At 34.4% G+C, this 100,032-nt stretch carries 93 protein-coding genes, 8 pseudogenes and 3 other annotated features (1 of these 104 cut by a window edge); of the genes and pseudogenes, 72 read left to right on the top strand and 29 right to left on the bottom strand.

Translation table 11 applies throughout. The features are described from left to right. Window positions 1-91 precede the first annotated feature (91 nt). Window positions 92-589 (bottom strand): GNAT family N-acetyltransferase, encoded by a 498-nt coding sequence (locus tag BR72_RS09630; protein ID WP_035432408.1) that lies wholly within the window; start codon window positions 587-589, stop codon window positions 92-94. A gap of 181 nt (window positions 590-770) precedes the next feature. On the opposite strand from BR72_RS09630, the gene BR72_RS09625 reads away from it, so the two are divergent. Then, window positions 771-1,340 carry a DJ-1/PfpI family protein gene (locus BR72_RS09625; protein ID WP_035432382.1) on the top strand — a complete coding sequence of 190 codons (570 nt, stop codon included), beginning with the start codon at window positions 771-773 and terminating at the stop codon, window positions 1,338-1,340. An 85-nt stretch (window positions 1,341-1,425) separates the two neighbouring features. Beyond that, window positions 1,426-1,620: a DUF4083 family protein gene (locus BR72_RS27645; RefSeq protein ID WP_035432380.1), complete on the top strand. Its 195-nt coding sequence runs from the start codon at window positions 1,426-1,428 to the stop codon at window positions 1,618-1,620. Window positions 1,621-1,733: 113 nt separating this feature from the next. On the opposite strand, the gene lsrF is transcribed toward BR72_RS27645, so the two are convergent. The 4 genes and pseudogenes from lsrF to BR72_RS26355 all read right to left on the bottom strand — a co-directional run. Then, complete coding sequence (lsrF, locus tag BR72_RS09615) at window positions 1,734-2,516, bottom strand: 3-hydroxy-5-phosphonooxypentane-2,4-dione thiolase (protein WP_035432378.1); 783 nt, start codon at window positions 2,514-2,516, stop codon at window positions 1,734-1,736. 13 nt (window positions 2,517-2,529) lie between these two features. Further along, entirely contained in the window at window positions 2,530-2,886 is a 357-nt protein-coding gene (locus tag BR72_RS09610; protein WP_035432377.1) for a cupin domain-containing protein, read from the bottom strand. Between the two features lie 25 nt (window positions 2,887-2,911). Continuing rightward, complete coding sequence (lsrK, locus tag BR72_RS09605; protein WP_035432375.1) at window positions 2,912-4,474, bottom strand: autoinducer-2 kinase; 1,563 nt, start codon at window positions 4,472-4,474, stop codon at window positions 2,912-2,914. Between the two features lie 8 nt (window positions 4,475-4,482). Further along, window positions 4,483-4,632 (bottom strand): annotated as a pseudogene (locus BR72_RS26355) (sugar-binding transcriptional regulator); the annotation flags it as partial. Between the two features lie 357 nt (window positions 4,633-4,989). Between BR72_RS26355 and BR72_RS09600 the strand changes: the two are divergent. The 4 genes from BR72_RS09600 (at window position 4,990) to BR72_RS09585 (ending at window position 8,457) form a co-directional block, all read left to right on the top strand. Then, window positions 4,990-5,583, top strand: coding sequence for a TetR/AcrR family transcriptional regulator (locus tag BR72_RS09600; RefSeq protein WP_035432373.1), 594 nt, complete (start codon window positions 4,990-4,992; stop codon window positions 5,581-5,583). A 157-nt stretch (window positions 5,584-5,740) separates the two neighbouring features. Then, on the top strand, window positions 5,741-7,309 hold the full coding sequence (locus BR72_RS09595; protein ID WP_035432372.1) for an MFS transporter: 1,569 nt from the start codon (window positions 5,741-5,743) through the stop codon (window positions 7,307-7,309). Window positions 7,310-7,387: 78 nt separating this feature from the next. Then, window positions 7,388-7,933 (top strand): GNAT family N-acetyltransferase, encoded by a 546-nt coding sequence (locus BR72_RS09590; RefSeq protein WP_035432370.1) that lies wholly within the window; start codon window positions 7,388-7,390, stop codon window positions 7,931-7,933. Next, complete coding sequence (locus BR72_RS09585) at window positions 7,933-8,457, top strand: cysteine hydrolase family protein (protein ID WP_035432368.1); 525 nt, start codon at window positions 7,933-7,935, stop codon at window positions 8,455-8,457. Before BR72_RS09590 ends, BR72_RS09585 begins: the two co-directional genes overlap by 1 nt. A 552-nt stretch (window positions 8,458-9,009) precedes the next feature. On the opposite strand, the gene BR72_RS09580 is transcribed toward BR72_RS09585, so the two are convergent. Further along, the gene (locus BR72_RS09580) at window positions 9,010-9,504 is read right to left on the bottom strand and encodes a DUF6022 family protein (protein ID WP_035432366.1); all 495 of its coding nucleotides are present in this window, start codon (window positions 9,502-9,504) and stop codon (window positions 9,010-9,012) included. Window positions 9,505-9,652: 148 nt separating this feature from the next. Here BR72_RS09580 and BR72_RS09575 point away from each other — a divergent pair, with 148 nt between their 5' ends. Together BR72_RS09575 and BR72_RS09570 are read left to right on the top strand one after the other, a co-directional pair. Continuing rightward, a complete protein-coding gene (locus BR72_RS09575; protein ID WP_051957278.1) occupies window positions 9,653-10,354 on the top strand; it encodes a MerR family transcriptional regulator in 702 nt (233 codons plus the stop codon). Between the two features lies 1 nt (window position 10,355). Further along, window positions 10,356-10,625, top strand: a pseudogene (locus tag BR72_RS09570) (recombinase family protein); the annotation flags it as partial. A gap of 271 nt (window positions 10,626-10,896) precedes the next feature. Here BR72_RS09570 and BR72_RS09565 read toward each other — a convergent pair. Next, a complete protein-coding gene (locus tag BR72_RS09565; protein WP_035432364.1) occupies window positions 10,897-11,451 on the bottom strand; it encodes a helix-turn-helix domain-containing protein in 555 nt (184 codons plus the stop codon). Between the two features lie 157 nt (window positions 11,452-11,608). Here BR72_RS09565 and BR72_RS09560 point away from each other — a divergent pair, with 157 nt between their 5' ends. The 4 genes from BR72_RS09560 to BR72_RS09545 all read left to right on the top strand — a co-directional run bounded on the left by BR72_RS09560 (window position 11,609) and on the right by BR72_RS09545 (window position 16,380). After that, window positions 11,609-12,940, top strand: coding sequence for a D-serine ammonia-lyase (locus tag BR72_RS09560; RefSeq protein WP_035432362.1), 1,332 nt, complete (start codon window positions 11,609-11,611; stop codon window positions 12,938-12,940). A gap of 185 nt (window positions 12,941-13,125) precedes the next feature. Continuing rightward, complete coding sequence (locus tag BR72_RS09555; RefSeq protein ID WP_035432360.1) at window positions 13,126-14,154, top strand: DUF2332 domain-containing protein; 1,029 nt, start codon at window positions 13,126-13,128, stop codon at window positions 14,152-14,154. A 161-nt stretch (window positions 14,155-14,315) separates the two neighbouring features. Beyond that, complete coding sequence (locus BR72_RS09550) at window positions 14,316-15,251, top strand: aminoglycoside phosphotransferase family protein (RefSeq protein ID WP_035432358.1); 936 nt, start codon at window positions 14,316-14,318, stop codon at window positions 15,249-15,251. A 412-nt stretch (window positions 15,252-15,663) separates the two neighbouring features. Beyond that, on the top strand, window positions 15,664-16,380 hold the full coding sequence (locus tag BR72_RS09545; protein WP_035432355.1) for a YoaK family protein: 717 nt from the start codon (window positions 15,664-15,666) through the stop codon (window positions 16,378-16,380). Window positions 16,381-16,550: 170 nt separating this feature from the next. Here the strand turns inward: BR72_RS09545 and BR72_RS09540 are convergent, their stop codons facing one another. Further along, window positions 16,551-17,000: a YndM family protein gene (locus BR72_RS09540; RefSeq protein ID WP_035432404.1), complete on the bottom strand. Its 450-nt coding sequence runs from the start codon at window positions 16,998-17,000 to the stop codon at window positions 16,551-16,553. 236 nt (window positions 17,001-17,236) lie between these two features. Here BR72_RS09540 and BR72_RS09535 point away from each other — a divergent pair, with 236 nt between their 5' ends. The 9 genes and pseudogenes from BR72_RS09535 to BR72_RS09495 all read left to right on the top strand — a co-directional run bounded on the left by BR72_RS09535 (window position 17,237) and on the right by BR72_RS09495 (window position 29,972). Then, complete coding sequence (locus BR72_RS09535) at window positions 17,237-20,749, top strand: DUF4020 domain-containing protein (protein WP_035432353.1); 3,513 nt, start codon at window positions 17,237-17,239, stop codon at window positions 20,747-20,749. Window positions 20,750-20,847: 98 nt separating this feature from the next. After that, window positions 20,848-21,080 (top strand) — a binding site (T-box leader). Between the two features lie 56 nt (window positions 21,081-21,136). Next, window positions 21,137-21,371 (top strand) — a binding site (T-box leader). Between the two features lie 144 nt (window positions 21,372-21,515). After that, on the top strand, window positions 21,516-22,592 hold the full coding sequence (locus BR72_RS09530; RefSeq protein ID WP_035432350.1) for a bifunctional 3-deoxy-7-phosphoheptulonate synthase/chorismate mutase: 1,077 nt from the start codon (window positions 21,516-21,518) through the stop codon (window positions 22,590-22,592). Between the two features lie 7 nt (window positions 22,593-22,599). Continuing rightward, window positions 22,600-22,833: a binding site (T-box leader), on the top strand. Between the two features lie 52 nt (window positions 22,834-22,885). Further along, a complete protein-coding gene (gene aroC / locus BR72_RS09525; RefSeq protein WP_035432348.1) occupies window positions 22,886-24,058 on the top strand; it encodes a chorismate synthase in 1,173 nt (390 codons plus the stop codon). 14 nt (window positions 24,059-24,072) lie between these two features. Next, window positions 24,073-25,167: a histidinol-phosphate transaminase gene (hisC, locus tag BR72_RS09520; RefSeq protein WP_035432346.1), complete on the top strand. Its 1,095-nt coding sequence runs from the start codon at window positions 24,073-24,075 to the stop codon at window positions 25,165-25,167. Beyond that, complete coding sequence (locus tag BR72_RS09515) at window positions 25,160-26,260, top strand: prephenate dehydrogenase (protein ID WP_035432343.1); 1,101 nt, start codon at window positions 25,160-25,162, stop codon at window positions 26,258-26,260. Before hisC ends, BR72_RS09515 begins: the two co-directional genes overlap by 8 nt. A 17-nt stretch (window positions 26,261-26,277) precedes the next feature. Then, window positions 26,278-27,570 (top strand): 3-phosphoshikimate 1-carboxyvinyltransferase, encoded by a 1,293-nt coding sequence (aroA, locus tag BR72_RS09510; protein ID WP_035432341.1) that lies wholly within the window; start codon window positions 26,278-26,280, stop codon window positions 27,568-27,570. Window positions 27,571-27,676: 106 nt separating this feature from the next. Continuing rightward, window positions 27,677-28,849 (top strand): GNAT family N-acetyltransferase, encoded by a 1,173-nt coding sequence (locus BR72_RS09505; RefSeq protein WP_035432340.1) that lies wholly within the window; start codon window positions 27,677-27,679, stop codon window positions 28,847-28,849. Window positions 28,850-28,997: 148 nt separating this feature from the next. Then, window positions 28,998-29,327 (top strand): annotated as a pseudogene (locus tag BR72_RS09500) (GNAT family N-acetyltransferase); the annotation flags it as partial. A 195-nt stretch (window positions 29,328-29,522) separates the two neighbouring features. Then, on the top strand, window positions 29,523-29,972 hold the full coding sequence (locus tag BR72_RS09495) for an Imm6 family immunity protein (protein WP_035432338.1): 450 nt from the start codon (window positions 29,523-29,525) through the stop codon (window positions 29,970-29,972). Between the two features lie 44 nt (window positions 29,973-30,016). Here the strand turns inward: BR72_RS09495 and BR72_RS27640 are convergent. Then, a pseudogene (locus BR72_RS27640) lies at window positions 30,017-30,160 on the bottom strand (IS3-like element ISBth8 family transposase); the annotation flags it as partial. 109 nt (window positions 30,161-30,269) lie between these two features. Continuing rightward, a complete protein-coding gene (locus BR72_RS09490; protein WP_256217067.1) occupies window positions 30,270-30,623 on the bottom strand; it encodes a nitrous oxide-stimulated promoter family protein in 354 nt (117 codons plus the stop codon). A 591-nt stretch (window positions 30,624-31,214) separates the two neighbouring features. Between BR72_RS09490 and BR72_RS09485 the strand changes: the two genes are divergently transcribed. The 6 genes from BR72_RS09485 (at window position 31,215) to BR72_RS09460 (ending at window position 38,497) form a co-directional block, all read left to right on the top strand. Continuing rightward, window positions 31,215-32,423 (top strand): MFS transporter, encoded by a 1,209-nt coding sequence (locus tag BR72_RS09485; protein ID WP_035432333.1) that lies wholly within the window; start codon window positions 31,215-31,217, stop codon window positions 32,421-32,423. Between the two features lie 106 nt (window positions 32,424-32,529). Beyond that, entirely contained in the window at window positions 32,530-33,372 is an 843-nt protein-coding gene (locus BR72_RS09480; RefSeq protein WP_081904843.1) for an SDR family oxidoreductase, read from the top strand. A 637-nt stretch (window positions 33,373-34,009) separates the two neighbouring features. Beyond that, window positions 34,010-35,638, top strand: a complete 1,629-nt coding sequence (locus tag BR72_RS09475; RefSeq protein WP_035432329.1) for an ABC-F family ATP-binding cassette domain-containing protein — start codon at window positions 34,010-34,012, stop codon at window positions 35,636-35,638. Window positions 35,639-35,774: 136 nt separating this feature from the next. After that, entirely contained in the window at window positions 35,775-36,251 is a 477-nt protein-coding gene (locus BR72_RS09470; protein ID WP_035432327.1) for a YbaK/EbsC family protein, read from the top strand. 134 nt (window positions 36,252-36,385) lie between these two features. Then, window positions 36,386-37,567: an NAD(P)/FAD-dependent oxidoreductase gene (locus BR72_RS09465; RefSeq protein ID WP_035432325.1), complete on the top strand. Its 1,182-nt coding sequence runs from the start codon at window positions 36,386-36,388 to the stop codon at window positions 37,565-37,567. Window positions 37,568-37,594: 27 nt separating this feature from the next. Continuing rightward, window positions 37,595-38,497: an RNA polymerase sigma-70 factor gene (locus BR72_RS09460; protein WP_035432323.1), complete on the top strand. Its 903-nt coding sequence runs from the start codon at window positions 37,595-37,597 to the stop codon at window positions 38,495-38,497. A gap of 52 nt (window positions 38,498-38,549) precedes the next feature. Here BR72_RS09460 and BR72_RS09455 read toward each other — a convergent pair whose 3' ends face one another. Further along, window positions 38,550-39,377 (bottom strand): peptidoglycan-N-acetylglucosamine deacetylase, encoded by an 828-nt coding sequence (locus tag BR72_RS09455; protein ID WP_035432320.1) that lies wholly within the window; start codon window positions 39,375-39,377, stop codon window positions 38,550-38,552. Between the two features lie 298 nt (window positions 39,378-39,675). Here BR72_RS09455 and BR72_RS09450 point away from each other — a divergent pair, with 298 nt between their 5' ends. Further along, on the top strand, window positions 39,676-40,524 hold the full coding sequence (locus BR72_RS09450; RefSeq protein ID WP_051957281.1) for a hypothetical protein: 849 nt from the start codon (window positions 39,676-39,678) through the stop codon (window positions 40,522-40,524). Window positions 40,525-40,874: 350 nt separating this feature from the next. Further along, window positions 40,875-40,973 (top strand): annotated as a pseudogene (locus BR72_RS27060) (hypothetical protein); the annotation flags it as partial. Here BR72_RS27060 and arsB read toward each other — a convergent pair. Then, on the bottom strand, window positions 40,947-41,996 hold the full coding sequence (gene arsB, locus BR72_RS09445) for an ACR3 family arsenite efflux transporter (RefSeq protein ID WP_256217070.1): 1,050 nt from the start codon (window positions 41,994-41,996) through the stop codon (window positions 40,947-40,949). The pseudogene BR72_RS27060 and the gene arsB sit on opposite strands and share 27 nt — an antisense overlap. 271 nt (window positions 41,997-42,267) lie before the next feature. Between arsB and BR72_RS09440 the strand changes: the two genes are divergently transcribed. From BR72_RS09440 to BR72_RS09405, 8 genes are all read left to right on the top strand, one after another. Further along, window positions 42,268-42,597 (top strand): ArsR/SmtB family transcription factor, encoded by a 330-nt coding sequence (locus tag BR72_RS09440; RefSeq protein WP_035432315.1) that lies wholly within the window; start codon window positions 42,268-42,270, stop codon window positions 42,595-42,597. A 25-nt stretch (window positions 42,598-42,622) separates the two neighbouring features. Further along, window positions 42,623-43,024, top strand: coding sequence for an arsenate reductase (thioredoxin) (gene arsC / locus BR72_RS09435; protein ID WP_035432313.1), 402 nt, complete (start codon window positions 42,623-42,625; stop codon window positions 43,022-43,024). A 56-nt stretch (window positions 43,025-43,080) separates the two neighbouring features. After that, complete coding sequence (arsD, locus tag BR72_RS09430; protein ID WP_035432312.1) at window positions 43,081-43,440, top strand: arsenite efflux transporter metallochaperone ArsD; 360 nt, start codon at window positions 43,081-43,083, stop codon at window positions 43,438-43,440. Window positions 43,441-43,459: 19 nt separating this feature from the next. Then, on the top strand, window positions 43,460-45,226 hold the full coding sequence (gene arsA, locus BR72_RS09425) for an arsenical pump-driving ATPase (protein ID WP_035432311.1): 1,767 nt from the start codon (window positions 43,460-43,462) through the stop codon (window positions 45,224-45,226). Window positions 45,227-45,245: 19 nt separating this feature from the next. Continuing rightward, the gene (locus BR72_RS09420) at window positions 45,246-45,527 is read left to right on the top strand and encodes a HesB/IscA family protein (RefSeq protein ID WP_035432310.1); all 282 of its coding nucleotides are present in this window, start codon (window positions 45,246-45,248) and stop codon (window positions 45,525-45,527) included. A 563-nt stretch (window positions 45,528-46,090) separates the two neighbouring features. After that, window positions 46,091-47,074: an alpha/beta fold hydrolase domain-containing protein gene (locus BR72_RS09415; protein WP_035432309.1), complete on the top strand. Its 984-nt coding sequence runs from the start codon at window positions 46,091-46,093 to the stop codon at window positions 47,072-47,074. A 13-nt stretch (window positions 47,075-47,087) separates the two neighbouring features. Beyond that, window positions 47,088-47,759 (top strand): response regulator transcription factor, encoded by a 672-nt coding sequence (locus tag BR72_RS09410; protein ID WP_035432308.1) that lies wholly within the window; start codon window positions 47,088-47,090, stop codon window positions 47,757-47,759. Beyond that, window positions 47,756-48,754 (top strand): sensor histidine kinase, encoded by a 999-nt coding sequence (locus BR72_RS09405; protein ID WP_035432306.1) that lies wholly within the window; start codon window positions 47,756-47,758, stop codon window positions 48,752-48,754. Before BR72_RS09410 ends, BR72_RS09405 begins: the two co-directional genes overlap by 4 nt. Window positions 48,755-48,975: 221 nt before the next feature. Here the strand turns inward: BR72_RS09405 and BR72_RS27055 are convergent, their stop codons facing one another. Both BR72_RS27055 and BR72_RS27050 read right to left on the bottom strand, forming a co-directional pair. Further along, the gene (locus tag BR72_RS27055) at window positions 48,976-49,221 is read right to left on the bottom strand and encodes a hypothetical protein (protein ID WP_231559698.1); all 246 of its coding nucleotides are present in this window, start codon (window positions 49,219-49,221) and stop codon (window positions 48,976-48,978) included. A gap of 83 nt (window positions 49,222-49,304) precedes the next feature. Then, a complete protein-coding gene (locus BR72_RS27050; RefSeq protein ID WP_231559697.1) occupies window positions 49,305-49,463 on the bottom strand; it encodes a hypothetical protein in 159 nt (52 codons plus the stop codon). 187 nt (window positions 49,464-49,650) lie between these two features. On the opposite strand from BR72_RS27050, the pseudogene BR72_RS27635 reads away from it, so the two are divergent. Beyond that, window positions 49,651-49,950 (top strand): annotated as a pseudogene (locus tag BR72_RS27635) (IS66 family transposase); the annotation flags it as partial. Between the two features lie 387 nt (window positions 49,951-50,337). Here the strand turns inward: BR72_RS27635 and BR72_RS09390 are convergent. After that, entirely contained in the window at window positions 50,338-51,153 is an 816-nt protein-coding gene (locus BR72_RS09390; protein WP_035432303.1) for a hypothetical protein, read from the bottom strand. A 295-nt stretch (window positions 51,154-51,448) separates the two neighbouring features. Here BR72_RS09390 and BR72_RS09385 point away from each other — a divergent pair. Then, window positions 51,449-52,805 (top strand): annotated as a pseudogene (locus BR72_RS09385) (transposase). A 186-nt stretch (window positions 52,806-52,991) separates the two neighbouring features. Here BR72_RS09385 and BR72_RS09380 read toward each other — a convergent pair. Together BR72_RS09380 and BR72_RS09375 are read right to left on the bottom strand one after the other, a co-directional pair. Beyond that, the gene (locus BR72_RS09380; protein WP_035432301.1) at window positions 52,992-54,236 is read right to left on the bottom strand and encodes a nucleotide sugar dehydrogenase; all 1,245 of its coding nucleotides are present in this window, start codon (window positions 54,234-54,236) and stop codon (window positions 52,992-52,994) included. A gap of 280 nt (window positions 54,237-54,516) precedes the next feature. Beyond that, a complete protein-coding gene (locus BR72_RS09375; protein WP_035432297.1) occupies window positions 54,517-54,759 on the bottom strand; it encodes a hypothetical protein in 243 nt (80 codons plus the stop codon). 217 nt (window positions 54,760-54,976) lie between these two features. On the opposite strand from BR72_RS09375, the gene BR72_RS09370 reads away from it, so the two are divergent. From BR72_RS09370 to BR72_RS09305, 14 genes and pseudogenes are all read left to right on the top strand, one after another. Then, complete coding sequence (locus tag BR72_RS09370; protein ID WP_035432295.1) at window positions 54,977-56,512, top strand: glycosyltransferase family 2 protein; 1,536 nt, start codon at window positions 54,977-54,979, stop codon at window positions 56,510-56,512. A gap of 797 nt (window positions 56,513-57,309) precedes the next feature. Then, on the top strand, window positions 57,310-58,020 hold the full coding sequence (locus BR72_RS09365) for a nucleotidyltransferase domain-containing protein (RefSeq protein WP_035432293.1): 711 nt from the start codon (window positions 57,310-57,312) through the stop codon (window positions 58,018-58,020). Beyond that, window positions 58,020-58,685 (top strand): serine hydrolase, encoded by a 666-nt coding sequence (locus tag BR72_RS09360; protein WP_035432291.1) that lies wholly within the window; start codon window positions 58,020-58,022, stop codon window positions 58,683-58,685. The genes BR72_RS09365 and BR72_RS09360 overlap by 1 nt, the downstream gene beginning before the upstream one ends. A 4-nt stretch (window positions 58,686-58,689) precedes the next feature. Then, window positions 58,690-59,259, top strand: a complete 570-nt coding sequence (locus BR72_RS09355) for a GNAT family N-acetyltransferase (protein ID WP_035432397.1) — start codon at window positions 58,690-58,692, stop codon at window positions 59,257-59,259. After that, window positions 59,238-59,687 carry a hypothetical protein gene (locus BR72_RS09350; protein ID WP_156107928.1) on the top strand — a complete coding sequence of 150 codons (450 nt, stop codon included), beginning with the start codon at window positions 59,238-59,240 and terminating at the stop codon, window positions 59,685-59,687. The genes BR72_RS09355 and BR72_RS09350 overlap by 22 nt, the downstream gene beginning before the upstream one ends. Before the next feature lie 126 nt (window positions 59,688-59,813). After that, on the top strand, window positions 59,814-60,578 hold the full coding sequence (locus tag BR72_RS09345; RefSeq protein WP_035432289.1) for a VOC family protein: 765 nt from the start codon (window positions 59,814-59,816) through the stop codon (window positions 60,576-60,578). Window positions 60,579-60,596: 18 nt separating this feature from the next. Further along, on the top strand, window positions 60,597-61,079 hold the full coding sequence (locus BR72_RS09340; protein ID WP_035432287.1) for a GNAT family N-acetyltransferase: 483 nt from the start codon (window positions 60,597-60,599) through the stop codon (window positions 61,077-61,079). A gap of 44 nt (window positions 61,080-61,123) precedes the next feature. Next, window positions 61,124-62,092: an NAD-dependent epimerase/dehydratase family protein gene (locus BR72_RS09335; protein ID WP_035432285.1), complete on the top strand. Its 969-nt coding sequence runs from the start codon at window positions 61,124-61,126 to the stop codon at window positions 62,090-62,092. Between the two features lie 78 nt (window positions 62,093-62,170). Next, entirely contained in the window at window positions 62,171-62,671 is a 501-nt protein-coding gene (locus BR72_RS09330) for a GNAT family N-acetyltransferase (RefSeq protein ID WP_035432282.1), read from the top strand. 248 nt (window positions 62,672-62,919) lie between these two features. Then, window positions 62,920-63,126, top strand: a pseudogene (locus BR72_RS09325) (multidrug resistance efflux transporter family protein); the annotation flags it as partial. 137 nt (window positions 63,127-63,263) lie between these two features. Next, on the top strand, window positions 63,264-64,088 hold the full coding sequence (locus BR72_RS09320) for an AAC(3) family N-acetyltransferase (protein WP_035432278.1): 825 nt from the start codon (window positions 63,264-63,266) through the stop codon (window positions 64,086-64,088). A gap of 3 nt (window positions 64,089-64,091) precedes the next feature. Next, window positions 64,092-64,799 (top strand): phosphopantothenoylcysteine decarboxylase domain-containing protein, encoded by a 708-nt coding sequence (locus BR72_RS09315; RefSeq protein WP_081904841.1) that lies wholly within the window; start codon window positions 64,092-64,094, stop codon window positions 64,797-64,799. 41 nt (window positions 64,800-64,840) lie between these two features. Further along, window positions 64,841-65,314, top strand: a complete 474-nt coding sequence (locus BR72_RS09310) for a tetratricopeptide repeat protein (RefSeq protein ID WP_035432274.1) — start codon at window positions 64,841-64,843, stop codon at window positions 65,312-65,314. A 14-nt stretch (window positions 65,315-65,328) separates the two neighbouring features. Further along, complete coding sequence (locus BR72_RS09305; RefSeq protein ID WP_035432272.1) at window positions 65,329-66,399, top strand: hypothetical protein; 1,071 nt, start codon at window positions 65,329-65,331, stop codon at window positions 66,397-66,399. A 73-nt stretch (window positions 66,400-66,472) separates the two neighbouring features. On the opposite strand, the gene BR72_RS09300 is transcribed toward BR72_RS09305, so the two are convergent. Continuing rightward, window positions 66,473-67,456, bottom strand: coding sequence for a phosphodiester glycosidase family protein (locus BR72_RS09300; RefSeq protein ID WP_035432270.1), 984 nt, complete (start codon window positions 67,454-67,456; stop codon window positions 66,473-66,475). 184 nt (window positions 67,457-67,640) lie between these two features. Here BR72_RS09300 and BR72_RS27040 point away from each other — a divergent pair, with 184 nt between their 5' ends. Beyond that, window positions 67,641-67,733, top strand: coding sequence for a putative holin-like toxin (locus BR72_RS27040; protein WP_090996886.1), 93 nt, complete (start codon window positions 67,641-67,643; stop codon window positions 67,731-67,733). A gap of 244 nt (window positions 67,734-67,977) precedes the next feature. On the opposite strand, the gene BR72_RS09295 is transcribed toward BR72_RS27040, so the two are convergent. Then, on the bottom strand, window positions 67,978-68,790 hold the full coding sequence (locus BR72_RS09295) for an HNH endonuclease (RefSeq protein ID WP_035432268.1): 813 nt from the start codon (window positions 68,788-68,790) through the stop codon (window positions 67,978-67,980). Window positions 68,791-69,084: 294 nt separating this feature from the next. On the opposite strand from BR72_RS09295, the gene BR72_RS09290 reads away from it, so the two are divergent. The 4 genes from BR72_RS09290 (at window position 69,085) to BR72_RS09275 (ending at window position 73,063) form a co-directional block, all read left to right on the top strand. Further along, window positions 69,085-70,167: an AI-2E family transporter gene (locus tag BR72_RS09290; RefSeq protein WP_035432266.1), complete on the top strand. Its 1,083-nt coding sequence runs from the start codon at window positions 69,085-69,087 to the stop codon at window positions 70,165-70,167. A 233-nt stretch (window positions 70,168-70,400) separates the two neighbouring features. Further along, window positions 70,401-70,757, top strand: a complete 357-nt coding sequence (locus tag BR72_RS09285; protein WP_020061802.1) for an ArsR/SmtB family transcription factor — start codon at window positions 70,401-70,403, stop codon at window positions 70,755-70,757. Continuing rightward, window positions 70,741-71,181, top strand: a complete 441-nt coding sequence (locus BR72_RS09280) for a hypothetical protein (protein WP_035432264.1) — start codon at window positions 70,741-70,743, stop codon at window positions 71,179-71,181. Before BR72_RS09285 ends, BR72_RS09280 begins: the two co-directional genes overlap by 17 nt. Window positions 71,182-71,299: 118 nt before the next feature. Then, window positions 71,300-73,063 carry a SulP family inorganic anion transporter gene (locus tag BR72_RS09275; RefSeq protein ID WP_035432263.1) on the top strand — a complete coding sequence of 588 codons (1,764 nt, stop codon included), beginning with the start codon at window positions 71,300-71,302 and terminating at the stop codon, window positions 73,061-73,063. Between the two features lie 650 nt (window positions 73,064-73,713). On the opposite strand, the gene BR72_RS09270 is transcribed toward BR72_RS09275, so the two are convergent. Further along, entirely contained in the window at window positions 73,714-73,854 is a 141-nt protein-coding gene (locus tag BR72_RS09270) for a YrzI family small protein (RefSeq protein WP_035432261.1), read from the bottom strand. A 502-nt stretch (window positions 73,855-74,356) separates the two neighbouring features. Here BR72_RS09270 and BR72_RS09265 point away from each other — a divergent pair. After that, the gene (locus BR72_RS09265; RefSeq protein WP_197059935.1) at window positions 74,357-74,608 is read left to right on the top strand and encodes a hypothetical protein; all 252 of its coding nucleotides are present in this window, start codon (window positions 74,357-74,359) and stop codon (window positions 74,606-74,608) included. Window positions 74,609-74,718: 110 nt separating this feature from the next. Further along, window positions 74,719-76,368 (top strand): M4 family metallopeptidase, encoded by a 1,650-nt coding sequence (locus tag BR72_RS09260; RefSeq protein WP_035432257.1) that lies wholly within the window; start codon window positions 74,719-74,721, stop codon window positions 76,366-76,368. Between the two features lie 499 nt (window positions 76,369-76,867). Here the strand turns inward: BR72_RS09260 and BR72_RS09255 are convergent, their stop codons facing one another. The 4 genes from BR72_RS09255 to BR72_RS09240 form a co-directional block, all read right to left on the bottom strand. Beyond that, entirely contained in the window at window positions 76,868-78,127 is a 1,260-nt protein-coding gene (locus tag BR72_RS09255; RefSeq protein WP_035432255.1) for an ATP-grasp domain-containing protein, read from the bottom strand. A gap of 14 nt (window positions 78,128-78,141) precedes the next feature. After that, window positions 78,142-79,386 carry an MFS transporter gene (locus tag BR72_RS09250; protein ID WP_035432253.1) on the bottom strand — a complete coding sequence of 415 codons (1,245 nt, stop codon included), beginning with the start codon at window positions 79,384-79,386 and terminating at the stop codon, window positions 78,142-78,144. Between the two features lie 447 nt (window positions 79,387-79,833). Then, window positions 79,834-80,382 (bottom strand): methylated-DNA--[protein]-cysteine S-methyltransferase, encoded by a 549-nt coding sequence (locus BR72_RS09245; protein ID WP_035432252.1) that lies wholly within the window; start codon window positions 80,380-80,382, stop codon window positions 79,834-79,836. Continuing rightward, complete coding sequence (locus tag BR72_RS09240) at window positions 80,372-81,022, bottom strand: bifunctional transcriptional activator/DNA repair enzyme AdaA (RefSeq protein WP_035432250.1); 651 nt, start codon at window positions 81,020-81,022, stop codon at window positions 80,372-80,374. The genes BR72_RS09245 and BR72_RS09240 overlap by 11 nt, the downstream gene beginning before the upstream one ends. Window positions 81,023-81,616: 594 nt before the next feature. Here BR72_RS09240 and BR72_RS09235 point away from each other — a divergent pair. After that, entirely contained in the window at window positions 81,617-83,701 is a 2,085-nt protein-coding gene (locus BR72_RS09235; protein WP_035432248.1) for a hypothetical protein, read from the top strand. Window positions 83,702-83,923: 222 nt separating this feature from the next. Here the strand turns inward: BR72_RS09235 and BR72_RS09230 are convergent, their stop codons facing one another. Beyond that, the gene (locus BR72_RS09230) at window positions 83,924-84,271 is read right to left on the bottom strand and encodes a YkgJ family cysteine cluster protein (RefSeq protein WP_035432246.1); all 348 of its coding nucleotides are present in this window, start codon (window positions 84,269-84,271) and stop codon (window positions 83,924-83,926) included. Between the two features lie 741 nt (window positions 84,272-85,012). Between BR72_RS09230 and helD the strand changes: the two genes are divergently transcribed. The 5 genes from helD to BR72_RS09210 all read left to right on the top strand — a co-directional run bounded on the left by helD (window position 85,013) and on the right by BR72_RS09210 (window position 91,960). Beyond that, on the top strand, window positions 85,013-87,361 hold the full coding sequence (gene helD, locus BR72_RS09225) for an RNA polymerase recycling motor HelD (RefSeq protein WP_035432245.1): 2,349 nt from the start codon (window positions 85,013-85,015) through the stop codon (window positions 87,359-87,361). 450 nt (window positions 87,362-87,811) lie between these two features. Then, window positions 87,812-87,937, top strand: a complete 126-nt coding sequence (locus BR72_RS27330) for a hypothetical protein (RefSeq protein ID WP_256217064.1) — start codon at window positions 87,812-87,814, stop codon at window positions 87,935-87,937. A gap of 182 nt (window positions 87,938-88,119) precedes the next feature. After that, window positions 88,120-89,640 carry a spore germination protein gene (locus BR72_RS09220; protein WP_035432242.1) on the top strand — a complete coding sequence of 507 codons (1,521 nt, stop codon included), beginning with the start codon at window positions 88,120-88,122 and terminating at the stop codon, window positions 89,638-89,640. 27 nt (window positions 89,641-89,667) lie between these two features. Next, window positions 89,668-90,771 carry a spore germination protein gene (locus BR72_RS09215; protein WP_035432240.1) on the top strand — a complete coding sequence of 368 codons (1,104 nt, stop codon included), beginning with the start codon at window positions 89,668-89,670 and terminating at the stop codon, window positions 90,769-90,771. Further along, the gene (locus BR72_RS09210) at window positions 90,755-91,960 is read left to right on the top strand and encodes a Ger(x)C family spore germination protein (protein ID WP_035432238.1); all 1,206 of its coding nucleotides are present in this window, start codon (window positions 90,755-90,757) and stop codon (window positions 91,958-91,960) included. The genes BR72_RS09215 and BR72_RS09210 overlap by 17 nt, the downstream gene beginning before the upstream one ends. Window positions 91,961-92,045: 85 nt before the next feature. Here BR72_RS09210 and BR72_RS09205 read toward each other — a convergent pair whose 3' ends face one another. Together BR72_RS09205 and BR72_RS09200 are read right to left on the bottom strand one after the other, a co-directional pair. Continuing rightward, window positions 92,046-92,456, bottom strand: coding sequence for a 3-hydroxyacyl-ACP dehydratase FabZ family protein (locus BR72_RS09205; RefSeq protein WP_035432236.1), 411 nt, complete (start codon window positions 92,454-92,456; stop codon window positions 92,046-92,048). A gap of 317 nt (window positions 92,457-92,773) precedes the next feature. After that, window positions 92,774-93,967, bottom strand: a complete 1,194-nt coding sequence (locus BR72_RS09200) for an LL-diaminopimelate aminotransferase (protein WP_035432235.1) — start codon at window positions 93,965-93,967, stop codon at window positions 92,774-92,776. A 281-nt stretch (window positions 93,968-94,248) separates the two neighbouring features. On the opposite strand from BR72_RS09200, the gene pduL reads away from it, so the two are divergent. After that, the gene (gene pduL, locus BR72_RS09195) at window positions 94,249-94,818 is read left to right on the top strand and encodes a phosphate propanoyltransferase (protein WP_035432233.1); all 570 of its coding nucleotides are present in this window, start codon (window positions 94,249-94,251) and stop codon (window positions 94,816-94,818) included. 32 nt (window positions 94,819-94,850) lie between these two features. Here pduL and BR72_RS09190 read toward each other — a convergent pair whose 3' ends face one another. After that, entirely contained in the window at window positions 94,851-96,053 is a 1,203-nt protein-coding gene (locus BR72_RS09190; RefSeq protein WP_035432231.1) for an MFS transporter, read from the bottom strand. A 225-nt stretch (window positions 96,054-96,278) separates the two neighbouring features. Between BR72_RS09190 and BR72_RS09185 the strand changes: the two genes are divergently transcribed. From BR72_RS09185 to BR72_RS09165, 5 genes are all read left to right on the top strand, one after another. Then, complete coding sequence (locus BR72_RS09185; RefSeq protein ID WP_035432229.1) at window positions 96,279-96,815, top strand: GNAT family N-acetyltransferase; 537 nt, start codon at window positions 96,279-96,281, stop codon at window positions 96,813-96,815. 581 nt (window positions 96,816-97,396) lie between these two features. Further along, the gene (locus BR72_RS09180; protein WP_035432227.1) at window positions 97,397-97,765 is read left to right on the top strand and encodes a VOC family protein; all 369 of its coding nucleotides are present in this window, start codon (window positions 97,397-97,399) and stop codon (window positions 97,763-97,765) included. A 164-nt stretch (window positions 97,766-97,929) separates the two neighbouring features. Then, on the top strand, window positions 97,930-98,574 hold the full coding sequence (locus BR72_RS09175) for a hypothetical protein (protein ID WP_035432225.1): 645 nt from the start codon (window positions 97,930-97,932) through the stop codon (window positions 98,572-98,574). Between the two features lie 175 nt (window positions 98,575-98,749). After that, window positions 98,750-99,535 carry a class I SAM-dependent methyltransferase gene (locus tag BR72_RS09170; RefSeq protein WP_035432224.1) on the top strand — a complete coding sequence of 262 codons (786 nt, stop codon included), beginning with the start codon at window positions 98,750-98,752 and terminating at the stop codon, window positions 99,533-99,535. A gap of 72 nt (window positions 99,536-99,607) precedes the next feature. After that, on the top strand, window positions 99,608-99,793 hold the full coding sequence (locus BR72_RS09165) for a DUF3970 family protein (RefSeq protein ID WP_035432221.1): 186 nt from the start codon (window positions 99,608-99,610) through the stop codon (window positions 99,791-99,793). A 64-nt stretch (window positions 99,794-99,857) separates the two neighbouring features. Here the strand turns inward: BR72_RS09165 and BR72_RS09160 are convergent, their stop codons facing one another. Continuing rightward, window positions 99,858-100,032, bottom strand: the 3' portion of a protein-coding gene (locus BR72_RS09160; protein WP_035432219.1) for a sulfite exporter TauE/SafE family protein. The gene runs 596 nt beyond the window's last position; the window shows 175 of its 771 coding nt (coding positions 597-771); its start codon lies off the right edge, out of view — the gene reads right to left on this strand; it ends in the stop codon at window positions 99,858-99,860.

Here is a 100,032-nt window from a genome sequence, read left to right as displayed (position 1 = left end):
CCCCACTACGCAACGGTCTATGAAACAGGAAGCCCCTTCTTCAATCAGTCCGTAAGGTGGATAAGGAGGGGTTATTCACCATCTGATACCACTAATTATGAACAGTATATTTATAGAATTTTTTGTCTACTTGCATAATAGGGAAATTTGTAGGTAATCTATCAATTTCTATATTTTTAAAATGATTTTTCTCGTAAAACTTATGGGCCGCTACAAATTGCAGTGTTGTTCCTAAGTATATTTCTTTCACTTCTTTTGTCTTTGCCCATGCAATCGCATTATGTAATAAAAGACCGGCTGTTTGAAATATTTTGCCTCTATACTCTTTTTTCACAAACATTTTTCTCAATGCTACTTGATGATTGCCAATATCTAAAAGAGCGATAGTGCCTACAACTTCTCCTTGATAAAGTGCGACCCAAAAATTACCGTTACCAAATTGGTAAATGCTTTCTATGCTAAGTAAATCAGGTTGATTCTCTTTTGAAATAGGGATATTGTATTCATCTTGTTGGATGGAAAGGATTAAATCTAAAATTTGAGATTGATAATTAGAAGAGTATTCTTGTATGGAAAGATTCTCATTCATATATAACACCGTCCGTTTATTGTAGATTTTTATTACTGCTTTCATTATACAAGATTCCATATTGATTATTCTAACAATTTGGAAGTGAAAACCTTCTCGATTTATTCTAAAAGTACCGGATAGAAATGTTTAAGGTTTTAAAAGTAATTCAATAACAAATGTAAAGGGGAATGATTATTGTATGAAAAAAGTATTGTTTCTCGCTTATCCACAATACGCTGATTTTGAAGTAGCCCACGCATTATTTTTGCTTAGAAAAATAGGTAAAGCAAAAATTACTACCGTCTCCGTAGATGGTAAACCAGTAGAAAGTATTGGTGGGTTAAGGACTCAAGTCGAAGCTTCTTTATCTGAAATTAAAGTAAATGAATTTGATCTAATCCTTATTTCTGGAGGAGACGGTGTTCATGAAATAGTAGATGAGGTAATTGTTAGTAAGACATTAATGAACGCCTATAACTTACATATTCCTATTGCCTCTATATGCGCTTCTGCCATTTTGCTAGCAAAAGCAGGGGTACTAAACGGTAGAAAATTTACGTGTCTTCAGCATACATATGAGAATAACAAAGCCCTATTTGAAACATCGGTATATACAGGAACAGATATTGAAGTGGAAGACACCATCATAACTGCAAAAGGTACTGCGTTTGCAGAGTTTGCAGTAACTGTTTGCCAATTAATGAACTTGTTGAAAGAGAAAGAAAAGTTAGATTCAACATTAAAGTTTTGTAAGGGAATAACCTCTTAACTTAAGAATCTTTTTAATATAATTTCAACAATGCCAAACAAGATAACATAGTTATAAACAAGAAACAGGAAGGATAGATGAGAAGATGGCGGATTTTTCAATCTTAAACATTGTTTCAATTATTCTTTTCTTCGCTTTAATACTGTTATTTTTTATTTCGCTTGCTGCGTTTATACGATCACGACTCGTCAATCAATCTAGCCAAAGAGCTTCTTTAGTTGGGATTGAGAAGAAATTAGATAGAGTTATTAAGATGTTGGAGGAAAAAGAAAAAAATTGACAACATGCTTGATAAAACAAGTAAGAAAATATATGAAATTAGAAAAGAACAAGTAATTTGAATAAAGCAAATTACTTGTTCTTATATCGTGAACATAAATGCTATCTGAATGTTTAGTTTATAATAGTATTATATAATTCTAGAGCTTCTTTTACATTCAGTCCACTTTTTACGATGCCATGAATAGATTGAATCATTGCAATCGGATGTTCCGATTGCCAAATATTCCTCCCCATATCAACACCGACTGCACCTTCTTGCAGTGCATTGTATGTAATTGTAAGCACTGCTTCAATTGTGTCTAACTTTGGCCCCCCTGCAATAACAACTGGAGCCGGACATGTACTTGTGATTTTTTCAAAGCCTTTACAGTAATACGTTTTAATGATATCAGCACCCATTTCAACACATACACGTGAAGCTAACGCTAAAAAACGTGCTTCCCGTTTTTGAAGTTCCTTTGCTACTGCAGTTATTCCGAGTACAGGTAAACCATAATCGTGTGCTTCAGATACAACATTCGCAAGGTTTGTTACAGTTTGTGTTTCATAATCAGATCCAACAAAGACAGATACGCCAACGCCAGCTACGTTATGACGCAAAGCTTCTTTTATTGGAGTAACAATTGTTTCATTCGCAAGATCTTTTCCAACTACAGTAGCCCCGCCAGATACACGAAGAACCATAGGCGTTTTACAATCTTCTGGTATACAAGAGTTAAGTACACCTCGAGTTAAAAAGAGGGAGTCCGTGTAAGGAAGTAAACTTTTTACTGTTTCAAGAGGCTGTTCCAATCCATGAATGGGTCCTAAAAAATAACCGTGATCAATTGCTAACATAACTGCTTTTCCATCAGGTAAAATAGTATGTAAGCGATTTTGAAATCCCCAAGTCATAGGGTATCACTCCTTAATTACAGTTTGGATTTTCTGTTTGTACAGTATCTTTTTCTTGAAAATGAGGCGATTTAATAAAGAGCGCTTTAAAATTTTGTGAAGAACGATTGATGAGATAGTGAGATTCATGAGGACGAACTTGTAAGACGTCACCTTGTTTAATAGGAACTTTTACGTGATTAATATAGAAATCTATCTCACCTTCTAATGCATAGAAAATTTCTTCACAAGTTGTATGATAATGGTTTTGAAAATCTTGCCCTGGTTTAATGACAACAACACCTATATCAATATTAGGGCCCTTTACTAAATATTTTGGTCCATTATCACCGAAGCGATAGGAGAAATCTTCTTCATTTACTTTTAGCATGCTTTTCACTCCTTTTTGTAACAATTTACAGAGCGCCAGGTGCAATCCACAAATGAGAAGTAAATCCTTGATCAGCTAATTGGAGTTGCTGCTGATATACAACCTTCCAGTTTTTGTATAATTTTTGGTATTGTTTATGGTTTTCATTGTTCGGTATATACGTTGTTTCCCATTTTACAAATTGTTCAGAAATAGACTCCATTGAATGATAAATACCGGCACCAATCCCCGCTACAATTGCTGTTCCTAAAGCGGCTGCTTCTTTGACTACAGGTACTTTTACTGGAACACCTAATACATCAGCGACAATTTGACACCATAACTTTCCCTTTGAAGCCCCTCCAGCAAAAACTACCTCTTTCGGGAACTGTCCTGTTAATTCTTCAATTAACTTTAAATTTCCATATGTCACGAAAGCTGCATTTTCTTCAATAGCTCGAAATATTTCTTTCTTCCCGCACTTTTCAGGATCTAAGCTTAAATTTATAAAAGAGGGAGATGCATGACGCCAAGAAATATAGTTCATGACATTAGAAAAAATTGGAATGATACCGTGTGATCCGACTGGGACATCCTTTGCTTGTTCCTCTAATAATTCGTAAGCATCGATACCTAGTTCTTTTGCTCGTTGTTTTTCTTCCAGGCAGAAAGCGTCTCGAAACCAGCGCATCACAAGACCGGGAAAAAAGGCAATTGTTTCGTATTGCCAAAGAGTAGGAAGAACGTGACAATTTACACGAATGCGAGCATTTGGATCTAGCACAGGATTGCTTATGTTCACTTCTTGTTGCCAAAAACTTCCGCCGCAAATGAAAGTTTGCCCGCTTTGGACAACTCCAGAACCAAGAGAAGCCATTTGCGCATCTCCGCCTCCAGTAACAACAGGCGTTCCCTCGAATAATCCAGTTTCTGCTGCGCATTGTTTTGTTACGTTTCCAATAATAGTTCCAGCTTCATTTATTTTCGGTGAGAGTACTGATGAGAGGTTGCATTTCTCTATTAGTTCTGGAGCCCAATTTCTAGTATGTAAATTAAAAATCCCCGTCGTACATCCATTGGAAGGATCCATTTGTAATACGCCGCACAACTTATATAAAATCCAATCATTTAACATTGTAATAGAATGTGTTCTTTCATAAATGTCAGGTTGATGTTTTGCAATCCATTTTAATCTTGGTAATGCACCTAGAGCGAATGTTTGCCCTGATATTGTATATATATCATGTTCAAGGTGAGATCGTATTTGTTTAAGTTGTGTAACTTCAGCTGTCGCACGGCTATCAACATTGGCACATGCCCAAATTTCAGTACCATCCTTGTCATATAAAACAAATCCTTCGCGCATACTTGTTGCACTAATTCCTTGAATAGTAGAAGAAGGAATACCACTTGTTTGTAGTACATCTTTTGTACAGTCTTGAATAAGCTTCCAGTTTTCCTTTACGTCAAAATCCATTGAACCTGGATATCGTGAGTTTTCCATATGAACCCATTCTCGTTGACTAACAGCAAGTTGATTCCCTTGTAAATCAAATAAGACAGCACGGATACTACCGGTTCCGGCATCATAAGCTAATAGAGCAGTCATTATATCCCACGCTCCTTTTCTAGTAAACGGACAACCTTATTTCTAGATATATGTAGTAAGGAGGCAATTTATTGTTGGGGAAGATAATCTTTGTAATAACACCACGTAGTTTTTGTTAACAGGTTTTCTTCAAAGTTTAGTTGTATCATGATTTCCATCTCTTCAACATATGTACAAATATTTTTATTTATACCGTTAGCAGTTGGAAGTTACTTGAGAAAAATAATTTTTAGATATGAAGAAAAAGATATACAGTGCTATAAAGCAAGTAGAGAAAAAATAGTATTTGAAAAATGTTTTCTATTTAAAAATAGGTGAAAGTATTTTTAAAGCGTATCTAGGACATTAATGCCATTATTTCTTCTAAGGCAATACAAGTTAATAGTTGATGAAATTATATCGTTCTGTTAAATGGAAGAATATTTCATAAAATGAAAGTAACTAGTTACTTTCATTTTTCTTTATGGTAATATGTTAGTAATTACTTACTTACATATTAAATGGAGGGAAATAAAATGAGAAAAACATCAGCAAGAGAAAAGATTATTGAAGCAGCTGTTTTATTATTTGGTGAAAAAGGATACACAGCAACGACAATTCGTGAAGTTGCTGAAAAGGCAGAGGTAAGCGAATTAACCATTTTTCGTAACTTTAAAAATAAAGAAAATCTATTTCGAGAAAGTATTATTTTACGAACAACACCAGTTGCGTTGTTAGAAGGATTGGATGAACAGTTTACTGGTGATTTAAGTAAAGACCTTACAACAATTGCAGAAACATACATACAGATTAACCTTCCAAAGTTAAATTACATTTGGGCGGCTTTACTTGAATCCAGACAAAATAGTGAGATGAAACGACTGCTTCATGAATTAAATTCACATTTAGTTGATCACTTAGAAACATATTTACAAAAACTTAGTGAAAAAGGATACATTGCACCGTGCAATTATCGATTAATAGCAAACATGTTTTATGGTCAGTTATTTTTATATATGATGAATGTTAGCCTAACTGACGAGGATATTAAATTAGAAGAATACATAGAGACAAGTGTAAATCTTTTTGTTAACGGGGTTTCTTATAAGGAAAATAAAGTGAAACTTTAATCAGTGGGGGTTTTCTTCAACCCCCACTGATTATTAGTTGAACCAATCGGGCTTTTACGGGCAGTTTATCTCCCACCTAACTTCTTTGCTTTCGCCGAATTTTGAGGTGGGAGTATTACTGCCCGTTAATGCGGGATAAATAGGGAGATATAAGGATATGAGGAAATTATTTGCACTATTTGCATTAGTTTCTGGATTTTTTATGGCGATCTTAGATTCAAATATTGTGAGTATTGCACTTCCAGAAATGACGAAAACGTTTCATACTTCAATAGACAATATTTCGTGGATTGCAAATGGATATAACGTTGCGTTTGTTACATGTTTATTAATTGCGGCACGTCTTGCAGATCAATTTGGTCGCAAGATGTTGTTTGTTATTGGTTTATTAGGATTTTCAATTAGTTCACTAATGTGTGGATTTGCCTCTTCTTTTCATATGTTAGTTATTTTTCGTGTACTCCAAGGGATGTCTGCTGCTATTATTGTTCCAGTTGCGATGCCACTTGGATTAGAACTTGTTCCAAAAGAGAAACAAGGTATGATTAGCGGAATTATGGGAGCCTTTGGCGGCTTAGCTGCTGCGATTGGTCCTTCTCTTGGCGGTGTTTTAACAGATAAATGGAGCTGGAATTGGGTGTTTTTTATTAATGTTCCAATTGGTATCCTTTCTTTACTCTTCGTTTTCTTTTTAATTCAAGAATCTTATGATCTTACATCTAGCCGTAAAATAGATTGGCCAGGTATGATTACTTCATCATTTGCTTTGTTTACACTTGTATATGCTCTTATACAAGTGAATAAACCAAGTTTAAACTACGCAACTATGAGTTTTCTGTTTATCATTTCTTTTATAAGCTTCGTATTATTTATTATCATTGAAAAGAAAAGTGAAAATCCGATGTTACCTTTACATTTATTCAGATACAAGGAGTTTTCATTTGCTAATCTCGCTTTGTTTTTTGTGGGGATGGGCATTATGAACTTTTTATTTGTTTTTGCTTTTTATCTAGTAGAAGTAGAAGGAATGAGTGAACTTCGGGCCGGAACGATTATTAGTACATTAGCAATTGTCTCAATGGTGGTGACTGCAATTATGACACCAATTGCTGCTAAGCGTGGAAGTATTGCTATTGGTTGTATAGGAATGATTGCATTTTTAATTGCTTCTTATTCATTTGGTCATATGTCATTAAACGATACGGATTGGGACTATGTATGGAGGCTTATGATTGTAGGTATTGGTACAGGTTGTACACTCGCTCCTTTTACGACAACTGCAGTATTAAGTGTGCCAGCTGAAAAATCGGGTATTGCATCAAGTGTATCAAATATTTCTAGAACAGTAGGTAGTATTGTTGGTGTAGCTGTTTTAGTGGTTATTTTAAATCACCAACTATCTATTGAAAAAGAAAAAGTAAATAAGGAAGCGGAAAAAATCATTTATGAAAGTAATCAAACAAGTTTGCAAAAAGAAAAAATGATCCAAGAGTTAAAATTAATAACTTCACAGCAAAGTGTAATGAAGGATGCGAGTGAAAATAATAAATTTTATAAACAAATTCAAGTAAAATATAAACATGCGGTTATGAATAGTTTTAATCAAACTTTCCAAATAGGTGGGATTATTTTTCTTTTCGCGTTGCTTAGTTTAGTGATCGAAATGTATATGAAAAGAAGGGAGAAAGCCAAAAAAGTAGCTATGCTTTCTTTGAATGAAATGTAATAATAACATTATGTCAACTTTATTTTTGTAATATTTAATGAAAATGAACATTGCAACTATTGTGAACGGGGGAGGATTATGTTATTTCAGAAGAAAGATGTATCCATTCGATACGTAACAGAAAATGATGTTCAAACTTTATCAAACTGGCTATCAAACCCTGAAGTTTTACGCTTTTATGAAGGACGAGATAAAACACAATCACTACAGCAAGTTCGAGAGCGCTATATAAGTAGTTCGGGAGAGAAACGGTGTATTGTAGAATACAAAAACAAATCTATCGGTTATATACAAATATATCCTTTAGATCCAGAATGGAAAGCGTTATATGGATATGATGAGAGAAAAAATGTGTGGGGAATGGATCAATTTATCGGAGAAACAGCGTACTGGAACCGAGGAATTGGTACAGAACTTGTACTGGCTGCAATTACATATATTAAGAATGAATTAGGAGCATTCGCAATCGCGATGGATCCAAGAGTAAGTAATGAACGAGCAATTCGTTGTTATGAGAAGTGTAGGTTTCAAAAAGTAAAAGTGTTAAAAGAACATGAATTGCATGAAGGGGTATGGGAAGATTGTTGGATGATGGAATATAAAAATGAAGGGGATTGTGTGTAATGAAACAAGCACTTATAGTAATTGACGTGCAAGAAGGAATGTATAAAGCAGGTATACCTGTACATAATGGCTCGGAATTATTGCGAAATTTACAGGAGGTCATTCAAAAATGTCGTGCGCATGATATTCCTGTTATTTATGTCCAGCATAATGGTTCTAAGGGGCATCCGTTAGAAAAAGGTACAGCAGGTTGGCACATTCATTCTAAAATTGCTCCAATGCCAAATGAGATGATAGTGGAAAAAGAAACACCGGATTCTTTTTATAAAACGAATCTTCGTGAAGTTTTACAAGAAAAAGGAATTGAACATCTTTTTATTTGTGGATTGCAAACAGAATATTGCGTAGATACAACTGTTCGCCGCGCGTTTAGTGAAGGGTATAAGGTAACGTTGATTCAAGGGGCGCATAGTACGTTTGATTCAGAACAATTACGTGCTGAGGATATCATTCACCATCATAACAAAGTATTAGGTTGGTTTGCGGATATAGTAGATGTAAAAGAAATAAAACTGATTGTATGATAGTTAAGCCAGCATTTTTAGGAGAAATTCCTAGAAATACTGGCTTATTTACTATATAAATCCAATTTTAATTTTTCGACATATAAGTCGCTGCTATGAAGAATACAGCATGAACGCTACTAGCTTTCTCCTTTTGTCTTAAACCCTGCATGACAGCTTCTATGCATGGCCAGATGCTCTCACCCCCTAAAAAGAAAGAGGTTTTTTATAACGTTTTTTTGCCAGTCATAGAGCAACATTATTTAAGATTTTAAATTCAATATCTTTGCGTTCTACAAACCAAGATAAGTCTATGGAAGAAGTGATTCCAGTTGCTCGTACTGAAAAGAAAGGTGATCCCTCTCTTAGATTTATCCTGGATACCAGATGCTTGGTGGCGTTGGGTTAGTCCAGCAAAGAAGAAAAAAGGAATACCTGAAGAAATAAATCGTCGTCATTTTGAAGTATGTGCATTTTCACAGATTATGTGGGAACTTAAATAGTAGGTAGTTTCATATATTGTTACTTGTTGGATGGATCAAGCCCTTTTTAGACAGTCTCTTGTTACATTAATTAAGAATTTTCGTTTAGGCTTAGAATTTTTTTGGTAATTTCATTTCTTTCAGTACTTGTAAAAGTCATTAGTTTTGGAGCTGAAGGGAGGTTGAAATTTACATGAGAATGAGATAATTCAAAAAGAAAAGTACCAATTAATTGTTTATTTTGGTTTTCGATGACAATCCAAAAGATACGCTTTTCATGATCAGGCGTTCCCCATTTTGCTTTTTCAATAGAATTTCTAAAATTTAAGCACCCAGCAATAATAAAGTCATCTTCTTTTGTTTTTTCAGCAGACTGAAAACCTGCTTTCTCAAGCTCTTTCCATGCTGGAGGAAGTAGTTTATCTAAGTACATACCATACGTGGCATCTTCATACTCCGGAAATAATTTTTGGAGTTCCTCAATGGTATTTGCAAGAACTTCTTCCCAATGGTCCTTTAGATAACCAGATACTTTTTGTCCTAACTCTTCAATTGACATTTCGGGTTGAATGTTTAATTTTGACACTTAGATCCCTCCATCATTTTTTATTACTTACTCCTTAATCTTATAACATTAAAGCCAATTATAAAGTTTTCAATTGTATATACTTATTTTAAAGGGAATTAAATGATAAACTTTACAATAAATTTAATGTTGATAGGGATGAAGAAGAATGAAGAGTAATATAAGGCCTATTGATATTGCGAAAAAGTTAAATGTAAGTACAAGCACTTTAAGAAGTTACGAAACAAGGGGGATTATCCCACCCACAGAAAGGTTGGATACAGGATATCGAATCTATACGGAAGAACATTTAGCCTATTTTGAATGTATAGTAGCCATGTCACCTGGGTTTGGAATGGAGATAACAACAGCTGTATTAAAAAAACTGCAACAAAAAAATTTGAATTCTGCACTCTGGATAATCAACGAGATACAAGCAGTCACCTATCAAGAAAAAGAGTTAGCTACTAGAATAATAAAAGACCTAAACAATATCGTTGATTCTCAATCGATAGCAAATAACCTAATGACGATTGGAGAGGTAGCAAATAATACAAAAATTTCTACTTCTACTATACGATATTGGGAAAAAGAGAGATATGTTAATTCAAAGAGAGTTGAAAATAATTATCGCTACTTTAATTCATATCAGTTTATTAAAATTTTGTTAATGAAGCTTACACAAAACGCTGTGTATTCACACGAAATTGTTCAATTTAAAAAATCTATTAGAAATTTGGAGGAATACAATATTGAAGGGGCAAAAAGCATTGCCCGGGAGTGCCAACAGCATTTAAATAAACGTAATCAAGAACAGTTACATGGACTATATTTTTTGTATCGATTATGTGCAAAGTTAGGATTAAAATAACTATGAAGAAAAAGTGTCAGGTGCTACACAAGACAGACCTGAACTTCAAAGTATGTTAAATGATCTAAGAGAAGGCGATACAATTTATGTGACCGATCTGACTCGAATTACTCGTAGTACGAGAGGTTTATTTGAACTAGTTGATTACATAAAAAATAAAAAGGCAAACTTAAAGTCATTAAAAGATACCTGGTTGGATTTATCTGAAGAAAATCCATATAGTCATTTCTTAGTGACCGTAATGGGAGGAGTTAACCAATTAGAACATGACAGGGATGGTTACTGTAATTTCAAAAAAAAGACATAATAAATTTAAAATTTTAGAAGAAGACATTAATCAACATAAAAGACATTATTCTTCTAGTAACCTTTTTTCCTTATTAAGCTAATAGGAGCTTTAGTCGAATAAGAACAAATAAAAAAAGTCGATTTTTTGGTTAAGAGATCGACTTTTTTTATGGGTTGAAACTTCCTTAGCGTTGTAAACCCGCACCTTCCTGACGGTACCTCATATAAGTCTTATTCATGCATTTGATAAATACTTAAAAAGTAGGAGGAGTAATTGCAAAAATGACTACCGCTTTCTTTTTATAGGGATTTTCCCATTTATGTTTCATATAAGAAGGGATTTTTACACTATCTCCTTTGTATAAAGTTACTGTCTCTTGATTTAATTGTAGTGTCACAGTTCCCTCTAAAACAAATGCGATTTCTTCACCTTTATGCTCGATTGGTTCTTCAGAAGAAGAGGATTGCGGCAATAAAGTCATCAGAGCAAGCTCGAGGGCTCCACTTAAATCGGGAGATAGTAACTCATATGATAAACTTTCACTTTCAGGAAAGGTAATTTTTTTTCGCTGGTCAGCTCTTACAACTAAGCTTTGAGCATTCGTTTCTTCCAAAAAGAAATTAAACATAGGAATATTTAAAGCGTTAGATATTAATTTAAGAGTCTGCAGAGATGGATTTGCTGATCCCTTTTCAATTTGACTTAACATAGAAGGAGTGACATTGGCGAGTGTTGCCAGTTCCCGACTACTTAAGCCTTGTGCTTTTCGGTATTCTGCTATTTTTTGTCCGACATTTATATCATTCATTTTTATGCTCCTTTTACTAATTAATTAAATTTAATTAAAATTTATTAATATATATTTAATTCATTTCGTTTATGTGTTAAATTTAGTTTAATTATAATAAATAAATTTAAATTTTAAAATGATAACATGGTAGTAATTAAGAAGGGAGAATATACGAATGAAGAAGTATGACAGTACAACTATACAAACGTTAAAAGAAAAGCACCCTTTATTAAATAAACTTGTTTTGACAGAGGAAGTATTTTGGGTGAATCCGAATAAAGAAGAGTTTGAAACAGGAATGAAAAAAGCTTCTCTTACGAAAGACGATGTAAAAGATGCGGAGGAAAGATTAAAACGTTTTGCGCCGTATATTGCGAAAGCTTTTCCTGAAACAAAAGATACAGGTGGAATCATTGAATCACCTTTAGTCGCAACTCCTTCTATGAAACAACATTTAGAACAAGAGTATAATCAGCATATCGCAGGTAATGTATTACTAAAATGTGATAGCCATTTGCCGATATCAGGATCTATTAAAGCAAGAGGCGGGATTTATGAAGTTCTAAAACATGCAGAAGACTTAGCTTTGGAACAGCATTTATTACATAAACAAGATGATTATTCCATTTTAGATAGTGATACATTCCGCGCGTTCTTTTCGCAATATTCAATCGCGGTAGGTTCAACGGGGAATTTAGGACTTAGTATCGGTATTATGAGTGCTAAACTCGGATTTAATGTGACGGTTCATATGTCTGCTGATGCAAAACAGTGGAAAAAAGATTTACTACGCAGTAAAAATGTTACAGTTATCGAATATGCAGCGGACTATAGTAAGGCAGTAGAGGAAGGAAGAAGGCAAGCAGAAGCGGATCCTATGTGTTATTTCGTTGATGATGAGAATTCAAAAAATCTATTCCTTGGATATGCTGTAGCTGCTTCTCGTTTACAAAAGCAATTGCAAGATCAAAACGTTATTGTTGATGCAGATCATCCGTTATTTGTTTATTTACCATGTGGTGTCGGCGGCGGCCCTGGCGGAGTAGCATTCGGTTTAAAATTATTGTTTGGTGATCATGTACATTGCTTTTTTGCGGAACCAACTCATTCTCCTTGTATGTTAATTGGTTTGCTGACAGGTCTTCATGATAAAATTTCTGTCCAAGACTTTGGCATTGATAATGTGACGGAAGCTGACGGTCTTGCGGTAGGAAGAGCATCAGGATTTGTAGGGAAAGTGATGGAACCGTTATTAAGCGGCTGTTACACAGTGAGTGACCAAGAGTTATATAGATTACTAAAGGCTTTGGCTGATACAGAAGGAATAAAATTAGAGCCGTCAGCATTGGCAAGTATATACGGACCAGTTCAACTCTTTAAAGGGCAGCAATATATGCAAGAAAATCACCTGCAAGAGAAAATGAAACAAGCAACTCATATTATGTGGGCAACAGGTGGGGGAATGGTTCCACCTCACATTATGGAAGAATATTATCAAAAAGGGTAAATAACTTTTCATTAAGTATATTTAAGAGTACATCGCTTATCTAAAGTGGTGTGCTTTTTGTTTTTTATAAGTTTCTTTTGAATTTCATATATTTCTATAACAAGAATAATTTACCATAACGTCGATTTCAGTTATAATTGAATTGTTTTTAAAATTAGAAAAATTCCCATTAATGAAGGAGGATTATTTTGAATACTACCCAATTATCTGAACGATTTAAAAATTTCGCCAAACTGGAATGCAATGGCTCAAGTGAATTATATGAGTATTTATCCACCGAAATTTCTGAAGATGATGAATTATTAGAGCTATGCATGAATTTTCGAGAGGGTCAACCAGTTCCTAATTTACTTTTAGGTGCTGTTCATTATCTTTTGTTAAAAGGGGAAGATCATGTTTTAAAAGAATATTATCCGAGTATTACGAAGAATCCAAGGGAAGTAGAAGATTCTTTTCTTTATTTTAAAGATTTTTGCCAAGTGTATAAAGACGAAATTATTTCTCTTCTAAAGAGTAAGTTAGTACAGACTAATGAAGTAAGGCGCTGTGCGTATCTGTATCCAATATTTTGTTTTATTTATAGCGTTGTCAAGAAACCGTTATCCTTAATTGAAATTGGAACAAGTGCTGGTCTTCAATTGTTGTGGGACAAGTATAGTTACTCATATGGAACAAACGAGGGTTATGGAGATAAAAACTCACATGTTCATATAACGTCTGAAATAAAAGGAAATAGTGTACCACAATTCCTATTAACTAGTCCTCCAGTAGCTTCAAAAGTAGGTTTAGACTTGAATATTAGCGATTTAAATAATTTTGAAGATTATTTGTGGTTAAAAGCGCTTATTTGGCCTGAACATGAAGAAAGGTTGGCACTTTTTGAAAAGGCAGCTACATGTTTAATTGAAAATCCAGTAAAACTTATAGAAGGCGATGGAGTGGCATTGCTTTCAGAAGTTGCAGAAAACCTTCCGGAGGATACTGCAATTTGTATTTTTCATACACACGTTGCAAATCAAATACCAGAAGACTCTAAGTATGAACTGCTAGACAAAATAAAAATGATCGGAAGGAAACGAGACGTTTTCCATCTTTACAACAATATGTGGGATCGAAAGCTACACCTTGATTATTATCTTGATGGTGTTGAATACCATCAAACAATTGGAGAGACGGATGGACATGGTAGATGGTTTGAGTGGAATTTGAAGTAGATATGGCGCAGAACATTGTTATTATATTCAGGAAGAATTAAGTAAGATAGGAATAGATGTGATTTTTCCGATTGATGTAAAGAAACGATAATTACTATAACTATCGTCATGTAATGAAAGAATTAAAAAGGCATTTGAAAAATCCATAATGGAGGTAAACGATGGAGAATATTTCTCAAATTCTTCAAGAAAAAATTGATTTCTTACATTGTGCTAATAGAATTGAAAGATTATCTAAAGGATATTCTCCAGATGAAAAGTATGTAGTGTATTCTGATGATAAAAAATTCTTACTAAGAATAGGAAGTTTAGAAGGGTATGAAAGAAAAAAGACGGAGTTTCAAATATTGCAAAGAATGCAAGAATATCATGTTAAATCCCCTAAGCCCATAGAAATCGGAATTTTAGAAGAAATGAATTTTTGCTACACAATTTATTCTTTTATTGAGGGCGTTGATGTGAAGGAGGCATTAACCGTTCTTACTGATCAAGAGCAATACAAAATTGGTACTGAAGCAGGAGGACAGCTATTTAAAATGCATTTGCTTGAGGCCCCTGTTAATATCAAATCTTGGTATGAACAGGCAATGCAAAAGCATTATCGATACCTTGATGCATATAAGGAAAGTGGAATAAAGATTGAAAATGATCAAAAGGTTATTAATTTTATAGAAAAAAATAAGTATGTATTAAAAGGACGTCCGAACCGATTTCAGCATGATGATTTTCATTTGCAAAATATTATTGTAGACAATAATAGGTATGCTGGGGTAATTGATTTCAATAATTTTGATTGGGGAGACCCAATTCATGATTTTGTAAAAGTATCTTTATTTCAAAGAAATGAGAGCATTCCATTTTCAATAGGGCAAATTCAAGGATATTTTAAACATAATGTTCCTGAAGATTTTTGGATGCTTTATTCTATTTACGCGGGAATGGTTATCTTTTCATCAGTAGTCTGGTCATTACGTTTTGCGCCGCACCAATTAGATGAAATGATAGGAAGGCTACATAATATACTGGAGGATCATAAAGGTTTTGAAATGAAAAGACCGTTATGGTACGAACCACATATGTTGTTTTGTGAAAAGTGATAAATGAAGTGTATTGAAAAAGGGAATTGGAATTTTTGCTAATTAGGTTGATTATATTTTAATAGAAATTGGATTAACAACAGGAGAGATAAGTTTTTGCTATCGCTCCTTTTTTGTTATTTTGGTGAAATTTCTTTTTGATGCATTTGAGATAGACTAATTTTCCGTTAAATAAATACACGATTAGAAAGGGGAAATCTATAAATGTGAATGAAATTAAACTACAGTCCGTTCAATAATTGTATTGATTGTAGTTAAAAAACTTGGTATGTTATTATATCATATTAGGAAAAAGTAAAAGGAAGCGACATCAAGATATAAATTACGAATATCTTGTGAATCGTATCAAAATAATGTTTTTATTTGTATAAATGGATAATATATGCAATATAATGTACAAGGAGATAATATTATGAAAGACAAACTTGGTACAATCCCCTCATTATCTTCAAACTCTGTTTATTTAGGTATTTTGTTAGCTGTAGTTGGAGGCTTTTTAGATGCTTATACTTTCATCAGTAGGGACGGAGTATTCGCTAATGCACAAACAGGGAATGTAGTATTACTCGCTATAAGAGCAGCTAATGGAGAATGGTATAATGCTTTGCTATATATCCCGCCTATTTTAGCTTTTATGTTAGGGGTTTTAATATCAGAAGTAGTAAAGGTTCCTCATATAAGACATGCATTGCATAGTTATAGACGCTCTATTCTTATTTTAGAATGTATTGTTTTGATCATTGTAGGGTTCTTGCCAAAAAGTATTCCTAACATAGTAGTAACCGTATGCATTTCATTTGTATCATCTTTACAAATTTCTACTTTTAATAAGCTTGACAAGTGGGTTTACAATTCAACAATGACAACAGGGAATCTTCGAACTGTTACGCAGGCAGCATATTTAGCATTTATAGAACATAATCAGGAAGAGAAAATACGATTTAAAGAATTTCTTGTTATTATTTTTTCTTTTATACTTGGTACACTGTTAGGCACATTTACTACCACTCATTTAGGGTACAGAGCTATTTGGATTGCTTCAGGAATTTTAGTAATTGCTTTGATTTTGTATCATAAAGATAGAGGGTATTGGAGAAAATCTCAAATATTGAAACGAAAAGTCGGATAATACTACCTCACCATAACACGTTCTTCATAAAAGACATGTGAAGTGGATTGTAGTTTGAAACAATAATGAACTCAATTTGACAAAAAATCCTGAGAAAGAGTAATTCTCAGGATTTTTCTATTCGATTACGAATGTAGTATGATTTCACTCAAATATTTAAAGTTGTTACATCATTTCCGTTTTTTCGCATCAGTAACATCTTGCTCTTCTGCAAACTCTGTTCCATAAGCTAATGATCTATTGAAAGTAAGGGGTTTTCTTTCTGCTGTTTGATAATTAGCAATGCGATTCATTAAATAGCGGTGAACAAAAATTTCTGCTCCTGTAACGATAATTGCTGATAAAATACTTCCCCAAGCAATTTGCATATAATTTCCTAAAAGTACGCTTCCGAAAATCCATACACTCATATAAGTAAAAAGAAAATCAACTACGAGTGCAGCGGTATTTCCCTCTCGCGGTAAAATAATTTGATCTCCTAGCATATATGAAGCGATTGTAACAAATAAACTAAAAGAAAAGATGTCCACAATTGTTGCATCAAAGAATAAATCCAAACCAATCGCAAAAGCAATCATACAGGATATAAATTTGATTAGCAAAACCGTAATATGATTCATCATTTGAACCTCTCTTTTTCTATTTAGTTTGAATGAAAAAGGGAACTTTATACATGGGAATTTAAAATTATAACATGCAAGGTGTTTTCTAAAAAGACGGAAGATAACTACCTGATTATAAATCAAATGCATTTAATATTTATTCAGATTCCACTTATCTGAATGTTTGAAAAATAAACAAAAAATGTTATATTTAGAAAGAGAAAATTAACATTTTTAGGTAAGGGGGGATCAGGGTGTGGATTACTTCAGAAGTAGAAATTCCAGATGAACTATTTGATAAACTCGAACAAGGGAAACTGGTTTTATTTGTTGGAGCTGGAGTATCTATGAAAGGCAATTCAAACTTACCAAATTTTGATGATTTAGTGGATGATATTGCGAGCGCTCTATATGTAGACAAACGTGAGGAAAATGAACCGCACGATTATTATCTTGGGAAAATTGCAAAAACGAAAGATGTTCATCAGATTGCGAAGAATCTTGTCCATGTAGCATATTCAATGCCAAATCCATTACATTATTCTATTTTGCAATTATTTGCAAATGATGAGAATGTTCGAATTGTTACTACAAATTTCGATCAGCATTTTACAACGGTACTTGAGGGATCAAGACGTAAAGTAAATATATACTATGCTCCGGCACTTCCAACGGGAAGAACGTTTAAAGGATTGGCATATATTCATGGTAATGTGGAACAAGAAGAAGAGAATTTAATTTTGACAGATGGCGATTTTGGAAGGGCTTACTTAACAGAAGGATGGGCAAGACGATTTTTGGTTGATTTATTTTCTAATTATACAGTTTTGTTTATTGGATATAGTCATAATGACCCTGTTATGAAATATTTAGCAACTGGATTACCACCAAGTACGAGGCGGTATGCGTTTGTTGCGGGGGGAGATAATACATATCACTGGGAGCATTTAGGGATTAAGCCCATTGTCTATCCAAATAAGGCGCAAAATCATCAATCATTAGCAAAAGCAGTGCAGCGGTGGGCAGAGTTAATGGGAGATAATTATATTACAAAAAGAACACGAATTCGTGATATTGTAACTGTTCCTCCATCTTTAGAGCAGGAACAACTGTCTTATATTAAACAATCTGTAAAAAAAATTGAGACACTTCGTTATTTTGTAGAATTTGCAAGAGACTACGAATGGGTGGAATGGTTAGAAAAAGAAGGACAACTGCGGAATTTATTTTCACAGGAAGCTGAGACTTCTGAGAAAGATCAGTTGCTTGCACAGTGGATTGTTGATCATTTTTTAGTAAGCCACCAAAATGAATTATTTCAGTTGATGTATAAAAATAATACAGAAATATCTACTTTGTTATGGAATACGATATGTAACTTTTTAGTAGATACGGAACAGCCCATAGATATCGTTTCGTTTGCGCAGTGGCTTTTATTATTGTTAGAAAAGGCGAAAAGAAATGAATTTTTCATTGAAAGTCTGCCTTCGTTGCTTAACAAATGTACGTATCCGGAACATAAAGAAATTATGGTTCTTTTACTTACTTGTATATTAGATGGAAAACTAAAATTGAAGCGACTTCGGCAATGGGAACATGAGATGCAAGATGTGATAGAGTTAGCGGAAACAAACCATCTATCAGCTACAAGCTTTTTAAGGCTGCAGCACATATGGGAAGTGAAATTGAAGCCACATCTTTCTTATTTTTCGATTCCAATATTACAGATTGGATTAGAAAAACTACAGAGATTAACGCTAAAACAACAGGCCCTTGAGATCCATGATTCAGTTAGTGATTCACGAAGTGCAATTGAACCACATGAGCAAGATAGCCAACCACGTGAATTTTCGTTTTTAATTAATATAGTTAGAGATTGTATGGACTATGTTTGTGTCCATTATGAGGATAAAGCAAACTTTTATATTTCTTTTATGATGGAATTTGGGAATACATTGCAAAAGCGAATTGCAGTACACAGTATGAACCATACTGTTTTTCGAACGCAAAATGAAAAAATAGAATGGTTGTTACAGTGTCAACTGCTTATCGAAGATACTTGTAAGCATGAAGTCTTTCAACTGTTAAAGAATCATTATGAACATGCAGCTGAACATACGAAACAAAAAGTACTGACAGCCATAGTGAAACAGTTTGAAGAAAAGACGTGCTATGTGGCTTGTAACTTAATTGACTGGCTTTATTTGTGCGTACCAAATCATGAATCTACGAAGCAAACATATGAATCCATGAAACTGAAATTCCCTCATTTTTTATCAAGGCAGTTTCCAGATTTACAAGAGGAGCGGACATTACAACCAATCACATGCAATTTAACAATAGATGGTTTATTGCATATGACAGAAGTAGAAATGGTAAGGCAAGTTATTCAATATTCACAGGAAGGATTGGTAGAGAAGCATCATTTTTTAGAAATGCTTTCAAAGGCTTGTAAAACAAATGTACAATGGAGTATTTCGCTTGCGTATCAATTAGTTGGATATAAAGAAGTGAGTAAAGAAGTATGGTTTGTATTAATTAGAGAGTGGCGCAATAATCGACAATTAACAGATAAGAATATACAAGAGATTTTACCAATGTTGCATCAATTTGTAAGGCATACGACTTATCATTGGCTCATAAGTAGTTTTCTATATGAAAAAAGCAATCAGTTAGCAGAATTTCAAGAAGATACAATTCGCGCAGTAAAACAACTTGCATTTTCGTTATTTCCTCATGTTATGAAAGGAGGGCAAGGGAAAGGTAAAGAGCAAACAGATTACTATAATGAGGCAGTTCAACATCCGGTAGGGAAAATAACAGCAACTTTATTAAAGCTTCTTGCATATGAACATTTATATGATCGAAATATCCATGCGTATTTGTATGTATTTGAAGAGCAGATGCGGAAAAAATCATACTATGTCAATATTATGATTGCGAGGCTTACAGCTGATTTAACATTTCTCTTTCATATCGAGAAGCATTGGTGTAGAAAACATTTAATTCCTTACTTAGATTTGCAGAAAAACAAAGAGGAAACAAAGTATGCATGGGCCGGATTTGTAAATACGCAAATTAATTTACCTTTATTCATACAAACAAAGAAATATATTGCTTTTGCTGTACGGCATTTTCATTTGTTGAATGCACAAACACAAGAAGTCTTTAGGAAATGGCTAAGTCTCATTTTTCTAAAGTGTATTTTATATTGGGATGAACAAATAGATTGGTTGTACGCTCTTTTTATACAGGGAGAAGAGATGGAGAAAGTAAAGTTTATAGAAAATGTATCGTATTATGTAAAAACTTTAAGCTTAAAAGAGCAACAAAAATTTTGGGAAGATTGGCTTGCAGGTTTTTTAGTTGAACGTCCTAAGATGAGTATAATATCTAAGAAAGAATATATCATCTTTTTGCGTTTTGTGTTATATATGGATGTTATTGCTGAAAAAGGAATTGAAACTGTTTTATCGTATTTTTCTATATCTTCATTGCAAGAAGAAAAACAAGCATTGAAGTATTTATTAAAACAGCTTCTGGAAAAAAGCGAGTTGATCCAGCAATGTCCGAAAGTGTATGCAACATTATTTTTTGTTTTATTAACAAAGATAAATGATGCAGAGTATATTGAAAATGAAGTGATTCATCTTCGGCAATTGTTTGATGAGATGAAGCTTGAAAATACGTTACTTGAGGGGATTCGAAATGAGATGATGCGCATTGGAATGATGAATCAACATGCAAATGATTCACATTTGTTATGATGAATCATACGATGCAAAGAAAAAAATATAAAAAATAATGAAAAAGTGTTGACATATTTTGAAATGACACTTTATAATACAATTCATAATTAATAAAAAACAACGCATTGAAGGGAACAGAGTAGTGTTTATCCCCCTGTAATAGAGAGCTGATGGTTGGTGAAAATCAGTACAGAGGTAAACATGAATTACAGTCCTGGAGCATCTTTTTCGTAGTAAAGGCAGAAGTCTTTATGAAGGGAAAGACGGTCAAAATGATCGTTAACAATGAAGAGAGGTAGACAAAAGTGTCTACAATTAGGGTGGTACCGCGATAATAATCGTCCCTACTGATTGGATCAGTAGGGGATTTTTTGTATATATGCGGACCTAAATGAAAATAAAATAATTAGCGCGATGATAGGAAAGAGAGTAGTGGTTGTTTCCCTGTTACAGAGAGCTGGTGGTTGGTGCGAACCAGTACATAAACAAGCATGAATTACAGTCCTGGAGCATCTTTTTCGTAGTAAGGGCAAAAAGTCTTTATGAAGGAAAAGACGGTCAAAATGATCGTTAACAATAAAGAGAGGTAGACAAAAGTGTCTACAACTAGGGTGGTACCGCGATAATGATCGTCCCTACTGATTTGAATCAGTAGGGATTTTTTTATATATTTCATCATAAGAAATCGTTACCAACCTTGTTTTGTTATAAGAATCAGATTCAGAAAATAGGGAATTTTCAATCCCTTAATATAATTTCCAAAAGATAAAAGGAGGAATTTTTAATGGGAAATCATGAATTAGAGAAATTACGTAAACAGGTGGATGAGATTAACTTACAACTTCTAGACTTATTAAATGAGCGTGCAAGGATTGTGAAAGAAATCGGACAGCAAAAGAAATTGCATGGTACGAAACGCTTTGATCCTGTTCGCGAGCGTGAAGTACTTGATATGATTGCAGAGAACAATGAAGGACCATTTGAAACATCCACAATACAACATATTTTCAAAACAATTTTTAAAGCAAGTTTAGAACTGCAAGAAGACGATAATCGTAAGGCATTATTAGTTTCACGTAAAAAGAAACAAGAAAATACGGTTGTTGATGTAAAAGGTGAATTATTAGGAAGCGGCGTACAAACGTTTATTATGGGGCCATGCGCAGTTGAAAGTCTAGAGCAAGTTCGCCAAGTTGCTGAGGCGATGAAAAAACAAGGAATCAAATTAATGCGCGGCGGTGCGTTCAAACCGAGAACATCTCCGTATGATTTCCAAGGATTAGGAGTAGAAGGGCTGAAAATTTTACGCCAAGTAGCAGACGAATTTGATTTAGCGATTATTAGTGAAATATTAAATCCAAATGATGTTGAATTGGCACTTGATTACGTTGATGTCATTCAAGTAGGCGCTCGAAATATGCAAAACTTTGATTTGTTAAGAGCAGTTGGGAAAGTGAATAAACCAGTATTACTAAAACGCGGTTTAGCAGCGACAATTGATGAATTTGTGAATGCAGCAGAATACATTATTGCACAAGGAAATGACCAAATCATTTTATGTGAACGCGGCATTCGCACATATGAAAGAGCTACGCGTAATACACTTGATATTTCCGCAGTGCCAATTTTAAAGAAAGAAACACATTTACCGGTTGTTGTAGATGTAACGCATTCAACAGGACGAAAAGATTTACTTTTACCAACTGCGAAAGCAGCACTCGCAATCGGTGCAGATGCTGTTATGGCTGAAGTACATCCAGACCCAGCGGTTGCTTTATCAGATTCCGCACAGCAAATGGATATTCCGCAGTTCCATGCCTTCATGGAAGAGTTAAAAGGATTTAAAAATAAGCTATCATAATGAAATAACTATTGCGTTGATAGGGAAGCAGTAGCATGTATCTTCTTGTTTCAGAGAGCTGATGGTTGGTGGAAATCAGTACAAAGATATGTGTGAATTACACCCCTGGAGCATCTTTTTCGTAGTAAAGACGAAAGTTTTTATGAAGAGAAAGACGGTCAAAATGATCGTTAACAATAAAGAGAGGTAGACATATTTGTCTATAAATTAGGGTGGTACCGCGACTATCACTGCCCCTACTGAACGGAATCAGTAGGGGCTTTTTTTTACAAAATTGTAAAGGGGAAATAGAAATGAGATATATAACAGCTGGAGAATCACATGGTCCGCAGTTGACAGTTATTTTAGAAGGTGTTCCTGCAGGTCTTTCATTACATGCAGAAGATATAAATAAAGAGCTATTAAGACGCCAAAAGGGATATGGACGCGGGAGGCGTATGCAAATTGAAACAGATACTGTGGAAATTGTAAGCGGCGTACGACATGGCTATACCCTTGGTTCACCGATTACATTGGTTGTGAAAAATGATGATTTCAAACATTGGACAAAAGTCATGGGGGCACAGCCGATTTCTGAGCAAGAAAGTAAAGAAATGAAACGAACAATTACAAAACCACGTCCAGGGCATGCTGATTTAAACGGAGCAATTAAGTATGGTCATCGTGATATACGCAATGTATTAGAACGTTCTTCTGCAAGGGAGACAACTGTAAGAGTAGCCGCAGGAGCTGTTGCGAAAAAGATTTTAACAGAGTTAGGAGTAAATGTTGCAGGGTATGTCCTTGAAATTGGTGGTGTAAAAGCGAAGCAAGTTCTTGATAAATCATTAGAAGAGATGCAGCTGATTTCAGAATGTTCGCCTGTTCGCTGCTTAGATCAAGAAGCCGAGCAAGCAATGATGGAAGCAATTGATGCAGCGAAAAGTAGCGGAGATTCTATTGGTGGCATCGTTGAAGTGGTTGCGGAAGGAATGCCAATTGGTGTTGGCAGTTACGTTCATTATGACCGAAAATTAGATGCAAAGTTAGCAGCAGCTGTCATGAGTGTTAATGCATTTAAAGGCGCTGAAATCGGCATTGGTTTTGAAGCAGCTAGGCAACCAGGAAGTGCTGTACATGATGAAATTTTGTGGGATGAAGAAACGGGTTACACACGAAAAACGAATAACGCTGGTGGATTAGAAGGCGGAATGACAACAGGAATGCCGATTGTTATTAGAGGTGTTATGAAACCAATCCCTACATTATATAAACCACTTGCAAGTGTAGATATTGATACGAAGGAAGTGTTTCAAGCAAGTATTGAACGTTCTGATAGCTGTGCAGTACCAGCGGCAAGTGTAGTGGCAGAATCTGTTGTCGCTTGGGAACTCGCAACTGCGTTAGTAGAACAATTTGGGCAAGATCGTATGGAGCTTATTAAGCAAAATGTTGCTCAGCATAAAAAGTACGTGAATGAATTTTAAAAAGGAGGGTTTTTATGAAAGCAAAAGAGCAATTACAGGAGTTGCATCCATATACACCAGGTAAATCAGCAAAACAAATGCAAGCAGATTATGGTGTCCAGTCATTTGTCAAATTAGCTTCAAATGAAAATCCGTTTGGCTGTTCACCTCGTGTAATGGAAGGATTACGAAAAGAGTGGAATGAACATGCTTTATACCCGGACGGGGGATCGGTAGAACTTCGTGAAATGATTGCTGAGAAATTGCATGTTAAAACAGAGGAAGTTTTATGTGGAAGCGGTCTTGATGAAGTCATTCAAATTATTAGTCGCACAATGCTTTGCCAAGCTGATAATATTGTGACCGCCGGGGAAACATTTCCGCAATACCGTCATCACGCAGTAATTGAAGGGTGTGAGGTGAAGGAAGTTCCGCTTCAAAACGGGGTCTATAATTTAGATGAAATTGCGGCAGTCATGAATGAAAAAACAAAAATAGTTTGGATTTGTAATCCGAATAATCCAACAGGCACATATGTGAATGACCGAAAATTAAGTGAATTTATGAAGCAAGTTCAAAACGAAACAGTAGTTGTAATTGATGAAGCGTATTATGAATATGTCACAGCAAGTGACTTTCCAAATACTATCCCATTATTGAAAGAGCATGAGAACCTTTTGATCTTAAGAACATTTTCAAAGGCATACGGATTAGCGGCATTTCGAGTTGGTTATGCAATTGGAAATGAATCAATTATTGAGAAATTAAATGTTGTTCGTCTTCCGTTTAACGTGTCATCACTTGCGCAAAAAGCTGCAATACTTGCGTGGAATGATGAATCATTTTTACAAAGAACAATTCATGCAAACCGAGAAGGCTTGCAGCGATATGAACGCTTTTGTAAAGAAAATGAGGTTCCATTTTATTCATCTGAAACGAACTTTATCTTTATGCCGTTAGACAATGCACAGGAAATATACGAATTGTGTGCGCACGCTGGATATATCGTTCGTCCATTTTTAAATGGCGTTCGCATCACAATTGGTACAAGTGAACAAAATGAAGGGGTGATTACAGTGTTAACACAACACTTTAATAATAGTAGGTCTCGAGATGAGGCGCATGTGTAAAAAAGTCGTATTAATTGGGACAGGGTTAATTGGTGGTTCACTTGCTTTAGCAATAAAGCGAGAACACAATGTAATGATTACTGGTTATGACATTCAAAGTGAGCAAGTGGAACGTGCGAAACGATTGAATGTAATTGATGAGGCAGGAGTGAACTTGCAGACAATATGTGAAGAAGCACATTTGATCATTTTTGCATCTCCTGTTGAAGAAACAACTAAGCTAATAAAACAACTTGCTTCGTATCAATTACGTGAAGATGTCATCGTGACGGATGTTGGAAGTACAAAAGGAACAATTATGAAAGAAGCGGAAATATTGCTGCCAGGCGGTGTTACGTTTATTGGCGGACATCCGATGGCGGGATCTCATAAAACGGGAGTAGAAAGTGCAAAAGCGCATTTATTTGAAAATGCATATTACATTTTAACACCGATGCGTAATGTCCAGACAGAGAAGGTTGAACAATTAAAAGATTGGTTAAAAGGAACGCGTTCGCATTTTCTTGTGTTAAATACAGAGGAACATGATTATGTAACAGGTGTTGTTAGTCATTTTCCCCATTTAATTGCGGCAGGGTTAGTGAAGCAAGTGGAGAAGCATGCCGGAGAAAATCCGTTAATTCATATGTTAGCAGCTGGTGGTTTTAAAGACATTACCCGTATTGCTTCTAGTAGCCCCAAAATGTGGAGCGATATTGTAAGACAAAACCGTTCTCACTTATTGCAACTATTAGAGGAATGGATTACAGACATGAAGCAATTGCAGCATACAGTGGCAGAAGGGGATGGCGAAGTATTACACAATTACTTCGCAAAGGCGAAAGAATATCGTGATTCTATGCCTGTTCGCAAAAGTGGGGCGATTCCCGCTTATCATGATTTATACGTAGATGTTTTAGATAAAGTTGGTGCATTAGCACATATTACAAGCATACTTGCAAGGCACGAGATTAGTATTACAAACCTGCAAATACTAGAAGCACGTGAAGGATTACTTGGGGTGTTGCGTATTAGTTTTCAAACAGAAGAAGATCGGATGAAAGCAACGGAGTCTTTACAGGATGAACAGTATCAAACATTTGAAAATATATAAAGGAAGGTGTTATATATATGAAAATTGTCCAGCCAGCTAGAGAAGGGTTGCGAGGAACGATTGTTATTCCAGGCGATAAATCAATTTCACATCGTTCTGTCATATTTGGCGCAATCGCTCATGGAAAAACAACGATTAAGGGCTTTTTGCCAGGAGCAGACTGTTTAAGCACGATCTCTTGTTTTCGTGAGATGGGGGTATCGATCACGCAAAACGGAGATGAAGTAGAAGTGATTGGAAAAGGAATGGAAGGTTTACAAGAAGCGGAGAATGTACTGAATGTTGGGAATTCTGGTACGACGATTCGTTTATTACTTGGCATATTAGCGAATACAAACCTTCACTTATGCTTACAAGGTGATCATTCTATCGGAAAACGACCAATGAAACGAGTTACAAAACCGCTTAGCCTAATGGGTGCAACAATTGATGGACGAGAAGACGGTACATATACACCTTTAACGATACGAGGAGGTAATCTTCAAGCAATCGATTATCTTTCGCCTGTCGCAAGTGCACAGGTGAAATCTGCTATTTTATTAGCAGGTCTAAGAGCAAAAGGTGTAACAAGTGTTACAGAACCTTATGTATCAAGGGATCATACAGAACGAATGCTTCAAGCGTTTGGTGTCCAAGTGAAGAGAGAGGGAACAAAAGTTTCAATAGAAGGCGGACAACAGCTAACAGGAACGAACATTCATGTACCGGGAGATATTTCATCGGCTGCGTTTTTCTTAGTAGGTGGAGCGATTACTCCAAATAGTAAGCTTATACTGCAAAATGTTGGAATCAATCCAACAAGAACAGGAATTATTGATGTTCTAACAAAAATGGGAGCAAAATTAACAATTGAACAATGTGATAGAGATGCTGCGGAACCAGCTGCTAATCTTACAATTGAAACATCAAGGTTAAAAGGAATTGAGATTGGCGGCGATATGATTCCGAGATTAATTGATGAAATTCCAATTATCGCTCTTGCAGCAACGCAAGCAGATGGGATAACGATTATTAAAGATGCCCATGAGCTAAAGGTAAAGGAAACGAATCGAATTGATACAGTTGTAGAAGAACTAACAAAACTAGGGGCACGTATAGAAGCGACGGATGATGGGATGATTATTTATGGGAAAACACTACTGAAGGGGAATACTGTAAATAGTCATGGAGATCATCGAATTGGAATGATGCTTGCAATAGCTGGTTGTATTGCTGAGGGAGAGACATTGATTCAAGATGCGGAAGCAGTTGGCGTATCATATCCAAGGTTTTTTGAAGAGATTGAGAAATTGAGGTTAGAAACCCGATAGATTGCATAAAATCTATCGGGTTTTTTTGTGTGAATTTTGTATTTTTTGATTATTGTGTTATATTTTAATGTGCAGTTACGAAAGGCGCTAGAGGGGGAATGGGAGCATGGAAGTAATTCAATTAGTAGAAGAACAATACCGGGAAGCAATTCGAATATCTGAATATGCCTTTCAATATAAAGTAGCAGAAGATCAAATTGAAAATCGTCTTCAGCTTATGAAAAAATATCACCAAATTTTTGGGATATTAGAAGAAAAAGAACTTGCCGCAAAATTACACCTAATCCCGTTTGAAATATTTTTAGGTGAAGAAAAGTTCAAAATGGGCGGGATTGCAGGCGTGGCTACATACCCAGAATTTAGACGAAACGGTTATGTGAAAAAATTATTAACATATGTTTTAGAAACGATGAAACAAGACGGTTATAGCGTTTCCATGCTACATCCATTTTCTGTTTCTTTTTACAGGAAGTATGGATGGGAGCTGTTTGCGAATCGCCTTGTATGTTCATTAACAAAAGCAGATTTAATTATGAAAGAACACGTATCAGGAAGCATGAAACGATGTAAGAAGGACTCTCATTTGAAAGAGATTGAAATCGTATATGAGCAATTTGCAAAGAAATATTCTGGTATGTTAGTTCGAACTCGGGATATTTGGTTAAATTTTGTCTATGGTGATCTAAATGCAGCCGTTTATTATAATGAAGCAAATGAGCCGATGGGGTATATTTTGTATAAAGTAGAAAGCTCTAAGATGAAAGTAGAAGAATTTGTGCCATTAAACAGCGAAGCTAGAACTGGTTTATGGAATTTCATTTGCCAACATGATTCAATGATTCAAGAACTTGAGATGATTGTTCATGAAAAAGAACCATTGTTATTTTCACTACAAGAGCCGCGCATTAAAGCGGAAATAAAACCGTACTTTATGGTTAGAATCGTTGATGTTGAACGTTTTATTAAGCAATATCCATTTGCTTGGGAGAATAACGAAGAAGAGGTTATTTTACATATTTCTGATTCATTTGCACATTGGAATAATCAAACGGTAGTTTTACGAGAGAAAGAAGCAGTAATCGTAAATGAAGAGGATGCTTCAGTGTTTAAGGGGAAGGGAATACATGTAAACATCAATGCTCTGTCTACAGCACTGTTCGGTTATAAAAGCCCATGGGAATTATATCAAATTGGTAACATTTCAGGAACGGAAAAAGACATAAAACAATTTGGAAAATTGATTCCTTCCCCGCAACCATTTATTTATGATTTCTTTTAATTATTTATTGGGAAAGAACATAAAAAAAGCGCTATTTGAAAGTAGCGCTTTTTATGTTCATTAAAATGGCTCTATTCGTAAGAGTGTTACATTTAAAATAAACGAGGGGTAATCATTCAATGATTTTGAAAAGGAATGTCAATCTTTTTTAGAGAATGCCCTTAATAGTGATCAATGGTATATTTGGGTTGCGGAGGAAAATGGAAAAATTGTATCACACATATATATAACATTAATACAAAAAGTACCCCGCCCTGGTAGAATAACACATCCATTTGCTTATATGACAAACGTATTTACTATTAAAGAATATAGAAATAAAGGTATTGGAAGTAAGCTCCTTACAACAATAAATGAGTGGACGAAAGAAAATAGCTACGAATTTATCATTGTGTGGCCAAGTGATGATAGCATTAATTATTATAAGAAAAATGGGTACATCCATTGTACAGAACCTATGGAATATTTTCCTTCTTAAAGTAAAAAGGTGTATAAGTTCAAGAACAGAGTAAAAGTTAAATAACTATATTTTAAGTCCATCCTAAATTTAGAACGGGGTTATGCTTGGTTGAATTTTTAAAATAAAGGCTCTGTTAAGGGTGAATGTTGATATTCAAAACCTACCTGAAATATTATTAAACACATCATAAATAGAGAGAGGTGGAATAACAATATGAATTTAGTGGAGCAATATGATACGTTATTAACTAATGCAGAAAGTCTCTTACATGCCTATGAGGATATTGTAAAGAATAAAGAGTTGTACAAAGAAGGACAACGGGTAATTGGTATATGTAAAGAATGGATAACAAATAATGAAATTACTGCTGATGATATATACGAAACTGTAGATTCACAGGATGGATACGATATAGTTGAATTTGGTTACTTGAAGGGTATAACAGAGGAAGAATCGTATAAGTGGGCATTATTAACGAATATAGTGTGTGTATTATGTAGTCTCGCCTATCAAATGGAAAATCAAAAATATGTACCACAGGCTATCGAGTGCATTATAAATGAGAAAATAGAACGATTTGTAATATTTATTAACCAAAATATGGATGAATATGAGGGGATTAAAGAGTGCTTGAAGTATTTTAATGAAAACTTATGTTATTAATGCAGAATATAGCATACTATCAACATTGTTCTTTAACAAAGCCAAAAATTAATTAATCTCTTATCACTTTTTACTTCAAGTAATTCACGAATTTCTCGTAATGATCATCCTTCCTCTAACCGAAGACGAACTGCTTCTTGTTTTAATTCTTCTGTATATGTTTGAAATGTTTGTCCTTTTTTCGCCATAAAAAATCCCCTTTAGGTAAAACAGTACTGAGTCCACCATACCTGATGGACTCTTTTTTTACTGTCTACCTAAAGGGGATAATCCCAGTTAGACGACCCGCTTTTTCTTTTAGCTCTTTTTTCTTTTCGGTAAGTCAGGAGCCTTCTTCATTGTGTCAACAACATGCATGACCGCGAAATATGGATGTTTTAAAATCATTTTCGGTCCGCTCTTTTTCATAACATCCTTAACGAAATCTTTCATATCTGGTTTATAACAATGAATTTTGCAATTTTGACATGCTGGCTTCTTCTCTTGAAATGGACATTTTGATAAACGAAAATAAGCATATTCTTTTAACTTATGACATTCTTCACATATAGTATCTTGTTCATGTTCGTTTTTACAATACATATCAATCATAATGCTAATTGTTTTTTCTTCACGTTCAATTCGATTCATGACTAGTGCCTCCCGTTCCAAAGTCTCTCTGCTTTGATTGTAAGACTTTTTTAGAGGGTTTACATGAATATTTATTGACAGTTTTTCTAATGTTTATCTCTTTCCTACGAATTATTAATGGAGAATGTTCTTACCAATCATAACCAACAGCAAAAGTGAATGCATTAAGACATAAATACACATCTTTCTTTTTCTTACGAGCTTCGGATGCTTAAACCACTGGAACGATAAGCGTCCACTCGATTCTTCCACGCTATTGATTGATCTATTTTAGCTATAAAAAATCTCCTTTCCGTCTTGTACGTAAGGAGATTATGACATGGAACTGATTCAATTGGTAGGTGGGAACACTTTAACGCTTACTTTAGTTATGGCTAATATGTATATACCTATATTTATTAAGGAGTTTTACAATTTAGGTCTTTAAGAAGTGATATCAAATCTAGAATAGCCATTCAATTGTTTATCATTCATTTCTGAAAAGTGTTATGTATAAATCAAATAGCTTAGACTTTTGAATATTTGTATCAAACATCAAAAGTCTATTTATTTTTAATAATATTTATTTTATAATAATTTCAATTAAAATATATTTCTTATCTGGAGGTGAATATGAAAAATTATAGATTTTATTCGTTCTGGATCGCTCAAACAACCATCTCATTAGCTGATGTCGTATATATTATGGTCATTACAACTTTTATTTATCAGAAAACGGAATCCGTATTATTTGCTTCTTTATTTCCCTTTTTGAAGGCTCTTACAAGATTACTAGCTGGTTTGTCAGCACCGCTCATTCTACAAAATATTTCTACGTCAAAAGCACTTGTAAATTTGCAAATAACGAAGGGTATCTTGATTACTTTATTATTATTAGGGTTTACATTCTTAACTTCTCATACTTATATTTTATTCACTTACATAATGATACTTTCTTTTGTTGAAGGATGGGGGAATCCCTTGTTGAACTCTATCGTTCCCCAAATCGTTTTAAAAGAAGAACTTGTAAAAGTTAATAGCTTGTTTTCGATTTCCAATCAAGCGGTACAAATTGGTGGCTATACGCTGACAGGATTTTTTGTCGTAAAAATAGGATATACTCCTACTTTACTAATAACGACTATCTTGTTATGGATTTCTATCGTTTGTTTATACATAGCCATTCGCTCTCTGTACAATGAGATAAGAGAAAATGAAGGGGCATCTAAATGGACACTTATGAAGGAAGGTTGGATTCATATTTGGAGTAACTCAACCTTACGATTAGTTACATTAATGGATGTAATCGAAGGAATTGCAGGTCAAATTTGGGTTGGGGCGATTACATTGGTTTATGTAAAAGAAATACTCCACAAAGGAGAACAATGGTGGGGCTATATAAATGCTAGTTATTATATCGGTACAATTGCAGGAGGACTTATAACGATATACCTAGCGAAAAAGATTCAAAAAAATCTTATAATCAGTATGGCAGCTGGCTCTTTTTTATTCAGCGTTCTTACTTTATTATATGGGCTGAGTAGTATACCTGTCTTATCACTGATACTCTGCATTGCGATGGGACCAGCATATCAAATACGGGATGTAGCACAGCAAACTGCATTTCAAACAAACATAGATGTGCCATTACTTCCGAAAGTATATGCTTCTCGCGACGTTCTATTGTCAACGGTTTCGAGTATTTCTATTTTTATAGTCGGAGTTATAGCTGAATATTTAGGTATTAGAATGGTGTATATATTTGGCGCTGTACTTATCTGTATCTCGGCAGGATTGTCTTTTGTTTTATTTCAAGCAAAAAATACGGATTTACAATGTTAAAAATCCTAATTTACGCCCTCACTTCCTCTATTTAATTTTTTAAAAAGGATATATTTCCCTGAATATCAAAATAAATTATAGAAAAATGCCGAGAGGGGTGTATGTCATGGGTTTTCCGCCTCAACAACAAAGTAAACCTGGCATTGAATCATTAATGATCCCCAGACCTATATTTGATAACCCAAATTACAAACCAGCCGGTAAGCTTATAAATAAGGTAGCGCTTATAACTGGTGGGGATAGCGGAATTGGAAGAGCTGTCGCTGTAGCCTTCGCGAAAGAGGGTGCGGACATTGTAATTTCATACCTAAATGAACACAGTGATGCAAAAGAAACAGAGTTCTATGTCAAAAAGTATGGTCGTAGTTGTATTAGCATTCCAGGTGATATTGGGTATGAGCAGCATTGCCAACAAGTTGTAATGCGAACGATTCAGCAATTTGGTCGTATTGATATTTTGGTTAATAATGCTGGTGTACTATACATAAGGAATAGTCTACTTGATGTAGATTCAAATCAACGGGCAAGCACCTTTCACACAAATGTTTTTTCACAGTTTATTTTAACGAAAGCTGCTTTACCGTACATGAATTCAGGGAGCTCCATAATAAATACAACATCCCTTAGTGCCTATGATGGAGATCAAGATGCAATTGACTACGCAGCATCTAAAGGAGCCGTTGTTTCATTTACACGTTCTTTGTCATTGTCACTGGCTTCGCAAGGGATTCGAGTTAATGGTGTTGCCCCAGGACCAATTTGGACTCCATTAATTCCATCTTCCTTACCCCCAGAATGGCTTGCCACATTTGGAGACCATGTACCTATGAAGCGAGCTGGCCAACCGTTTGAAGTAGCACCCGCTTATGTATTCTTGGCATCTGATGATGCATCTTACATATCAGGACAAATTCTGCACGTGAATGGTGGAGAATTTGTAAACAGTTAAATACTTACAAAGCTAATAGAGCCATTTTATATTTCATAAATGACTCCATAATAGTATAAAGATCCGGTATTTTTTTATAGAGTATCGGAATTTTAGATTGTCTATGGAAGAATTAAATGTTCTTGAAGACTTGGTAGTAGCTGAGGGGTTCTGTTGAAAAGTTCGTTAAAGAATAGATCAATTCAGCTAAATGCATCTCATTTTATGCGATTGTTACTAAATACTATAATTCATCGTACGTCGAAAAACCGATATCTGAGCTCGGCATGTGTCAATCGTGAGGGGAGTTATAGCGATTAGCTTAAACAATGGTGTCCGTGGTGACGCGAAATCTGAAGGAAGTCAGCGGTAAATCTCCGGTCTGAGGAACATGAACTTCATATAAGGATAGGTATCATTTGGGGAGATTGCAACACAAATCAAAGTCTTTACATAATCTATAGATTATTAAGTTTGTTATGGTGATAAATAGAGAAGAAATGAAATGTTAGGATATAATTAACAAACTTTCCTTGCTCTATGTATGTTTGCTACTATATAATGGCTATATCCTAAAATACGTGAGTCGTAAGATATAGGTTAAGAGTGTTTTAGATAAAATTCGTTAAAAAACAGCGGTATTAATAGGAGGAACTAAATGATTACAGTAAGTAACGTAAGTTTACGTTTTGCAGATCGTAAGCTTTTTGATGATGTTAACATAAAATTTACACCAGGTAACTGTTATGGTTTAATCGGAGCAAATGGTGCTGGTAAGTCTACATTTTTAAAAATTTTATCTGGTGAAATTGATCCATCAACTGGAGATGTGCATATTACACCAGGTGAGCGTTTAGCTGTTTTAAAACAGAACCACTTTGAATATGAAGAATTCCCAGTATTAGAAACAGTAATTATGGGACACACACGTCTTTATGCAGTAATGCAAGAAAAGAATGCGATTTACATGAAAGAAGATTTCAGCGATGAAGACGGTATGCGCGCAGCTGAGCTAGAAGGTGAATTTGCTGAGTTAAACGGTTGGGAAGCAGAATCAGAAGCTGCAATTCTTCTAAAAGGACTAGGCATCGGTGAAGACCTTCATGCGAAAAAAATGTCTGAGTTAACAGGGGCGGAGAAAGTAAAAGTATTACTTGCACAAGCACTATTTGGTCAACCGGATATTTTATTACTAGATGAGCCTACGAACCATTTAGACTTAAAAGCAATTCAATGGTTAGAAAACTTCTTAATGAACTTTGAAAATACAGTAATCGTTGTATCCCATGACCGTCACTTCTTAAATAAAGTGTGTACGCATATGGCGGATCTTGATTTTGGTAAAATTCAACTTTATGTTGGTAACTATGATTTCTGGTATGAATCTAGTCAATTAGCGTTAAAATTAACACAAGATGCGAATAAGAAAAAAGAAGAGAAAGTAAAAGAGTTACAAAACTTTATTGCTCGTTTCAGCTCGAACGCTTCAAAAGCGAAACAAGCTACTTCTCGTAAAAAATTATTAGACAAAATTACATTAGATGATATTAGACCATCTTCTCGTCGTTATCCGTTCGTTGGCTTTACACCAGAGCGTGAAGTAGGGAATGATTTGTTATCAGTGGAAGGTCTTTCTAAAACAATTGATGGTGAAAAAGTATTAGATAACGTGTACTTCACTGTTAATAAAGGTGATAAAATTGCATTTGTTGGTCGTAATGAAATTGCAATTACAACTTTATTTAAAATTTTATCAGGTGAGATGGAGCCAGATAGCGGTTCATTTAAATGGGGCGTTACAACATCTCAGGCGTACTTCCCAAGAGATAACTCTGAGTACTTCGATAATAGCGAGATGAATTTAGTTGAATGGTTACGTCAATTCTCACCACAAGATGAGTCTGAAAGCTTCTTACGCGGATTCTTAGGCCGTATGCTGTTCTCTGGTGAAGAAGTAAAGAAAAACGTTTCTGTTCTTTCTGGAGGAGAGAAAGTACGCTGTATGCTTTCTAAAATGATGTTAAGCGGTGCAAACGTATTATCATTTGATGATCCAACGAACCACTTAGACCTTGAGTCTATTACAGCATTAAACAATGGTTTAATGGCGTTTAAAGGAACAATCTTATTCACTTCACATGACCATCAGTTTATTGAAACAATCGCAAATCGTATTATTGAAGTAACACCAAGCGGTTTAGTTGATAAACAATCGACATATGATGAGTATTTAGAAAACGTTGAGCTTCAAAAGCAAGTAGAAGCTATGTATAAAGAAGCTAAATAAATTTAACATCCCCTTTATATAGGGGATGTTTTTTTGTTTCATAAAAAGGTGTTTGTTGATGCCGAATAAGAGGAGTCCTTGCGCTCTAGGAAGAATAGATAGTAAATATTTTAGAAAATAGAAGGGAATGAAATCAATGAAAGCTTTAAAAGAGAGCGCGCAGCGAGTACAAAATAAATTATTAGAACTAGGATATACGAATCAAGTAATCGAATTACCAGAGAATGCACGAACTGCTCAAGAGGCAGCAGAGGCAATTGGCTGTAAAGTAGCGCAAATTGGTAAATCGATTATTTTTAGACTTGAAACTTCCGATAGACCACTGTTAATTGTTGCTAGTGGAATAAATCGGATTAATGAAAAGAAAATCGTGAACGAATTACATGAAAAATTAAAAAAGGCTGATGCTGATTTTGTACGTGAACATACTGGATTTGTAATCGGAGGTGTTCCGTCATTAGGACATGCAGAGCCAATTATTACACTTATTGATGAAGATCTCTTGCAGTATGATGTGATTTGGGTTGCTGCGGGGCATCCGAAAGCAATATTTCGTCTGACACCTGAGGAACTAGTACAAATGACAAAGGGTCAAGTAGTTTGTGTAAAATAAATAATTAAAATGAAATGTATAAAAAACTACCTGTTTCTATATTCACTGAAGGAGCAGGTAGTTTTTTGATTTTCCCTTTCAATATGTCACAAATGAAGATCTTAAATCGTTTTAAGGGGAAAGGGGGAATTAAGATGAAACATATTATTATTTTAGGCGGAGGATTTGCTGGTATTAATTTATTAAACGGGTTAAAAAAAGAATTACGTTCTTCACTTGGAAAAGAAGTGAAAATCACGTTAATTGATAAAAACTCGTTTCATTTTCGGAAGGTCTTATTGTTTAAGTCAGTTGTTGAAGCTGCAGATTTAAAAGTTCCATTAAAAAGGTATTGTACAGATGGAATGGAATGTATAAAAGGGGAAGCGATAGCGTGTAATCATTCTGAAAAAGAAATAGAGGTAAAATTAGAAGATGAAAGAATAAGAACCGTGCAATATGATTACCTTGTATTTGCTTTAGGGAGTGTCATTCAAGAAATTCCCAGTACGTTAGGTGGTACAACATTAAGTAGTGTGCAGACTGCTGCAACAGTAAGACAAAAATTGCTTTCGTTAATTCAATTAGCAAAAATGGAAGAAAACAAAGAGGTTAGACGAGAACTATTGCGCGTTGCTATTGTTGGTGGAGGGATTACTGGTATTGAGACTTCTGCAGAAATATGTGTTTGGTTTAAAGAAGAAGTTCAAAAGGCAGACCTTAATCCAGCTGAGGTAGAAGTCATTTTGTTTGATTCAAAAGAACATTTATTACGAGGTGTTCCAGTAAAAGTAAGTGAACGATTAACAGATGAACTTAAAAAGATCGGAATAAAATGCATCTGTAAAACGAAAGTAATGAAATTTGAAAATGGTCAATTACTGTGTACAAACGGAACAACATATGCAGCGGGTGAGTGTGTTTGGACACCAGGTGTGAAAGTGAATCCTATCATTCAATCATTTCAGCTTCCGTTATCAAATGAGAACCAAATATTAGTCACTAATACGTACAGTATAGAAGGACATTCACATATATATGCAATTGGAGATTGTGCAAGGATTGTTGACAAAAAAACGAATCAAGTAGATGGAATGACGTGTAAAGAAGCGATTCCGCAGGCGACGAGGTTGAGTAAAATTTTAAAGAATGAGATACATGGAATATGTAACTCTGTCACTCACAAAGCGTACCCGGTAAAATTATATTGTATAAGTCTTGGACCTCATAATGGCTTCGTTTGGATTCAAAAATGGGGACTGGACTTTATTTTATCAGGGAAAATGGGTGCTCGTATTCGAGAAAGAACATGGGATCAAGCTAGTTTGCTTGTCTAACTGAAATAGAAAGTGAGGACTATTTATATGGAAAACGCTGAACTTAGTCAATTATATACCGATTATAAACCGCTCCTTTTCTCACTTGCTTATAAAATGACGGGCAGTATTGCGGATGCAGAAGATATTATTCAAGATGTGTTTATAAAGTTGAATGAATATGAAATGAAGCACAGCTTAAACATAAAAGCATTTCTGTGTAAATTGGTTACGAATCGTTGCTTAGACTTATTGAAATCTTCAAAGAAAAAAAGAGAACTTTATGTTGGAACATGGCTACCAGAACCAATTGCAGTAATAGAAACAGATCCATTACAGGAAATAATGATGAAAAATGATATGTCATATGCTTTGCTTGTATTATTTGAGCAATTGAATCCTATAGAAAGAGCTGTTTTTATACTCCGTGAAATTTTGGAATATGACTATGAAACGATTGCTGAAATTGTGCAAAAAAAAGAAGCAAATTGCCGTAAAATCTTAAGTAGAATAAAAAAGGCGCTTCCAGAACTTGAAAAGAAAATTGCGGTCGAAAGTGTAAAAGAAGATCATGAACAAGTCATCGCATGTTTTATAAACGCTATTCAAAAGGGAAATACAAATCAGTTGATGGAAATTCTTTGGGAAGATATCACTTATTATGCAGATGGCGGCGGCAAAGTAACCGCTGCAGCTAAACCTATTTATGGTGCAGTGCGTGTAAAACAACTTCTTACTACGTTAGCAACAAAATTTCTTACGAATCAAGAAGAATACTTTATGTTGCAAACAGAAGTAAATGGTTGTCCTGGAATTGTAATTAGAAATCGTACAGGAATACAAGCTATAATGAGTTTTGAATTTGAAGGGGTTAAAATTAAATCTATTTATATTATTTTAAATCCTGATAAGTTACAACATTTCCATATTAATATAGATCTAGCGGATTAAAAACGCGTTAGAAAAGGGCTGATTCTTATAAGAATCAGCCCTTTTATTCATGTTAAATTCGTTTATCATGCCAGAAGTTTAAGTCGAAATGTTCGTTTTCATTATAACTTTCAAACTCATAGCCCTTATCTTTTAGCCCTTTAATAATAGCAGACACGGCAGAAACAGATTGTGGGTGAATATCATGTAGCAAGATTACCTCTCTGTTTGTTTTTGCACCTGCAATTACATTTTCTACAATTTTAGCAGAAGCAGCATCCACTGGCATTTTATTATATTTCCAATCTAAAGAATCGATCGTCCAGTCCCATACGCGCAAATCATTTTCAGCGACTTGATTTCGCAATGCTTCATTGAGTCCTGGCATGGAACCATACGGTGGACGAGTTAATTTTGGAGATTGTCCAATAATATTAGAAATTAATTTTTGATCTTCTTTCATTTCGTTCACATAACCGCCTTGCTTGTACAGCTTCGTGTAATCATGTGACATACTATGCATGCCGACATAGTGACCTTCTGCTAATTCGCGTTTTACTAAATTTGGATATTCTTTAACGTTTGAGCCAATAAGGAAAAAAGTAGCTTTTGCACCATTTTGCTTTAGTGTATCCAATAGTTGAGCTGTGTATTTTCCAGGTCCATCGTCAAAAGTAAGATATGCTACTTTTCTAACTTGACCATTGTATTGTTGAGGGGTCTCTTTTGGAGCTAATGCAGTTTGTATTTCACTTACTAGTTGAACAGTTTGTGAAGAATCCTCTGTACTAGCTTTTACAATGTGATTTGACCCGATAGATGCTCCGCATATGCATGAAATTCCTACACACATAATAAGAGATCTTTTAAATAAAGTTACGAGTGATGATTTGTTACGCATAAATGTCCTTCTTTCTGTATCTAATAATTCCATTCTCTTTCATTCTATTATATTAGGAATTTTATGTATAGTACTGAAAAAATATATTTACAAGTAAACAATGTTTTTTGAACTCAATGTAAGATTTTTGGGATTTCGTTTATGAAAGGTGTAATGAAATCATACATTTTAAAGACATATGCTTTTAGGATGGAGTGGAATTATGAAGGGCTTTCATTTAAAGGATAAGAAATTCGCTTTTTTTCAACGATTTATACAAAGGAAGAACTTAAATACATGTGAAATTATTATGGGGGCCATGTTTCAAAAACAAAAATATAAAGTAGGAAACGGGCAAAGTGATGATAGAGAAGAGAATTTAGAAAAGTACTTTCGGCCGTCATGCTTTCCCGTTCTGAATAAACGATTTAACTATCAATTTTTTGATTCCTTCATTGATAAACAATACTATCAAATCGTTCTTCCACCGTCGCTTATGAATTCACCGGAAAATACAATTATAAATTATTTCAGTGTTTTACGAGAAGCTGAAAATCTTACGAAATATAAAAAGGGAGGTTGCGGGAGTGTTGGACTATCAAAAATTCCGTATCCAATCGCTTATAACTTTTTCACAAGTCAATATCAAAAAAGAGTTTCCTATAAGAGTTATTTTCGTTCATTCGAAGGAATTGGACATATCAATTTAATAAAACTAGCACCGTTACATCGAGATAAAAAATATCCAAAGGCAAGCCGTTATTTCTTTGAAATTGAAACAATTGAAGGTTCAGCTAAAGGGATTACTTATTTCGCTTATTATTACGGTTATATTTATATTGAAAAGGAAGGTAAATCATACAAAATTGCCGATATTGACCTATATGGTGAGGACTTTTTATGTGCTGCTTATCATCTTTGGCAACATAATGCAGAGGCGGTTGTTGATATCATGTTCGGAAATTGGTGTGAACTTGTAAAGGAACGACTTCCAACAAAACAAGAAGACTATACGAAACAAATTGATGTGATTGGAACTGATGGGAACAAATATCGCTTTGTATTTTTTCAACTAACAAATGACACAGATATTTTGGCCGCGCAATATAAAAAGGATACGAAAGGACAATGGGAGTTTATTGAAATCGATCCTGAAAAATGTTTATAAATCAATTTATATAAATGTAAGTTAAAAAAATTGACATCCAACCTTTTTAGAGGGGACGAGCCCCTATGATACATAAGGTTTATCCTTTCGTTATTAAATAAGAAAATTCTAACCTTTTCACTCTCGGTGTAAGGGGGAATCATATTTGGGGGGGCGGAGTTGAGGTGAATCGATGAAAGAGGATATTTCCAAATTTAATAGAGATTTTCAGATAAATTATGCGTGCTGAAGGAGTGAGGTGGATATAGCACATTATATTAGTAACAAGGTTATCTAACGGTGATAATATAAAATTTTTCTTTTTGTGTAGCTGTTATCATACTTGTTATATTATTCATTTCACAAGACGTTTGATAATTAAAGAAACACAGGGTACTTGGAGTTATTATGATTTAAATGATACTGAAGTAAATAGCCTGTTGTTACTCTTTGATTACAGTAGTATTTGAAAATTTCTTTTGTAGTTTCAATGCAACATTAACAAGTGCAATTAAAACAGGCACTTCTACTAATGGACCGATCACTGCTGCAAAAGCTGCTCCTGAATGAATACCAAATACCCCAACTGCAACAGCGATAGCTAATTCAAAGTTATTACTTGCTGCTGTGAATGATAAAGAAGTTGCAACAGGGTAACTTGTTCCCATTTTCTTAGATAAGAAGAACGAAACAAAGAACATTAAGATAAAGTAAATAAGTAATGGAATTGCAATTCGTACAACATCCATTGGTAGCTGAACAATCATTTCGCCTTTAATAGAGAACATCACAATGATTGTAAAAAGTAATGCAATTAACGTTAATGGACTAATACGAGGAACGATTGTTGACTCATACCATTCACGTCCTTTTGTTTTTACAAAAGTAAGTCGTGTTAACATACCTGCAACAAAAGGAATTCCGAGATAAATACCCACGCTTTTTGCGATTTCCCCCATTGAAATATCTACAACAAAGCTCTCCATACCTAGCCATTTCGGTAATACTGTGACGAATACATATGTGTATACAGAGTACAGTAAGATTTGAAAAATAGAATTAAAGGCAACAAGACCTGCAGTGTATTCACGGTCACCTTGTGCGAGATCATTCCATACGACAACCATGGCAATACAACGAGCTAAACCAATCATGATTAAACCCACCATATATTCTGGATAATCTTGTAGAAAAACGATTGCTAATACGAACATTAAAATTGGTCCAATGACCCAGTTTTGAAATAAAGATAATAATAGCACTTTCCAGCCTTTAAATACGCGCCACATTTCCTCGTAGCGAACTTTTGCTAGTGGTGGATACATCATAATAATGAGTCCTATGGCAATGGGAATAGACGTTGTTCCTACTTGTAAAGAGTTTAGATGATCAACAAAATTAGGTGATACATAGCCAATGAATACACCTAATGCCATAGCTAGGAATATCCACAACGTTAAATAGCGGTCTAGAAAAGATAAGTTTTTACTGATTTTCTCCACTTTCTTCTCCTCCTTGATATATATTATCGTTCATTTATATAAGTATACACTTATATTAGCGTTTGGTTATATATTTTTCAAGTGTTTTGAATGAAAGAGGATTTTTTGAAAAAAATAAGTGTAATTTCTTATTGGAAAACGGATGTACAATCTGCAGGAGAAAAGAGGATTCTGTTTATATTTTTTTGTTTTATGAGTATTTTTTAGTTGAACATATAAGTGAATGCTTATATACTTATTATTAAGAATAGGAGGTTGAGATATGCAAAAAACAATATTAGAAATGGAAAAGGTATCAAGTATCCTGAAATTGCTAGGAGATAAAACGCGATTAGCGATGATGCGAATGGTATATGAACAAGAATATTGTGTTTGTAACTTTGTAGATATATTTAAAATGAGTCAACCTTCTATTAGTCAGCATGTACGCAAGCTAAAGGATGCAGGGCTTGTAACAGAAGAAAGACGTGGACAATGGATTTATTACTCCATGAATACAGAAAGTGAATACTATGAATTGGTTCAAGATGTGATTCGTCATGTAGACCTACCTGAAGGTGCAATTACTTGTGATGATAACTGCTGTAACTAAAAGATATAATAGGAGATGAACAGACATGACAAAGAAAACAATCTATTTCTTGTGTACAGGTAACTCTTGTCGTAGCCAGATAGCTGAAGGGTTTGGGGAAAAGTATTTGGGTGATACATGGAATGTTTACTCTGCAGGGATTGAAGCACATGGCGTGAATCCAAATGCAATTAAAGCAATGAATGAAGTAAATATTGATATTATAGGTCAAACATCAGATATCATCGACCTTGACATTTTAAATAAAGCAGACTTTGTTGTGACATTATGTGGACATGCGAGAGACATATGCCCGACAATTCCTCCACATGTGAAACATGAACATTGGGGATTTGATGATCCAGCAGGGCAAGATTGGTCAGTGTTTCAACGTGTGCGTGATGAGATTGGTGCACGCATTAAGAAATTTGCGGAAACAGGTGAGTAATCAAAAACATAGCCGAGAAGAAGTTCTCGGCTTCTTGTATATAGGGGGAAAAGAAAATGAAAAAAATTGAAATTTATGATCCGGCAATGTGTTGTTCAACAGGTGTTTGTGGACCAAGTGTAGACCCAGAATTAATTCGAGTGTCTGTGGCTGTTAACAATTTAAAAAATAAAGGATTTGATATCACACGCTATAATTTAGCAAGTGAACCAGATGCGTTTGCATCAAATGAAATCATTAGTAAATTGTTAATGGAAAAAGGTCCTGAAGTGCTTCCTGTTACTCTTGTTGATGGTGAAGTGGTAAAAGAAAAAGAATACTTATCAAATGATGAATTTGTTGCATTAACAGGATTAACAGAAGAAGAGTTAAGTCAAAAGCCTCGTGTACGTTTAGGATTAAACGTGAAAAAGTAAAGAGAAAGAAGGAATAGACATGACTCGTTTATATAATCCACAGACAATGGAATTTACACCATTTCTATTCTTTACGGGAAAAGGTGGTGTGGGAAAAACATCAACTGCATGTGCAACCGCAATCACATTAGCTGATAAAGGAAAGCGTGTATTGCTTGTAAGTACAGACCCAGCATCGAATTTACAAGATGTGTTTGGTATGGAACTAACGAATCAACCAGTAGAAAGTCAAAGTGTAAATAATTTATTCGTAGCTAATTTAGACCCTGAAACAGCAGCAATCCAGTATAAAGAACGGGTTGTAGGACCTTATCGTGAAAAACTTCCAGAAGCGGTTATTAATCAAATGGAAGAACAGCTTTCAGGGGCATGTACGGTTGAAATTGCAGCATTCGATGAGTTTTCATCTTTATTAACAAATAAAGAACTAACAAAACAGTACGATCATATTATTTTTGATACAGCACCAACAGGACATACGTTGCGCCTTCTTCAACTTCCAACAGCATGGAGTGGATTCTTAGAAGAAAGTACACATGGTGCTTCTTGTCTTGGGCCACTTGCTGGATTAAGTGAGAAGAAAAAACTGTATGAAGAAACAGTTGCCAAACTGTCTAGTGGAGAACAAACAACATTAGTGTTAGTAACACGTCCGGACATATCTCCATTACAAGAAGCTGCAAGGGCTTCAAAAGAACTTGGGGAAATTGGGGTACAGAATCAAGTACTACTTATCAATGGGATGATGCAAAATCATGTGAAAGGGGATGAAGTATCTCAAGCTTTTTATGAGAGACAAACGAAGGCATTAGAACAAATGCCAAATGAGTTAAAGCGGGTTCCAACTTATGATGTTCCTTTAGCTTCGTTTAATCTTACTGGTATTGAAAATCTTCGCAAGCTATTTATGAATAATGCTATAACCGATATAGTGTTATTAGAATCCGAAGATATGAAAACAGCGCCTTTAAAAGAGTTGATTGAGGATATACACAAAACTGGTCAACGTGTTATTTTCACGATGGGGAAAGGTGGCGTGGGAAAAACGACTGTCGCATCTGCTATTGCGGTTGGTCTAGTTGAAAAAGGACACAAGGTACATTTAACTACTACTGATCCAGCAGCACACTTGGATTATGTCATGCACCATGAATCTTTACATGGAAACCTATGGGTAAGCCGTATTGATCCAAAAATTGAAGTGGAAAATTACCGAGAAGAAATTCTAAATCAATCAAGTGAGTTGTTAGATGAGGAAGGATTAGCATATTTGGAAGAGGATTTACGGTCTCCTTGTACAGAAGAAATTGCGATCTTTCGTGCGTTTGCCGATATTGTAGAAAAGGCAAGTAATGAAATTGTAGTCATTGATACAGCACCAACGGGACATACATTATTATTGCTTGATGCAGCACATTCGTATCATAAAGAAATTGAGCGTTCAGCTGGCGAAGTTCCAGTTTCCGTAAAACAATTATTACCACGTCTTCGCAATCCAAAAGAAACAGGTGTTGTGATTGTAACATTAGCAGAAGCTACACCAGTGTTTGAAGCAAGTCGTTTGCAAGAGGATTTAAAACGAGCAAATATCACACCAACCTGGTGGGTCGTTAATCAAAGTTTATATGCAACGCATACGAAAGACCCTATTTTATATGGCAGAGCGATGTCAGAAATAGAATGGATGCGTGAAGTAGAAAAAAGATCGAATGGACAATATGTAGTGATTCCTTGGAAAGCACAAGATCTTGTTGGATATAACAAATTAAAACATTTAACCGTTTAAAAGTAGAGGAGATAATATCATGATTATTACAGATGGAGCAAAAGCATATATTGAAGAGGTTATGAAAGCACATGGTGTGTCTACATTACGTTTTTCATTTGAAGGTGCTGGATGTTGTGGACCAAGTTGGGGAATGTCATTAGCTATGGTAGAAGAAGACGACATTGTACAAACAGTTAATGGACTAGAGGTTGCAATAGATAAAAAGGTTTTAGATGTAGTAGATAAGCTTACTCTTGATTTTGAAGGGGAAGGCGAAGAAGTGGGATTAGTCTTCCATGGAGGAGAAAGCTGCTGTTAAAGATAGAAAAAAGGTCTCCTTAAACGGGGCTGTTGACAAAAAAAAGGGGGGGCGCTTTGCGTTGCCTCTTTTTGTCAACAGCCCATTATCGACAGGTTCTCTTTTTCTATGTGATTTTATCCCGCATTAACGGGCAGTAATACTCCCACCTCAAAATTCGACGAAAGCATTGTCCAGCCCTAGCGGCTAGAATCTCCGGTCGTTTCGCCCCCTCGGACGAGGCAAAAAGCGCCTCTCTGTCAGGGGCTCCAACGTCCTGCGATTCTGAACGAGCCGCTTCCGCTTTTCTTAAGAAGTTAGGTGGGAGATAAACTGCCCGTAAAAGCCCGATTGGTTCAACTAATAATCAGTGGGGGATGAAGACCCCCCCACTGATTAAAGTTTCACTTTATCCATTTTTATGAAAGTTATTTATTTAAAAGAATAAAATAAATTGTCACGGTATAAGGGTGAATAACCTAAAGAAAGTTTTGTCTCGGTGAAGGAGTAGTAATGGTATAAAAATTTATTAGAAATTTATTTTTATCTCGTATCCTTTCAATATAGCTTGAAAGGAGAATTCTATGAGAAAATTGTTTAAAGTATTAAAAAATATATTTGTTGCGTTCATTGCGGTTGTTTTACTTGTTTCAGTATCAGTATGTATATACCATAACTACCAATTAAGCAAGGAAGCAGCGTTAATTAAAAGTAAGGGAACGTTAGTTCATTTTAATAACAAAAAAATGAACGTATATAATGAGGGAAGCGGTGAGGATACATATGTATTTATGTCTGGTGCTGGGATAGCTGCTCCGGTTTATGAATTGAAAAGTTTGTATAGCAAATTTTCAAAAGAGAACAAAATAGCTGTCGTAGAAAGAGCGGGTTATGGTTACAGCGATGCTTTTGAAGATAACAGAGATATTGATGTAATATTAGAACAGACTAGGAAAGCACTTATTCAAAGTGGAAATAAGCCACCATATATATTAATGCCACACTCTTTATCAGGCCTAGAGGCTATCTACTGGGCACAAAAATATCCGAATGAGATAAAGGGAATCATAGCTTTAGATATTGGCCTGCCGCAGCAGTATGCAACATATAAACGAAGTCTAGTTGATACACTAAAAGTAAAAGGAATAAATATTTTTACAAAAATAGGATTGCATAGATTGGTACCATCTTTAGCTTATAATCCTGAAGTCATTCGACAGTCTTTTTTAACTGAACAGGAAAAAGAGGTATATAAAGCACTAGCATTTAAACAATTCTTTAATGATGATATGGAGCAAGAGCTTTTACAGGTATATGAAAATGGAAAGAAATCAATTCATCTACCGTTCCCAAAAGAAACACCGATCTTGTTTATAGACGCGGTTGCTGAACAATATAAAAACTCGAAAATTACAAAACAGAAGAATAAAGATTATAAGCATTTTGCTAAACAACTCTCAAATTCAGAAGTTAGAACAATTAATGGTACACATAGTATTTATTTATACGAACCAGATGAAATCTACAATCTTACAATGGAGTTTATGAATAAGAAAGATAAAAAATGAAGGGTTTTACGTGATGAAAGGATATAACATTTTAATTGTTGAAGATGACTTGGTGATTGGTGATTTATTGCAAAAAATTTTGCAACGTGAAGGGTACAATGTATGTTGGAAGAAAGAAGGAAAAGATATTACTGAAATCATCCATGAGATAGATTTAGTCATAATGGATATTATGTTGCCAGGTGAAGATGGCTATCAAATTACAAAGAAAATAAAAAGTCTCGGGTTAAATATTCCAGTTATCTTTCTATCTGCTCGAAGTGATATGGATAGCAAACTCCAAGGTTTGACAATTGGGGAGGATTATATGGTAAAGCCTTTTGATCCTAGAGAGCTGTTACTAAGAATGCAGAAAATGCTAGATAATCAATATGGTACGTTTACGCAAATTAAACATTTATTTATAGATACAGAACATAAAAAGGTTTTTAATACTAACTTACATAATGAAATCGCTTTTACTATGATTGAGCGTAAAATATTTTTCTATTTATATGAAAATAGGGATAGAATTTTAACGAAAGAACATTTCTTTGATTATTTATGGCAACTGGAAGACAGAAATCCCAATATTGTGAATGTACACATTAAAAAAATTAGAACGAAGATTCATGATCAAACCGGTGAAATTATTCAAAATATATATGGAGAAGGGTATCGACTAAATACCTATATGAAAAAATGAAATTAAAGAAGAAATACCAGTTATTATTATTTTCCGCTATAATTAGCGTGCCAATGTTATTGCTACTGATTAGTGTGCTTATGTCAGTAATTTATGATAGTGTCTTTAAGGCGAAGAATAAGTACATTCCTTTCCATGAATCATTTGCATATCCTACAATGCTAGTTATCTTTTTTGTATCACTATTATTGTTAGCCTTTTTATTTTCGAAAACAATTAACTCGCTATTAAATAAAATAAATATATTAAATAAGACAATTCGACATTTAGCTAGCGATAAAAAGGTTCCAAATACATTAGATGTGGAAAGTGAAGATGAAATAGGAGAATTAATTAAATCAGTAAATTTATTAATTGAAAGAACTACATATCGGGAATTAGAACTGAAACAGCAAGAGGAAATGAAAAAGGAACTTTTAAATAAATTAAGGCATGATATTAATACACCTTTAACAGCTATGAGATTACAATTGTTTTATTTAGAAGATCAATATAATGGCCAAAAACAAGTACTAGAATCATTATATCAACAAATACAGTATATAGCTGAATTAACAAATGAATTGAAATTACAATCTACAGATGCATTAGAGAATTCTTATATTGTAAATGATGATGTGAATATACATAATATATTAGAAACGATGGTTAAAAAATGGAGTTATCTGTATAGTATGCATGATATCGAATTAGTATATAATCCAATACAGAAAGATTTGATATGGACTAGCAACGATTTGTGGCTTCAAAGATTATTTGATAACATTTTTCAGAATACATTACAACACTCAAAAGCTAAAAAACTTGTGGTAACGATTGAAAATAGTGTTGTTTCTATTAGGGATAATGGAATTGGTTTTGATATGAATGGTCAAAGTACGGGACTTGGATTAAAAATAATTGAGGATATATCTAGACTGCTCAATATCAAATATACTTTACAGTCAGATAAAGATGGGACTATATTTTGTTTTACCACAATGAAAAAAATATAAAGCGTACTTTTTATTATTTTTTACGAAGCACTATAGTTTGAATATCTTCCAATTAAAATGGATTCTTTTTCAGCAGATTTAAGTTTAGGTTTTATCAAAAGTAAACCTGTATGAATGTATTGGTCAATGAGATAAAACGTTACGACTTTGTTTCAAAGCTACGGCAGTAATAAGAGCCAACTCTTAAGAGTCGGCTCTTCGTTGTTTCTATTAGCTTAGTATTAATTTGCCTTCACAATAGCAGAGGAAGCTTGATCATTCCATGTTTTTGCGCCATCTCCCATACTAACTGTTGTTAAATTAATATATTTCCCATTGTTTACAATAGCAAGCGCACGTCCTTTTGCATTACTATGTTCATAAATTGTTGTATAGTCTCCAAATGGATGTGTAAGGATAGATGAAACTGCATCGTTATTTGAACCACCAAAGTTAGCTAAAATAACAGGGTTTCTACTTGAGTTCACAGTAAGATGCGCTCCCTTTAAATCTATGTCATAATAAAAAGTAGAATAAATCTGTGATGAAGATTGTAGGGATTTTGTAACATTCAGAAAATTGGATGTGTCTTTAAGTATGTTTCAAATTCGGCTTTGTTATCAAATCCAATTGTTGTAGGATTTTCATTCAATTCACCCGGTGTTACAACTTTATATGGCTGTGAAGAAGAATCTGCATAAGCCGCCGTATTTGATACACCAAACAACATTGTGCCAGTTAATCACCCATAACACGTTTCGAATTTATCACTCCTATAATAGAATACGTACAAGTTCATTGTATAATTATTCCCCTTTTATTGGTAAGGGATTAATTTATTTCTCAACAAGGGATTTGATCGAGATACATGTAATTATATTCATGTTCGGTTTATGGTCTATGTACAATGTAATGAAAGGATGCATGAATATCTACTTACTCGAACCATCCTTCATGCGGATGAAACAACCTTCCAAGTCTTATCTGTGGTTATACCGTACGGGATGAGAGGATATCCCTACTGTTCTCTATGACTATCAGCCCGCAAGAGCAGGGGAACATCCGAAGCGTTTTTTAACTGGTTTTCAAGGGTATTTACAAGTAGATGGATATAAGTGGTTATCATCAAGTACCGGATGTCACTCTTGTGGGATGTGGGGCATGCCAGACGGAAGTTTGATGAAGCCTTAAAAGCTTTACCTGATTCACGGAAGGGAGAGAAGGGAAGTAAACAAATAAGAAACAAAGTTGATATAAAAAATTACGTAATTCCACACTTCTATAAAAATGTTTTAAAAAATACTACCTCCAATTTGGAGACCACTGAAAAAGTCCACTTCATAAGAAAAAGGAGTCCATCACCTACCATATACAGGTGATGGATCCCTTTCTATTTTCAGCATATTGATAAAATGCGTGTTATTTTTTCAAAGCAATCACTTTTTCAGTACCTTCCCAATTTGGAGATAGTATTTTTTATTATTCTTGAAAAAGAAAGAGAGGTTTTCATTCTCCTGCTTGTCTAAATTTCCTTCTTTAAATGAGTTTAGATTATACTTCTTTTCAAAATAACAAATAAAATATTATACAAATTGTAGTTACTATTATTGTTTTATTAAATTTATATAACGGAGAATTTTATTTTTCTCTAATGGAATATGACCCGAATGTTTATCAAAATACAAATCTATCTTTACTGGGTTTACATGGCAATTTTTATCTATTTGTTGTAACCCCTCAACAAAGGGCTCTAGATGATTCTTCATATCAAATTCTGCGGCTATATTTTGTAAATAATAAATGCGTGGTACATATTTTATTTGGTTATAAAATGCTATAACATTTATTCTTTCGGCAAATAAGTGGTTAATCTCCTCCAAAGACAGATTGGGATAAGAAATATTAAATACCTGTTTGAGGGGATCTATATACCAGTTTGTTAAGATGGTTTGAGGATTATTTACTAATGCACAGGACTCTCTTATATACCCTGCTAATATTAAAGACATGAAGCCCCCTCCGGAGCTTCCGTAAAACAGTATATTTTCATTTGCTACATTCAGCTTTTGTATTAATTTCTCTAAAATGATGGCTATTTCTTTCAAGTAGAATCGCTCAATAGTTCCTTGTCCCCAGCCTAAATTAATATTACCTAAATAAAGAGTAGGATCATTATAAAAAATTAAAGAATCATCGAATTCTTCCATCCATGTGTACCTCTGAAAGATAGGTGGATGCTGATTTTCACTTGCCCCCGATCCTAATATAATGACATTTGGTGACTTTTGTTTAATACGAATTAAAAATTCATAACACACATTATTCCATTCGATATGCAATATAAAGGGCTCTATTCTATTCAGTGAGATTTTATCTAATTCATCATATGAAATTTTTATTTTTTTATATTGACTTAGCAACAATATCCACCTTTCCAAATTTGTCTGATTTATTCTTTTTGAACTTGAAATAAATGCGAAAATCCCTCAAGATGGTCACCAAAAATAAGTGAAGTGGTTGGTGTAACACTGGGACACAATAATGTTTCCCAACCAACATTATTAAGAAGTTTAAGTTTAATAAATGAATCAATTTCATAATTCTCGGTCCTGATGTACCAAGGGTTTTGAGAACATAAAAAAGGAGTACCTCCCCAAATTCTTGTATAATGGTAGTTACGACACAAACCAAAACAAGAAAAGAGGTTGACTCCCTGTGCCTATTATACGACAAGAAAGCCTATTTGACATCAAAGATTTATATGATTTAGAACCAACGAGACGATTCGAAGCAATTTTTTCGACATTGACAATTGAACCTGTCCTAGCCGCTGTTTCGAAACGATCAATCTATGGTGCGCCAACAGAATTAAATTACACAGCGATGATCTATGCCCTCGTTGCTCGTATTGTGGAACGAATTCCAACAATTAAAGATCTTGTGAAACGGTTACGCCATGATTTTATGTTTCATCTGGAGTGCGGTTTTTTATTTTCTGATCGCATCCCTTCCGAAGCTTCTTTTTCACGGTTCACTCAGAAATTAAGTGAATCCAATGTACTAGAAATCGTTCAAGAAACTATACTTCTTCAAGCGATTCAAGAAGAGTTTATTACAGATGATGTTGTTTCTATTGATGCGACACATTTTGAATCTCGAGATCAGGCGACTTCACAAGAAAAGAAACCAAAACCAGAACCAAAAAAACGTGGTCGTAAACGGAAGGCTGAACAAGAAGCCGTTCAACAAGAAAAACAAGAACGAAAAAATTAAAAAAACATCTACGAAAAAACAATAGAAGATCAACTAGATATCTGTCTAGAAGCCTTACGAACAGAAATTCCTATGCATCCAAATTGGGGCATCAAGAAAAAGAGTGAAAGGAAAAGCACCTTTGGTTTGGCTTCAAAGCCCACTTGGCGGTTGGTTCTAAGAGCCAATATATTCTGCAATCTCTCATGTCTTCCGCAAGTTTACATGAGGAAAAGTCGCGATTCCTTTACTAAAAGGTATACAAGAACGGCTTTCTTCGTTGACAATTCGGTATGGCGTGTTAGATGCGGGTTATGATTACAAAGCGATTTATACACAACTTCATCGTATGAAAGCGAAAATGATCATTGCCTATAATAAGCGCAATGAAGAAGAGTTTCTTGGTTTTGATGAATATTTCGCTCCTACTTGTGTACGTAAACATTCGTATCACTATGACAGTTTTGATGAGAAATATCAAAACTTGAAATATACACAACCAGATGAGTGTAAAACTTGCCCATTAGCGACAGATTCTCTTTGCCAAAAATTATTTAAAATCAAAATGGAGACAGATATTCGGAAATATAGCGCTCCAGGTCGTGGATCAGAAGCATGGAAAAAGCTTTACAATCAAAGAAGTGCTGTCGAACGAGTGAACGCATACTTAAAAGAATTCTTTCAGTTAAAAAATGTCCGATATCGATCTGGAAAACGAGCAAAAGTACATTTCGACCCTGTGACGCTTGTTTATAATACCTCGAAGTTAGCGGTAGATCGCATCAATCAGAAAATGAAAGAAATGAAGCAAGTCGCTTAGCATTTTCAAAAAAATATACTTCTAAAATCCTGCCACTCTAACCAGAAAAAAGAATGAATTATGAAATTGATTCATATAAATAATATTCCCCGGGTTTTTCCACATATTTTCCTCTAATGACATTACCATCATTTTGTTCATATGCTACGTAGTTTCGTAGATTCAATCCTCTCAAACAGTATTTGCTTATACACTTGCTTTCTTCATAATTCCACGTGTATCTATAATATGATTTGTTGATTTTAGAATTTCCCAATCAATAGTGGAATGATCGGTTAAAATTAATACAGAATCCGCTTGTTTTACTGTTATCTCTTCCAAAGGAATCGAATGATAAATTCTGTTCCCGATTTTCACATTAGAAATATACGGGTCGTGATATTGGATGCTAAACCCTTCTTCCACTAAAAGCTGCATAATTTTAAGAGCAGGAGATTCCCTCGAATCATTTACATCCTTCTTATAAGCAATTCCAACAACTAAAATATTTCCTGAAGGTTTGGTTGCTCCTTTTACTTGCTTTACAACTTCTATTGGCATCTCTTCATTAATTAAATGAGCTGCTTCAATTAATTGACTTTTTAAACCATATTGTTTCATTTTCCATTGAAAATAAATTGGATCGACAGGGATACAATGTCCACCGATTCCTGGCCCCGGCCAATATGGGGTATACCCAAATGGTTTCGTTGCTGCTGCTTCTAACACTTCATGAAAATCAATGTTTGTTTTTTTGCATAATATATTTAATTCATTTACTAAAGAAATATTAACTAAACGCTGAATATTTTCAAAAAGCTTACACATCTCAGCAACCTTTGGTGAACTAACAGGGACAATTGTATTAAAGACGGAGCTATATAATTGTTGTACTTTTTGCTTACACATCTCCGTTTGACCACTAATGACTTTTGGAATAGATTGTATTGTGTATTGTTGATTGGATGGATCAATTCGTTCAGGAGAGTATCCAATGTAGAAGTCTTTTCCAACCTTATTACCTGTTTCAGCAATGATTGGAATTATCGCTTCTTCTAATGTACCTGGATAGGTGGAACTTTCAAAAATGAAGGTTTGTCCTTTTTGAAGATTTTGCTTAATATAGTGTGATACAGATAAAAGCGCACTTAAATCAGGTTCATTTTTTGAATCAAGAGGAGTTGGAACGGTTACAATCACATAATTACTATTTTGAAAATTTTTTATCCCTTCACTAGGAGTACGTACAATTAGTTTTTTATTTTCTAATAATTGTTGCAATTCTATTGAAGAAACATCTGAAATATAACTCTCCCCTTTTTTGAGCATTTCAATTTTTTTTTTATCTTTATCAAGTCCGGTTATCATATATCCTCGTTTTGCAAAATGGATTGCTAAAGGAAGCCCTACATAACCTAACCCAATAATTGTGATGATACTTCGATCATTCATTTTTATTCCCGTCTTCCTTTCTCAAATAATATTTTATTTTTTTGTATTCTTCATAGATTATACAAGTGTCAAATTAATAGAGGCTGTTCAAAAATAATAAACTGGGAATATACTTTGATTTTATCCGAATCTCTCCCTATACAAACCTTTGTCTATTCGCTGCAACTATTTGTGAAATTCGCTTACATAGATATGAATTTATTGTTTGTATTAGTCTTTTGAATCAGCCTCTGATTTCCTTACATATACATCTAATTCATGTTCAATAAAGATGCCCTATTTAAGAAGTATGAAAAGAAAGGCTTGTTAATAGGGTAGAAACACTTAGATCATCATTCAATGTGATAGAGAAACATGCGACTAATGGTAACGTAATTACAATTGCTCCATTAGGCGTTATTTCAATGGTAGGGCTTGTCCCACATACATTACCACAATTCACATTTGTTACTACACCATTTTCTGGAGTAATTACAATCTTAAGACATATATCAAAACAAAGATTGTTAGTAGTACACGCCATATCTATTCCCCCCTTTCTAATTAATACAATATGCATTAGCTAAAAGAGGGGAACGGTATATGCGGATATTAAATTAAAAAGATTCTTTAATTCATTCAAAAACTATTATTTAGCCTAAATATCTATTCCTATTTAAATAATCCTAACCATCTATCTTGATATTACATAAACTGTGTATATCGAAGGATAATATTAAAATTTAATAAGGAGCATGAATATGAACAAAAAAACTGTTTCGATTATTATTCCTGTTTACAATGAGGAAAAAACATTATCTAGTGTTTTAGAATCATGTCAACAATTGAATCCTATGGAAATTATTGCTGTTGCTAACGGATGTACAGATCGTTCTATAGAGATTGCTAAAAATCATAATTGTAAAGTCCTTATATATAAAGAACGATTAGGGCACAATGTTGGCCGAGCTATAGGAGCGAAAGAAGCAAAAGGCGACATCTTACTATTCATCGATGCCGATTTTACTATTTCTTCTTCCACATTAAATCAATTTCTTGAACCTTTAGTAGAAGGAACTGCGGATGTTGTATTAAATAACTTAGATTATATTTTTAAAAAAGTGTACCCTCCTCACTCAATCACAATTTGGAAACAAGTTATGAATCACTTCTTACATTGTCCGAATTTAAATTCAGATTCACTTGTTGCTGTGCCTCATGCTATGACAAAGGAAGTCATCAAAAAAATTCATTCTGATAGTTTAAAAAATCCGATTTATGCACAATTAAAGATTATTCAACATCAATTCCGCATCTCTCGTCATATGTCAATTGATGTAGTAACTATTAATCGAGTTCACCCCAAACAACATAAAAATACCCCTACAACTCTTTCCATTAGTGAAAAAAGAATTATCGGGAATCATATTGAAACAATTGCAGATTGGATACATGAGACTAACGCCTCAAGGCTAAATTATTCTGATGAAAATAGAAGAAGAAATATTATTGAGAATTTAAAATCAAACAAACTAGAACCTATGCCGAAAATCATTACTGGTTGGGGAAAGCACTCTAATATTTATGCAGGAAAACAATTATCAGTTATCATTCCTGCCCATAATGAAGATAGAACAATTGAAGCCGTAATTCAGGAGGTACGAAAACTAGAACCCTTAGAAATCATCGTAGTAGTTAATGGAACGACGGATCATACAGAAGAAATTGTAAAAAAGAGCGGAGCAACTGTCATTGTTTATGATGAAAAACTTGGAAATGATACAGGACGGGCTATAGGGGCATATTTCGCAAAAGGTGATATTTTACTTTTTATTGATGGTGATATTATTATTCCTTCGCAAGATCTACTACCATTTGTCCACGCGATTCAAAATGGTACAGACCTAGCATTAAATAATTTAGAATATCTTATGAAACGTGCTCCAGTCTATATTGTGACAGCCTGTAAATATGCTGTTAACCTGGCATGTGACCGAAAAGATTTAGGGGTTGGTTCATCAGTTGCAATCCCTCATGCTTTTAGCCGAAAATGTATTGATGAAATTGGATTTGATGTACTTGTTTCCCCCGTCATTGCGCAAGTAAAAACAATTCTATCGGGTTTAAACATTCAAAATGTCCATTCTGTTGAGGTAGATAAAATGAATCGTATACGACCAGAAAAACATTTCGCTAAAAAAGGAGAACTTTCTTCAGCAACAAAACAAATTATCGGCGACCATATAGAAGGTATCTCTTACCTAATCAAACAGAAAGGAAAAAGAGGATTATTTTAGTTAACAACAATTTAAATTGGTCTATGTATGTTCATTCATGTGGAAAAAGAAAGAATTAAAATAATAGACTCTTTAAGAAGCTTTAGTTTATTAGGAATTTTATTAGCTAATGCTGTGATTTATCCCGCATTAACGGGCAGTAATACTTCCACCTCAAAATTCGGCGAGAGCATAGTCCAGCTCTAGCGGCTAGAATCTCCGGTCGTTTCGGCCCCCTCGGACGAGGCCAAAAGCGCCTCTCTGCTCTGTGCTCCAACGTTCTACGATTCTGAACGAGCCGCTTCCGCTTTTCTTAAGAAGTTAGGCGGGAGATAAACTGCCCGTAAAAGCCCGATTGGTGAGGGCTGATAATCAGTGGGGGATGAAGAAACCCCCCACTGATTAAAGTTTCACTTTATTTATTATGCCACAGCCGATACGAAGTGGAGGGCGTAGTGTAGTCTTTCAAAAAAATAGAGAAGCTCATTACTAAATGCAAAAAGCTATCATCACATGAAATGATGATAGCCTTCCTATTAATCAAAACTAATTTCTTCATTTTTCCTTTTTGAATCTACACTAATTGTAGCTGTTCACAAATTTCCTGCGTATCTGGTGTACTTTCTGCTTGTTTACGCTCACATTTATATAGTGAAAAATTAAAATGTTATATAAGAATAAATAAGGATTAGTTTTAAAATTTCACATACCGTATTTTTATTTAAAAATAGGAAAATCCAAAAGTAATGTCGAATATATCATAAGTAATAATAGATAGTAAAGAATATATAAATAATAAACTAATAGGGGAGATACATATGGAACCAGTTGTGGCAGCTAAAAAAGTTCTTGCATCTCAATTTCCAAATTGTGATGCGGCTCTTTTAGGTGGAAGTATTGCAAGAGGAGAGGGAACAAAAACTTCAGATCTAGACATTATCATTTTTGACAGTTCGCTTTCTTCAGCGTATCGTGAATCATTCATAGCAAATGGATGGCCTGTTGAAGTGTTTGTACATAATTTTACATCTTATAAAGACTTTTTTGCGAGTGATTGCAAACGTGGCCGTCCTTCTTTACCGCAGCTCGTTACAGAAGGAATTGTGCTAAAAGATATAAAAGGCATCATACCAGCTATTAAGAAAGAAGCGCAGCAACTATTGGAAAAAGGACCAGAACCGTGGACAAAAGAAATGATACAACAGAAACTTTATTTTATTACGGATGTATTAGATGACTATATTGGTGCAACCAAACGAGAAGATGAATTGTTTATCGCAAATCATCTTGCGGATCTTGTTCATGAATTTATATTGCGCATGAATAATTGTTGGACAGGACAATCAAAGTGGTTCATGAAAACGTTAAAGAGATATGATGAACGATTTGCAGCAGAGTTTGTATCTGTATTTGAACAGTTTTATAAAACAGGAGAGAAGGAGAAGGTTATTGTATTTGTGAATGGTATTTTAGATAAGTACGGAGGTCGACTTTTTGAGGGGTTTTGTATTGGGAAGGTGGAAAAGTAATGGGACTTAATAAACTTTTGATAAAGGATATCCAACAACTCATTCCTTCTTCTGTTGAAGTAGGTCTGTATTTGTATGACACAAAAACAAGGGAAACGCTATGTATAAATGAAAATAAAAAGTTCCCTCTAGCAAGTTTGGCAAAATGGATTGTAGGTAGTATTGCTTTTCAGAAAAACGAGCATATAGCACCAATAACAATTAAAGAGGCTATTCGTAAACATTCGAGAGAAGCATATGATTCTATTTTAGAAAAAATTGATATAAGAGAGATGAATATTGAATTACAGCATATGAAACTCGATATACTCGTTAACAAGGATAATACGAGTATAACTAAAAATTGCGGTACACCAGCTAGTGTATTTCAATTCATGAAATTCTTATATAAGCATGAAACAGAGAATATGTTTATCTTCGAATCTTTAAAAGAACAAGAAGACCCAGACGGTTTCCGATTCTCAAATCAACATGAATGGTTACATATGACTGGTGGGCTTGAAACAGTTTGTAATGATGCTGGTTATTTATATTTAGAAGATCGAGTGTTATTTTGTATTGGATTTGTTCAAGCAAGCGATGAAAATACAGAGTGGTATCAACTAGAACAAGTGCTGCAAAATATAGGAGAACTAATTGTACAAACATATAAAAATGAGGAATGATTACATGTTTAATTTACCGAATGTTCAATTAAGAGAATTATCACTAAATGATATAGAAGAACGCTATCAATGGTCTTTAGATAAAGAAGTAACGAAGCATTTGGTTGTTCCAGATCAATATCCACCTTTCACACGTGAAGAGACAAGAAAATGGATTGAAATGTGTGTTAATCGTACAAATGGTTATGAACAAAGAGCGATTTGTTCTGAAGATGGTGTACATATTGGCTGGGTAGATTTGAAAAATTTTGATAGAACAAATAAAAATGCAGAGCTCGGAATTGCGATTGGAGATAAACGATACTGGGGAAAAGGTTACGGGGTGGCTGCTTTATATGAAATGCTACAAATTGGCTTTGAACAGTTCAATTTAGAAAAAATTTGGCTACGAGTAGATGCAGATAATACGAAAGCGATGAAAAGTTATGAACGGGCTGGATTTGTATGTGAAGGATTAATGAGAAAAAATCGACTGAGACACGGGGGATTTATTGATCGTTATCGTTTTAGCATGTTAAGAGAAGAGTTTTTTGAAATGTTGCAGAAATGTTTGTGCAGGAACAGTCTGTATTAATTGATGATTTCATGAAGAATAATATTTCGCCTTATATAAATCAATTAATTGATAAAAATGGACCTAATTGCTTAGTTGCTACTTTGGCTGCGATTGAAACAGATAAAAAGAAGGCTACAGAATACATAAACGAATGGATGCAGCCAAACACATTCCTTCAAATTTTACGTAGTAAAAAATTTGAAGAAATAGATACAAAGATCATTCAGGAAGGTGATGTGCTCGTTTGGGAACAAGATGGATTAATTGTTCATGCTTGCTATTCATTAACTGATAATCTCGTATTTAATAAAGATGGACAAACGATGTTTAATCCGTACCAATGTATAACGGTAGAGCAAGTTATGCGTAATTGGGAGCATATTATAGAGCGAGGTGGTCGTTTTATTTTACATAGAAAAGGAGAGCAACCTATTGAAAATATATAGATTTGATAAAGAATTTGGAAAGCAAATGCTACAAAAGTAGCACATAGATTATCCCTCTTTAAGTGGATTCTTTTAATATGTATATTTTATACACTAGTAGTAAATAAACATTGTGAGGGATGCTATATGATTACACATTTTTCAGATATAGAATTACAAACATTATCCATTGAGGGTACAAAACAAGTATATGCCGATATACTACAATTTCCTATTGCAAAACAAACGGAAACGTACATTCAATTTCAAATTACTCCTTTTACAACCATTAGCTTCAAAGAAATATTAGAACCAATTGCGCCAACTCATTTTGCTTTTCAAGTGCCATACTCTCTGTTTGATGAAATTGCATTGTGGCTCACACAATCTGGTGTCCAAATTTTAAAAGATAAGCAAGGCGAAAAGGTTACGTATCATTCTACAATTAGTAAAGCCGTATATTTCAAAGATGGTGATGGAAATATTCTCGAAATTATTTCACACGAATATGTAAAAGAAGAGGTTTTACAAAGAAGAGGTCCTTTGCAAGTTATGTATGTAAGAGAAGTTGGATTTTCAGTTCCGTCTGTTCCTCTGTTTCGAGAATGGCTAAAAAACACATTGCAAATGAGGACGATACATGACCAAGATACATTTAATTTTGTAATTGGAGGAACTGCACATGTGGTTGTTGTGAAAGAAGGAAGGCCGTGGATTCCAATTGATATGAAGGCGTTAATGCCAACAATGAATGTTACCTTTGGAACTCCAAATCTTGAGTTTGTCCAAAACGTAAACAAAAAAGAAAATACATTACATTTTAAGCAGCATTCTTATTCTATTACATTGAAACATACACCAGAGTTTTTACACGCTATTCCGAAACAACTGCATTTACCTTTATCTTTGTGAAATAAGGAGGAACTTGAAATGAAGGAAGCTGCCTTATACGTAGAGGAAAATAACAGTTATTATATTTCAACAAATAAAGATTTGTTACAAATCGATACGATTCATGATTTTCTTTGCAATGACTCCTATTGGGCGAAAGGGATGCCTAAAGAATTAGTTGTGGAAGCAATTAAGAATTCATCGCTTTGTTATGGTGTATATGAAAGTGAAAAGGATCAACAAATAGGGTTTGCAAGAGTTGTTACCGATTTTGTTCGCTTCTCTTGGTTAGCAGATGTCTTTATTTTACCAGCTTATAGAGGAAGGGGATTAAGTAAGAGATTAATAGAGACGATTGTAAAGCATCCAAAGATTCATGGCACACGATTTATGTTGGTTACGAAAGATGCACATGCGTTATATGAGCAATATGGATTTGAAAAAATTACAGAGCCAGAGAAGTTCATGATGAGAAAGTTAAACTTAGAGGTTATTATGGAGAACTATTGGTTAGAGTTATAAACTTATAGTGTAAATAGATTCTTTAGAAAATGGGGGATATATAGATGGTTCAAATATTAGTAATGGGTGGTACGCAGTTTGTTAGTGAAGCGTTAGCAAAGTTTTTTATTTCTAAAGGATATGAAGTAGATATTTTCACGAGAGGAACACGGGAAATTACATATCAAGGAGTACGTACACATTTTATAGGAGATCGAAATGTTCCTTTAGACATAAAGAAAAACATTTCAGATAAACAGTATGACTATATTTTTGATATTACAGCTTATCATAAGAATCATGTAAAAACATTGCTTGATTATGTAGATAGAAGTAATTTAAAGCGATATGTATTGTGTAGTTCAGGAGCAGTTTACGCTCCTACTAATCAAACTTTATTTGAAGACTTTGAGCGAGCAGAAAATTATAATTGGGGACAATATGGGCTCGATAAAAAGGAAGCAGAGGATTATTTATTCGCCTTATATAAACAGGAAGGATTCCCAATTACGATTTTTAGACCTTCATATATTTATGGTGAAGGCAATAATTTATATAGAGAAGCATATATATTCGATCGCTTAACTAAAAAACTTCCTATTCCTATTCCAAATCATGTGGGGCCAGTGCAATTTGTGCACATAGATGATGTCGCTTTGGTGATGGAAAGTGTAATAGGTTCAGAACAATCTAACGGACAAGCTTATAATTTGTCGTATCCAGAAGATATAAAATGGAAGACACTTATCGATATAGCAAGCCAAATAGTAGGAATAGAAGCGCATACGGTAGAAGTAGATGAAACCGTATTAAATCCTGGCATTTCAACACGAAACTATTTTCCGTTTCGTAATGTTCCTTACACAATGAATATAGAAAAATTAAATGCATATCATTTATACGTGCCACAAATAAATTTGCATACTGGTCTACAGAAGGCATATTGCTTATATCGAACTGAAAATGTTCAATTAAATGATGCTACTATGAATAAAATTGATGAGGTAATTCGTATTTTTTCATTACAGAGTTAAAAGTTATATATAATATAGTTATGTAAACTATATGTTTGTTTATCATACAAACATATATGTAAGAAAGGATGTGGCCTCATGATTAGAAGATTAACTGGAGTGGATGCAGAAAATTATTGGGATTTACGCTTAGAAGCATTGCAAAAAAATCCAGAAGCTTATGTTACTACATATGAAGAAGCAATCAAAAAGGAAGAACCCATTCAGGAAGTAATAAAAAATTTACAAGGGGAACATAGCTATACATTTGGTGCTTTTGATGAGAATAATAAGTTAGTAGGGATTGTAACACTATTAACAGAATTACGAGCAGCACTACGTCATAAAGGGCATATTGTTGGAATGTATGTAAGTTCTCAAAGTAGAGGGAAAGGGTATGCACGTAATCTAATACATGAAAGTGTAAAAGAAGCAAAGAAGTTAAATGTAGAACAAATTGGCTTATCAGTTGTTTCGGATAATATTGCAGCCAAAGAATTATATCATTCAATTGGATTTGAATCGTATGGTGTAGAAAAAAGGGCATTGAAAATCGATGAAGTGTACCGAGATGAAGAATATATGGTTTTATTTTTATAAGAAGTAAAAAATACGTTTCGTTGACTTAGGTATATATCCATTTTAATTTTCCGACATATAAGCTGCAGCAATGCAAAATGTAACATGACCTACACTCACTTTCTCTTTTTGTTTTAGCGGAAACAGGCCCTAACTATTTCTATACGTGGTCAAATGCCATCGTCTCCCTGAAAAGAAAGGAGGTTTTATGTCGTTTTTTAACTTGTATATAGCGGGTTCTTTCAAGTTTGCTTAATGAGTCTATTAATGTAAAAGATGATCCGCAAAAATTAGCAACAGTTGAAGCAACGCAATCTGGTGAAGTATTATTCGCGCTATTTGGCGAATTAATATTATTGTCAGCACCATTTCCATCAATCTTATCTTGGATTGGAATGAGTCTTGTTGTCGTAGGGATGATTTTACATAGTTTTGCAGCCGTTATGGAGAAAAAAGAGGAGAAAATAACAGCGTGAGAAGATGATCTTATAAGGTCATCTTTTTTCTGTTTATGATAGAAGGTAGTTCTTTTTAGATTAAAAATTAAGAAAAATATGATAATATATAAATGGAAGATAAAAGAAAATCTATTAAAGGTTATAGGGGATTTGTTATGAATATAAACGATATCATTGCTAAAACAAAAATGCCAAATACAATTCATACAATTGTAAGCGATTTACGAGAGTTAGGTGTTACAGAAGGAATGAACGTTATTGTACACTCTTCACTTAGTTCGATTGGTTGGATAAGCGGAGGGGCTTTGGCGGTAGTAGAAGCTTTAATGGAAGTAGTTACAGAAGAAGGAACAATTATGATGCCGACTCAAACGAGTGATCTATCTGATCCGAAAAACTGGCAAATGCCACCTGTCCCAGAAAGTTGGTGGGAAATTATACGTGACAATGTACCACCGTTTCATCCGGAAACAACGCCAACGCGAAGTATGGGGAAAGTGGTGGAGTGTTTTCGTACATATCCGAATACAAAAAGAAGTAATCATCCGTTACATAGCTTTGCAGCGTGGGGGAAACATGCACAGCAAATGATTGATGGACACATCCTTGCTCCTAGTTTTGGAGAACAGTCACCTTTGGGGAAAATGTATGATTTAGATGGATATATATTATTAATCGGGGTAGATCATGATTCAAATACATCACTTCATTTATCTGAAGTTCGTTCGCAATATCGAGAAAAAGTCCAAATTGGAGCACCAATTATCGAAAATGGAGTTCGTATATGGAAAGAGTATGAGGAATTTGACTATGATTCTGATGATTTTGATCCATTAGGAAAAGCCTTTGATGAAACTGGATCGGTTATATATGGAAATATAGGGAATGCATCATGTAAATTAATGAAGCAGCGAGAAGCCGTTGATTTTGGAACGGAATGGTTTTTAACACAAAAGCACACGAAGCAAATATGTAACTAAAGGATGGAGAACATGAAGGGGAAAAAGGTACTGATAACAAGTGGCGGCTGTTTAGAAAAATGGGATGAAGTACGTGGGCATACGAATTTATCGACTGGAAGAATGGGAAAACTTCTTGCAGAAGAAGCATTGAAAACCGGTGCTTCTGTTATATATTTACATGGTTACTTTGCAGAAAAACCTGAAGCGGCTCATAATCTTTCCTCTCATTCTTTTGAAGGAATTATCGATTTACAAGATAAAATGAAACAAATTATTACTAGTGAAAAAGTAGATATTGTAATTATGGCGGCAGCTGGATCGGATTGGGTTGTTGATAAAATTGTCGATCGAGAAGGAAATATAATAGATAAATCAGGAAAGTTATCAAGCGATATGCCGCCTGTTATTCATTTTAAGAAAGCTCCAAAAGTACTCGCACAAATTAAACAATGGGATCCAGGTGTTTTGTTAGTTGGATTTAAGTTAGAGAGCGGTATAAGTCAACAAGAGTTAATAATGAGAGCACAAATCCGAATGGAAGGTGCACAAGCAGATTTCATAGTTGCAAATGCTTCTCATGCACTATATACCTCTGAAACGAATCACTACATTATTTCTAAAGATAGTGAAGTTCACGTATGTACTGATAAAGCAAATACAGCAAAAAGTCTTATCTGTAAACTTGCGATGATACATTCTGAAAAAGAAAAAGTTTATAGTCATTATTGATAACTAAGAAAGAATATATGTTGTGAAATGATGGTGAGATGATGGAAAATCTATTAAAAAAAGCAATTCAATTGCGTAATGAGAAAAAATTTACTGAATCAAGAGAGATATTGTTAAGTTTAACAAACTTTACTCAAAACCCAGAAATCTTGTATCAATGCGCATGCACACACGACGCTATGGGAATGGAAACGGAAGCTGTGCCATATTACGAGAAAGCGATTGAATTAGGATTAGAAGGGGAGAGTTTGCGAGGTGCTTATATCGGTTTAGGAAGTACATATCGGTGTATTGGAGATTATGATAGGGCTATAGCTACATTGGAAGCAGGAATGAAACGTTATCCAGATGATGACGCCATGAAAGTATTTTTATCATTAGCAAAATACAATATACAATCTCATGAAGATGCGATGAAACTGCTGCTAGATGTGGTAGTAAAGACAGAAGGTGTAAAGGGATTTGAAAAAGCTATTACATTTTATAAAGAACATTTAAATGAAATTTTCAGTTGAAAAGGAATGATTACATGAATCAAGCTATAACTCAGAAACGATGGTTAATCTGGCTTGCTATTACGAGTTTGATTGTCCTTTCGAATATTCTAGTTTATACATTACCAATAATGTCACCTTTACCTAGCAGAGTAGCACTCGGTTCTATGTTTGATTTTATACTTACTATTCCAATCGTCACTTACATTATTATTATTAGAAAACGATATTCACTAAAATACATCTTTCCTGTCATATTAGCAGGTTACGTGGCTGCAAGATTTATTATTCCAGATCCGTATTTTGAATCTTATCCGTTTATCACATACTTATTAGTGGCTGGGGAGATTGCATTTCTTTGCTTAGAGCTTTATCTTTTTTACAAAATAGCAAGGAAACTACCTGCAATTTTTTGCTCATATAAAAAATATAGGAACGTATATCCATCTTTTTCATATGCAATCGAAAAGGCAGTGTATCATTCCGTTTCCAAAAGTGTTGGTGTGAATGTATTCTTATCTGAGTGTAAGTTGTTTTACTACGCGTTATTTTCTTGGCGTAAAAAAGTACGTACAGGTTCAGAAGTGTTCACGTATCATAAAAAAACAGGTGCTATTGCATTTTATATTATGCTCATACATGCAACTTTAATTGAATCAATCGGTTTTCATTATTTTCTTCATCAATGGAATCCGGTTGTAGCATGGATTCTGCTAATCTTAAATATTTACGCTGTAATATTTTTCTTAGCAGAAATACAAGCAATTCGTTTATGTCCATATGTTGTAACTGATAAAGAGCTTATTTTACAAGTTGGATTGACGAAACAGCTTGTTGTCTCATTTTGTGATATCGAAAGCATCCATCATAATAAAGGAGCATTACCTTCTAAATCTGAACAAAAACAAATTTTTGATGCCTCGGTAAACGAGTTTATGAAAGAACCAGCAAAACTCGAAATCGTATTAGTAAAGCCAATGCGGGCAACTATGTTTTATGGGTTTCAAAAAACAGTAACAAAAGTTCACATCAATGTCGATGATGAGGGAGCGTTTTATGATACCGTTATGAATAAGGTTCAAGAGAGAAACAGTCATCATTCATAACATACTGTCTATACATGAATCCTTACTAGCCGAAAGCGTAAATACTCGGTTTATAAGGATTCTTTCGTATTGCCTATTCTTTTGGGATAATAACAAATGCATTTGGAAGATAGCGCATCCCTACAGACGTTTCGGTTGCTGGTTTTAATTGTAGCTTTCCTTTATAAATCATCGTTGCGGAACCTCCACCGTCTAAGGCAAACGCATCTATACATTTGTATTTTTTGAAAAGGGAAACCATATCTCTCATGGAAGCACCGCGATGGTTTTTGTTCCAATAAAACCTTCCGTCTGTTACAATCATGAAGACATTCCCTTCGGCATCTTGACCAATGCCTGTTCGTGGTGCCCAGCCAAACGCCTCTTCAATTTGATCTGTCACCATATTTTTTTCATCTACAATCAACTGCGGTTCGAACGCTACGGCTTGCGTTACGTTCATACGCTTTAACTCATTTATAGAATACATACCTGTAATGAATTGTCCTTTTTTGGTGAATCCACAAATAAGATTGCGTGTATCTTCACTAAAACCAGGCTCTGAACGAATCATACCATCAGAAAGTGCGATTCCGATAATTTGTCCACCTCGCCCAACACCTCCGGGATCTATAAAGCCTCCTGCATTGATACCTGCAATAGCTCCATTTTGTTCAATGAGATCAGATAACGGTTGTCCTTGATCATGATATTTCGTACTTACTAAATGAATGGTAGTGGGGTCATTTACTTTCATTACTTTTGCTGTGAAATGCGGATCTTCAATGGGCTCTACAGTTACAGATAATGGTTGTTTTTTATGAGGAAATAAACCATTAGGAAGCTTTGATTTTTTTGTTGGCGGTGCATAAATAGCAGTTTGAAGTTGATGAATTTCTTCTTTCGACAGGAGTAATCTTGCAAATTGTGGATGCTGTGATGACAGAATAGACCCTCCTATCATTTCACGCAGTTTATGGCCGGAATTTGTACCATATAACCAAATTATTCCTCCAGCAAAAACAATGAAAGTGATAATACTAATATGTTTTATACCTTTTCTTATCCCTTTACGCATATGGCTACCTTCTTTTTTCTTAGTATGTCACATTTGTTATTTCTCAACACAACAAAATAACCGGCAAATATAAAGCTTGCCGGTTTTCATCGTAAATAAATGAAAATTATGATAAAATGAAAGAGTAACTCATGGTCAGAGTGGTTGTTTTATTATCACTTCTCTAATGTTGGGAGGTGATAAATTGAGCGAACTTTCGTTGCTTTTGCAAGGCGGTCTTTTTCTCGTTGCATTGCTAACGTTTGTTGTGTTATTAATCGACAAGCTCAAAAAATAACAACCCACTCTACGCCAATAGAAGGTGGGTTGTTTAATTCATGAGAAACAAATAGGATAATGAATAATCCACTCTGCTGAGTTATATGGGACTAGTGTGTTGCCGCACGCTAGTCTTTTTTTATTTATATGCTAATTTAGTTTATTAATGTGATTGTATCGTTCTTTTCATTATTATAGCACAATCTTGTTTATGTAAAAAAGGAGAGCGTACGTTCTTCTTTTTGAAAGCAAATCAATTAGTTTTAAGATTTAATTCTGTTTGTTGGCTTAAACAATCCATTCATATATTCTTTTAAACTTTTTTTATAAAATACTTGGTTGTTTGCATCATTTACACCGACAATTGGTGACGGAAGGTCGTATCTTTTTTTAGACAGATGAACAACGACATCAAACACATCAAAGAAACGAATAAAGCAAAATAATCCATCTTTGTCACTTAACAAAATGAAATAATGGTTTTCACAGTCGGTACTTAATGTGTTCCACAATGAACTTTTGCTTAAATCTCGTACAATATTTCTATCTTTTAATTCAATGAAATCGATGTTTGATAAAATATTAGAAATTACAACTGCGTCGGGATCACTAATATAACCATCTATATTATGTATAGCGAATAAATAAGCCATTTTCAATAAGCTCATCTTATATTTGCGATTATCCAGAAGTAATTCACGTTGAATAGAACCCGCAACTTTCGTTACTCGTTCTTCTTTCCATATTTCATTATGAAGTGATATATCGTTTCTTTTACATAGTTTCATTATGAGAGAATTTGAGAATTGGAACTCATCAATATCCGTTTCTCCATTTGTATATTTTTCTTCATCATATATGTCTAGAAGAAGAGGAGAGTCAACTTGATGTTTGAGTTGATCTATTTTATACTGTATTAATTTATGGCTAATTAATATACGATCTATACTTGCTATTACGTTTTCATGGCAGGTTTCACACACTGTGTTGATATAGTAATATCCACATAACACTTCTGGAATTACATATTGTTCTGTACATTGTTTTTCATCTCTACATATACTGCATATTGGCATAGTTATCACCTTTTAGTTACAAATTTTTATCTTGTTATTTGCGGGCAATAATCTCCCATTTTACGGCTTTGAGAAATACAAAGGAGATAAGTAGGGGATAACTGCCCGTAAAGTCCGATTAGTTCAATTTATCATCAGTAGAAAATAAAAACACAACTGACAAAAGTTTTACCTTATATGTTTTTATTGTAGTTTATTTATTAATGTTTTGGAATAAAGAACGAGGAAATAACATATAAATTTTTGCTTCGATTTGTTACAATGATAAAAGAAATTTAAAAGGAGGCTCTTTTTTTGAAATCAAAAGTTCAATTTTGGACATTAGAAGTATTGATGGTTGTAGCGATTATTTTTATCTGTACAAAAATTTCGTTTTTATTTCAACCAATCGGTATTTTTATATCCACTTTATTTTTTCCCATTTTAATTGCTGCATTTTTGTATTTTATGTTTAATCCTGTCCTACTTTTTTTAGAAAATAAAAAGGTGCCGCGAAGTTTATCCATTTTGTTATTGTATGTCTTTATTATTACATTAATAGCTGTTGCAGTTGGCGTTGTAGTTCCAGTTGTATCTCATCAGCTGATGGATTTAGTAACGAACATGCCAACGTATATTAAAGTAGGGAAAGAATACATAGCAGATTTATCGAATCATAAGCTATTTCAATGGCTTACAACACAAGATTATGTTTCGTTAGCGACATTAGAAAAGAATGCTCTTTCGTATTTGAAAGAAATACCAAATACAATTACAGCGAGTGCAACTGCCTTATTTGGAATTATAACAAATGTTGCATTAGTTGTTTTCACAGTTCCATTTATTTTGTTTTATATGTTTAAAGATGGTCATAAATTCCCTGGAGCAGCAGTTCGTTTTTTCCCAGAATCATACCGTGAAAATGGACTTCGTCTATTTAAAGAAACGAATGAAACACTTGCGGCGTACATTCAAGGACAAGCACTTGTTTGTTTATTTGTAGGAGCTTTCACGTTTGTTGGTTATTTAATTATTGGATTGCCTTATGCATTTATTTTAGGGATTGTGGCAGCATTTACGAATATCATTCCAAATTTAGGTCCGTTTATTGGAGCAGCGCCGGCGGTTATTGTTGGACTATTTGTATCGCCAATGCAGGCAGTATGGGTTATTGTTGTGGTAACGATTGTTCAGCAATTTGAAAGTAATATTTTATCACCGCGAATTATGAGTGAGAAACTAAATATTCACCCTTTAACCATTATCATCTTAATTCTTGGTGTTGGAAATTTTGCTGGAATTATTGGAATGATTTTAGCTGTACCAACCTATGCTGTATTGAAAACAATTATTTCAAACTTAGTAAGGCTTTTTGAATCGAAAAAAAATAAGAAATAGAAAGAAGGCTGGTTACAGAGTGTAACTGGCTTTTTTTTGTTCTCAGTATAAATGTAATACAAATAATTAAAATATATGTATTACTGATTTGACTTTTAGCCGTTACATGTCGTCAAAAATTTGTATTGAAAATTATTCACGATAGCAGTATTCTATACATATTCAAATATTTGAAGATGTATAGAATACTGCTAAATTATTTAAAATGATAAGTAAGTAATGGAGGTGTTTGAATGGGAAATGAAATGCAACAGTTTAAGGCTGACTTTTTCAAAGCTTTATCACATCCTTTACGGATCCGTATTCTTGAATTATTGTCAGAGGGTGAAAAAAGTGTAAATGAACTTCAAAGCATTTTGAATAAGGAAGGTTCTGCCGTTTCACAACAATTAAGTGTATTACGTGCAAAAAATATTGTTGTCGGTACAAAAGATGGGAAACGAGTTTTATATTCGCTACGAGATCCAATGATTATGAACTTACTGGAAGTTGCACGAGCGATTTTTAACAACCATTTAATTGATACGATTTCGATGTTAGAAGAAGATGATAAAACCATTGTAAAGGAGGGGGTTGAGTATCGAAGTTAAGAAAGAAGTTATTATTCAACATGGAATTGAAGTATTTCGATCAGTAGGAGCTCATCATGTATGTGATGTTTGTATTAAAAGTGGGAATTCTTGTTGTTTTTCATGCCAGCATTTACAAGATGAAGTTGGGTGTCAAAAGAGAAATACGGCTTGTACAGCTTGGTTATGTGGGATTCAAAGTTTTTTATTTGATCAAATTGGATTATTGGATGGATGGAAGAGCTTTTGGAGTGAGGTTCCAGGTCAAAAGTTTCGTAGAGATAGTACGCCAGATAAGGTATGGATTAAATCCTTTATAGATACAGAGAAGTTAGATGGCCGAGAGGGGGAACTTCTAGCAGAAAGGTTGAAAATCTATGTGCAAGAGAGCGGAGATATTGGTGAATTAGAGTGTCATTTGAGCAAAACGTATAGTCAATATTAAGCTTATGCTTTCCTTAAATAAGAGCATGAAAAATGTATTTACAATCTAAATTTATTAAGAGGTAGTTAATCTTTCAGAAACAGCAAGATTTATTAATAATAGAAAAGAAGGGTTTATAATGAAAGGGTTATTTACAGGAAGATTTGAAGGATACTCATTGAGGCACTTTCAAAAGGATCTTCTTTCAGGAACGATTGTCGGAGTTGTTGCGATTCCACTTGCTATGTCTTTTGCTATAGCTTCTGGAGTTAAACCAGAGTATGGGATTTATACAACATGTATTGCTGGAATTCTTACTGCGCTATTTGGTGGTTCAAGGTATCAAATTGGAGGACCAACAGGTGCTTTTGTTCCGATTCTTTTAAGTATTGTAATTGCCTATGGATATGAAAATTTGTTACTGGCAGGTTTATTAGCCGGAATTCTTTTATGTCTAATGGGTATCTTTAAATTAGGATCTTTAATTAAGTTTATCCCACGTCCTGTAACAGTTGGTTTTACATCAGGTATTGCTGTTACTATTTTTACGGGACAAATTGCTAGCTTTTTAGGTTTAACAGGTATAAAAAAGCATGAGGCATTTATAGCAAATCTGAATGAAATCTTTATTCATATTGATACCGTCAATTTTTACAGCATTATAACAGCTTTTATCTGCTTTGTTGTTATACTCGCAACGCCAAAGCTTTTTCCAAAAGTACCTGGTTCATTAGTAGGTATAATCATTTCAACTTTAATTGCAACGGTATTTTTCTCGGGTCATGTACCAACTATTGGTACAGCGTACGGTACGATACCCAATACACTTCCGCAGTTTCATGTACCAGAAATCACATTAGAACGTATCAAATTGCTGATAGGTCCGGCATTTGTAATTGCGATGCTCGGTGGTATTGAATCTCTTTTATCTGCTGTCGTGGCAGATGGAATGACAAATAGTAAACATAACAGCAACAAAGAACTGATTGGTCAAGGAATTGCTAATATTGTCACGCCATTATTTGGAGGTATTCCAGCAACAGGAGCGATCGCTCGAACAGCGACTAATATTAAAAGCGGGGCTACTTCACCTATGTCAGGTATTATTCATGGGATTCTTGTTTTATTAACACTTTTATTACTAGCTCCATATGCTTCACATATCCCACTTGCAAGTATGGCTCCTATTTTAATGGTAGTAGCTTGGAACATGAGTGAGCAAAAACATTTTGCGCACATCGTTAAAATGAAGAGTGGAGATTCTCTTGTATTAGTTGTAACATTTTTGTTTACTGTATTTACGAGTTTAACAACAGCAGTAGAAATTGGTCTTATTTTAGCTATTATTTTATTTACAAAACGTATGAGCAACATGCTAGTCATATCTAAAGTGCTTCCAGATCATTCAAGAAAAAATGAAAAATTGTTACCACATGTGGTGAATAAAACTCATGATTGTCCGCAAATTAGTATTTATACAATAGAAGGTCCGTTATTCTTTGGTGCTGCTCAAACATTTGAACAAAGCATTTTAGCAACTATTCACTATAAACCTAAAGTTTTAATTTTACGAATGGGAAAAGTTCCTTTTATTGATACGACAGGAGAGTCTTATTTTAGAAATATTGTTCATTCGTTTAAACAACAAGGTGGAATACTTCTAGTTGCAGGAATTCAACCTGAACTAAAAACGACTTTAGTTAGAAATGGACTGTATGCTGAAATTGAGAAGCAGAACTTCTTTGAGCATACAGGGGATGCAATTAACTACGCTTTAGAACATTTGAATGTGAACAAATGTATGGGCTGTAAACATTTTGCATTTCGTGAATGCAAGCACCTTTCTCATCAACCTCAGAAAGTGAATACAGTAAAAGATAAAGCAAATGCACTAGATTTTTAAAAAGGAATAAAAAAAATTGTGAACAAGGTTGCCTATATTTTTATATAACAACCTTGTTTTTGTTTGCCCGTCAAATTTTATCCCGCTATTCGTGGGCAGTAATACTTCCACCTCAAAATTCAGCGAAAGCATTGTCCAGCTCTAGCGGCTCGTTCAGAAGTTAGGTGGGAGATAAACTGCTGGCATGCGCCCGGTTGGTGAGGGCTGATAATCAGTGAGGGATGAAGAAAACCCCACTGATTAAAGTTTCAATTTATCCAAGAAAAGTCCGTTTTGTAAGAGTTTTTCATCAGTGGAGAATGAAGTGTCTTCACTGATTTTATACTATCTTTTTAGTGTTTTTATAATATATAAATCCATTTTCATTCTTCAACATCTAAGTCGGTGCAATGCAGAATATAACATGACCGCTCCTTGCTTTCTCCTTTTGTTTGAAACTTTGCCTGTGGCAGAAAGAGGCTCTGACCGCTTCTATGCATGGCCAGATGCTCTCGCCTGCTTAAAAAGAAAGAGTGTTTTTATGTCGATTTTTTACTTTGTATTCATATAGTTCTGTTATGCGGAGTCTACCTCTACAATCCAAATCATAATTTTCCACTTAGATAAAATCATTTTAAATATCTCCTTTCATCGCTATTTGATATTCATAATTACAGATGGTTATAAAACGATATTTGGCGATCTTTTACTTCGTCCACGATTTGTTGAACACGTTGTTTCTGTTCAAGTTCTACTTCAGATAAACGAGCTTTTTGAATCGTAATCGTTAAAAAGAATACATGAAATGTCATATGTTTTTACTCCTTTCAAATATAAAAAATTGTGAGAATGTGAAAATCGCACAAAAAAGCCACAGGAAGATAGAGTGTTCCTGCGGCATGGCATGAAAAAGCCACAGGAAGGCATTCGACCTCCTGTGGCAGAATAATTCAAATCAAAGTAAATACGATTTTCAATTCTCCATATGGGTGGTCGAACATCTATTTAATTGTGAAACAAGTGCTACATATACAGTTAATTTCATCATATTATTCGACCTCCTTTGGAATTTTTTTCTTACGTAAGTAAGTATATACAATTAGGTAACATTTGTAAACCCTGAAATTTAAAAATAGGATAAAAATTTTGAATTTTGATGAAAGTGTACAATTTTTAAGATAGATTTCTTAATGAACGGCGAATATTTAGTGTGTGGAGGGATAAACTGAAATTCTCTTATTCTTGAGGGGTGAACTTTATTTAATAGCAGGTACAAAAAAATTAAAAAAGTTTGACGGAGGTAGAGTCATTGTCATGAGTTTTCAAACGGATTATTTTTTAAAAACAGCAATAAGTACAGTGTTATTTCCATTTACGGCGGCAAATCTGTACATTAGAAAAAAGAATGAAACGAAGGAACCAGGAAGTATTGTGAATGTGGATGGTCGCAGCATTCATACGATTATTTCTGGTGAAGAGAATGGAAATCCTACTGTTATTTTAGATGCAGGATTGAGTGGTAATTGTTTAGCTTGGTGTCTAGTCCAGCCTGAATTTCCTGTCTAAATTTTCTATAATTTCAGATAGGAGGTTGTATACTATTATCACTAGAATTATATAAAAGTGTTAAAAAACATAGAGATGTGTCAAAAAAATAGGGATGGGGAGTGGTATTTTTGAAAAAGAAGGTTTTATCTTCAACATTAGCTTTATCTATGGCTTTAGCGACATTTGCGACATTAGGCACGTCACGTACATATGCAGCAGAGCAAAAAATTCAATACAACCAAGAATTTCAGACACCATCTTATATTGGGGAAGAGTGGAAAGCACCAGAAGGACTAGATAAAAAAGAAACTGTGTTCGAGTATTTAAAGAGTAAGAAAGACATGTTTCAATTAACAGGAAATATGGAGAAACATTTTGAAATCGTTAGAGAAGAAAAAGACGCAGAAGCAGAAACAACTCATGTGAGGCTTATTGAAAAATATAATGGTGTTCCTGTATATGGCTCTGATCAAACAGTAGCACTTGATAAAAATAATAATGTGAAAGCATTTTTTGGACAAGTTATCCCGAATTTAGAAAATAAAAATATCCCATCAACTGCAAGTATTTCAGAAGATGAGGCTGTAAATATTGCGAAAGCTAGTATTGAGAAAGAGATTGGAAAAGTAGATAACTATGATGGTATTAAGAAAGATTTATACGTATATGAAAAAGATGGACAATATTATCTTTCCTATCTTGTAAAAGCATCTGTTTCAAAACCAGCACCAGGCTACTGGTATTATTTTATTGATGCAACAAATGGAAATGTGATCAATAAATATAATGCGGTCGATCATATTACTGGTTTTGGATATGGTGTTTTAGGAAACAGACAATCATTTGAAATTGTTCAAAATGAAAAAACAGGTGCATTTCATTTATTTGATGGCAAACGTGGAAACGGTGTTTATACGTTTGATTGGAGAAATTTGAATAAATACTTTTATGATTCATCATTACAAGGACTGGGATATACAGGTTATGAAATTGAAAGTAAGTTCAAGTTCTTTGCAGATAAAGCAGGTGTTGATGCACATGTAAATGCAGAAAAAGTATACGACTATTATAAGAAAACATTTAATCGTAATTCCTATGATAACAAAGGAGCAAAGTTACGTTCTGTTGTTCACGTAGGGGAAAACTGGAATAATGCTGGGTGGAACGGTGTGTATATGAGTTATGGTGATGGAGATGGAAAAGAATTTATTCCATTTTCTGCAAGCTTAGATGTTGTTGCCCATGAGTTAACACATGCTGTAACAGAGCATACAGCAAATTTAGAGTATCAAGATGAGTCTGGTGCATTAAACGAATCGTTTTCGGATATTTTCGGTGCGATGGTGGACCGTGATGATTGGGAGGCGGGAGAAGATATTTATACACCGGATATATCAGGAGATGCGATGCGTTCTTTAAGTAATCCTGCTTCTATTCCAAACCCATTAGAACCAACTGAAGGTTATCCAGATCATTACAGAAAACTTTACACTGGTCCATATGATAATGGCGGTGTTCATATTAACAGTAGTATCAATAATAAAGCAGCATATTTAGTGTCTGAAGGTGGCTGGCATTATGGTTTGGAAGTAAATGGTGTTGGTCGCGAAGCTACGGAAAAAATTTACTATCGTTCCCTTACAAAATATTTAACTGCAAACTCTAACTTTAAAATGATGCGCCAAGCTGCACTTCAAGCTGCAGAAGATTTATATGGTAAAAACTCTAAAGAAGTACAAGCTGTAACGAAGGCTTATGATGCAGTTGGTATAGAATAAGACATGAAAAAGACCTGATATATAATGTCAAGTCTTTTCTTACTGATCAATCGTGAATGCCCGGTGCAATTTTCGCTACGCCTTTATAAACTTATAAAGTATTTATTAAACGATATTGTAAATCTAGGCATTATTATCATAAGTAAAGAGCCGATTTTTTCCTGTTAAGAGTAAATCGGCTCTTTAATATTTAAAGAATGTAATTAAAAAACTCACAAACAACGAGTCAATTTTCTGAAACAGAAAAAATGACTTGAAGTATCTTCCATAATGATTTTCATTTTAATTACTTCTTGTTTATATATTTTTCATTAAATTCATAAGACAGTTTAAGAGTATTTAGCATGGTACCTGAAATTAGATCGTGATTTAACTCTATAGGTATCCTTAGCTCATAATGATCATGTTGTACTGGTAACCTAATTTTTGGGTTAATAGACACACGTGGTTTAAATTGTCCTTTTTCTTAACATAGACCAGTCATGTGCCACATTCCTTTTTAAATATATTTTTTAAAAGAAGGTTTCCATTCTGACAAATCCTGATAAACAAACGTTATATTGTCACATATTTTATCTGCAACTTCGTACATATGTTTTATATCATTAGCCGTAAATAATATAGATCCTTTGCGCTGAGTACTGTCTACAATAGTTGGTATGGTGTCGCCCTCTTTTATTAATAGATCAATTAATATCACTTCGGATATGTTATCTAACCCTTTATACTTGATTTCTTTTAAGCAACCTGGTTTTGGAATCAAGCTTAAAGACATAGCTTGACATTTTGAAGATACACATCTAAACTCATCTATAGTCTCAGTAGCTAACGCATCATAATAGTATCCAAATTGAGATATGCCGGTTGTTAGTTCTACCATGTTCCAAATGTTACCGCCACCTATCCTGACTTGAGACTCTATGATTATTGGCTTATTTTGTTTGTCTAACTTTACTTCTGTATGAGTAATGCCGTCTTCCAGTTGCATGTCGTTCAAAAATAGCATTACTTTCTCAATGATTAATTTTTTTTGAGATTCATCTATAGGTGCCGGCATAATAGTATAGTTTATTATAAATGTATCTTCTTTAAATATTTCAGCTGATATAGCTAGTATAGAGTGTTTTTTGTTATAAGAAACGGCTTCGACCGTATAAACTACGTCACCTTCAACGTACTCTTCCACTAAAATAGGTAGTTGAATACCGTTATCTTTAATAAATACCTCTACGTCATCTCCCATGTCTAGCTTAGATACTCCTTTACCACCTGCGCCACTCGGGGGCTTTATTATAATACTATCTTTTTTGTTCAAAAATTCATCAATGTCTTTTATGTTATTGCAAACTATTGAATCTATCGAAAAGTCTTTGCCTGCTAGAATTTCACGCATCATGTCTTTATTGCGGGTTATCATATTAGCATTGTAAGAAGATCCTTTAACATTAAAAATTTTTGCAATTATGCAAGCCGTATCTAAAGCTGCTTCGTTGAAAGATACAACCACATCAAACGGTTTCTCTTTGTACAATTCTTCAGCATAGTATACACACACGGGTATGTTTGTTGTGTCTATTTCTTTTCTATAGAAACACTTTTCTAAGATAGTTCCATCGAAATATATGTGTTTAGTGTAAGACCCTATATACGAAACAGTATACCCCCTGTCTAAAGCATCTTGTATAGGCTTTGTCCATCCCCCTATAAATAAAACGTGTGGTGTATTTCCTATGTCAGTTCCTTTTGATACTTTATACATCATAATCATCTCCTCTAAATTGAACTCGTATATTCAATGTTGGTACCTTTTAATACGCCTCGTCTTAACAACACCACTAAACACAATGTTGTTCCGAATCCCCCTATAAATAACGTAGTTTGAAGCCCAAATATAGAAACTAAAAATGCACTAGCAAAACTTCCCAATGCCCAAGCACCCCAATTAAGCGTACGCTGCATTGCATTTACTCTGCCTAGCATGTGACTTGGTGAGGCAAGTTGTCGTATGGTTGCAGCGTAAGGGCCAAATACGCCTTCTCCCATACCATGTATGATACTTGCAGCTACTATACCGTAAACGGTTCCCAAATATCCCATTATCGGTATAAAGGACAGACCGATAACTGATACAGTAGCACTATAAATAAGCATTTTTGTATTATTAATTTGTTGACTTTTTTTCAGGAGTATCGTATTGCCTATTAAAAATCCCACCGCTGCCGAACCTACCACAAAGCCTATGTCAAGTTCAGATAGACCCATTACCTTATAAAGGAATATTACTAAAATGCTATTTAGTATGTATTTAAAAAAACCATACACAGCGCCACAGCTTACAATTGGTTCCAATACAGGGTGTTTTTTGAAATATATTAAACCTTCATATATGTTTATATATATAGATTTTATGTTTATTTTTCTTAAAGAGCCCTCTGTATGCGGTTTAAACCTTGAAATAAATAATACACACACAAAACAAACAAAATACGTTACTGCGTCAACAGTGAATGAGCCTGTTAATCCAACTAGAGTAATAACGATTCCTGCTAGCATAGGACCAATTACTATAGAAAGAGACTCCGAAAGGGCTAGTTGAGCATTTCCTTTTTTTAAGTTGTCTTTATCTGTTAATATTTCCGGTAAGAAAGAAGGAATTGCAATGTTGTAAAACGTGGTAAATATTCCATTTAAAAACATGAGAAACACTAGTATTGGGAATGTTATTATATTTGTTACAGTCAATATGAATACTGATAAAAATAAAACGCCTTGACATATACTACAAATTAGCAAAGCCTTTTTTCTATGAAGGATGTCTATCAAAGCACCGGCTACTAATCCGAAAATTAGGTAGGGTATGAATATAATTCCACGAAGCAAGGCAGCATTCGCCTCACTTGTTTCTAGCACCTTTAATGCAAAAAGAGGCAAAGCCACTACTGTAAACTGGGTACCTAACAAACTTATAGACTGTCCTAGCCAAAGCTTGTAAAAATTAAAGTATTTTTTATTTTTCATAATACACCTTCTTTCATTCATATTTATAAATTACCTAGTTTACGATATAAGTAAGATCAGGCGAACGCACATGAGTCCGCATTTAGAAGAGGCGACAGTTTGGCGTTGTCCTGTTTATCCCGCATTAACGGGCAGTAATACTCCCACCTCAAAATTCAGCGAAAGCATTGTCCAGCTCTAGCGGCTAGAATCTCCGGCCGTTTCGCCCCCCCGGACGAGGCAAAAAGCGCCTCTCTGTCAGGGGCTCCAACGTCCTGCGATTCTGAACGAGCCGCTTCCGCTTTTCTTAAGAAGTTAGGTGGGAGATAAACTGCCCGTAAAAGCCCGATTGGTTCAACTAATAATCAGTGGGGGATGAAGAAAACCCCCACTGATTAAAGTTTCACTTTATCAAGCATTTGATGTAGCTTGGCCCAGTAGAGTTCGGCTAAAGATGTTATATGCTGATCAGACATGTTGTAGCTCCTTCTCATTGTTTGTGGAGCCTTGTTCAAGTTCCAACAGTTGCGTTTTCATTTCCATTCCGCCGCGATAGCCCGTCAGCGATCCATTTTTGCCGATAACACGATGGCATGGAACAGTAATCAGGATCGGATTGGTTCCAATGGCCCTCCCAACTGTCCGAACTGCAGTTGGTTTTAGAATTTGTCGAGCAATATCCGAGTAGGATCGAGTTTGACCGTACGGAATATCACATAGTGCCTTCCATACGGCTTCCTGAAAAGGTGTGCCGTGATAAAAGATTGGAATGGTGAACCGATTGAGCTTGCCTTGAAAATAACGAACAAGCTCATCTGCAAAAGGTTGCAATTTTTCGTCATCTCGAATCAGGTCGTTTTCAGGCAAGTAATGATTTGCCCATTTCACCAATTCTTCGAATGGTTTATTTTGCGATCCGACAAAACATAAGCCTTTTTTTGTTGCGGCAATGTACACCTTCCAGTTTTCATAAGAAAACAACGACCAATAGAGAGAACTGCTTTTTTTAGGTGCCATTTGAAAATGCCTCCTTCAAGTGTTGTTTTTGCTGTCTACGATAAGCCTCCGGCGTTTGGCCGGTTTTCCTCTTAAACAGCGTAATAAAATAAGGTGTATTGGAAAGTCCGACAGACTCACCGACTTCAGCAATTGGGTCATCAAAAGTAGTCAATAACATTTTCGCCTTTTCTATACGGACATGCTGGATGTAGTCCACCGGGGTCATGCCTTTGATTTTTTTAAAGGTTCTATGCAAGTGATAAGGGGTTCCGTGACTCAGAAGCGCAAGGACTTCAAGCGTCAACGTTTCATCGCAGTGGCTATCCATATATTCGGTTATGAAAGCAATCCACTCCTCATCGGGCAATCTTTTCCTGGTTGGCTTGCACCGTTTGCAGGGACGAAAATGTGCAGCTAGTGCTTGATCAGCATTTTCAAAAAAGCCAATGTTTTCTCTTTTGGGTATTCTTGATTTGCAAGAAGGGCGACAAAAAATCCCCGTTGTTTTCACTGCATAAAAAAATTGTCCGTCATAAGAAGCATCATTATTGACAATAGCCTGCCATTGTTTATCAGAAACAGGGACGGATAGAATTGGCTTGTCAGAGTCTGGGTGTTGATTAGTTCGTTTCGGATTTGTTTTCCAATCATATGTCACTTTGAATCACCTCTAGCTTCAGTATAACCCTGAAAACAAGTTATTGTATGCATTTTGGAATGTAACAGCAAGATAACGAAATTATAATATTATCAGGTAAATATTAACACTTTAATTTCACTTAAATTGAGAGGCAATCTATTGGATTCTAAAATAAATTTATCCCGCATTAACGGGCAGTAATACTCCCGCCTCAAAATTCAGCGGAAGCAAAGAAGTTAGGCGGGAGATAAACTGCCCGTAAAAGCCCGATTGGTTCAACTAATAATCAGTGGGGGATGAAGAAAACCCCCACTGATTAAAGTTTCACTTTATATTAGATTGAAAAATTTATAATTTGGTTTTATCGTTTTGGGGTAGTGTATTCTTGTTAGCTTGGTGGGCATGTGGCGGTAATCCTATAAAATCTAGGGCAGTTATTTAGATCTAGTTAGTTAAAAATTATTTGTCTAAGAAGCTCAATGATTCTATAAAAAAGTAGAAACATTGAGCTTTCTGTTTTTCATAGATTGCGTAATGAAAATGGGAAATATATAAATTACAAGTGAAAAATATGAATAAAAAGAATACACTTGTAGAAAGGGGGGATCGGGGATGAAGTACTGGAAAGATGATATTTTTAGAATACTTGGAGTATGGTCTTTACTTGCTGCTTATATCGTTTTAACAATGTCGATGCGTTATTCGTGGTTAACGGTGTATCAAAGTTTAGTGGTATTAGGAGTACCTATTATTGCAATCATCTGGAATTTTGCGGTAAGAAATGTACTTTTTGCAAATGTGTTGTTTATAAGAGGAATGCGTATAACCTTATATCTCGCCTATGCGTGGTCATGTTGGATGCTTCGGAATATTTACGGTATTGAAAATGAGAAAATTTGGCTTTCTATTAGTTGGCTACTTCCAGTATTATATCTTTATTTTACTGACAGAAAACCAGAGTGGTATGTGCTTGGCGGCGGAGCATTGCTTTTCTTTTTATCAAATATAGATGAAACGACGTGGTTTGTTGTTTCGCACAAATGGCAATCTATTATGATAACAATGGCCTCAGTTATTTGGTACTGCCTGGAACGAAAAATGCTGGGCCGCTATTTATTTTATACAGCTAGTCTATTAGGGTTATGGGTGATATATCTTGAATGTTTATATGAGGGAGGAGAGCCTAACTATTGGCTAAAAGTGTTGTGTGCAATCATCATGACAGTCACATACATGGTTATATTCAAAAAAATACAAGAAGGACATTTATATAAAATAACAACTGGTGCAATCTTAACGGCTTGGTCGTTGTATGCATTAATAGACATAACGAATTTATTTGTAAATTTAACTATGAATCTCTCTTATATATTGATGGGGCTTGTCGGTTTGTTTGTTCTTATTTCGCAAGTATTTTTCACTTGGCAAGAAAAAAAGAAACAAACGAATGCAAATCCCCGGAAAATAGGAGAATACGTGCTATATGTTTTAGTGAGCTCAATAGGAAGTGTTCTTTTTCTTGCGAGTCTTTACTTCGTATTATGGGAAACAGTAAGAGAAAGCAGTGTAATCATGATTGTAAGCGCTATGCTAAGTGTGCTTGGAATTTGGGGATATAAAAAAATAACAGCAAAATTTTTGCGGGTTTTTTTATTTGTTTTCGCTATCACAGCAGGAATTACAACCATTGTAACAAATCACCATTACATATGGGGAGTGTTGTATGCGAGTTGTATTTTTTTGTATTGGCTATTTGCGAATCATAAGGCAGAACAATATAGTTTATGGTGGTTATTAGAAGGAGTCATAGTAAGTGAGTGTATGAAAGATACGGAATATACAATAAGTATGGGGTATCTCGTGCTCATTCATATCGGATTTTTCATTTTTGCGATTGTGCGGAAAAATAAATTTTTAATACGAAATAGCGTTGGATTTGGAATGATATATGTATTTTTCTATTTGTTAGGGAAATATGAAGGTGCAGATCCTTGGTTTATTATGAGTGCACATGGTGGATATATATTACTCCTTGTACTGGGCATGTTGTTTGTAAAGGATATCGTAATAAAGCGGATTGGCATTGTTATTTATTTGTTTACGAATCTTATAATGTATGAAACAAATTACATTGGAAACTATGGATTGAGCTTGATGCTGTTTCTGGCAGGGATTGTATTGTTGCAAACAAAAAAACAGCAAAAACAAGAGAAAATTAGTAAATATAACGGAATATACAAGAAAAAACACGTATGGTTAGTAGGGGTACTTTCCGCTTTTATGTTACTAGGTACTGTTGCAAGGCAAGAATGGAACTATTATAACAGTAATATTGTATTGCTGGAATTGGAAAATCCAGTTAATGAAATGAGAGATATGAAAAAAGTATGGTTTTCTTTCAAAATAGAAGTGGAAGCAAATGAGATGATGTTGAAACGCGAAACAATAAAAGAAACAAAAACACCAGTGTTTATAAAATTGAAAAAAGAACAAGACAAGAATTATCGTATAGATCAAATAGAGGTTGGTGACTATCCGAAAGAAAAAGGAATCTGGATAAAGGGATATATGAATTATGGATATGTTACGATTGGAAGTACACGTGAAGTTCCTGTTACTCTCGTAAAAGGGGAAGGGATATATGCAAAAGTACAAATTGCGAAGAACGGAAATAGTAGAGTAATCGAAATTCAATGACATAAGGTGTGCATGGATAAGAAGTGGTAGGTTTAAACGGGATATTAAGGAATAAGGATTGTAAATCGAAGGTGAAATACTAGTATAAAACAAAAATGGGTCATAGTTTGGATTGTAATTCCAAATATGACCTTTGTTTTATGTCGAAATTTACTTAACGTATATTTTTGTTGAAATTTGGATGTAACTTCAATAAACAATTCTTCAAAAACTTTTACTCTATTAAGAAAAGTCTTTCCAAGTAAAATCAACACTCAAAATACCGACAGGCTGTTCATTGGCTATATAGTTTTTTGTAGAAGCTAATTCTGGTTTGCGAATACAAACAAGATTTTTGTAATTCCCAAATGCCCGACAAATGAATGGACGTACCGAATGAATGCCGCACCGATCGTTAATTTCGTCATAAAAAATACAGGTCCCAAAATATCGTTGTTGTTGCTTTAAATTTAGGCGTTTTTTAGTAGGCATTGCTTTTATCTTCTTTTTTATTTTTTTTAACTCGTTTTCTGTAATTGGAACAGGACCGCAACACATTCCTTTACAATCTTTACAAGGCAAACTTTCCATCCCATCATCTCCTAGAATAGGTAATTGTTATCATGAATTTAAAGATACGAGTTTTCTAGCTCTAAAATTGCAAAAGTGAGGAGCTCATTTAAAAGTAAATGGCATTATAGGTACAACCATTGTCAACTCCTTTACTTACCCTCTAATCGAGGGAGTTTATTAATATTTTTTTCTGGACACTTGTTTGCTGTCTTTCTTGCTGATTCTAGAGGGGGTGCTTTTCTTGGGTCTTCTTTTCTCGTTTTAGACCAACACAAAAAGGTCTTTAGACACACTTGAAGAAAAATGTTCTTCAAGTGGTCCAAAAGACCCTTGATCTCTGTTATTCAGATAAAAGCTCGATGACGAGACACACGCTTGCGTCTCTTTTGAAAAGAAAAAATGTTACTATCAGTATAACAAATTTATCCATTTATTACAAGAATAACTGAATTTAAAAGAAAATAAATCGTGTATTACACGATTACAATTAATTAATCTATGATATGAAACTCATTACCCAAAACGGTTCATGGTACGTTCTTAACGTACAGCAAAACTGAGTTTTTTGAAGTGAAAAATCCGTTGTATACAAAATGTCTAGAATTATAGTTGAACTAAGAAATATGAGTGTGCTAAAATTAAAAAATGATCTGTCGGAAAATTTTATTTTATCCGATAATTATCCAATATAATTGTAACAGGAATCACCTGTGTTTGTCAAACTTTTGGTCAAAATTTTTTTCGATAAGGAGTGACAATATGGAACAGTATGAACAAGAGTGGAAGAGAGAACAACAACGAATAGAAGTAGTTGTTAAGAAAATTAAAGAGCGAGTAGATAGCCTTCAACAATATGTAAGCAGCGGAAAAAAAGAGGTAGTTCATATTCGAAAAAACTTTTGGAACGATGTAACAACTAACTTTGATAATGCTGAAGAGGCCATTGAAACAGCAGCAAGTATAAAGCAACAAGCAGAGTTATTAGCAGAAAGAGAACGAAGTCATTATCATGCAGATAAGCAGCTCACCATGTTAAAACGGCTAGAGCATTCTCCGTATTTTGGGAGAATTGATTTTTTAGAAGAAAGTGAAAGAAGTGCTGATCAAATTTATCTTGGCATTCATTCGTTTTTTGACGAGAGTACAGATCAATTTCTTGTTTATGATTGGAGAGCACCTATATCTAGTTTGTATTATGATTATTCGCTCGGATCTGCCGTTTATAAAGCGCAAAATGAAATGATTACAGGAGAAATAACTTTAAAAAGACAATTTATCATTCGTAACGGTCAAATGGAAAGTATGTTTGACACCGGAGTAACAATTGGTGATGAATTATTACAAGATGTGTTAGGGAAAAATGCGAATACGCAAATGAAAAGTATTGTTGCTACGATTCAGAAAGAACAAAATCTAATTATTCGCGATGAAACGAGTCGTTTACTTATTGTGCAAGGAGCAGCAGGAAGCGGAAAAACATCGGCTGCATTGCAACGAGTTGCCTATTTACTATATCGATATCGAGATACATTACATGCAGATCAAATCATTCTTTTTTCTCCTAATTCAATGTTTAATAGTTATATATCAACGGTTCTTCCTGAATTAGGAGAAGAGAATATGAAACAAACGACATTTCAAGACTATTTAGAGGAGCACATAGAGAAAACATTTGATGTTGAAGATCCGTTTACGCAAATCGAATATGTACTTGCGGGGAAAGAAGATTCAAAATACTTAGTACGCATGAAAAGCATTCAATATAAGGCAAGTGCCTCTTTTTTGAATGTTGTAGATAACTATGTAACGTATTTGAGACAAGATGGAATGATTTTTAAAGATGTGAAGTTTCGCGGAAATGTATTAATTTCAAAAGAGGAAATAAAAGAAAGGTTTTATTCTTTTCCTTTGTCGATGAGGATTCCAAATCGAATAAAGTTAATTTCTGAGTGGTTACTAAAAGAAATAAAGAAAAGAGAGCGGATAGAACGAAAAGAACCATGGGTTGAAGAAGAAATACAGCTATTAGATAAAGAAACGTATGCTAAAATTCATAAAAAACTGCAACAAGAGAAACGATATGACGCTAATACATTCGATGATTTTGAACGTGAACAACAAATGTTAGCTGCAATGATTGTGAAAAAGTATTTTAAACCACTTCGTAAAAGATTGAAAGGGCTCCAATTCATTAATGTACCTGCGATTTATGTTCAGTTGTTCGCAAATCCGTTGTTTGCAGAGAGATTTACGAGCAAGAATGAATTACCGCTATATTGGAAAGAAATATGCCAAGAAACAGTAGAACGCATACAGCACTTTCAGATGGCTTATGAAGATACGACGCCTTATTTATATTTAAAAGATCAGCTGGAAGAATTACAACGAAATACATCTGCAAGGCATATATTTATTGATGAAGCACAAGATTATTCTGTTTTTCAGTTTACCTTTTTAAAGCGATTATTTCCACATAGTAAAATGACGGTACTTGGTGATTTTAATCAAACGATACATGTACATGCGACTGAAAATGGATTTTCGCAATTATATGCTTTGTATGGAGAGGAAAAAAGTAAGCGAATTGAACTTACACGCAGTTATCGTTCAACGAAACAAATTATTGAATTCACACGGCAACTTATTTCAGAAGGAAACTGTATTGAACCATTTGAGCGTGAGGGGAGAAAGCCAGTTATAACAGCAGTAGAAACAGATGAGGAATTACATCAAAGAATTGTAAACCGGATTCAATATTTGAAAAAAAATAATCATAAAACGATAGCGATTATTTGTAAAACTGCCGAGGAAAGCAAAGTGGCATTTGACATACTACAGCAACATGTACAAATTCACCTTATCGAAAAAGAAACAGCTTCGTTTGATTCGGGAGTACTTATTGTACCTTCATATTTAGCGAAAGGTGTAGAGTTTGACGCTGTTATTATTTATAATGCTTCAAACGAACAATATAGAAAAGAAAGCGAACGTAAGCTTTTCTATACAGCTTGCACACGTGCTATGCATGAGTTATACATTTATTATAAAAACGAACTAAGTCCGTTTTTAATAAGAGTTGAGGCAAATACTTATATGCAGGATGAATAGAAGAAAGAAGCTGACCCCAAATGCACATAAGTGCCTTTGGAGTCAGTGCTCTCTTCCGTTATCGGCCGTTCTTTGCAATATATCAGCGATTCGACATGATTTAAAGACCCTTCGGCAATATTCGATATACAAATAATCGATTCGCTGAGTTGATTCATACCAAAAAGAGAAATTTTTGGGAAACCTCTTTAGCTTACATTTTGATATGGCAGATGAGCAGTTAAATTGTCTTCCATTCATTACATTTAATTGAATAGTTTTCATTGCAACAAATAAAGAAAATATTAACATACATATGTGTATTATTTAGTTGGAATATTATTAATCCCCTATGAAGAATAGGGGGTTTTTTGTTGGATTAAATTTCCGTACTTAAGACATAATAATGCGTAAGAATTTCAGATTAAAGTAAAAAAATGCAGTGTCAACTGCTGAAATAGGATGATTAAAATGTGGAAAACGATTGTTTCCTACCTTCCAGAGTGGAAAGTTTTTTGGCAGGCTTTTATTGTACTGTTCATTCCGTATATGATTGCAAAAATTTTTAGTTGGATTCATAAATTAGAGGGAAAGTAAAGGGATGAATGAACAACTGTATTCATTCATGGGTCAACCTTAGAAAAAAACTCCTCTCAGTCTGGTAGATACTTGCTGCAATGCTAACGAAAATCTTTTGATAGCTCCTGAAGTAATTATGGTATTAGGATACCGCTAAATTTAGATGCACACGAAGCTTTTTAAAAGAAAGAGTGATAAGAATGAGAGAGCAGAACGTTAGTTTTATTCAAGACTCAAAAGAAAAGTTTACAGGCGATTTCATTTTGGATTTGGAACTTGTAAAGAAAGAAAATAATGATAACTCTGATGTACACTTTCGGGAGTTTAACATTGGGCGTACAGGTATTAAAGCGGCAATTATTTTTGTAGAAGGACTGTCAGATAAAGAGCTCATTGACACACATATTATGAAATCATTAATGGTTGATTTTTATGAAGAATACATGAATGACTCATCTTACAAGAAAGGGACGGTTTCAAAAGAGTTTATTAAAGAGCAAGTCCTTTCTATTAGTGAAGTAAGCGAAGCTCATGATATAAACGATTTGATGTCAAAAGTATTGACAGGTTCTACCGCGCTTTTGGTTGATGGCTCACCAGATGTATTGATTCTTAGTACAACGAAAGGGAGAACCCGGAACGTTGAAGAACCTATATCAGAGGTTTCAGTCAGAGGTCCGCGGATAGGATTCACAGAAGTTTTAAGTGATAATACAGCTCTTTTACGACGTCATGGTGAAAATGCAGGCTTGTCATTAGTAAAATTCCAAGTAGGGAAGCGGGCAAAAAAAGAACTCGTCGTCGCTTATATGAAAGAAATTGCAGATTCGGAATTAATAGAAGAAGTCAAGAGAAGGATTCAGAAAATTGATATTGATAATGTACCGGAATCAGGATATATAGAGCAGCTCATCGAAGATAATTACTTCAGTCTTTTTGCACAAGTACAGAGTACGGAGCGTCCTGATCGTGTCATTGCTGCATTGATGGAAGGGCGAGTTGCCATTTTATTAGATGGAACACCGTTTGCATTAATCGCTCCAGTTACATTTAGCATGATGATGCAATCGCCTGAAGATTATTATGAACGTTGGATTCCAGGCACTCTCTTTCGCATATTACGTTTTGGAGCAGCCATCATTTCTCTTTTTACACCTGCCTTGTATATCTCCTTTATCTCGTTTCATCCTGGATTGATTCCAACTAAGTTAGCCATTTCTATCATAGGAGGAAAGATGGGTGTTCCTTTTCCGGCGATTATTGAAGCACTGCTTATGGAAGTAGCTATTGAAATTTTACGAGAAGCCGGACTCCGTTTGCCGAAACCAATTGGCTCAGCAATGGGAATCGTGGGCGGACTAATTATTGGGCAGGCAGCGGTAGAAGCTGGGATTGTTAGCCCTATTATGGTTATCGTAGTAGCCGCCACGGCCATTTCTTCATTTGCGCTCACGCCTTATAGTACAGCAATTCCACTTCGCATCCTTCGTTTTGCAGGCATGTTTTGCGCTGCTTTGTTTGGATTGTACGGACTCATTCTGTTTTTTCTCTTCTTATGCAGTCATTTGGTGAAACTAAAGAGTTTTGGTGTACCCTACGTTAGTCCAGCGGTTCCGTATAAAGCAAGTGATTGGAAAGACTTTATCGTGCGCGCTCCATTTCAGATGATGAAACGTCGTCCGGAGATGCTACATCCGAAAGATCCAATACGAAAAGGATAGCTTACTTTGAAAAGGAAGTGACCAGTGATGATTACCAATCCGAAAGATCGAATTGAGACTTCACAAGCAGCTGTCATTCTCATTAATTATATACTTGCAGCCGGTATTCTCACCTTGCCTAGAACAGCTGCAGAGAAAATGAAAACACCAGATGTTTGGATAACTGTTATTTTAGGCGGGTTGATAGCGATGGTTACCGGGATAATCATAGTCAAATTAAGCCAACAATTTCCCGGAAAAACATTTTATCAATATAGCCAAGACATTGTAGGAAAATGGATAGGCGGGTTATTTAGTCTATTTATTATCGTTCACTTTTTTACTCTTGCCTCATATGAAGTGAGAATACTGGAGGAAGTAACAAGTTTCTTTTTACTTGAAGGAACCCCCAACTGGGCTATTATTATGACATTTATGTGGGTGAGTCTCTATTTGATGATGGGTGGCATAAATCCAATGGCCCGTATGTTTGGAATTATATTCCCAATTACCGTCTTTATTTTTTTACTCACTGCCTTTATGAGTATTGGAATATTTGAGATAGATAATCTCCGTCCGGTATTAGGATTAGGTTTTATGCCTGTACTAAAAGGGTTAAAAACAACAACTCTTGCATATTCAGGCGCGGAAATCATGTTACTCCTATTGGTGTTTATGAAACAACCGAACAAAGCTGTAAAAGTTGTTCTAATTGGAACTGCTATTCCCTTGGTTTTTTATGTAATTACTGTTGTGATGGTTATTGGAGCGTTATCTGTCGATGGAGTAGTCACGAGAACATGGCCAACAATTGATCTTATGAGAAGTTTTGAAATCCCAGGTTTAATATTTGAACGATTTGAATCTTTATTGCTCGTGATATGGACTATGCAAATCTTTTCAACGTATTCAATTTGTTACTATGCCGCTGCATTTGGATTGGCTCAACTTTTTAAAAAGAACATTCATTCATTTTTGTTTGGATTACTGCCAGTCGTATACCTCATTGCTTTAACTCCAAAAAATATTAACGATTTATTCAAACTTGGGGATTTGATTGGTAATTCGGCTATGTTCTTATTCGGTATATTGCCAATTCTCCTCCTCATAATTGTGAGATGGAGGAAGGGAAAGTATGAAACAAAGTCTTAATAATATACGATTCCTTCTAGTTTTACCGGCAGTTCTTTTACTTTTTTCTCTAACGGGCTGCTGGAGCAGTCATGAAATTGAAGAACTAGGTTTCGAGGTAGGTTTGGCATTTGATAAAGGGAAGGAATCAGCTGCTGAGAAAGCGCTAGAAGAAAAGGCTGAGGGATATTCGAAAAAGAACATTATTACAACAACTTACCAATTCGTTAAACCACAATCTTCAAGTGGAGGTGGGAAGGGCGGAACATCGGGGCAAAAAGCTTATACGAATGTTTCTGAAACCGGAGATTCTCTTCATCAAATGATTCGTGAAGTTTCATTAAGAAGGGATCGACCCGTAATCTTTCACCACACGAAAGTGATGGTTATTAGTGCAAATCTCGCACGTACATATAGTTTGAAAAAGTTACTTGATCTTTATCTTCGTGATAATGAGATTCGACCAAGCTGTCTAGTGTTAATTAGTAAAGAACGAGCTAGCAAGACGTTAGAAATGAAGGAAAAAGGAGAAATTCCGGCACTTCGTCTTTATGGAATTGCAGATAATCAATATAGAACATCAAGGATTCTACCTTCTGTGCCGCTTGCTAAATTACCAGGTAAAATGCAATCAGGATCCAGCTTTCTTTTGCAAAATGTGATTTCGTCAGATGGAGAAGTAAAATTTTCGGGAGCTGCTATAATCAAAGGGAAGACAAAAAAGCTGCACGGTTTTTTAAATGAACAGGAATTGGAAGGTTTAACGTGGATAAGTGGGAAGGGGAAAGGCGGTTTAGTGAAAGGCCGTGATAAAGAGACAGGACAAATCATTATGTATGAAGTTATATCTATGAAAAGCACGATTACTCCTCACGTTAAAGGAAACAAAATTTCTTTTGATGTAAATATCAAATCAGAGGGACAGATATCTGAAAATTGGGTTGCTTCAGGAACGTCTCTTAAAAATAAATTTCTAACAAGAGCAGAAAAAGCAGCTGAACAAGAAGTGAATCGACTAGTGGATCATACATTAAAAAAAATTCAAGAAGAATATCAAGTCGATGTTGCTGGTTTTGGAAACATATTAAGAATTAAGTATCCAAAAGTATGGGAAAAGGTCAAAAAAGATTGGGATAAAACATTTAGTAAAGCTCCAATCAAATATACTGTGAAAATACATATAAAAGGTTATGGCGCTAAAGGATCATAAAAGTGAGACGTTTTAGAAAGAGAAAAGAACAGTGAGCACAAGTATCACTGTTCTAATTTTTATAAAATTGACTTTGGCTGCATTGTTACAAAGACTCCATATACACTAATAATTTATCTACACTGACAATGGTTTTCTCATTTACGGAGGCATGACCCTTTCCGAGAACGAACCCCCGTCTATTGCGAATCACTTCATAATATAGGTCTAATCGATCACCAGGCTGAACGGATCCTAAAAATTCTACTCCTTCGAGTGATGAGAGAAATCCTAAGCCATCAGTATTTTCCGTGCTGACAAATGCTCCGAGTTGCGCAATTGCTTCAACAATTAACATGTGTGGCATCGTCATTTGTGATTCTGTTAGAAACCATTCATTGTAACTAACGTTTTTATAACCTTTTACCCATTTACCGGATTCCATTTCAACGATGTCATCGATCATTAAAAACGGGTACCGGTGCGGCAATATGCCTTGAATATTAATTTTACTCATGCATTATCTCCTTGATTACATATTATTATGTAGTTACTAGGCCTAGATAAGAGAGAAGAACAGTAAGTGCGTTCTCGTATACCTATTATAAAACGAAACCCCTTGCTTTTATATATATCCATTTTCATTTTTCAACATATAAGTCACTGCTATACTGAATACAACATGACCTGTACTCGCTTCCTACCTTTGTTTTAAACCTCGCATGTGGAAAAAATAGGTCCTGACCGTTTCTACGCACGGCCAGATGCTCTCGCCCGGGGGGTTTTTATGTCTTTTTTTACTTGTATATATAGAAATTAGCAGAGAGAATGTAATTAATTTTCAATTAAAGTCCCCTCATTAGAAAAAATCCCACTATTTTTAATGTTGTTAACTACTTGTTTCAATTTTTCTTCATTTTGAACAAGAGCAATACGAACAAAACCTTCTCCATGGGGACCGAATGCATGACCAGGTGTAACAACGACGTTGGCACGATCAATTAATGCATATGCAAATTTTAAAGAAGTATAGCCATTTGGAATTTCTGCCCATATAAACATGCTTCCCGCTGGCTTATCAACATGCCACCCCAATTCTGCTAAGCCATCAATAAGTATGTCTCGTCGCTTTTGATATATCGTCCGATTCGCTGCGCAATATGTAGCACCCTCTTTTAGAGCGACAGTTGCTGCTTTTTGAATTGGAAGAAAGACGCCATAGTCTGTATTTGATTTAAATTGGTTAAGCGCTCCGACGATTTCTTCATTTCCAATTATGTAGCCAATGCGACTGCCAGCTAAGCTATAGCTTTTCGATAAAGAGTTAATCTCGACGCCAACATCTTTTGCTCCAGGAACTGATAGAAAACTAATAGGTTTTTGATTATCATAATAAAATTCAGAATAAGCAAAGTCATGAACGACGATAATATTATATTCTTTAGCAAAAGCAACCACATCAGTAAAAAATGATTCCGTTGCCATTGCTGGTACAGGATTACCAGGAAAGTTTAAAATCATCATTTTTGCTTTTTGAGCAACTTCTTTTGGGATTGTATGTAAATCAGGTAGGAAATGATTTTCTTTTTTTAATGGCATAAAATACGGCGTTGCCCCTGCCATTGCAAGACCTGTTGCATATGCTGTGTAGCCAGGATCTGGAACAAGGATAATATCATCTGGATTTGCAAAAACCATTGGTAAATGAACAATTCCGTCTTGTGATCCCATTAATAATAATATTTCTTTAGCAGCATTTAAAGTAACATTGTGATTCATCTCATAATATTCTGTTACAGCTTCATGAAATTCTTGTGTACCTGTTAATGTATATCCATAATTATTTTTTTCATTTGCTGCACTTACTAGTGTTTCTATTACAACATCAGCTGGCGGCATATCTGGATTTCCGATGCTTAAATCAATAATTTCATGACCTTCCGCCATTTTCTTCTTTTTATATGCAGCTAGTTCACTAAAAATTGATGATTGAAATGCTTCCATGCGATTTGCTAGCGTGTAATTCATGAATAACGCCTCCTAAAATACGATTGTTGTTATTAAAACTCGTCTTGGTGTTTGAATTATTTTGTTTTTCTGAAAATGAACACAAATTTATTTTATCATTTTTGTGAGGTTATAAAAATAGCGATGATAATAAAATTTCCCTTACCGTATTTAAAAAATATAAACAATACATATACAAAAAACTTAAGCTGTAAGCATATTTGTTATCTGCTATTTTTATAACTAATTTAAAAAAAGCAGGAAATAATAGAGAGTGTATATTGACAAAAGGAGAAATAAAAATGAAGCAAATTCCTATTGGTGTATCAAATCGTCATATCCATGTGACAAAAGAAGATTTAGAAAAGCTTTTTGGAAATGGTCATGAATTAACGGTAGCAAAAGAGCTTTCTCAGCCAGGAGAATTCGCAGCAGAAGAAACACTTACAATCAAAACAGATAAAGCAGAAATTGTGAGAGTACGAATTCTTGGACCTGTTCGCAAATTTACACAAGTAGAGATTTCGAAAACAGATGCTCGTAATCTTGGTATAAATGCCCCGCTTCGCTCATCAGGAAACATTGATGGAACACCTGGTATTACCTTAATTGGTCCAAATGGTGAAATTCAAATTAATAAAGGGGTAATTGTCGCTGAGCGGCACATTCATATGACACCACAAGATGCAGCTCAGTTTCAAGTGAGTGATGGACAATATGTGAGTGTTAAAGTTAAAGGTGATAGAGGGTTGACTTTTAATCAAGTGTTAGTCCGAGTGAAGGATACATACGCTTTAGACATGCACATTGATACTGATGAAGCAAACAGTGGAAATATAAAAACAGGAGATTTCGGTGAATTGATTTTATAATAATGAAAGCCATCTCAAGAATGAGATGGCTCCTACATATTGGGTGTTTGAGAAGTATTTTTGCTTACTTGTTTTTGCTGTAATATTGAAATGAAAATAATAAATAAGGAAATAACACCAAAGATAAGCACCATATATTGCAATCCTATTGTATCCAAGAAAAAACCAGTTCCAAGTAAGACAATTTGGAACATTACACGTTCAAACATATTACGGAATGAGAATATTCGTCCATGATAGCTTTTGTCAATTTTCGTTTGGAAAATGGTTGACATAACAGGAAAGAAGCAGCCAACACTAAAACCGAACATTCCAAAAGAGACAAGTGTCATCCACTTTATATCGCTGAAAAAGAGAGATAAGTGGGAGAAAGCAATACAAAATGAAAAGATATACAGTAACTTATATGATGAAACTCGCTCGGATAAACGTTTAATGACAAACGCTCCAAGCATAAAAGATAAACCTTCAATTGTATAAATAAACCCTTTAATTGTAGTATCATGCTGTATTTCACTAATATTAATAACCATTAAATTAAAACCGCCAATAAATATAAGTGGAATTATACTTAAAATTAAAGCGCGAAACGCAATTGGAACTTCTTTTAAAATGCGAAATATTTCCATGAAACTGGTGTTTTGGCGTTTCTTTTCGTTTGTTACATTTGTTTTTGTATCTTTAAATTTCAAGAAAAAAGTAAAAAAGAATAATAGTGCATATGCAGCCATTGAAAAAGCGTACATATATTGTAAACTCATGATAACAAGAAGAACACCGCCGAGCGATGTACCAACAATACGAGCGATGGTAGCGATATTCATATGAATTCCGTTCATTTGTAAAAGTTCATGTTCCCGAACGATAAGCGGGATAATAGATTGCAGTGCAGGGAAGTAAAAAGCCGCAGAAATTTGAATGGCAATCATAAATAAAATCATAAATGAAATGCTTTCGTAATGAATAGCAAAAAACATAAAAATAACGCTTACGACACGGCCCAATCCTGCAAACAAAAGTACTTTTTTCTTGGAATATTGATCAATACACTTTCCAGCCATGGGCCCTACAAGTACGCCAGCTAATAGGCCAATAAACATAATAACAGACTTCATAAAATCAGATGGAACATGCTTTTGCATGAATTCCAAATTCCCTAAAATCCCCAGCCATAATCCGACCCCAGCAATAAATTCACCGGTGAGAACAACCCATACATTTTTATTACGCCACATACAATAACCTCTCAGTCTCTAATTGTAGTAAAAGCTGTATATGAAACCTCCCTTTTCATGCTCTAGTATAAAATTCATGTTTTAATTCAGAGTATATATTAAAGGTTTAAAAGAGGATTTTCAATTTATTTGATTTAGAGATTATTGACATAACGAAGGCAAGTTAATTCATGAAGGATATGGGCTATTGAATATACATACATTATTTAATTAGGGGGAATATAGATGTCAAATTCAAAAAATAATGATTGTTACAATGTTCGGACGGGAAAAATAGAAGATGCTGAAGCAATTTTAGACATACAGAAATCAATTGTTTCCGAAGGCCAGTTTCTAATTTCGGTACTTGAAGAGTTTAATAAAACGTCATCTCAACAAAAAGAATGGGTACAGGGCATATTAGAGAATGAAAATGAAACATTATTTGTAGCTGAAAAAGATGGCGAAGTTGTTGGTTGGATCGTATTTGAAACTACTAAAAATAGAAAACGATTGTCTCATACAGGTTCCTTTGGAATATTGATTAGAAAAGGTTACAGAGAACTGGGGATTGGAAAAATGCTACTAAAAACTTTATTAGAATGGGCAGAGAACAATCCATTTATTGAAAAGGTAAGCTTAGGAGTTTTTTCAACCAATCATAAGGCAATAGCATTGTACAAAAAGATGGGGTTCATTGAAGAAGGTCGTAAATTTAAAGAATTTAAATTTAATGAAAATGAATATGTTGATGATATTCTTATGTATAAATTAGTTAAGTGAAATTGTGAAAATTAGGTTATTAAAATGTTTGCTAATTACTATGCTAATTCTACTACCTTTTAAAATGAGTAAAAATATCGTGTGATTCATCAAGGATTTAGTTTATATAAGATAGTTCGCTAAATATCAAGCGAACTTATTTTTTTGAAAGGAAACTGGAATTTTATACTAAAATTAAATTAAAAGTAAATCTTAAAATGGTATGGAAGTGAACGTCAACTACCCACCACTTCAATAATAGTTGAAAAACGCTTGATTAACCAAGCGTCTTTCGTGTGAATTATACTGCTAATATGAATTTACATTCAGTGCTATTTAATCAATAAATTGAGATGTTATTTCGTTTTTTCTCCACGTTAGCCGAACTACTTAATAAGAGTTCAATACTTTTTTGTCACTAAAATAACTACATGAATCCAATTGCAAAGTCAGTGTAAAAAGGAATGATATAACAACACGAATCATTGATAAGTGATGCTTATCTTTATTCATAAAAAATATAAAATTTACTTATAAAACAAGTGTGATATTCTTAGAATAGAAGATGAATTGGTAAAATTTTATATTTAAGGGGCGATAATATGATTAAAGGATTACATCACGTTCAGATAACTATTCCAAAAGGGAAGGAAGAAGAAGGAAAAAAATTCTACTGTGGTGTTTTAGGTTTACAAGAAGTTGAAAAACCTGAATCCCTTAAAGGACGTGGAGGTTTTTGGATGAAAATTGGTGATAAAGAGGTTCATATAGGAACAGAAGATGACTTTGACAGAATGAAAACTAAAGCACATATCGCTTATGAAGTAGAAGATATCTCATATTGGAAACTAAGATTATCGCAAGAAAATATAAAGATACTAGATGCCGTTCCGATTCCCAACTTCGAACGTTTTGAATTTAGAGACCCGTTTGGCAATAGAGTAGAAATGATTCAAAATTTGAAAATATAAGTTAGAATCGTTTCAACTAATGGAATAGGATAACGAAATGAAGAAAAAGGACTTCCTTGTGAAGGCCCTTTTTTAATACTTATAGAAACAATCTTTTCAAACATAGCCTTATAAAAAATTGGTGATTTATGTTATGGTGTTATAAAAGTAACGGGGGGAAAATGATGAAAGGGAATATAAAGGAGATACAAACAAACGACAAAGCAATTCGTTATACACATTTAGAAAAGGGTTCTGAAATGATTTGCTTTATGTTTTCAGGTTCAGGTTACAATTACGATAAACCCTTGTTTTATTATTCGAAGATGGTAATGCTCCAAAACAAAATCGATATTGTTCAAATCCATTATTCCTATGATGAACAAACAATGAAAAAACCGATTGAAGAACTAACGAAAATAATGATGGATGATATTAATCCAGTGATTTTTGATGTTTTAAAAAATGGGCAATACAACAATTCGATTTTTTTAGGAAAATCACTCGGAACAATTCCAATTGTGAATGACTTAATGAAGAGAGAGGAATTCTTAAACTCAAAAATGATTTTACTCACCCCTTTGCTAAAGCTTGATTCGATTTTTGACTCAATCTTGAATAGTCATCATCAGGGGCTTTTAGTTATCGGGAATAAAGACCCTCATTACAATTCAAATCAAATTGACCAATTAAGTAAATCAAATTTAAAGATTGATGTTGTCCAAAATGCAAACCATTCCTTAGATGCTGAAGAATTTGAAACGAAAAATTCAATTTTAGCTTTATCAAAGGTAATGGAAAAGCTTCAAGAAACTGTTAGGACAAATTAGTAATAAGCTGATGGTATCAAAAGTTCACCAATTGGGGTGCTGGTTTTATTTTTTAAAAATGAAGTAAATAGTTGTGAGATGATGCTAGTTTTATACTTCAACGTTTTGATGAAGAAGACAGCCTAAACTTGATCATAAGATTAATATAAAATGGTAATGAAAGAAGCGGATAGAAGTGAATAATGAAGAGTTAATTGTAAATCAATTTGGTCAAAATGCTGCGAAATATGTAATGAGTAAAATTCATGCAGATGGAAAAGATTTACGCAGTCTTATTGAATTTGTTCAAGGTGAAAAGAACGAACGGCTTCTTGATATAGCAACGGGCGGAGGTCACGTTGCGAATGCATTAGCCCATTTATTTCAGGATATTGTTGCATTTGATTTAACGGAGAACATGTTAAAGAAAGCCGAGCAATTTATTCGATCAAATGGACATTCGAATGTTTCGTTTGTACAAGGAAATGCAGAAAAATTACCATTTCCAAATGAATCATTTGATACAATTACGTGCCGCATCGCTGCGCATCATTTTACAAATGTTAAGCAGTTTGTTGCAGAGGTGCAGCGAACATTAGAGAGAGAGGGATTCTTTTTTCTTGTTGATAATGTTGCTCCAGAACTTGAAGAATATGATGATTTTTATAATTTTGTAGAAAAGAAGCGTGATCCAAGTCATTACCGTGCTTATAAAAAAACAGAATGGATCTCTTTATTAGAACACAATGGTTTACAGGTACAGTCATATATCACATTTGATAAAGAATTTAATTTTGACTGGTGGTGTGAAATGATGGATGTTCCTAAAAATGTTAGGGATGAATTAACATCATTTATGATAAATGCTCCTAAGGAAATGCAAGAATGGTTTCATATTACAATCGAAAACAATGAAGTAAAGTCTTTTAATACAGAAGTAGCATTGTTTGTTGTAAGAAAAACATCTACGTTAAAACGATAATTTATACTTGTGAGTTTCATAGTAATCGATATACTTGATAGAGTATAGAATATTTAGTAGGGAGCAATAACAATGATTCGTGTACGTATTGAAGGAACAGAAACGGAAGTTATGCAATTTTTAAAAGATATGCCTGAGGTACCTGGATATGAAAGAACATATGCACGTGAACCGCGAAAGGGCAATAACCCGAAGTATACAAATAGCAAGAGTGTTTTAGCATATCTCACATATAAGCAAAAAGAGGAAATAAAATAACCAAGCCTATTTAGGATTGGTTATTTTATTTTGAATAAGACAGAGGCAACGATTTTTGATTCAATTAAATGAGATGTACATAATCTAAAATATTTTTTCCTATTAAAAAAAGAGTAACCACAATAAACAATATTCTCACATACGAGACCCCTTTTTTAATTGCAAAATTTGATCCTACAAAAGCTCCTAAGATCATAGCAATCCCCATTGGAATTCCATATGAAAAATTCACGATATCT

It is taken from the genome of Bacillus sp. UNC322MFChir4.1, assembly GCF_000746135.1.
Classification (GTDB): domain Bacteria; phylum Bacillota; class Bacilli; order Bacillales; family Bacillaceae_G; genus Bacillus_A.
This window is presented reverse-complemented; position numbering and strand designations above follow the sequence as displayed.

What these genes read in the sequence shown, in the direction of transcription:
- BR72_RS09630 (WP_035432408.1), bottom strand. Translation starts at nt 589, where the DNA reads ATGAATGAGAATCTTTCCATACAAGAATACTCTTCTAATTATCAATCT.
- BR72_RS09625 (WP_035432382.1), top strand. Translation starts at nt 771, where the DNA reads ATGAAAAAAGTATTGTTTCTCGCTTATCCACAATACGCTGATTTTGAA.
- BR72_RS27645 (WP_035432380.1), top strand. Translation starts at nt 1,426, where the DNA reads ATGGCGGATTTTTCAATCTTAAACATTGTTTCAATTATTCTTTTCTTC.
- lsrF (WP_035432378.1), bottom strand. Translation starts at nt 2,516, where the DNA reads ATGACTTGGGGATTTCAAAATCGCTTACATACTATTTTACCTGATGGA.
- BR72_RS09610 (WP_035432377.1), bottom strand. Translation starts at nt 2,886, where the DNA reads ATGCTAAAAGTAAATGAAGAAGATTTCTCCTATCGCTTCGGTGATAAT.
- lsrK (WP_035432375.1), bottom strand. Translation starts at nt 4,474, where the DNA reads ATGACTGCTCTATTAGCTTATGATGCCGGAACCGGTAGTATCCGTGCT.
- BR72_RS09600 (WP_035432373.1), top strand. Translation starts at nt 4,990, where the DNA reads ATGAGAAAAACATCAGCAAGAGAAAAGATTATTGAAGCAGCTGTTTTA.
- BR72_RS09595 (WP_035432372.1), top strand. Translation starts at nt 5,741, where the DNA reads ATGAGGAAATTATTTGCACTATTTGCATTAGTTTCTGGATTTTTTATG.
- BR72_RS09590 (WP_035432370.1), top strand. Translation starts at nt 7,388, where the DNA reads ATGTTATTTCAGAAGAAAGATGTATCCATTCGATACGTAACAGAAAAT.
- BR72_RS09585 (WP_035432368.1), top strand. Translation starts at nt 7,933, where the DNA reads ATGAAACAAGCACTTATAGTAATTGACGTGCAAGAAGGAATGTATAAA.
- BR72_RS09575 (WP_051957278.1), top strand. Translation starts at nt 9,653, where the DNA reads ATGAAGAGTAATATAAGGCCTATTGATATTGCGAAAAAGTTAAATGTA.
- BR72_RS09565 (WP_035432364.1), bottom strand. Translation starts at nt 11,451, where the DNA reads ATGAATGATATAAATGTCGGACAAAAAATAGCAGAATACCGAAAAGCA.
- BR72_RS09560 (WP_035432362.1), top strand. Translation starts at nt 11,609, where the DNA reads ATGAAGAAGTATGACAGTACAACTATACAAACGTTAAAAGAAAAGCAC.
- BR72_RS09550 (WP_035432358.1), top strand. Translation starts at nt 14,316, where the DNA reads ATGGAGAATATTTCTCAAATTCTTCAAGAAAAAATTGATTTCTTACAT.
- BR72_RS09545 (WP_035432355.1), top strand. Translation starts at nt 15,664, where the DNA reads ATGAAAGACAAACTTGGTACAATCCCCTCATTATCTTCAAACTCTGTT.
- BR72_RS09540 (WP_035432404.1), bottom strand. Translation starts at nt 17,000, where the DNA reads ATGAATCATATTACGGTTTTGCTAATCAAATTTATATCCTGTATGATT.
- BR72_RS09530 (WP_035432350.1), top strand. Translation starts at nt 21,516, where the DNA reads ATGGGAAATCATGAATTAGAGAAATTACGTAAACAGGTGGATGAGATT.
- aroC (WP_035432348.1), top strand. Translation starts at nt 22,886, where the DNA reads ATGAGATATATAACAGCTGGAGAATCACATGGTCCGCAGTTGACAGTT.
- hisC (WP_035432346.1), top strand. Translation starts at nt 24,073, where the DNA reads ATGAAAGCAAAAGAGCAATTACAGGAGTTGCATCCATATACACCAGGT.
- BR72_RS09515 (WP_035432343.1), top strand. Translation starts at nt 25,160, where the DNA reads ATGTGTAAAAAAGTCGTATTAATTGGGACAGGGTTAATTGGTGGTTCA.
- aroA (WP_035432341.1), top strand. Translation starts at nt 26,278, where the DNA reads ATGAAAATTGTCCAGCCAGCTAGAGAAGGGTTGCGAGGAACGATTGTT.
- BR72_RS09505 (WP_035432340.1), top strand. Translation starts at nt 27,677, where the DNA reads ATGGAAGTAATTCAATTAGTAGAAGAACAATACCGGGAAGCAATTCGA.
- BR72_RS09495 (WP_035432338.1), top strand. Translation starts at nt 29,523, where the DNA reads ATGAATTTAGTGGAGCAATATGATACGTTATTAACTAATGCAGAAAGT.
- BR72_RS09485 (WP_035432333.1), top strand. Translation starts at nt 31,215, where the DNA reads ATGAAAAATTATAGATTTTATTCGTTCTGGATCGCTCAAACAACCATC.
- BR72_RS09480 (WP_081904843.1), top strand. Translation starts at nt 32,530, where the DNA reads ATGGGTTTTCCGCCTCAACAACAAAGTAAACCTGGCATTGAATCATTA.
- BR72_RS09475 (WP_035432329.1), top strand. Translation starts at nt 34,010, where the DNA reads ATGATTACAGTAAGTAACGTAAGTTTACGTTTTGCAGATCGTAAGCTT.
- BR72_RS09470 (WP_035432327.1), top strand. Translation starts at nt 35,775, where the DNA reads ATGAAAGCTTTAAAAGAGAGCGCGCAGCGAGTACAAAATAAATTATTA.
- BR72_RS09465 (WP_035432325.1), top strand. Translation starts at nt 36,386, where the DNA reads ATGAAACATATTATTATTTTAGGCGGAGGATTTGCTGGTATTAATTTA.
- BR72_RS09460 (WP_035432323.1), top strand. Translation starts at nt 37,595, where the DNA reads ATGGAAAACGCTGAACTTAGTCAATTATATACCGATTATAAACCGCTC.
- BR72_RS09455 (WP_035432320.1), bottom strand. Translation starts at nt 39,377, where the DNA reads ATGCGTAACAAATCATCACTCGTAACTTTATTTAAAAGATCTCTTATT.
- BR72_RS09450 (WP_051957281.1), top strand. Translation starts at nt 39,676, where the DNA reads ATGTTTCAAAAACAAAAATATAAAGTAGGAAACGGGCAAAGTGATGAT.
- BR72_RS09440 (WP_035432315.1), top strand. Translation starts at nt 42,268, where the DNA reads ATGCAAAAAACAATATTAGAAATGGAAAAGGTATCAAGTATCCTGAAA.
- arsC (WP_035432313.1), top strand. Translation starts at nt 42,623, where the DNA reads ATGACAAAGAAAACAATCTATTTCTTGTGTACAGGTAACTCTTGTCGT.
- arsD (WP_035432312.1), top strand. Translation starts at nt 43,081, where the DNA reads ATGAAAAAAATTGAAATTTATGATCCGGCAATGTGTTGTTCAACAGGT.
- arsA (WP_035432311.1), top strand. Translation starts at nt 43,460, where the DNA reads ATGACTCGTTTATATAATCCACAGACAATGGAATTTACACCATTTCTA.
- BR72_RS09420 (WP_035432310.1), top strand. Translation starts at nt 45,246, where the DNA reads ATGATTATTACAGATGGAGCAAAAGCATATATTGAAGAGGTTATGAAA.
- BR72_RS09415 (WP_035432309.1), top strand. Translation starts at nt 46,091, where the DNA reads ATGAGAAAATTGTTTAAAGTATTAAAAAATATATTTGTTGCGTTCATT.
- BR72_RS09410 (WP_035432308.1), top strand. Translation starts at nt 47,088, where the DNA reads ATGAAAGGATATAACATTTTAATTGTTGAAGATGACTTGGTGATTGGT.
- BR72_RS09405 (WP_035432306.1), top strand. Translation starts at nt 47,756, where the DNA reads ATGAAATTAAAGAAGAAATACCAGTTATTATTATTTTCCGCTATAATT.
- BR72_RS27050 (WP_231559697.1), bottom strand. Translation starts at nt 49,463, where the DNA reads ATGTTGTTTGGTGTATCAAATACGGCGGCTTATGCAGATTCTTCTTCA.
- BR72_RS09380 (WP_035432301.1), bottom strand. Translation starts at nt 54,236, where the DNA reads ATGAATGATCGAAGTATCATCACAATTATTGGGTTAGGTTATGTAGGG.
- BR72_RS09375 (WP_035432297.1), bottom strand. Translation starts at nt 54,759, where the DNA reads ATGGCGTGTACTACTAACAATCTTTGTTTTGATATATGTCTTAAGATT.
- BR72_RS09370 (WP_035432295.1), top strand. Translation starts at nt 54,977, where the DNA reads ATGAACAAAAAAACTGTTTCGATTATTATTCCTGTTTACAATGAGGAA.
- BR72_RS09365 (WP_035432293.1), top strand. Translation starts at nt 57,310, where the DNA reads ATGGAACCAGTTGTGGCAGCTAAAAAAGTTCTTGCATCTCAATTTCCA.
- BR72_RS09360 (WP_035432291.1), top strand. Translation starts at nt 58,020, where the DNA reads ATGGGACTTAATAAACTTTTGATAAAGGATATCCAACAACTCATTCCT.
- BR72_RS09355 (WP_035432397.1), top strand. Translation starts at nt 58,690, where the DNA reads ATGTTTAATTTACCGAATGTTCAATTAAGAGAATTATCACTAAATGAT.
- BR72_RS09345 (WP_035432289.1), top strand. Translation starts at nt 59,814, where the DNA reads ATGATTACACATTTTTCAGATATAGAATTACAAACATTATCCATTGAG.
- BR72_RS09340 (WP_035432287.1), top strand. Translation starts at nt 60,597, where the DNA reads ATGAAGGAAGCTGCCTTATACGTAGAGGAAAATAACAGTTATTATATT.
- BR72_RS09335 (WP_035432285.1), top strand. Translation starts at nt 61,124, where the DNA reads ATGGTTCAAATATTAGTAATGGGTGGTACGCAGTTTGTTAGTGAAGCG.
- BR72_RS09330 (WP_035432282.1), top strand. Translation starts at nt 62,171, where the DNA reads ATGATTAGAAGATTAACTGGAGTGGATGCAGAAAATTATTGGGATTTA.
- BR72_RS09320 (WP_035432278.1), top strand. Translation starts at nt 63,264, where the DNA reads ATGAATATAAACGATATCATTGCTAAAACAAAAATGCCAAATACAATT.
- BR72_RS09315 (WP_081904841.1), top strand. Translation starts at nt 64,092, where the DNA reads ATGGAGAACATGAAGGGGAAAAAGGTACTGATAACAAGTGGCGGCTGT.
- BR72_RS09310 (WP_035432274.1), top strand. Translation starts at nt 64,841, where the DNA reads ATGGAAAATCTATTAAAAAAAGCAATTCAATTGCGTAATGAGAAAAAA.
- BR72_RS09305 (WP_035432272.1), top strand. Translation starts at nt 65,329, where the DNA reads ATGAATCAAGCTATAACTCAGAAACGATGGTTAATCTGGCTTGCTATT.
- BR72_RS09300 (WP_035432270.1), bottom strand. Translation starts at nt 67,456, where the DNA reads ATGCGTAAAGGGATAAGAAAAGGTATAAAACATATTAGTATTATCACT.
- BR72_RS09295 (WP_035432268.1), bottom strand. Translation starts at nt 68,790, where the DNA reads ATGCCAATATGCAGTATATGTAGAGATGAAAAACAATGTACAGAACAA.
- BR72_RS09285 (WP_020061802.1), top strand. Translation starts at nt 70,401, where the DNA reads ATGGGAAATGAAATGCAACAGTTTAAGGCTGACTTTTTCAAAGCTTTA.
- BR72_RS09275 (WP_035432263.1), top strand. Translation starts at nt 71,300, where the DNA reads ATGAAAGGGTTATTTACAGGAAGATTTGAAGGATACTCATTGAGGCAC.
- BR72_RS09270 (WP_035432261.1), bottom strand. Translation starts at nt 73,854, where the DNA reads ATGACATTTCATGTATTCTTTTTAACGATTACGATTCAAAAAGCTCGT.
- BR72_RS09265 (WP_197059935.1), top strand. Translation starts at nt 74,357, where the DNA reads ATGAGTTTTCAAACGGATTATTTTTTAAAAACAGCAATAAGTACAGTG.
- BR72_RS09255 (WP_035432255.1), bottom strand. Translation starts at nt 78,127, where the DNA reads ATGTATAAAGTATCAAAAGGAACTGACATAGGAAATACACCACACGTT.
- BR72_RS09250 (WP_035432253.1), bottom strand. Translation starts at nt 79,386, where the DNA reads ATGAAAAATAAAAAATACTTTAATTTTTACAAGCTTTGGCTAGGACAG.
- BR72_RS09245 (WP_035432252.1), bottom strand. Translation starts at nt 80,382, where the DNA reads ATGGCACCTAAAAAAAGCAGTTCTCTCTATTGGTCGTTGTTTTCTTAT.
- BR72_RS09235 (WP_035432248.1), top strand. Translation starts at nt 81,617, where the DNA reads ATGAAGTACTGGAAAGATGATATTTTTAGAATACTTGGAGTATGGTCT.
- BR72_RS09230 (WP_035432246.1), bottom strand. Translation starts at nt 84,271, where the DNA reads ATGGAAAGTTTGCCTTGTAAAGATTGTAAAGGAATGTGTTGCGGTCCT.
- helD (WP_035432245.1), top strand. Translation starts at nt 85,013, where the DNA reads ATGGAACAGTATGAACAAGAGTGGAAGAGAGAACAACAACGAATAGAA.
- BR72_RS27330 (WP_256217064.1), top strand. Translation starts at nt 87,812, where the DNA reads ATGTGGAAAACGATTGTTTCCTACCTTCCAGAGTGGAAAGTTTTTTGG.
- BR72_RS09220 (WP_035432242.1), top strand. Translation starts at nt 88,120, where the DNA reads ATGAGAGAGCAGAACGTTAGTTTTATTCAAGACTCAAAAGAAAAGTTT.
- BR72_RS09215 (WP_035432240.1), top strand. Translation starts at nt 89,668, where the DNA reads ATGATTACCAATCCGAAAGATCGAATTGAGACTTCACAAGCAGCTGTC.
- BR72_RS09210 (WP_035432238.1), top strand. Translation starts at nt 90,755, where the DNA reads ATGAAACAAAGTCTTAATAATATACGATTCCTTCTAGTTTTACCGGCA.
- BR72_RS09205 (WP_035432236.1), bottom strand. Translation starts at nt 92,456, where the DNA reads ATGAGTAAAATTAATATTCAAGGCATATTGCCGCACCGGTACCCGTTT.
- BR72_RS09200 (WP_035432235.1), bottom strand. Translation starts at nt 93,967, where the DNA reads ATGAATTACACGCTAGCAAATCGCATGGAAGCATTTCAATCATCAATT.
- pduL (WP_035432233.1), top strand. Translation starts at nt 94,249, where the DNA reads ATGAAGCAAATTCCTATTGGTGTATCAAATCGTCATATCCATGTGACA.
- BR72_RS09190 (WP_035432231.1), bottom strand. Translation starts at nt 96,053, where the DNA reads ATGTGGCGTAATAAAAATGTATGGGTTGTTCTCACCGGTGAATTTATT.
- BR72_RS09185 (WP_035432229.1), top strand. Translation starts at nt 96,279, where the DNA reads ATGTCAAATTCAAAAAATAATGATTGTTACAATGTTCGGACGGGAAAA.
- BR72_RS09180 (WP_035432227.1), top strand. Translation starts at nt 97,397, where the DNA reads ATGATTAAAGGATTACATCACGTTCAGATAACTATTCCAAAAGGGAAG.
- BR72_RS09175 (WP_035432225.1), top strand. Translation starts at nt 97,930, where the DNA reads ATGAAAGGGAATATAAAGGAGATACAAACAAACGACAAAGCAATTCGT.
- BR72_RS09165 (WP_035432221.1), top strand. Translation starts at nt 99,608, where the DNA reads ATGATTCGTGTACGTATTGAAGGAACAGAAACGGAAGTTATGCAATTT.